Source organism: Rhizobium altiplani (assembly GCF_001542405.1).
Classification (GTDB): Bacteria; Pseudomonadota; Alphaproteobacteria; order Rhizobiales; family Rhizobiaceae; genus Rhizobium; species Rhizobium altiplani.
Genome location: NZ_LNCD01000036.1, coordinates 1 through 108,561 on the forward strand (window position 1 = coordinate 1; position 108,561 = coordinate 108,561).

Consider the following 108,561-nt stretch of genomic DNA (forward strand, 5'->3'; position numbering starts at 1 on the left):
GGAATGCGGATGCCGCCCTGGAAGGACAATAGCGAGGCGATATTGATGATCTTGCCGCCGCCTCGTTCGAGCATATGCCGGGCGGCAGCCTGCGACAGAAAGAAGACGCTCTTCAGGTTGATGTCCATGACCGCATCCCAATCGGCCTCCGTGAAGTCGATGGCGTCGGCGCGGCGGATGATGCCGGCATTGTTGACGAGGATGTCGAGCTTGCCAAAGGTCGCTACCGTTTCGTCGACGATTGCCTTTGTCGGTTCGATCGATCCAAGATCGGCCTTGATGGCGTGAAAACCGGCACCGATCTTGCGAACCGCAGCCTCGGTTTCGTCCATCGATGAGCGGCCGACGGCAACGATCGTGGCGCCAGCCGCAGCCAGCGCGACGGCGATTGCCTGACCAAGGCCGGTATTGGCACCGGTGACGACCGCCACCTGCCCGGAAAGATCGAACATGGTCATGGCGGGCCTCACTTGAGGAATTCGGCGCGATGTGGCGTAAACGTATCGATCAGGCGGCCCTTCTCGAGAGCCTTGACCCCATGCACCAGATCGGGGGGAACGATGAAGCTGCCTCCCTGGTGCAGGGTTTCCGTCCTGCCGTCGATCGTCACCTCGAAACTGCCCTCAGCCACATAGCTTGCCTGGATGTGGGGATGGGAATGAAGCGCACCGACGGCGTCCTTCTCGAAAACGACCTCGACCATCATCATCTCAGGCAGGTAGGCCATGATGCGACGGGTCACGCCCGGTTCCGGACTGGCCCACTCGGCATCCTTGGCCGGCACGAAAAGATCACTCACTGCCATAGTCCCCCTCCTCACCGAAGATCTTCGATGGCGACAAGGTCGACGTCGGTATAGTCGACATTGTCGCCGGCCATGGCCCAGATGAATGTGTAGCTTGATGTACCGACACCGGAATGGATCGACCAACCCGGCGACAGGATCGCCTCCTCGTTCTTGACGATCAGGTGGCGCGTTTCGTTCGGCTCGCCCATCAGATGCACGACGCGGGCCTTTTCCGGCAGATCGAAATAGAGATAGGCCTCCATCCGCCGGTCATGCACGTGGCAGGGCATGGTGTTCCAGACAGAGCCGGCCGCAAGCGTCGTCATGCCGACGACGAGTTGGCACGTTCTGACACCGTCCGGATGGATGAACTGGAAGATCGAGCGCTCGTTGCTGGTTGCCTGTGCCCCGAGATCGAGACGCTTGGCATCTGAAATACCGATATGCTTCGCAGGGTGACGAACATGCGCGGGGGCGCTGAGCAGGTAGAATTTTGCCGGCTGTTCGGCCGATACGGACCGGAATGTCACCAAAGCACCCATGCCGGCATAGACCATGTCGCGGGTACCGGCCTGAAATTCTTCGCCATCGACGCTGACGATGCCGGCACCACCAATATTGACAGCGATCAGCTCGCGCCGGGCCAGAAGCGTGTCGGTCCCGGCGGGCTTGATCGTCTCCAGTGAAAGCGGCGCGGAAGTCGGCATTGCACCGCCGACGATCATCCGGTCGTAATTGGTGTAGTGAAGCTGGATGCGCTCCGCCACGAAGAGCGGCGGCAGCAGGAAATTCTCGCGCAGCTCTTCCGTACTGAACCGTGCCGCCGTCTTCGGATCGATCGCATAGCGGTTGGTGAAATCAGTGTGGCTCATCAAAGCCGTCCTTCCGTCTGTGTTTTCTCAGTTCGTCAGCGACATACTGACGGTGCCGCTTGTCATCTGCGGTGGGGAGCTACCAGCTTCTCGAGCATTGATACCTCGTCCGCTGTAAGGTCTGTCAGGGGCGCGCGTACTGGACCGCTATCAAAGCCCTGCAGGCGCACACCTGCCTTGACGGCGGATACCGCGTAGCCCTTGCGGCGGTTGCGTATCTCCATGAACGGGAAGAAGAAGTCACGCAGGATGCGATTGGTAGTTTCGGTCTTCCCGGCCCTTAGAGCCGTGTAGAATTCCTGCGCCAGAGCCGGCACAAAGTTGAAAACCGCCGACGAATAGGTCGTCACACCCGCACCGAGATATGCGTCCGCAAAGAGCTCGGCAGTCGGCATGCCGCCGAGATAAGTGAGCCGGTCGCCGATGGTTGCTGTGATCTGTCGTACCAGCCCGATTTCGCCCGAGCCATCCTTGAAGCCGACCAGATTGGGGCAAACCTCGCAGAGCCGTGCAAGGGTATCGGCCGACAGGATGGCGTTGTCGCGATTATAGACCATAACGCCGATGTCGACCGCGCCACAAACCGCCTTCACGTGTGCAAACAGGCCGTCCTGGCTGGCATCGATAAGATATTGCGGCAGCAGCAGAATGCCGTCGGCCCCCGCCTCTTCGGCCAATCTGGCAATCCGGACGGCCATCTTCGTGCCGTATCCGCATCCCGACACGATCGGCGTTGCGCCCGCTGATGCCTTGGCAGCACGCACCACCTCCGGCAGCTCGTCGGGGGTCAGCGAGAAGAATTCGCCGGTACCACCGGCGGCAAACAAAACACTCGCGCCGAAACCGGAAAGCCAGCCGACATGGTCTTCGTAGACGGCCCGATTAAACCGATCGTCGTCGTTAAAAGGGGTGACAGGGAAAGAAAGAAGGCCAGCTCCAAGAGCAGCCTTCAAAGAAATGGGGTCCAGTGCCATGGATATCCTCCGGACAGATCGAGAGTCGATGGCAGTGAAACTAGCAGAGATATTATGACTGTCAATAACTCATCATACGATAATTGAGATCACTCAGCCGCGCTTGATGAAATTCCGGTAGCGCTGCTGGCTTCCCTTCAGGTGGAGACGCATCGCCTCTCGCGCCGCAGCCTCATCCTGGTCCGATATCGCCCGGGCAATTCGCAAATGCTCGGCCTGGATCTGCTGCAGGTACTCCTGCGAGGATCTCTCGGTATCACCTTCGGCCAAGACGCCCCTTGGAATGATCTGCTTGCCGACCAACTGTAAAAACTCACGAAAACGGGGATTGCTGGTGGAATCAGCTATCGCCAGGTGAAACGCCCTATCTGCCTCGACTGTCGGCTTTTGATCCTGCTTCAGTCGCTCGATCTCGTCATAGGCCTCAAGAATGGCCTCTTCCTGGGCCGGCGAACGCCGTATGGCCGCAAGCCCGGCGGCCTCGATTTCGATCGCAGCCCGCAGCTCAAGCATTTCAAGCAACGAGGAGATCTTATTGGGATCGGCGCTTTTGAACCCGTCATAGGCGCCGGCTGGAGGCGTCAGGACGAAGACGCCGACCCCGTGGCGCGCTTCGACCAGTCCGTCGGCGCGTAGCGATGCGATCGCCTCTCGGATTACCGTGCGGCTGACCTCGTATTCCTGCGTCAAACCACCTTCCGTTGGCAACCGATCGCCAGGCTTCAAGGCGCCTGACGTAATCGCGTCGCGCAGGCGGCGCGCCACCATCTCCACTAACGTCTCACCGCTTTTGCGTTGCTCTGGCCCCGTCTGCTGAACCACATTGTGCCCCATATTTGTCCCCGCCCTCTGTCGATCTAGACATCCCGAACGACGTCCACCTGTCAAGAGATTGCAAAAATCCGATTGACCAGCATGCGTCAGACATATTATGACATTAGTAACGCCGTATTACAAGTAAGCATCCGGAGGCCTTCGGCAAAGGGATCGCCGTGCACGTCAGCACCGAAACAGTCCAGGCGATGACGCGACAGGACTGTGGAGCGAACCTTCGACATTTGCGTATTCGGACCACCGGCCGGACACAGAAAGAACCTGGAGGAGAAAATTTGAAGATCGTCGATATTAACGTGCGCGTCTTTGCGCACACGACCTATCGCCACGCCGACACGGCAGGGCATGCCCATCCTGGGCCGGCTCACAAGGTCAACCTTGCGCTGCTGACGATCGTCGCAGACGATGGCACCGAGGGCTACTGCTTCTCCCCACCCGAAATCGTTCGTCCGCATGTCCTCGACAAGTTCATCAAAAAGGTACTGATCGGCCAGGATCCATTTGATCGCGAGAGACTCTGGCAGGAACTCGCCCACTGGCAGCGTGGCAGTGCTGCGCAACTGACCGACCGGACCCTTGCTATCGTGGACTGCGCGCTGTGGGATCTCGCCGGACGCAAGCTCGCTGTCCCCGTCCACAAGCTTATCGGCGGCTATCGCGACAAGGTGCGGGCCTATGGATCGATCATGTGTGGCGATGAGCTCGAGGGCGGCCTTGCGACGCCGGAAGACTACGGGCGCTTCGCCGAAAAGTTGGTAAAGCGCGGCTACAAGGGTATCAAGCTGCATACCTGGATGCCTCCGGTGTCATGGGCACCTGATGTGAAGATGGATCTGAAGGCCTGTGCGGCCGTGCGGGAGGCCGTTGGTCCCGATATCCACCTGATGATCGATGCGTTTCATTGGTATAGCCGAACCGAGGCGCTCGAACTCGGCAAGGGCTTGGAGAAGCTGAGCTTCGACTGGATCGAAGAGCCGATGGACGAGCAAAGCTCGGCCTCCTACGCCTGGCTTGCCGCCAATCTCGATATTCCCGTTCTTGGCCCGGAGAGTGCTGGTGGAAAGCACTTCAGTCGCGCCGAATGGATCACCTCGAATGCCTGCGACATCCTGCGGACAGGCGTGCACGATGTCGGCGGCATCAGCCCTGCGATGAAGTCGATGCACCTTGCGGAGTCCTTCGGCATGTATTGCGAAATTCATGGCAACGGCGCCCCGAACCTGATCGTCGCCGCCTGCAGCAAGAATGCCAAGTGGTACGAGCGAGGCCTCTTGCATCCCTTCCTCGAGTATGATGACGGCTTCGAGTATCTGAACGCGCTTGTCGACCCCATGGACGAACACGGCTATGTCCACCTTTCCGACAAGCCGGGCCTTGGAGAAGACATCAACTTCGCCTTCATCGAGGCGAACCTGGTGGCATGAACAAGAGGGGCTGGCGAAGCGTCGTTTGTCAGCCCCTCAGAGCCGCATCGAGCCAGTTGAGCGCAGCGTCCTGCTCTGGGATGGGAAACTCGTGGCCGCCTTGCCAGATGGCCGTTTTCAGATTTTGCATCCCATGCCCAGCCGACCAGAGCTCACGCAGACGGCCAAACGCAGCCTCAACGACAGCTGGAGGGAAATGTCGGTCCTCGCGCCCACTCAGAAAGTAGCCCGGCTTCGGCGCTGCAAGGCCGGCAAAGTCGGGATAGTCCAGCTTGCCCGCGATCTGTGGATGCAGCATGTAGAATGCAGATTGCCCGCGCAACTGGTTGCCGCCGGTCTGCATGAGCCCCTCCAAGGTGCCCATCCAGCCGATTGCACAGAAGGCCGCAATGTCGGCAGAAAGAGCTGCGACCTGCCAGGCGCGGTACCCGCCAAAGGAAAATCCGAAACTTGCCACGCGCTTCCGATCAACTTCTGGCAACTCGCCGAGAAATTTGGCGGCTGCAATATCCTCCATGGCAACGACTGAGGCGAGCGAGACACCAAACTGCATCAGGTTAGCGGCAAGCGCCTGCTGCGCTTCGTAGCCGTTGCCGCAACGGCTTGACCAGCCGAGCGCATCGACGCTGAGAACGACATAGCCACGCCGCGCCGCCGCCTCTCCAGGAAAACGCCCCCCATAGAAACGATCGGCCCACGCCCGCGCTGCTTGCTGCGTTGGACTATCTGATGGCGCAGGGATGACCTTTTCCTTGCCGATATCGAAGGTTGCACCGTGATCATGCAGCATCAACAAGGCTGGTGCAGGTGTCTGTTGGTGTGGCAGAAGGAGAAGGGCCCCAGCCACTTCGCCATTGGAAAATCGAAGGCTCAGCCGTTTGCCGGCATAAGACGAGCAATCCCATTGCGCAATCGTTTCCACCCGGTCGACATGGCATGCGTCAGGGTCGATCGTCTGCAAGACATGGGCCAATGTCGAGGATCGCCACGTCACGAAGTCGACCGAAGAGCCGCCAAACCGCAACGGAAATGCTGGCGCGTCGCGATGCCGTCGAGCGATGGAAGCAAGATTGTCTCGATCGATCATCGGCCTTCATCCATATTGCCCGGCGCTGCCAACCTCACGATTGCGCCGCTTGGCGCCAGCTCAAACTGCCTGGTCGTACTCGACACTGGCTCGGATCAACTCCCTTGCGTAGGGATCGGTCGCCCGCCCCGTCGAAAGGACCGCACGGTCCAGGATCTCGACGATGTGTCCATGCTGCATGACCGCCAGCCGGTCGCACATATGGTCGATCACCGCGAGATCATGCGAGACGAGCAGATAGGTCAGCCCCTTGCGTGCTCTAAGCTCGGAGAGGAGGTTCAGCACTTCTGCCTGAACCGACACATCGAGGGCCGAAGTTGGCTCGTCGAGAAGCAGGACGGAAGGATCGAGGATGAGTGCGCGTGCGATGGCGACGCGCTGGCGCTGCCCGCCGGAGAGCTCGTGCGGATAGCGCTGGAGAAAGGCGGGAGTGAGCCCGACCTCGATCAGCGCCTGTTCCATGCGTTCTTGATGGCGATCCATACGCTGAATACGCAAGGGCTCCTGAAGCGCGGTCTGGATCGACTGGCGCGGGTGAAGCGATCCGTAGGGGTCTTGGAAAACCATCTGGACGGTACGGCAGTATTCGTCCTGAGGCGTATCGCGGACGGCCTTGTTGTTGATCGCAATCCTGCCATCCCACGCGTTCAGCAGGCGGGCGACACAGCGCAGGACCGTCGACTTGCCCGAGCCAGATTCTCCGACAAGCCCGAAGGACTCGCCCTTCTCGACGCTGAAGTTCACGCCCCCTAGAATGCGCTTTGCGTGCACGCCAACGCCGAGCGAAATGGATAGATCCTCAATCTCGATCGCGCTCATGGTGTACCCTCAACTGTTGCGACTTTGATGGTCTGGCTGCGGCTCAAGACAGGCAGTGGGCGGCGGTCACCGCCGATGTGAGGCTGCGCTGCCAGCAGTCCGCGTGTGTAGGGATGTTCGGCGTTCTTCAGGTCGCGCGCCTGCCGTTCCTCGACGAACTCGCCCGACCGCATCACCAGAACGCGGTCACAGAAATTGCGGACCAGGTTGAGGTCATGGCTGATCATGATCAGCCCAATGCCCTTGCTGATCACCAGGTCATTGAGGATCTTCAGCACCTGCATGCGTACGGTGACATCGAGCGCCGAGGTCGGCTCATCGGCGATGATCAGCTCAGGCTCCGGGATCAACATCATCGCGATCATGATGCGCTGCCCCATTCCGCCCGAGACCTCGTGGGGATAAAGACTGAACACCCGCTCAGGATCACGAATCTGCACCGCCTCCAGCATTTCCAGCGTGCGTTGCTTGGCCGCGCCGCGTGAGGCGCCACTGTGTATGCGATAGGCTTCCGCAACCTGATCGCCGACCCGGTGGACCGGATTGAGAGAGAATTTCGGGTCCTGCAAGATCATCGACATACGGCGTCCGCGGACCTGCAACATCTCTTTCTCGCGGCAGGTCAGCAGATCGGTTTCACCGAATTGCATCCGCTCAGCTGTAATTTTGGCTGTCGGCAGAAGCTTCAGCAGCGCCCGACCGATGGTGGATTTTCCCGATCCGGATTCACCAACGATACCCAGCCTCTCTTGTCCGAGCGAAAACGAGATTCCCTTGACAACCGGGTTGTCACCTTTGCGGCCGCGATAACTGACATGCAGATCGCGGACATCGAGGAGATTGGCCATGTGACGTTCCTCACTTCTGCTTCGGGTCGAGCACGTCGCGAAGACCGTCGCCCAACAGGTTGAAAGCAAGACTGACGAGCAGGATCGCGCCGCCTGGAAACGCAACGAGCCACCAGTTGTCCAGCATGTAGCGCCGGCCCGTCGCCATCATCGCACCCCATTCGGGCAAGGGCGGCTGCGCGCCAAGTCCGAGGAAGCCGAGGCCAGCAGCAGTGAGGATCACCGTCGCCATGCTCAAGGTAATGCGGACGAGAACCGAGGGCAGACACATGGGCATGATCGACTTTACGATGATGCGCAGTGGCGAGGCTCCTTGCATGCGCGAGGCAGCGATATAGTCCGCCCCGCGAAAGGTCAGCGTCTCGGCTCGTGCAAGGCGGGCAATCGGTGGCCAGGCAGTAAGCGCTATGGCGATGATCGCGTTCTCCAGGCCCGCTCCCAATGCCGCGACAAAGGCAAGCGCCAAAATCAGACTCGGGAACGACAGGAAGATATCGGTAATGCGCATCATCACCGTATCGCACCAGCCGCCGAAGTATCCGGCTGTCGTTCCGACCAGAAGTCCGACCGGGCCAACGATGATAGACACGATGAAAATGAATGTCAGGCTGATACGGGTTCCATAGACGAGACGGCTGTAGACGTCCCTTCCCAGTTCGTCCGTTCCGAACCAATGAAGGCTGCTCGGTCGGCCGAGAGCGTTGCCGAGGTCGACGACATTGGGGTCATGGCTGGCGAGAACGGGAGCAAGCAGCGCAGTGAACAGCAGTATCGCGACGACGATGACGCCGAAGGCAGCTGTTGGGTTCGCCAGCAGCTCGCCGATGACTGCGGCGAACCGCCTGGCCGCCATGACGACAGGTCCGTTACGACGCTCGGTCAAAACAAGATTGCTCATTTCAAGATGTCCTGGTGCCATGTCACCGCGTCCTTGGATCAAAGATCTTGTAGAGTGCGTCTGAAAGAAGGTTCAGCGCGATGAAGATAACGCCCACCAGCAGCACGCAGGTCATGACCGCGTTCATATCGCCGATGAGCATGTTGTTGGTGATGTATTGTCCAAAGCCCGGCCAGGAGAAGACCGTCTCAATCAGCACCGCCCCTTCGAGTAGGCTGCCATATGCTAAGGCAACGATGGTTACGAGCTGAACCCGGATATTGGCAAAGGCGTGATGCCAGATCGTCCGGCTCTTCGACAATCCCTTCACTCGCGCCGTCGTAACATACTCCTGCCCAAGCTGGTCGAGCATGAAACTTCGCGTCATCCTGGTGATGTAAGCCATCGACGAGTAACCGAGAATGCTGGCAGGCAGGATGAGATGGTTGAGCGCATCGCCGAAGACCTCCCAGTCGCCAGCGATCGCCGCGTCAATGAGCATGAAGCCGGTCGTCTCCGGCACAAGGCCGATATAGTAGTCGGAAATCCGCCCGCCGCCGCCAACGAGCCCAAGCACCGCGTAGAAAATAATGAGGCCGATCATGCCCGTCCAGAAGATCGGCATTGAATGCCCGATTAGCGTCAGGAAGCGGATGATGTGATCGGCTGGCCGATTACGATTGATCGCCGCGAAAATACCGAGTGGTATCCCGAAACCAGCCCCACAAAGAATGGCGAAGGTGGCAAGTTCAATCGTAGCCGGCATGACATGAGCGATGTCGCTGATGACCGGCTGTCCGGTGCGGATAGAAACTCCGAAGTCGCCGCGCACCACGTCCCCGACGTAACGGATGAACTGTGTATGAAGCGGCAGATTGACCCCCAACCGCTCTGCGACCAACTCGTAGGTGGCGCGATCCGCCTCCTCCCCGACGATCGCTCTGACCGGATCCACCGGCATCAGACGACCGATGCAAAAGGTCAGGATGAGGAGGCCGAGCAAGGTCACCATAATGGTGCCGGCCTGCCGCGCGACGGCAAAGATGCGATCATGGCTCATTGCTGGATCTTTCATAGTCACAAAATGGCATATGCGACGGGACACACCCGTCGCACGTGTTGGCGGCCTAGCGTTCCTTGGTGACCGTACGCAATTGCGTCGACCACGACGGATTAAGCGCTAGCCCTTTGATATCGGCGCGCACGCCCACGGTATCCACCACCTCGGAGAAAGGCTGGATCGCCGGCACGAGGTCGGCATAATACCCCTGAATATCGCCGTAGAGCTTAGCCTGAGCAGTCTTGTCGCCTTCAACCTGTGCAGCATCGATCATGCTGTTCAGTTTCTCGTCGAAGAACGACGTGCGCCAACCCTGGAAGTTTGTCAGCTTTGCCTCATCCGAATTGTTCGGGTTGTAGGCGATAGCGCGCAGATTGGAGTCAGGATGCGGCAACTGTCCGCCGCCGCCGCGACCGACAAGCAACTCGAATTTGCGTTCGCGCATCGCGCCGTAAATCTGATCGCCGGACCCGGTGATGACTTCGGCCTTGATGCCCGCCTGCGCAAGTGTCGCCTGGAGAGCCGTTGCGAGGTTCAAGAACGGCGCGTCCGAAATACCGCGAAGCGTCGTCGAAAAACCGTTCGGATAGCCTGCTTCGGCCAGCAGCGCCTTCGCCTTCTCGACATCGAGCTTGTAGCCGGCATCAGGCGATGCACCGAAGATGCCGCTTGGGATCGGCCGATCGCGTAGCTTGCCGAAATAAGGCAGGACAGTCTTGTCGAGACCCTGATAGTCGATCAGATAGCGAAGCGCCTCGCGAACCTTCGGGTTCTTGAACTTCTCATCCTTCATCGACACCGCAAGGTAATAGAAGCCACTGCCACCGATTGTTTCTATCTTCACGTCCTTGTTGGCTTCCAGCGACTTGAGATCGGCCGCCGACATCGAGAAGGCAATGTCGATATCGCCCTTCTCCAGCATCAGGCGCTGGCTCTGCGATTCTGCCAGATGACGCATGATGATGCGGCGCATCGCCGGCTTATCGCCCCAATATTTGTCGTTGCGATCAAGAACGACGCGCTCGTTCGAGCGCCATTCACCAAGCACGAACGGTCCCGACCCCGCCGAATGCGTCGTCAGCCAGGCGGCACCCTTGTCCCCGTCCTTTTCATTTTCCAGCACAGTCTTGCTGTCATAAATCGATCCCGGACCAACGATGCCCAGGGTCATGATGATAAGTTCCGGGTCAACCTTCTTGGGAAGGGTGATGACCACCGTCTTGACGTCCGGAGCGGCGAAGCTTGCCTCGGCGTTGTCGGCAGTGAATCCATGGGTCTTCAAAAACGACGCCTGTGCCAGGTTCAGTAACATCAGCCGCTTCAACGACCAGACGACATCCTCGGACGTGACAGGGTTGCCCGAAGCAAAGGCAGCCCCGTCTCGCAAGGTGAAAGTAATCTTCGACTTGTCATCGCTGACGACCCAGCTCTCCGCGAGTTGAGGCGTGACCTCGGACCTGTTGACAGGATCGAGTGAAACCAGGTTGTCGTATATGTTGGCGAGAACCTGGACCGTCTCCTTGCCGGTAATGGCCGCCGGATCCAATGTCAGGATATTGTTCATCGAGAAGCCAACAACAAGCATGTTTGGCGGCGTTTCGGCACGAAGCGGTGCGCTCCAGCTTGCTGCGCCGATAACCGCTGCAGCAATGATTGCCTTCATGTGATACATCGAAAATCCTCCTTTGCCGACTCCCGATCGACTGGTGATACTATCTGTCATAATATCTCATTAGTCAAGTTGTATGATATGCTCAAACAGCAGCGATCTGTATTTCGCGAGCGGGCGGCAATTGCCCTGACGGTCAGAAACACCTCCCGATAGCAAGAGCGCATGGAGAGCAACTCGCGGGCACTGGCCCGTAAGGCAAAAAGCTCCTCAAACCGATGTCCTCGAAGCGGTGAGCCGCGTCGATCTGAGGCGTAGCGTCCAAAGACGCCGACTGCAATTGTTGAATGCCTTCAGGTAGCCGGCGCGTCCTTCAAGAACGCCGGTTCTCATCTTCGTCGGAAGCGCAAACGGCGAAGGCAGCTTCCTTGGGAAGGCCCCGCCGTTCCGCAGTGCTTATTGTCAGAGGCTGTAGCGCTGAATAGCAGCGCGATCCAATGCCATTGCCCATCCCGGCGCATCGGGAATCCGTGCTAGACCGTCGATAAGATCGATCTTCTCCTGATAGAGCGGAGCGAACCAATCCATGTATTCGAGAGAATGAGCCGTAGGCACATGAGCAAGGAGCTGCAAGCTCATTTCCGGGAAGAGGTGTGACGAAACCGGTAAGTCGAAGCTCGCCGCCAGCGCGCCGACGCGCGCAAATTCCGTTACACCACCAACCCGCTGAAGATCGGGCATGAGAATGGAGGCGGCGCCTGCTTCGATCATCCGCCGAAAACCGTAGCGAGTGTATTCGTTCTCCCCTGAGGCGATCGGTATTCGCAGGGCGTTCGCCACCTTGGCCGAATCCTCGAGGGCATGCGCCGGCACTGGTTCCTCGAACCAGGCGATGTCGAACGGCGCCAACGCATCGCCGAGCCTGATGGCGGCATCCGCATCCAGCACCTGATTGGCATCGACCATCAGCCCGATCTCGCTGCCGATCGCCGCCCGGACCGCTTTGACACGCGGAAGGTCGACTTCGATCCTTCCGGCAAGGCGCAGCTTCATCGCCTTGAAACCCTGCGCGACGAAACCCTCGGCTTGGCGCACCAGTGCCGGGATGTCCTGGGTGAGCCACAGCCCGCCGCTCGCATAGGCTGGAATTGTCTCCCGGCACCTGCCGAGCATCCGCGAGATCGAAAGACCAGTGCGCTTGGCTCTGAGGTCCCATATAGCTCCGTCGATCGCCGAAATGCCCATGATCGAGACGCCGGTGAAGCCGATGAAGTTGATGCGTCGCCAGGCATCCGCCCAGAATGCGCCGGTATCGTCCGGATGAAGGCCGATCACAGCGTCGGACAGCACATGCACCATGGCGTCCAGAAGCTTTACCTGCTCCGGCCGGATGGTGAAGATGAGGTTTTCACCTCGCAATCCTTCATCGGTGCCGAGGTCTACGACGATGCAGGAGAGCTGGCGAATGGTGGCGGTGGCATTGCCGAGCGGTTCGGCGAGAGGCAGGCTAACGGCGGTGGTAGTGAGGTGGGTAATTTTCATGAGACGTTACCGGATCGGGGAGCGCGGAGGCTCGATATAGATTGGCTCGTCGACGAAACCACCGCCTTGCCATTTTGCATGGGACGAGTCCTTGTCCGGGATGCCGGGGCTGCGCTCCAGTTCGGCGCGATAGGTCTCAGAATTGTCCTTCGGCTTCCAGCCGAGATAGGCGGAAGCCGAATTGTCCCACCATTTCGTCTGGTTGTCGGAAACGCCCCAGATGGTCGGACAACCGAGATAGGGCGCTTTGAACACTCGCTCGGTGAGCGAGGCCATGTCGTCGAAGCTCAGCCAGATCGCCAGCATTCGCACTGTCGTCGGCTTCGGCCAGCATGCGCCGATGCGGACGATCGCCGTCTCCTGACCGAACTTGTGGAAATACATCTGCGCCAGGGCTTCGCCGAAGCATTTCGATACGCCGTAGAGGCCGTCCGGTTTGGTCGGCTGGTCGACGCTGATCAACTGGTCCTGGCGATAGAAGCCAACCGTGTGATTGCTGCTAGCGAACAGGATACGCGGCTTGCCATGCTTGCGCGCCGCTTCGTAGAGATTGTAGAGGCCGCGTATATTGGCCTCCAGAATACTGTCGAAGGTGTTTTCCGACGGGATGCCGCCGAAATGCAAGATACCGTCACAGCCTTCCACCATTCGCATCACACCGTCAGCATCCATCAGGTCGCAGCTGACCGGTTCCTCATTGGGCGCAATTGCCGTCAGCGGGGTGATATCGGAAACGCGAATGGTTTCGGCCAGATGACCGAGTCGTTGCCGCATGGCCATGCCCATACTGCCGGCAGCTCCGGTGATCAGAAGCCGCTTCATCCTACTCCTCCTATTCGGACCGAACTCATGTCGGGTAACAGCAATCTTATCATATGACAAGGCGTCAGAAATACGATGCCAAGGCTTTATCGAAGCTCCCTGAGTTTTCTTGTTTAGACAAATTTGCGCGATACTGCCAGCATATGTTGACGAAGGAAGCCGTTTATGTCTTCATACAAGACCGCAGCTCATATGATGTCTTACCCCGAGCGCGCCAGAATGGAGGAACCCCAATGAAATGGATGAGGCATGTGGCGCTCGCCACGGCTTTGACGCTGTCCGCGCCGATGGTCGCATTTGCGGACACGCCTGCCGACCAGTTGATCGTCGGCCTGAGCATGAACAATATCCTTACTCTGGATCCGGCTGCGATCTCGGGCCGCGAGGCGACCGGCGTCATCACCAATCTCTACGACACGCTGGTGGAACTGGGCGCCGACAAGAAGACCGTTAATCCGGGCCTTGCGAGCTCCTGGACGATCGCCGACGATGGCTCGATCACCTTTACGCTGAGAGACGGCGCGAAGTTCAGCTCCGGCAACCCGGTGACAGCGCAAGACGTCGTCGGGTCGATTAAGCGCAACATCAACCTTGGTCTTGTCGGAGCGGGCGTTTGGTCGTCCTTTGGCTACAGGGGCAACAATATCGACTCGCTTTTGACGGCGGACGGCAACAAGATCACCCTCAAGCCCGCCCAAGCGACCGATCCGCAGCTCACCCTCGATATCTTCGGCAAGCCAGATGCGAGCGCGGTCGTCGACATGAAGACCGTCATGTCCCACGAGACCAATGGCGACAGGGGCGCGGCCTGGCTGAAGGTCAATGCCGCCGGCTCCGGAGCCTTCAGCCTGACGCGCTGGTCCTCCAACGAAATGCTCATACTGACGCGATTTGACGATTACTGGGGCGAAAAACCCAAGATGAAGCGGGTCATCTTCCGTCACCTTCCGGAGTCCCAGACCAAACGCCTGATGCTGGAAAAGGGTGACGTCGATGTCGCGATCGGTCTTTCCGTTCCGGATATCGCCGCACTCAGCAATAACAAGGATGTCGAAGTCCAGAGGACGCCGAGCTCGGGCTTCTACTTCCTCGCAGTCAGCATGAAGGACGAACGGTTCAAGAACCAGGATGTCCGCATGGCGATCCGTTATCTCATCGATTACGACGGCATCAACGAGACAATCATGCCGAATTACGGCGCCAAGCGTCTGCGCCCAGTCGCCGAGGGCGTGATCGGCGCCCTGCCGGATCCCGACTACAAGGTCGATGTCGCCAAGGCCAAGGAACTGCTCGCCAGGGCGGGTTATCCGAACGGTTTCGCCGTCAAGCTGCTGACGCTCAACGAACCGCCGTTTGCCGACGCAGCCACCGCGATCCAGGCGACGCTGGCCCAAGCTGGCATCAAGGCCGAGATCGTCCAGGGGGCCGGAGACCAGATCTATGGCCCGATGCGTGAACGCAAGTTCGAGATGATCGTCGGCCGCGGCGGCGGTGGTCAGGAGCCGCATCCGCATTCCAACCTACGAGCACTTGTCATCAATCCAAACAATGCCGACGATGCCAAGCTCAGCGGAATTATCGGCTGGCGGACCTCTTTCTTCGACCAGCAGCTGAACGACATGTCGGCCAAAGCCCTGGTGGAACGCGACCAGGGCAAGCAGAAGGCAATGTATGAGGACATCCAGAAGCGCTACGAGGACCTCGTTCCGGCCCTGCAGCCGATTTCGGCAGTCGTCGACAGCGTCGTCTACCGCGCTGACGTCAAGGGTTACGAAAACCATTACGGCTGGACCGTTCGTCTCCGCACTGTCTCCAAGCAGCGCTGATCCTCATAAGCTCCTCCGGGAAGTGCCCGCGGCCACCGCTGCGGGCGCCTTTATCGGGCACGGGTGATCAAGGACCTGCCTGACGCCATCGCGCATTTTTCAGCGTTGCGCGGCTATGCATGCCTGAGATCGTCAGCCAGGCTGCCAATGCCAGCTCCCTTTGGCGCCCTCACATCGCGCCAATGGTTATTGAGCGGCCGCAGCCGTAGCTATTGAGTAGGATTGATCAGGCCGTCGCTCCCGAACCCGCTGTTGCATTTGGTGGCGGTGCAGTCGAAGTTTCGTTACGAACCTTTAACTTCTCAAAACGGCCAGCAAATGCGAACAAAGAAAGGATGAACAGAGGCACCCGATGAAGAGTTTCTTTCAACGCTATGCAACGCCATTCATAACCGGGCTTTTCCTGGTTTCATTGATTTCCGGGATCGCACTCTTCTTTCACTTCGGCCCCGGCTCATTCCATGGGATGCATGAATGGTTGAGCATGGTCCTAATCCTGCCGTTTGCGCTGCATCTTTGGAAAAACTGGCGATCCTTCATCAATTATTTCCGCCGCGCTCCGATGGCCATCGCACTTGCGATTTCCTTGGCGGCCGCGCTTTACTACTTCCTTCCTTCAGCGCCATCGGAAGGACGACGGGCTGGCGGCCCACCTCAGTTCGCGTTCACCAGTGTCATCCTCAGAAACTCCCTAACAGAGGTGGCTCCGCTTCTTCAGACTCCTACCGAAGACCTAATAGCTGGCCTGAAGGCAAACGGATTTTCGGCCGCAACTCCCGAACTTCCCTTGACGGAGATCGCATCGCGTTCAGGAAAGAGCGAGGGCGAGTTGGTTCAGAGCCTATTGCCTAGATAAAGCAAGTCCTGAAAGACGCGGAGATGAGCGCCTTGTCCTTCATACACCACGAAGGCGCTCCGGCGTGTCTAAACAGTTATGGATCGACGGCGGTCCCACACGAACTGAGTTTTTTCGTGAAACCGCCGGCGCTTTGATAAAAGGGAACCGTAGAGTTCGGCCTGTTCAACCGACCCCGAGAAGGTGTCACAACCAGAGCGCTTTCGGAGAACGGGCCTGCAAGCAGACGCCATACCCGGGTGTCAGGCGAGTTTCGGATCGTCCAAGCGCCATTCGATAGTGCTGACGAGAAAAAGGCGACCGACCCGAGGATCCGTCCGCCCGCTATCCCAGAGCGCAAACCGTCGAAGAACACGACCGTAGTGGCATGAACTTCGGTCCTAAGCGTCTTGGTCGATCCTGACCAGGTGGCCGGGGCTGACTTCGCGATACTGGCGTGTTGGTGGGACGTAGTCGAGGGGACGCACCGGGCTTTTCAGCTCGTCAGCCGCGAGGTTTCGCCGGATACCTCGGCGGGCGGGATCGGGGACCGGCACTGCAGCTATCAGTTTCTTCGTATAGCTGTGCTGCGGATTGCCGAAGACCGCCGGACGCGGCCCGATTTCCACGATCTCGCCAAGATACATGACTGCGACCCGGTGGCTGAGGCGCTCGACGACGGCCATGTCGTGCGAGATAAACAGGTAGGCCAGGTCGAGGCTCTTTTGCAGGTCCATCAGGAGATTGCAGACCTGCGCCTTGATCGAGACATCGAGCGCCGAAACGCTCTCGTCCGCCACGATGACCTTGGGATCAAGTGACAGTGCACGGGCAATGCAGATGCGCTGGCGCTGGCCGCCGGAGAATTCGTGCGGATAGCGGCTCATCATCTCCGCCTTCAGCCCGACCCGTTCCATGAGGTCGGCGGCCTTGTCGCGTGCCTGAGCGCGCGTTCCAAGGCCGTGTTCGCTGAAGGGTTCAGCGATCAAGGTGCCGACGCTCATGCGCGGGTTAAGGCTGGCAAAGGGATCCTGAAAGATCATCTGGATGTTGCGGCGCATGGTGCGCAGACTGGCGCCGTCGAGTTTCAGAACGTCCTTCCCCTCGAAGCGAACGCTGCCGGACCGCGCATCGAGAAGGCGCATGATCGAGCGGCCGGTCGTCGACTTGCCGCAGCCGGATTCACCGACGAGCGAGAGTGTTTCGCCCTGGTGAAGGTCGAAGGAAACGTTCTCGACCGCGTGTATCGCACCGGTTTTGCGCCCGAGCAGCCCGCCGCGAATGTCGAAGCGGGTGACGAGGCCTTTGACTTCGAGGATCGGCTTCCTGTTATCGTCAACGGTTCGGCAAGCCTCTGCGGCCTCTTTCAGCTGGCCGGTCGCCGCGTCCACCACCGGGAATGGAAGTGGCCTTGCACGATCCGTCATCGAACCCAGGCGCGGCACCGCTGAAAGCAAGGCGCGGGTATAGGGATGCTGACCGCGGTGGAAAACGTCGTCCGTCTTTCCTGCTTCAACGGCCTCGCCACGATACATGACGACGGTGCGGTCCGAAATCTCTGCCACCACGCCCATATCGTGGGTGATGAAAAGGACGGACATACCCTCCTCTTCCTGCAGCGTCTTTATGAGATCGAGGATCTGGCCCTGGATGGTGACATCGAGCGCGGTCGTTGGCTCGTCGGCAATCAACAACTTGGGACGCAGGGCCAGCGCCATGGCAATCATCACCCGCTGGCGCATGCCGCCGGAAAACTGGTGGGGATATTCGTCGAAGCGGGAGGCCGCATTCGGGATCCGGACCTTTTCGAGCAGACGGATCGTCTCAGCCCTGGCTTGCGCCGCCGAAAGATTGCCATGGCAGGTCAGTGCCTCGGAAATCTGCCGCCCGATGGTGAAGATCGGATTGAGCGAGGTCATCGGCTCCTGAAAGATCATGGCAACGTCCTTGCCGCGGACACCGCGCATCTCCTTGTCGGAGAGCGAAAGGAGATCCCTCCCATTGAGCAGGATGCGGCCCTCGACGCGACTGCTATTTGCAAGCAGCCGCATGATCGAGAGCGACGTAACGCTCTTGCCTGAGCCGCTTTCGCCGACGATCGCGACGGTTTCGCCGGGCATCACGTCGAAGGAGACGTCGCGCACGACCGGCCGCCAGGCGCCGTCCACCCTGAATGACGTCGTCAAGCCGGAGACCGACAAGACGGGTGCCAAGCCTGCGGCGGGCTTGACGGCGGCTGCGGTTGTCATGGGCTCACCTTCCATTTGCATTAGGTCGCGGGTTTGAGCGGCGTGGCGAACGAGGCGGACGGTCTTCCGGCCGCCACGCGTTCCGCCTCCAGCCCTGCAATCCGCTCGTCGATTTCGCGCCGGTCGATCATGCCGCTCGGATTGTCCCGGGTCGGCATGGTCTCGGCGACATGCAGGTAGCGCTCCTTGGCGACGGCGTAGAGCCGGTTGAGCTCACCCAAGGGATCGGCGTGGTCGTCGACGCGCAGATTGAGCCAGGCAAAATCCTGATCGCGGTAGATGACGAGCGCTGCCGACTGCTTGCCGCGCTTGTCGCCGCCGGCGTCCTCGCCGGCCTGCATGGCTTCAAGCAGCCGTTCGGCCAAGGGCCTGCCCGCCGTCTTCTTGAAGGTGGAAAGCGTTTCGGCGATCACCTGCGGTCCCGCCAGCATGTTGCCGGCGACCGAGACGTTGTCGTCGACCAGATGGCCGGCCCAGTCGATGCACTTGGCGCCGGTGAAGGCCGCGTTGCGGCCCTTGGCATCGACAAGATGCAGCTGGCGCTGGTCCCGCCCCTCGTCGCGCCCGGTCAGAGCCGGAATGATCTCCTCCGGCGACTTGCCGGCGGCGAGCATGGCGAGACCATCGGTGCCGTAGAGCGGGCTCACGAAGGCCTGTGTCGCGACCCCACCGACGCGGCCGCGAATGTGAGGCACGACGCCGCCGACGGCGAAGAAGCGGGTGGCGACCGCGATCGCCAGATGGCCGGTTTCCGGTTCGCGGGCAACGATGGACCAGGTCATGGCGATTATCTCCCGACCGCGTAGGCCTGCATCAGGCGCGGCGTGGCGGCCGCGCGCAACAGTCCGTCGGCATCGCGCCGCGCCGCTGTCAGGCGCCCGACGGTCCATGGATCGGCAACCGTGAGCTTATGGCCCTTCTGGCGCAGCGCCTCGAGCACTGCCGCAGGGAAATTGGCTTCCGCCGTCAGGTCGCCCGGCGCCCGGGTGCGCGGATAGAAGGAGCCCGGGAAATGCGCGGTGTGGAAGAGCGGCTGGTCGATCGCTTCCTGCAGGTTCATGCCATGATGGACATAGCGCAGGAAGAAAGCGAGCTGCCACTGGTCCTGCTGGTCGCCGCCCGGTGTACCGAAGGCGAGTGTCGGCCGCCCTTCATGGAGCGCGATGGAAGGCGTTAGCGTCGTGCGTGGACGCTTGCCCGGGGCGAGCGACGACGGCAGACCTGGTTTCAGCCAGAACATCTGAGCGCGCGAATTGAGGCAGAAGCCGAGGCCGGGAACGATCGGCGAGGATTGCAGCCATCCGCCGGAAGGCGTCACCGACACCATGTTGCCTTCGCTGTCGATGACGTCGATATGCACGGTGTCGCCGCGCTTCTCGCTCAGATGCGCCATGGTCGGCTCGTAGACAGCACCCGTCTTGGCGCCTTCAAGCAGCGCCATGGTGGCATCGTACTGTGCCTCGAAGCCGGAAAGACGGCCGGGACGCAGATCGAAAGAGGCTTCGTTCGTGATCAGCTTGCGGCGCTCGGCGGCATAGGCGTCCGACAGAAGCTGCTCAAGCGGTACGACGGTGAAATCAGGATCGCCATAATAGACCTCGCGGTCGGCATAGGCGAGCTTCATCGCCTCGACGACCGTGTGTACGAAATCTGGACCGGCCGGATCCATGGAGGCGAGATCAAAGCCCTTCAGCAGCGACAGCGATTGCAACAGTACTGGCCCCTGTCCCCACGGACCGGTCTTTGCGACCGTCCAGCCGTGATAGTCATAGGTGACGGGCGCCTCGACGGTCGCCTGCCAGTTTGCCATGTCGTCCGCGCTCAGCACGCCCTTGTGGTGGCTGCCGCTCGCATCCATCACTTCCGCCTTGCGCAGGTACGTGTCGATCGCCTCGGCGACGAAACCGCGATAGAAGGCGTTTCGCGCGGCTTCGATCTGCGCCTCGCGGCCGGACTTGCTCTCGGATTCCGAGACGATGCGCTTCCAGGTCTTAGCAAGCACGGGGTTCTTGAAGTTGGACCAGGGAGCCGGCGCAGAGCCGCCCGGCAGCCAGGTTTCGAACGAGGTCGGCCATTCCTTTTCAAAGAAGTCGGCAAGGCCGGCGATGGTTGCCGAGACACGCGGCAGCACCGGATGGCCGTTCTCAGCATAATGGATCGCCGGTTCGAGAACGTCGCGGACGCTCAAGCGACCGTAGTCGCGCAGCATCAGCATCCAGCCATCGAAGGAGCCCGGAATGACGGTCGCGAGCAGACCGTCGCCGGGGATCATCTTCAGTCCCTCGTTGGTATAGTGCTCGATCGTGGCTCCGGCCGGCGCCGGCGCCTGGGCGCAGATGACCTCGACCTTGTTCTTCTTCTTCGAATAGATGATCGCCGGCAGGTCGCCGCCAGGGCCGACCAGATGCGGCTCGACGATCTGGAGTACGAAACCGGTCGCGACCGCCGCGTCGAAGGCGTTGCCGCCCTTTTCCAGGATGCTCATGCCGACGGCCGAGGCGATCCAGTGCGTCGAGGTGACGACGCCGAAGGTGCCGAGAATTTCGGGGCGGGTCGTGAACGTACTCATCTCAATTTCCTTTCGAAGAAATTACGCTTCGCGAGGGTCGAGCGCATCGCGCAGGCCGTCCCCGAGAAGATTGAAACCCATGACGACGAGAAAGATCGCCAGTCCCGGCCACAGCGCCATCCAGGGCGCCTGGTTGAGAAAGTTCTTGGCGACGTTGAGCATGGAACCCCAGCTCGGCGCCGGCGGCTGCTGGCCGAGACCGAGGAAGGACAGGCTTGCCTCGGCGATAATGGCGGTGGCGATCGTCAGGGTCGCCTGCACGAGGATAGGCGCAAAGACGTTCGGCAGGATGTAGCGTCTGATGATATTGAAGTGGCGAAGCCCGATGGCGCGCGCGCCTTCCACGAATTCCTCGGTCTTGACGGCGAGCGTCTGGCCACGTGTCAGCCGCACGAAGATCGGCATGGCCGAGAGCCCGATCGCGATCATCGCGTTGGAGAGGCTCGGCCCCAGGAAGGCGGCAAGGGCGATCGCCGTGATCAGGAACGGCATCGCCAGGAACGCCTCGATGATGCGCGAGATCACATGGTCGATCCAGCCGCCGAAATAGCCGGCGATCAGGCCGAAGGGCACGCCGACGACAACCGCGATCGCCACCGAAAAGATGCCAGCCAGCAGCGATGCCCGGGCGCCCCAAACCATGCGCGAAAGGATGTCGCGACCGAGATCGTCGGTGCCGAGAAGATGGGCAAGCGACGGCGCCTTGCGGATCGCCGACCAGCTGGTCGCCGCCGGGTCGGGGATCGGCAGCAGCGGCGCTGAGATCGCGACGACCGCAAAGAAGAGGACGATGACAAGGCCCGCAAGCGAACCCTTGTTGGCCTTCATCTTGCGCCAGGCGCGGTTTTGCGAACGCGGCTCGACTGCTGTGGCCGACTGCTCGATGGCGGTCATAGGGCGGTCCTCATTCGCGGGTTGAGCAGGACGTAGAGCACGTCGGCGACGAGATTCATCAGGATGAAACCGGTCGCGGTACAAAGCACGATGCCCTGCACGACGGCATAGTCGCGGTTGAACACGGCATCGACGATCAACTTGCCAAAACCGGGAATGGTGAAGATCTGCTCGGTCAGAACAGCACCGGCAAGCAGCTCGCCGAAGAGAAGTGCGGTGACGGTGACGATCGGAAGCAGCGCGTTGCGGAAGGAATGCTGCAATACGACCGCCCCCTCCGACAGACCCTTGGCACGGGCGGTGCGGATATAGTCGGCGCTGAGCACGCTCAGCATCGAGGAGCGCGTATGGCGCATCAGCGTGGCTGCGAGCGCGTTGCCGAGAACGAACGCCGGCATGATCATTGTTTCGATCGAATGCAGCGGATCTTCGAAAAAGGGCGCGTAGCCCGAGGCCGGCAGCCAGCCGAGCTTTACCGAGATGAAGAGGATAAGCATGATGCCGAACCAGAAATTCGGGATCGACAGGCCGCAGAGCGCGATGAAATTGGCCACGAGGTCGAGCGCGGTGTTTTTCTTGACTGCAGCGAGTATGCCCATGGGGATGCCGATCAAAAGTGCAAAGACGATCGACATCACGGCGAGCTGGATCGTCACCGGCAGCTTCTCGGCGATCAGTGTCGTCACTTCCTGGTTCGTCCTCAGCGAGATGCCAAGATCGCCCTTCACCGCACCCGCCAGCCAGTAGCCATACTGGTAGACCACCGGATCGTTCAGCCGGTATTTTTCGCGCAAGAGCTCCAGCACTTGCGGACTGCGATCCTCGCCGGCCATGGCCAGGACCGGATCACCCGGCAGAAGCTTCTGCAGCGAGAAGACGAAGACGGAGATGATCAGCAGCGTCGGTATGGCAAGCAGCAGCCGCTTTCCGATGTAGGTATACATGAGGAGATCCCGATGCTCGTCAGTCGCGTTGCAGGCGCCGCGCGGGAGACAGCCCCCGCGCGGCGGTTCTTTTGTTAGTCGGCTTTCTTCACGCCCACGAGGCGGATCATGCCGTCCGGTGACGGGACAAAACCGGTGACTTTCTTGTTGTAGCCCCAGATCCAAGCCTGATGTCCGATGTAGACGATCGGGAGGTCCTCAGCGAGGATCTTGCCGGCGGCATCGTATTTCTGCTTGCGCACGGCATCGTCCTGCGACTGGCGGGCTTCGGAAAGCAGTTTGTCCACGTCGGGGTTGCTGTAGTGCATGTCGTTGAGGCCCGCGCCAGCGGTGTAGAACTGGTTGGTGTTGCCATCAGGATCGATGCGGCCGGACCAATCCGAACGGCTGACCTGGTAGTTGCCGGCGGTCTGGTCGTTGAGCAGCGTGGCGAATTCGGTGGCCTTCAAGGTCACGTCGAACCCGGCTTCGGCAACCATCGACTGGATGATCTGCATCATCTGGGCGATGATCGGATCGTTGGCCATGTTGAGCTCGACCGGAACGCGGTCGAAGCCTGCTTCCTTGATCAGGGCCTTGGCCTTGTCGACGTCGCGGGCCGGAACCGGAAGATCTTTGTTGAACCACGGGCTCGACGGCGGGAACGGCTGGTTGCCGGCAACACCCGTGCCGTCATAGACGATCTGCATGGCTGCCTCGCGGTCGATCGCCAGCGAGAAGGCCTGGCGAAGGCGCTTGTCCTTGCCGAGGGGATTGTCGGCGCGGGCGCCGTTGCCGACGTTGAAGTAGATGCCGAGGTTGCCGATATTGACCTTGTCGACCATGTCCAGGTTGGAATCGCCCTTCACGGTCTCGACATCCGTCGGTGCCACGCGCTCGATCAGGTCGAGGTCGCCCGAGCGCAGGTTCGCGAGCCGCACCGCGCTATCGGGGATCGGCCGGTAGGTGATCTTGTCGATGAAGATGTTGTCCTTGTTCCAATAGTCCTGGAACTTTTCGAGCACGATGCGGTCCTGCTGCACACGCTCGACGAATTTGAACGGGCCGGAGCAGACGGGATGATCACCAAACTTGGCGCCGAGTTCCTTGGCGGCCTTCGGCGAGATCATCATGCCGGCGCGGTCGGAAAGCTGTGCGACCAGCGTAACATCCGGAGCCTTCAGCGTGAACTTCACCTCGTAGTCCCCGGTCGCCTCGACCTTGGAGACGGAGGAAAGCTCGCTCTTGCGGCGCGATTCCGGCAGGGTCATCGCACGGGTAATATTGTCGACGACAGCCTGGGCATTGAAGGGCGCGTCATCCTGGAACTTTACGCCCTGGCGCAGCGTCAGCGTCAGTTCCTTGCCGTCGGCGGACCATTTGTAATCCGTAGCGAGCTGCCCGACGATCTTGAGATCGGGCGTGACGTCAAACAGCTTGTCGCATAGCGCCGTGTAGACGATACGGCCGACGAACGAACGCGATTGCGCCGGATCCAAGACGTCAGCGTCATCGGCAAGGCCGATCTTCAGTTCGGCGGCAAAGGTCGGTAGCGCTAACAGGACGCTTGCGCCAAGAGTTGCAAGGAAGTTGGCAGTTTTCATCTCGTTCCCTCTTATGTTTGAACCAGTTTTCCGGGCCGGCTTCCCCGGCCGGCCGATCGTCAGGCGTCCGGAGCGGCTCCGTCAGCTTTTTGTTTCTCTTCGCTTCCCTCTTCCGGCAGATCGAAGGAGGTGACGCGGATGAGGCTTTCCTGCAGCATCAGCAAATGCTGGCGCATCGCTTCGGCGGCGCGTAACGGATCCCGCTCGGCGATTGCGTCGATCACGGCGGCGTGCTGCGCATAAGCGCGCTCTTCCGTCTTGTGGCTGCGCCGCGCCATTTCGCGGATCGCCTGCCAGGCGTCGTCCTGGCGGACGTGATTGATGACATCGAAGATTTCGAGAAAGAACTGATTGCCGGCGCTTTGGGCGATCAGCCGGTGCAGCGCGCCATCCCACAATTCGCGCGCGTCGGCATCCTCACTGGCGACGATCTTCTTCGTCAATTCACGCATGCGCTCGATATCGGCTGGCTTGGCACGGACGGCAGCAAGTTGCGCCAGCTGCGGCTCTATTCGCAGCCGAACTTCCATGATTTCAAGAAAATTCGTTCCGGCGACGATAGCGCCGACATGCCGGCTAAGCCCTTCGGCTCTTTGGCCCGCGTAAGTCCCGGACCCCTGGCGGCGAGAAATCCTGCCCTCGGCATCAAGGACTTCCAGCGCCCGGCGAATGGCGCGGCGACTGACGCCGAAGAGATCGGAGAGAGCACGCTCGGTCGGCAGCTTGCCGTCCGCAGGAAGATCGGAAGAGCTCAGCAGCTCTCGGAGCTTCTCGAGAGCATAAGTCGAATTTTCTGGTAGTCCCTGTACTGCCATTTTGCTTATTGGTTCGAACCAATTTTCAAGTGGTTCAAACTGCTCCGCAATCCCCGATGGCGTCAATGCCAAAATTCATGAAAGTCGCAATTTTCTTGAATTCGTAAGGGAGGAGTTGCGCTCGCAAGCTAGCATTTCACCTGCGGGCCGCGAAGGGCGCCCGACCACGTGAACTTGAGCCGTCGAGAGCTAACCGTTTACGCCGTACAGAGGATTTCGGAGCACGCAGCTAAGGTCTCTGATGCACCTTTCGCTCAGGCTGACGGTGTCGAAGTCCCAAGATGGCACGCCGTTCGATGCTGCGGCGGCCATAAAGTCGTTCGAACGCCGCCGCGATCACGGGCTGATCCTGAGCTACATGCTAGCCAAAGTGGTTTCTCAAGAATGCTATGTCGGGAGATCCCACGGATTTACGAGCGACACTCCCATGCTTTCAAAATCCTTGACGTTGCGCGTGACAAGCGTCATCCGCCGCGTGAAGGCTGTCGCCGCAATATAGGCGTCATTGATTGGTTTGGGATTGGGAACATGCCACTGGGCCGCATAAACGGCCGTCGCCTCGTCCAGTGGCAGGATGCGGCCGGAAAATGCCGTAAGGACCGTATTTTCCAACCAGTTGCGCAGCACCTTCCCGGCGACTGCATCATTGTGCTCCACCAGCCGAACGCCGATCTCCAGCTCGTGCAGGACTACGGATGAAATGAAGGTCTCGGCCGGATCGACGGTTTCGTTCCAAACGACGACATTGGGATCAGCTTTGCCACTCGCGACTTTACGCAGTTCGGACACGACATTGGTATCGAGCAACAGCATCAGGATAGGTCAACCGACCGGGCATGTTCCGTGCGCTGCGGGAGCGGTAAGTCAACATCATCCGCTCCGGGCGCGGCCAGCATGTCACCGAGCGTCCGCATTTTACCGATAAGCCGCTTGTACTCATCGAACGAAAGGAGGACATGCGCAGGCCGGCCCCTGTCGGTGATGATCACCGGTCCATCCCTGGTGGCGCGCTTTGCGCGGCCGAGGTCCTGATTGAGTTCTCGGCCTGAAAGCATGGTAACGGTCATGACGAGCCTCCAACCTTCGTGGTTACATAACCACATCTAGCTCGCGTAAACTGGAATTGCAAGGGGCAGGCCCCTCGGGCTAAGCTAAAACTCCTAGCCAAGCTCGGCAATCCGCCGGAGCAGCGGAAAAGTCGGCACCAGCGCAGGCACACTCTCGAGCGCTCACCGCCCTGCCCTGGCGAGCGACCGTGCGATATCGACGATATCATCGCGGCCAGCGGTTGGGTCCTCTCTGTTCCAGGCAATGCCAAGCCCGATCCGGAAGTCGATCCCCTTCACCTTCTTCAGCTCGAAGCCGCGATTGGGAAGATCAAGCGTCCATTCCGGCGCAAAGCCGATGCCAAGCCCGGCAGAGACCAGCGACACCAGCGCATAGGTGTCATCGCAGCTGAAGGCAATGTTGGCGGTGAGGTTATATTCGGCGAACTTCTCATTGAAGTATCTTTCCGAAAACGACAAGTTCTGCCGGTTAAAGGCGATGATCTTCTGAGTGCGCAGATCGACGATGCTGATCTCGTCCCTGGCTGCCAGCGGATTGGCATGGCCAACCGCCAGATAGTAGCGCTCATGCGCAAGCGAGACGAAGCGCAAGGAGCCGATGTTTTCCACCGGGCGGATGAAGCCGAGATTGAGCTGGCCGGTCTCCAGGCCGCGGATGATCTCGCCGGTATTGCCCGACGCGATATGGATGCGGACATCGGGAAACTTGCGGGCGATCTTGGCAAGGAAGGTTGGCAGCATGCCCATGGTGGCCGGGTAGATGCTGCCAATCCTGATCTGGCGGATGCGGCTGCCGCCGGCTGCCCGCGTCAGTTCGGTGGTCAGGTCGATGTCGCTCAGGATCCGCACACAGCGATCATAGAAGGTCTCGCCTGCCCTGGTCAGTTCCACCCGTCTCGTCGAGCGGATGAACAGCGGGCAGCCAAGCTCCCTTTCCAGCGACATCACATGATTGCTGAGCGCCGGCTGGGCAATCCGCATCCTGGCTGCCGCCCGGCCGAAGTGCAGTTCCTCGGCCACCGCTTTGAAATAGGTGAGTTGGCGCAGTTCCATTCCGTTCTCACCGAGATTTAGTTCAAGCGCTTTTCGGGCATAGATATTCCACAGGGCGCACCACGCCCAGCAATCTGCGTTGATGACACTACGGATACAGTGTATTTATATCGAGACTTGGTATTCGTCAATACCCTGTATCGAAATAAATACGAGGTCGTATTTTTGGATCCCGCTCAAGCGCGTGCTGCTCGCGCAATTCTGAAGCTTGGTGTACGCGAAGTCGCCGAACTTGCCAAAGTAACCGCCAACACGGTGAGCCGAGTTGAACAGGATGATCCCGGCCCCCGTGGGCCGCAACCTGTTACACTCGAGGCAATAAGACGAGTATACGAATCGCGAGGAATAATATTCTTCGATGAAGGCCCCGCTCCAAACGGAGGATCGGGTGTTCGCCTCGCCAGATGACATCCTGAACCCAAGTCTTGTGGAACTTACCGGGCAATCGGCTTATCGTTGAGCAGCGGCTACGCCCAAGAGGCCGCGTGCGTCTTTGCCGTGGTAGTCGCGCTTGAACGAAGCGATTTCCTGCTTTTGCGGTATCGTTATCACGATAAAGCGCTTGCCGGGCTCCGGTCCTTCATCAATGGCGAGGTCGATCACCCAGACAGTCATCGATGAACCACGGCTTAGAGCCATCAGAAGTTCCACATCCGCGTCTTCTTCGTCCGTTGGCTGGAATGGAAGCTCGTAAACAAAGGTTTCCTGAAAGGGCGCTCCCTGGAGACTGTCAGTGAACCACTTCCACGCGGACGAGAAATCGATCGGAAACGGTGGCATCTCCAGGTTCAAGTGCACAATATCTCTGCTGAAGATAACCTCACCGTCGTAATAGGCGTAGATGCCAAGTGAATACTCGGACTCAGTTACGTGGTTCGCGAGTGTCCTTCTGAGCTTCTCTAGGGTTGACGACTTTTCAAACATTAGAACCTCCGAACTAAGGAAATGGGGGCCAGAGCGGATATGTCCAGTCGGAGCAGTGTTGGCAACCTGAACCTCCATAAAGCCGTGACCACTCGGCGACGGGCTGGTCTCTCGCAAGAGCCGACGAATTGGCAGATGAGCACTGCGTATCCGGCTTCGTACTCGACCCCGAGGACCACATGAAGATCGCCACCTATAACGTGAACGGCGTCATGGGGGGCGGGTAAAAGGCCTGCCCCACCGAACGCAAATAGCTCCAACAAAATGCCATGCTTCTCGGCGGTGACGCGGTCCTCAACGCTGCCGCGATTCACCAGAACACGCCAGGGAGCTTTGTTGATAGCCTACCTATGCCTTGTAGCGTTCAATCGTCGCTGCAAGGATCAGTGCAACGGTCTCCATCAAAACATCAACATTCGCCGGTCGACGCCCCGGATCGAAGGCAACACCGATCACGATTGTCTGGTCCACGGTCGCGGGGACAGGCCAGAAGTCAAAGCGGGAGTTATCGAAAGGGTAGACATCCGCCGCGACCAACGTGTTCGACCCGGATGCCGCTCTCGCCGCATCTATTTCCATATCAGTCAGGCTTGAATCACTTACGACCTCCATTTCATCGTCGGGACCGATGTAAATGATGGCGACCGGTCTCTGGAGCGCCTCCGCAAGCGTTGCACGCGTGATACTCTTCGCCTGCTCCACGGAAGTCGCCGCAATCATCTGCCTCGTATAGGCCTTCAGTTTGCCCAAGTGCAGATGGAAGCGGTCGAGATCCGACTTGTTGCGCCGGTTTGACGACACGAGCGTGCTGGTTATACAGCCGATGACGAAGAGCAGTACGATCGCCCAGATATTGGCGGTGTCCGCTACCGCTAGCGAGAACCGGGGCTCGGTGAAGAAGAAGTTGTAGGCAAGTGCTCCGAGAACCGCTGAAAACAACGCTGGGCCAAGACCAAATGCGACACTGCTGGCGACGACAGGCAGAACATAGATTAGCGAAAGGTTGGGTATGGTCTCGTAGCGATCAAAGCCGGCGGCAACCGCCGTTGCCAACCCCGCCAGGACCAAAGAAGTGAGATACTGGAGCAGCAGCGGCATATCTGAAAGACCAAGATCATTGGCGACATCAGGCGTTCGCGCGGCGCCAGTTGCAGATTGGGACAGCTCGCTGTTCAAGGACATGGGTAAATCCTCCTACCAGCCAAAAGTGGGCCGGAATGGATTTGAATTCCATGTGGGAGCAAAGGAAGATTTATAAGCGCCGCATAAGTGCAGCTCTCGAAGCGGTCATCATTATGAGATTTTGATTTCTGCGAGCCCGCGTTCGCATGGATCCCTGACGCCGGAACGACCATCTTCAACAGCCAATCTTAGGAATTGGAGCACGAAGATGTATTTCGAACTTAAGGACGCCACTGCCGACATCCTTGCCAAGAGCCGACGCCGCGAGGATCTTTGCGATCTTCCGCTGAACCTGATTACCTCGGAAAAGGAAGCGTACGACATCCAGGCAATCGCACAGGACGCGCTGGGCTTTGGGAGATTGGGCTATTCGATCGTCGGTACGAGCCACGCATCGCGTCGGATGCTAGGTTTGACAACGCCGGTCTACGCTGAAATTCCCTCGTCCACGCTTCTTGAAGGAATAAAGGAGTTCCGACTTCCACCGGAAACGATAGGAGTCCAATGTGAGTTCGTCTTCACCATGCGCCGATCCTATCCGGAGCCAGGTGAGGTAATAGAAATTAGAACTGCCCGAGACGCCATTCTTTCTTGTCGGCCGGCCATTGGGATCATTGGCCGCAGGACCCGCCGAACATATATCGGCGACTATGCGGCGATTGCCGACTTCGGCCTACATGTCGCAACAATCTGCGGCGATCCAGTTCCACGCATCCCGCCTAGCGAAGTTGCCAGGATCGACGTTACGACGTTTCTCTTCAAGCATACCGTCTTTTCAGGGAAGGCGACATCGGTGATGGGCGATCCGCTGAATGCGGCCACCTGGCTCGCAGCCGAGCTTGCAGCAAAGGGACGACAGCTCGAGCCGAACGAGATCGTTGCGACAGGCTCGTGCACGAAAATTCTCCAGGTCTGGCCGGGTCAGCATCTGGCAGCCGACTTCGGCCCGCTTGGCCAGATCGAGTGCATCTTTACCTGATACGACCGAATGGAGTTTCCCGAAAATATAGCAGAGCCGAAATCAGAAGATGACCGTCATCGCCAGCCAACCAGTTCCAATTGAGCGGGCGATCCAAGCGGCGATAACGGCGGTCTGGGTGGCCGCGCGCCAGACCGCGGCGCAACAAGCTTGTGCAACGGCAGCGGTGGATTGAAGGACCTCAGATCACCATCTGCTCCCCGAGCTCGACGACGCGATTGCTTGGAAGCTGGAAGTAGTCTGAGGGATCGATGGCAAAGCCCGCCATGGCGATAAACAGCCTGTCTTGCCAGTGCGGCATGCCTGTGTTTGGATCGCCGACGAGCTTGCGCTTACCAACGTAGAATGATGTGGACATAATCTCGAAGTCGAAGCCAGCCTTGCGGCAGAGCGGCAGCGCGGCGGATATGTTCTGGTCCTCCATGAAGCCGTAGAGGAGTTGGATCGACGTGAACCGGTCGGAAAGCTTCCTGAGGGTCACTCTCTCGGCGTGGGAGACATACGGCCGCGGTGCCGTCTTCACGTTGAGAATAACGTTGTGCTCGTGAAGGACCCGGTTGTGCTTCAGATTATGGAGCAGGACATTGGGCGTCATGTCAGGCAGGCTTGAGAGGAAGACGGCGGTTCCCGGAACCTGGACCGGCCCATGATCCGACCTCCGCTCGAGCGACGCAAGGAAACGCTCGAGGGGAACGTCATTGTTCGCAGCCTTCGCTCGGACGAAGTTCGTTCCCTTCCTCCAAGTCCACATCATGACCATCAATACGCCAGCAATCATGACCGGAACGTAGCCGCCATCGTGGATTTTCAGCAGATTGGCCCCTAGGAACACGCTCTCGAGCAGAAGAAGTGGCAATAGGACCAAGAGAGCAGTCAGCACCTTCCAGCCCCACACGACTCGGAGAAACTGGAACGACAAGACGGTAGTGACGACCATCGCGCCTGTAACGGAAATTCCGTAGGCAGTTGCAAGCGCTTCCGAGGATCCGAAGGAAGTAATCAGTGCGAGCACACCGATCAGCAAAACGACGTTGACCGCGGGAACGTAGATCTGACCCGTATTGGAAGCGGAAGTGAAGCAGATCTCCAGCCGTGGCAAAAATCCCAAATGAATTGCCTGACGGGCAAGCGAGAAGGCGCCGGTGACAACGGACTGGCTCGCGATGATTGTCGCAGCGGTCGCGAGAAGGACTGCGGGAAGCAGCGCCCATTCCGGAAACATCAGGAAGAACGGGTCGGCAGCAGCAGCCGGGTGGCTCAAAACGAGAGCACCTTGGCCGAGGTAGTTGAGCGCAAGCGATGGAAAGATCACGACGAACCATGCGACCTGGATCGGCTTGCGACCAAAGTGCCCAAGGTCGGCGTAAAGGGCTTCCGCTCCCGTGACCGTCAGGAAGACTGCACCCAAAATGACGAGGCCAACGAAGCCGGCATGGGTAAGGAAATCCAATGCAAAGTATGGGTTGATGGCCAGGAGAATTGTCGGATCGTCGGCGATGTGCAGAAGGCCAGCAAGGCCCATGACGACGAACCACAGCAGCGTGATGGGGCCGAAGAATTTGGCGACGGTTGCCGTGCCGATTGACTGTATAAGGAACAACAGGAGCATGATCGCCACCGCGATCGGAAGGACATACGGCGCAAAGATGGGCGTGACAAGTTTAAGCCCCTCCAGAGCCGAAAGTACTGACAGGGCCGGCGTGATCATGGCATCGCCAATGAAGAGTGCCGCCCCTATGATCCCTGCAAAGAAAAAGATCGTCGCGTGCCGGCTGGTCTTCTTCATGAGGAGAGCGAGTAGAGAAAGTGTGCCGCCCTCCCCGTCGTTGTCAGCTCTCAGGAGAAAGAGGACGTATTTGAACGTGACAATAATCGTGAGAGTCCAGATCATCAGCGAGATAAGGCCGATCACCTCGTTTGGTGCCACGCCGTCATGGGCGAATGGCCGCAGGGCCTCCCTGAAGGCGTAGAGCGGACTTGTCCCGATATCGCCATAGACGACACCGATCGCGCCGAGAACAAGGACTGCCAGCTGCTTCGAGCCTTGATTGACATTGCCTGCGTGCGCGGTGGCGGTCATGAAAATCTCGCGATTTGCTTGAACCGCAGATATGGGGCGGAATTGTTAAATTTGAATGCCTTGGCATGCCTTCCCGGGAACGCTTGAGGACATATATCCGTCCGAAACTTGCGCGCATCCAGACGAGCGTGGAGATCGCTCGACCGACCGCTTGTAAGTAAGCAATTGAGCGTTTCCGAAGCAAAAGCGCCGCAGGCCTGAGTGCTACAACCTACATTTTCCGGCGCCGCACCCGTCGGCGCGTACAGGCACTGGACGGCTTCGGCCGTCCGGCCATCGGCTCAAAAGTGCGCGTCCTCAAGGCCGCAGAATGGATCCACAGGGTTCACGCCCACGAAGGGCTTGCGACCAAGCATGCAATCAACGACGGCTTCCTGGACGCTGTCCATTGTGGAATACGCGTTGATGTAGGCCGGCACCCGTGGCGCATCGTAGAGATGATATGGATGCCCGAAGGAGATCATTATTGACGGAATATTCGTCCAAGGCCGATACATCGCCTTGAAGAGACCCCCGCCCCCCATGCGATGCCAGTCGACAAATATCCTGCCCCGCACGAGCAGCGACTCATCGCCCAGCGCATAGATCACGAGATCGAAATCATCAGGTGTTGGCACAATGTCGGGTCGGTCAATCGTGACTTCGAAACCCTCCTTCTCCAAAAGCTCGGGAAGCACAAATTTCAGAGGCTGCGGGATAAGCGGATGGATGATACCTCCGTCGACCAGCAACACGCGCTTCGTCTTGGTCGGGTCGAGCGGAAAGATGCCTTGGACGTCCTTCACAAGCGTCGGCGATCGTCCGATGAACTCCCTCGATGCAGCTACGCTGTCCGGATGCGCAAGCACGCGGCGCGCTTCGGCGGCCTCGGGTAGAACATCCGACGGCTGAAAAAGCCTGAGGTGCGCCTTGAGCGCCAGCACGCGCAGTACGGCTGCCTCGAGCCGCTCAGAGGTAATTCGGCCGTCTTCCACGGCGGCCTTGACCGCAGCCATATCCTTCTCAGGCGCATCGCTGAAGAGGATCATATCACAGCCATTGGCAATGATGTCGGGCATTGTCTCTGTATGGTGGCCCCAAGCTGAAAGACCTCCCATGGGTGTCGCGTCGGAGACGATGATGCCGTTGAAGCCGAGCTCGTTCCGCAGGAGGTCAACGTTCAACAACCTGGAAACCGAGGCCGGTCGGAAGGCTTCAAGATCGGCATCCGGCACTTTCGACCGGACATAGGCCGGAAACGAAATATGCCCGCTCATTACAGCCAGCACGCCTTCGTCGATCAGCGTTTTGTAGAGGCGACCGAAGGTTCCCTTCCACGCCTCAACCGAAAGCGGATTTGTCGTGGTAACAAGGTGCTGATCGCGGTCGTCGTATCCCTCGCCAGGCCAATGCTTCGCGGTGGCAGCCACACCATTTCGTTGGAGACTACGAACATGGGCAACCGCATGACGCTCGATCTTGTCGACATCGGAGCCATAAGAACGGGTACCGACGATCGGTGATCGGAAAGCGGCATTAATGTCAATAACTGGCGTGAACGACCAACGAACACCCATGGCGCGCCCTTCGCGTGCCAAGATTTCCGAACTTCTCTCTGTTGCCTCGACATCGTTAACAGCCGCAAGCCCAAGTTGGCCGAGCACCGGGGTGCCGAATGCAAATGAATGTCGGCTGCCTTCGAGGTCAGCGCTGATGATAGGGGGAACTTTGCTCCTTGACACGAGGTCGGAAATGACCCGCCGCTCGAAGTCAAGATCGGGCGTAAAGAAGCGGGTTACGCCGCCAGGTTTTAGCGTACCAATGCGTTTGAACTCCTCCTCATCGGTCCCGATCATGATCAAGATGAAGAGTTGTCCTATCTTATCGCCGACGTCGAGCGAGGCATAAACGTCACGAACCCAAAGGATCGCGGGCTCATCGAGGTTGAAAGGCGCTTTGCGAAGTCCGTCGTAGGCCGTCATAATTCTCTCCCCCAAGGTGGCACGTCGACCGAGCGGTCACGTTCGCATTTGCACGATACCCATATCGTGCAGCTCCGAACCAAGGAAATACCGCCCTACCTTCTCATTCGAACTGCATTTGCCGGCTGCCGTCGCGTACTCAGGCAATTGACTAGCCGTTATCTGGAGTTACGGCGTGTCCGCCGAGCCTCTAGCCATTATGCCACTCTGCGCCGCAGGCTGCCAACGATAGTGCTGATCTCTCCCTCCAGATGCCGCCCTCGATAGCGAACGACGTCTCCTTGCGCGCGTATTGGCCATGTCGATCGGCGCTAAGCCAGTTGTAAGAGCCGATGCAAAGAAAGTCCGTGCGATGGCCATTATCTTGCTGATAGCTTTTGTGCAGCCGAACCCGATCCTTGAGAAGGCCCCTTCGACCGCTTCCATCTGAGTCAAGCCATCGGCAGCATTGCTTAAGTTGAGCAGTGGATCAGCGAATACGTCGATCTCGGCGCCTCGCTGGAGAGCGGCTTCGAATGCGGCCAGAAGATGCGATCACCCGACCGCACTATAAGCTAAAACTGGCGGTAGGGCCTTACGCCCTAGCCTCACCGGCTTTGACGAGGCCCTCTGCCCTGAGAGGCAACTTCGTAAGGGAGCAGCCGGTTTCAGCTCTAAACAGATGAAAGCGTGCCGGTTCGACGACAAGAGCAAGCGATGAGCGGCCTTTGATCGCCACGTGATCCGGCAAATGGACGATCGTCGCCGTCCCACTACCCTCGACCATACCATACACATAGGTATCGGTGCCGATGCTTTCTGCGTAATCGACGTCCTCGGATCGGATAGCCGTCTGCGCCGTCGCCTTTGTTGAGTTCGAAACGACGCGCGTTAGCGCTCCATTTTGAGCCTTTGATCGAAGGCCTCAATCACCAAATTTACCAGTTCCTGATGGATTTCGCGGCGTGAGTGCCCATCGCCGTCCGAGCAAATGGGCTCGTCGATGTCTGCGGATTTGGCCATCTCGGCCGCATCCGGCTTACACACTCCGAACATGCTATAGTGGCTTGCATTCCTTAACGCGGAATAGATGCCCCTCGGAACGGCCCTTGCAATTCCCGAGGCGAGCATCGTCCGGGGGATCGTTCCAGGTTTGCCAAGGTTTATGATCTCCACGGGGATCGAGACCTTCAAAAAAGATTCGATCTGAAAGACATCTACCGGCGCTGGATCGATTGCCATAGCAAACGCAATGCGCCTGTCCTGATTGTCGCGATCAGCAAGTTTCATGTCCATCGCATGAAGGTCAACGCCACTTTGTTTTACCCATCCGCAAAGCGAAGGATTGAGATCATCGTTGTCACAGTAACTCCCCAGACGGATTGGATCGATACGACCACCAGCCAAAGCCAAGGCTGTATTCCCGCCCATCGAAAGCCCAAGCACACCCGTCTTTTCGGGCTCAAGGTGATCTTCGAAAGCCGGTTGCTTTTCCAAAGCGTCGAGCGTTGCGCTGATATCCGCAGGCCTTAGCCAAAGCTTCATGGTTTCGGCTGCTGACCTGTTAGCTCCTCCGTTCCCGAAATGAAGAGGAGCTGCCCCGATGAACCCTTGCTTGGCCAAGGGCGCTGCAATCCAACTCATCGCTTGGGGAGTTCCCCCCAAACCTGCGCCATGAGATAGCAAAATCAAAGGGTGTCTTCCGTGCGCGATAGGGCGTCGAGCATGGCGTCCGTTCCGTAAAAGAACTGACTTGCGCCGAGCGTGACAGGCTTGCCACCGGCGTCGGTCGGATACCAAACGGTCACGGGAAACTCAGTGCCTCGCTCCTTGGCGGGCGCTGTGATCTGCCGGACGCCGACGAGTGCACTGTCTGCGGCTGAGTGCTGCGCTATCGCCATTGAAAGGACGCCGGCGCAGAACATTGCAACGATTTTGATCAGCATTTTCCTCGAAGCTCCTCATAGTCGTGGGTTATGTCGGAACTTGTCGCGGATTGAAGAGCGACGCGCCCAAGATCACGATTTCGAACGTCCAAGATCACGATTTAGGACGTATCGCGCATCGGCGTTTGAACTTACGCGGGGGGCTATCGAATGGAAGCTTCTTTGGGCAGACCGGACGCAGCAGAACTCTCACCTCCAGAGCTCCGATAACGGCTCGGAGTCATGCCCGTGACCCTAAGAAATTCTCGATTGAAGTTTGATTTTGTACCGAACCCAGACTCCAGCATGATTGTCGTTATCTGATCGCGTGTCGTCACCAGCCGCTGTTTGGCATCGCTCACGCGATATTCGTTCACGACCTGCGAGACGTTCCGACCGAAAGTTCTGTTCAAAGCGCCGGAAATCTGGCGTGCTGGAATGCCTGAGCGCCTTGCGAGACGCTGTAACGTCAGGTCTGGGTCACGATAAAGATGTTGCTCCCGCATCAATGTATCGATGTGATTTGCTATCGCTTTATCCTCCATAGCATCCGAAGGAACCTGCTGTGCGGATGAGGAATGGTCGAAATCCTCCGAAAGCGCATTCCCCTCATCAGCGGGACGGGCCTTGTCCGCAACAGTGGCGGCGTAACCGGCAATGGCCAGCCATAAAACGCTCGCAATCGTAAGAACCATTCGGCCCTGCTCGCCCTTTCCGAGGAAAAAATCAACCGCGACAATGGCGTCGATGAAGGACGTCACGACCAGCATGACCGCCACTGCGACAAGCGCCTTGTGAGCAGTCCACTCATCAGCGATGCGTACAGAGGAAAGCGCGTCCGGCCCCTCTTTGGCAATCTTGAGAAGTGCAAGGCCGTAACCGAGGTAGGTGGCAAAAAGGACGATATCGATTGGAGCACGCCATAGGGTGACGAGAATGGCAACGAGGATCACAGGCAGCAGGTGCGGCAGGATATCATTGGACGTTGCGAGCCTATCGCGTCGCAGCTGATTGAACGCGGCAAAGCATAGAGCTGGGAGGATCGCCGCAACGACCGGCTGAATGAGACGCGCGGGATACCAACCCAGGTTCCAATTCAAACCCGACAGCATCGCCTGAGCGGCAAACGTTGCAATGAGCAGGGGGAACAGGCCGAGTCTATGTTCCGCCTGCCGCATCGTCCGAAAGAGGATGAGGCAAAGAAGAAGGGATATGACAAATGGCAAAGGTATCGAAGGCATCGCTGAAAGTGACACTTTTTCCTGTACCAGCGACGATACAGGATAGATTGTTTTCTTCAATGACCGCAAAGGCGCATTGTTGCCATCTCTGTCACGGCGGTATTACTCGAAACAGCAAGGCGCGTGTGCGAGGCAAACGGCGCTTACGATCGACTTCACTTTTCTCGATGACGAGAAGGCATAGGCGATGTCGCGCGGTCAAGATCAATCTATCATCCCTTCACCCTGCAGGTAGCCTTTTTTCCGTGGATCGGGCATGAGAATGGCGGCGATCAGCGCAATTACCATCATTGCGGTCACGTACCAGAAGAACCAACTCTCGTGACCGATTGACTTGAACCAAAGCGCGAAATATTCCGCCGTTCCGCCGAAGAGCGCATTGCCGATCGCATAGGCGAAGCCGACACCGAGTGCTCGTACCTGTGCCGGGAACATTTCCGATTTTACGATACCGCTAATGGACGTGTAGAGACTGACGACTACAAGGGCGCCCGTGACGAGGAAAAAGGCGCTGTATGCGTTGGTGGTGCGTCCTATGACGGTGAGAAATGGAACGGTCGTCAGAATGGAAAGGCCGGCCCATAAAAGCATGGAATTGCGCCTGCCGATCCTGTCAGACATGGCCCCGAAGAGCGGCTGCATCAGCATGTAGACGAACAGGACCGTCGTCATCGTCAGGCTTGCGACCTCCTTGTCGAAGCCGGCGGTATTGACGAGGTATTTTTGCATGTACGTGGTGAACGTGTAGAAAATCAGCGATCCCCCGGCAGTGTAGCCGACGACGATGAGAAACGCGCGTAAATGGTTGCGCAGGAGGCCACTCAGCGTCCCCGCCTCCTGCATCGTGCGGGTCTCTTCAGTCGACGTCTCCTGGAGCGAGCTTCGCAGATAGAGCGCGATCACGGCTGCCACACCGCCGATAGCAAAGGGAATGCGCCAACCCCATGCACGCAGCTGCGCTTCGTCAAGGAACTGCTGTAGGATGACAAGGACGAGCACGGCGAGCAGCTGGCCGCCGATCAGGGTGACATATTGAAATGAGCCGAAGAAACCGCGGCGACCGGCAAGCGCTACCTCGCTCATATAGGTCGCGGTCGTGCCATACTCGCCGCCCACAGAAAGCCCCTGGATGAGGCGCATGAGAAGGAGCAGAAGCGGCGCGAAGATGCCGATCGAGCTGTAGGTCGGCAAAATGGCGATAACAAAGGATCCGCCGCACATCATGGTGACCGAAATCAGCATCGCACGCTTGCGGCCCACCCGGTCGGCAATGCGCCCAAACAACCATCCCCCGATCGGTCGCATGAGAAAGCCCGCAGCAAAGATAGCAGCAGCATTCAGCAATTGACTGGTCGCGTCGCCTTCCGGGAAAAACTCCGACGCGAAATAGAGTGCTAGGAACGAGTAGACATAGAAATCATACCATTCAACAAGGTTGCCCGAAGCACTCGCCATGATTGCAAAAACGCGTCGCCTCGTATCTGTTGCGTCAGGCGATAGGGGAACTGAAGTCATGGGCTCTCCGAGTTCGAAAGGTGTTGCCGAAGCGGGTTTATCAACCACACGTTGATTAATTAATATCAGTTGCAGAATGCCACACGTCAGGGGAGAGCGAAACCATTATTTTGCACGGTACCTGGTGCTGATCACGGAGTGCTACTCCAAGTAATCGATCTGATCTTCCTCCGGTCGCGTCTCGCGCCAACGGCAACGCGGGCTTCGGTCCGGCATCGCCTTTCTCAAGGATGACATTCCTCCACCCGGCACGAGCGCGTCCACCAACGGAAAGACAATTTGACGCCGCGGCTGACTGACGCGGAAGTCTGCCACAGGGCCGAAATTCTCAGACGTAGCGCGTTCGGCGACAACATCAACGCACACCGTGAATGCCTTAGAGTGTCACCAGCCCGGGAGATTCCTGGACGACCGATATAATTGTCACCGCCAAGTTCTGAAGAACCGGGCGATGGCCGCGACAACCGAAGAACGTTGTTAAATGGTGGACGGAAATCGTCCCTTTTAACGTCAGAGCTGATCATCTCGTAGGCACTTCGCGTCCCGAACCGACGGCGCGTCCGAAATATGGCCGCCGCTCCGTTTCGCTTGCTCTTAGGGAATGACGGAGCCTCAACAGGTCCTTGCGGGCTACGAGGCCGACGAGCTGGCCGTTATCGGGATCGACGATTGGAATGCGGCCGGCATCGGCTGCCAGCATCAGATCGGCAACGTAGCCGGCCGTGTCATCGGGGTGAGCAAGCGGCACGGAGCTATCAGACACCAGATCGGAGAGCGGCTGACTGCGCTCCACACGTTCCTGCTGCCAGCGCAGAGCGTCACCGCGCGACATCAGACCCTTGAGGATGCCTAGGTCATCGACCACCGGATAGACCCGGTGCGCCTTCGATCGCGTGGCAAAAAAATCGATCGCCTCCTCGGCGGTCATATCGGCCCTGAGGCTATCGACCTTGGAGATCATGACGTCACGCGCGCGGGCAAATTCGAAGGGATCAATGCCATATTCGCGGGTGATGTGCTGGCCACGGCGGGCGATTTTTTCCGTCAGGATCGAGCGGCGCAGCAGGAGAACGGTGACCGCGTAGGCCGCCACCGTTGCCGCCAGCAGCGGCAGCAGCGCCTGGACATCGCCGGTCAGTTCGACGGCGAAGAAAGTGCCGGTCAGCGGCGCTCGCATCGTGCCGCCCATCATCGCCGCCATGCCGAGCAGCGCCCAGAAGCCCGGATCGCCCGGCAGGACAAGTCCGACAAGCCAGCCGAGCGCACCGCCGAAAATCAGGAGCGGCGCCAGCACGCCGCCCGAGGTGCCCGATGACAGCGCCACGAGCCAGATCGCCGCCTTGACCAACAGGATGGTCAGCACCGCTTGTGGCAGCAGGCTGCTGTTCAGGAGACCATCGATGATATCGTAGCCGACGCCGAGAACTCGCGGTTCTATGAGCCCGCCAAGCCCGATGATCAACCCGCCCAGCGCCGGGCACCACATCCAATGGATGGGCAGCGCTTCGAACAGGTCTTCAATCTTGTAAAGAAGCGTTGTCAGGATGCCCGACTGCAGGCCGGAGAGGATGCCCATTCCGGCGCAGAGCAGGATACCCCACCAGGGCAGATCCATGTGGAATTGTCTTGGAAAGAGAGGACCGGCTTCGAACAGGAAAGGGCGCCAGCAGATCGACACGCAGGCGGCGACGGCGACAGGAATGAAGCTGCGCGGCTTCCATTCGAACAGCAGTAGTTCAACGGCCAGCATGATCGCGGCGATCGGCGAACCAAAGATCGCAGTCATGCCTGCCGCGGCACCGGCGACCAGCAGCGTCTTGCGCTCGGCCGAACTCAGGTGAAAGCATTGGGCAAAGAGCGAACCAATCGCGCCGCCGGTCATGATGATCGGGCCTTCAGCGCCGAAAGGGCCGCCGGTTCCGATCGAGATTGCCGAGGAAATCGGCTTCAAGATCGCCACCTTTGGCGACATCCGGCTGCCGCCGATCAGGATCGCCTCGATTGCTTCAGGAATGCCGTGGCCGCGGATCTTCTCCGAGCCGAAACGAGCCATCAAGCCAATGATAAGACCGCCGAGAACCGGGATTACTACCATCCAGACCGAGCGCGGTGCCGCTGCCAACGAGACGGCATGGGTACTAAGGCGGCCGAACCAGACAAGGTTGGTCACCAGCGAAATGAGGCTGACCAGCACCCAGGCGGCAAAAGCGCCGCCGGTGCCGACGATCAGCGCCATGCCGATCAGAGCGATAACGCGCTTGTCGGTGGTGAAGTCTCCGGCTTCGCGCCGCGAAAGGCCGCCCATGAAATCATGCGGCCGGTGGGTATTTTGTGGGGACATGGGGGATCCTGTTGACAGGCTGGCAATGAGGCGCCAGATATATCGTATTACGATCTAATGCAAGTCATGCTTTGAGGAGCAGGCCGATGCCTAAGGAAGCCCTGTCAGAGACCGAATATGAGGCACTTGCCAATCTGAGATATCGGATCCGCAAATTCCGCCAGTTCAGCGCCGGGGTGGCCAGTCGTCTCGGCCTTTCACCACCGGAGCATCAGGCGCTTCTCGCCATCAAGGGGTTGGGGATCCGTGGCGAAATGAGCGTTTCCAGCCTCGCGGAAAAGCTGTTTCTGGCGCCTGCCTCGGCCACGGAACTGACGGAAGGATTGAAAGCCCGCGGCTTTCTGACCGTCGTCGTCAAGCCGAAGCGCCGCATCGTTGTTCGATTGACAGATCAGGCGGAAGAGCTATTGCGTCGACTGACGCCTGCCCATCTTTATGAGATCCGGGAAATGGCGCCGGAGTTGATGCAGGCGCTGCGCGCGCTGCAGGATCACCGACGGATGGAGATGGCGGCATGGATGCAATGATCTTGCCGGCGGCAAGCCAATGACGGCAGGGGATTGATGGCCACGAAGCAGATGGACGATCTGACGGATGCCGATTACGAGGCGCTGTCCAACCTGCGCCATGCACTGCGCCAGTTCATGGATTTCAGTGCCTCGGCCGCCCACGAAGAAGGATTGCCGGTGCAGCAGCATCAGGCCCTGCTCGCCATCAAGGGCCACCACGGCGAGGAAGCGATGTCGGTCGGCCTGCTTGCCGGGCGGCTGCTGATCGCGCCGCATTCGGCAACCGAACTCGTCGGCCGGCTGGTGGCGGCGGGACATGTGTCGCGCACCGTCGATCCCAACGACAAGCGCCGCCACACGCTTGCGCTGACCCAGAAGGCCGAAGCGGTCCTCAAACGGCTGACGGCTATTCATCTGAGCGAGATTCGCGAGATGGCGCCACGGCTGATTGCCATCCTGCACGGCCTCCAGGATGGAGTTGAGCTAAATGGTCGCGCGAACATAGGTAGTCAGAAAAGCAATCCGTTTGAAACATGGATGTCAAACGTAAAGAGTCGATAGCCGCACCTCTTACTACGGGATCCGATGCAAGAAGCCTCACATCAGGGCGGCACATATATACCTCGATGTCTGTATCCGAGGCATTTGCGTGGGGGCCGCTGTCGACCTGGTCTATCAAGGCGGCTTTTTCGTGTGGCGTTAGCCAAGTCGATAACTTTATCAAGAAGACGGCCAACAAGCTCACGAAGGCAGATAATCTTCGTGTTTGGGTGCTGACGGCGGAGGCAACGCTCATTCGATCTATTACGACGAACTACCGGAGAAATTCGCCCGCAATCGTCCGGGACACGGCGCGATACCTGCCGCGTACATCTCCATGGTCGGTCGCGACGAACGATTCACAGGCGGTGGATACGGCGGCATTCTTCTTGCCGATTGCCTCCAACGGATTGTCCGAATTGCGGAGCAGATCGGCACGGCCGTCATCGTCCTGGATGTACTCGAGTGCGGAGACCCCGGAAAAACGCAGCAGTGCAAGGACCTCTATATCGGATACGGGTTTCAGCCTTTTCCCTCTATGCCGATGCAGATGTTCCTGCCTGTTGCAACGATCAAGGATCTCGTCGGTTGAGCCCGCGTCTTTAACTTTATGCCATAATGTCAAACATGAGTGGACAATCAGAGACAAAACTAAAGCAGCTTCTCCAGCAAGTCCCCCCTGGCTTCCTGGTGCATTCGGGATGGATGGCGCGTCATGCCATCTCGAGGCAGTCCGTCTCAGGCTATGTCAAACAGGGCTGGCTCGAGCCGGTCATGTCGGGCGTGTACCGCCGCCCGTTTTCCTCGGACACCAATCCAGAAGCCGTCGGAGGCTGGAAAATACCCCTGCTCTCGGCCGTCGGGCTTATGAGGCATAAATTTCATGTCGGTGGAGCAAGCTCCCTCGCCTTGCGGGGACATGCTCATTACCTGTCGTTCGGCGGCGAATTCGCCCTCTATCTCTACGGATCCGATATCCCGGCATGGCTATCGAAGCTGCGGACGGACGCCGATGTGAAGACCAGGAGCCACGTCCTGTTCGGCGAAGGAGCGATTGGCGTTGAAAACGCGGATTTCGACCTTTCCAACGACGAGGATCCGGAGCTGGCACAAAGCCCATGGCGCTGGCCGATGCCGATGTCCTCACCCGAACGAGCGATCCTCGAAATGCTCGACGAGGTTCCGAAGGGCGAAAGCTTCCACAAGTTGGACGTGGCGTTCGAGAGCCTTGCCAATCTGCGCCCGAGACTGCTGACGACGCTCCTCACCCTATGCCGAAGTGTCAAAACGAAACGCCTCTTCTTCGTGTTTGCCGACAAGCATAATTATGCCTGGCGCCGGCACATCGACATCTCCTCCGTCGATCTAGGCAAGGGTGACCGGGCGCTGACGCCGGGCGGCCGGCTGCACCCTGTCTACCGCATTACAGTCCCGGCCGACTTGATGCCAACGGAGACCCCGAATGGCATGGGCGCCAACGATAAAATCCGGCAGGACTCCCGTACGAGAACCACCGGCTCGACGATACCGTGTGAATACTTTTCCGGCGAGAAATAGCGCGGCTCGCGGAATGGGCGCGACTACCAGTCCCGCTTCGTCTATGAACGTATCAAGTTCCTCGATCCGCTCATAGCGAACCGCAAGTTCGGCATCGACTACATCATTGATCAACAATCGACCGGCAAGACTGGCCGTCTCAAGTTGCTCGACCGACCAGTCTGCCCAGGTCGAGTCATTGGTCACAAGATCGAGCAAGACATTCGTGTCGACAAGCGTCACGCTTCATCACGCGTGAGTGCCATGATCGCATCCGTATCGAGCCCTTTTCCGGCATGCCCCCGAAGCTTTTGAAAGCGGCTGGCAGGTTGCTGTCTATCAGCCCTTGTCAGCACTATGCTACCATCCGCAGCTCGACGGAAGTCGACCTCGCTTCCGGGCACAATGCCAAGCAGTTCTCGCACCGCTTTCGGGATTGTCACCTGTCCCTTGCCTGTTACTGTCGTTGTCATGCTGTGCGCCTCGTAGTACCTTTCCTTGATTGGGTATTGCTGTCTGATTCCGATTTCAAGATATTTGTCCCATCCGACTATTAGCCGGAAACCGCTCAAAACTAAGCGGTTAGCTAATGGCGTCAGGTCTGAAGTTCCAGGGCATGAACGCCTCATTACACGTTGCGAACATGGAATGTGCGTTCGCAATCCTTACCTATGCTCGCGCGCAGTGCCCGTTCCCCAAACGACGGGCGGAGGTCGGCTTCCCCGACATCTTGTGTTTGGGCAAGCCCACCGCCCTAGTCCGCCGGACTTTCCTCATCAGACAAACGGTGGGATCGCCATCGCCAGCGGAAGAAAACTCCATTAAGGTTTAAGCTTGCATTATTCGAGTGTTCCGCAGATCGGTAGTTGATTGTATTCGTGAAGCGACCAAAGGCGGCCTTTCGGCAATCTCGGCTCGGCGGCCTGCCGCGACAATGGTCTGACATTCCGGCAGAATGCGCGCGGTGGTGATACGGATGTGAAGGCACATTCTCTCAATCGCATCCTCGTCAACACGGACGGCAGCTGGCCGACGACCGTGGTGACGGAGAACATGCGCGCCTAGCAGATCAACAATCAGCTTGATAGCCAGTTCGATACCGGCAGCGTCTCCCACACGCTGCTCGGGGGCTCGATTACACTTGGGTCTTGTCTGACTTCGCCATGGGCAGCTAAGGCATCGGGATTCGCCGGCGCCACAAAGCTGAAATACTTCAAATCGTTGGCCTCCTCTGCGGCGGCGGGAGCCCCTCCGAAGCCGCGTTGCGACAAAGTCATTACGGCAGGCTATCCAAACCGAAATTGCTCCTAGATAGTTCCACTGTATCTGGACGAATGGAAAAGCACCTATGGCAACTGGACTTCTCGCACTGCTCGATGACGTCGCCGCAATTGCGAAACTTGCGGCTGCGTCACTGGATGATATCGCCGCTCAAACAGCAAAAACAGGTGCGAAAACGGCGGGAGTCGTGATCGACGATGCGGCGGTAACACCGAGATACGTGGTTGGCCTGTCGCCAGCGCGAGAATTGCCAATTATCGCGAAGATCGCCCTCGGATCCTTGAAGAACAAGCTTCTCTTTCTTCTGCCGGCGTGTATTTTTCTCGGCTACTTTGCGCCTTGGGCGATCACGCCGCTACTGATGGTCGGGGGCGTTTATCTTTGCTACGAGGGAGCCGAAAAGCTCTATGAAGCGATTGCCCCACACGACGCGCACAAGCATGAGGCGGCAGTGATGGGAACATCCGACCCGGTCGCGTTGGAAAACCAGAAGGTCGCGGGCGCAATCAGAACGGACTTTATACTCTCAGCAGAAATCATGGCACTAACCCTCGCGAACGTCGCCGCTTCCAATATCTACACGCAAGCTGCTGTCCTGGCGTCCGTCGGCATCCTCATCACCTTGGCCGTCTACGGCGTTGTCGCCCTCATTGTGAAGGCGGACGACATAGGGCTCGCGCTCGCTACTTCCTCAGTCGGCTTGGTCAGAGCGTTCGGCCGCGGCCTCGTTATCGGCGTCCCCTTGTTTCTCAGCATCCTCGCAATGATTGGGACCGCCGCCATGCTCTGGGTGGGCGGCAGCATTCTCGTCCACGGAATGGCCCAACTGGGCTTCCATGGACCGGAACATTTCATTGACACGATTGCAGTCGGCGTCGGTGCCGTGTCGGCCTATCTCACGGGGGTTCTGCATTGGACGACCACATCCGCGCTTCAGGCAGTGCTGGCGATTTTGATCGGCGGCATGACCATTGTGTTGGTGCATGTGTCGGCCCGGTTGATCAGGCGGTTCCGACCTCAAAATCCGTGAGTGGGTGTCACTTAATTCTTTCTCGAGTGGCCGCTTCGGCGAGCTCCGCCGGCGTTTCGATCAATAGATCCGCGCCGGCGTGTTCCAGCTCCTCTTTCGTCCCGTAGCCCCAAAGGACGCCAATCGATCGGATTCCGTTCGCATGCGCACCGGCGATGTCGTACCGGCGATCCCCAACCATGACGCAGCGATCGCGGTCGAGGCCGTTCTCCCGCAGGATATGGGCGATCAGTTCCGGCTTATGGTCGATATCGCCAGTCGGCGTCGATCCGTAAATTCCGGCGAACTGCGAATCCAGCCCCTTATTCTCAAGGATTCTACGCGCGAACGTCTCGCGCTTCGACGTGGCCAAATACAGCCTTGCGGACCGGCTCATTGCCCGCAGAGCCTGCGGTATCCCGTCATAAACCTCGCTGAGGAGCAGGCCGCCAGCCCCGTAATCCTGCCGGTAGGCATCGACAGCTTCTGCGACGCGATCATCCCCTAATTGCTTAAGAAGGTAAGACATGACGTCTTCAATCGGTGGACCGATGATCGATGCGATGTGCATCGCTGGATCGGTTGCATGCCCGAGCGCGCGCAGAGCAGCACGGCAGCTTGAGAGGATGCCGGGTTCCGACGCGATCAGCGTCCCATCGAGATCAAGCAGGATTGCGGAAGGGTCAGATACCACCAGGCAGTTCTCCGTTGAGTTCCTGAAGGGGCAATAGCGGAAGTGAAACCGAAATACACCCCCAAGAAACCACGCCAGATGGAATGGCGCCGCTCGGCAACGCGGACCGGTGAGAAATGAGCAGCTCCCGGCACCGATGGGCGTCCTTAAAACCTCAGTCGAGCAGAATGACAACTCGGGTCTCGTTCACACAACCCGGTGCAGCCGGTCGAAGTCGGTGTCTCAATCGGCACCGACCCATACAGACCACTGCTTGTGTTGTCACACGCTAACCGAGGCAGACTGCCTATCGTCTATCGGCGCCCCACGAAGTCCGCCATCCGACGGATCAGGAATGCGCCGACCGTGGCGCCGGCGTCCTGCAGACCGACGGTCTTTTCCTGGAATGCCGCCGCCTTGCCGTGCTGTGCCAGCATGGACTTTGTGGCTTCCAGCGCCTGTTCGGCAGCCTCGGCCGTGACGCTTAGAGCGTCTGGAAGCGCTGAGCCCGCAGCAGCATGCGCCTCCAGCGTCGTCGCGACAGGATCCAGCACGTCGAGCAGGGTCTTGTCGCCAACCTTGGCCTTGCCACGCTCGGCAACACCATCGCGGTAAGCCCGCCAGAACGCTGCCATGTCGGCGGTATCCAGCGCTTCCTTGCCTTCCACCGCCTTGCTTGCCCGGAGAAACCCTGTTGCCGTCAACGTGCCCATCGTGGAGGGAGCTGTACGTGCCATGGTCGCCCCGGCGGTGCGCAGAAGCTTGGCTATACCGGCTGCCTCGCCTTCAGCGTCCAGCGCTTCCGCCGCGGCCGAGAAGGACTTGCTCATGGTAATGCCGAGGTCGCTATCGCCTACCTTGCCATCAAGCGCGATAAGGAACTCGCGCTGTTCGGCAAATAGCTCCTTCCAGCTCTTGAAGAGGTCGATAATGTTCGCGGCGTTCAATGTCTGTAGCGTCATGGTCTCACCCCGCGATGTGCTTGAAGAACGGCGTGCTTGCGGGAGCCGCGACGAGGCGATCCAGCTCTTCGTCAAGATGCAGGATCGAGATGGAGGCGCCTGCCATTTCCATCGACGTGGCGAACTCGCCGATCCAGACATGCTTGGCTGTGACGTTGCGTGCTTCCAGAAGCTGCGAGACGCGGCGGAAGAGGATATAGAGTTCCTCCAGTGGCGTACCGCCGAGTCCGTTGATCAATACGGCGACATTGTCGCCGGACTTGTAGTCGGTTTCGGCAATGATGCGCTCCATCATCTCGTCGACGACAGCATCGGCAGGCGCGAGCTTCTTGCGGCTGATGCCGGGCTCTCCATGGATGCCCATTCCGATTTCCATCTCATCTTCTCCGATAGAAAAGGTGGCATGGCCGATCTCGGGAACGACGCAGCTGGAAAGCGCGACACCCATGGTGCGGGTGCGCAGGCGGGCCTTGTCGGCAACACGCGTGACCTCGTCCAGTGAAAGACCTTCTGCAGCGGCAGCGCCCGCAGCCTTATAGATGAAGAAGATGCCGGCGACACCGCGACGCTTGTGTTCTTCACCCACGACCGAAGAGGCAACGTCGTCGTTGCCGACGACCTGTTTGACGGCGATGCCGTCGAGATCGGCGAGTTCTGCCGCCATGTCGAAGTTGATGATGTCTCCGGTATAGTTTCCATAGATGTAGAGCACGCCGGCGCCCTGATCGATGTGTTTTGTGACCTGGTACATCTGCTCTGCGCTGGGTGACTGGAAAACCCCACCGACGGCCGCGCCATCAAGCATTCCGTCGCCGACGAAGCCGAGGAAGGTAGGCAGGTGACCGGAGCCCCCACCGGTGGCGATGCCGACCTTGCCTGTCTTGGCCCTGGCGGCGACGAGGCAGCGCAGGTCACCAGCTGTATAGGTGACGGCGGGATGGGCTTTGTAGATGCCTTCGAGCATCTCGTCGACGAAGTTGACGGGGTCGTTCAGGAATTTTTTCACGGGGGTCCTCCGGGACTGGGTTATTTCTTACGCTGGCGCGTGACGAAGAAGGCGGCCGCCAGCAAGATAAAGCTGCCGACGACGAGGCGCTGCCAGGTGCTGGGAATACCGACCATGACGAGCACGCTGTTGAGCACGACGATCAGCAGCACGCCGAGAAGAGTGCCGAGGACCGTGCCCGTGCCGCCGGTGATGCGCGCCCCTCCGAGCACGACGGCGGCAATGACGTTGATCTCGGTGCCGACGAGATCGAAGGGGTTTGCCTGCCGATTGGCGCAAACATGGATGATGCCGGCTAGACCGGCGAGGGCGCCCGCATAGCCGAACAGGAAGACATGCACGGTGCGCAGGCTGTAACCGAGACGGCTTGCGATATCGGCATTGCCGCCAACGGCAAAGATTGCACGGCCCATCAGGGTGCGGTTCAGAATCCACCAGGTCACGAGCGCCGCGACGGGCAGAACGAGGAAGTAGAACGGCAGTGTGATGAGCGCGCCATTGGCGGACTGAAACTGGACGAGCGGCATGCGGCCGAAGGCGCCCATCTGCGGTGGCAGCGACATGATCCAGACTGTGCCGATGAACGAGAGCAGGAAGCCGCGGAAGAGATACTGTGTGCCGATGGTCACGATCAGCGACGGCACCTTCAGGTGATGGACGAGCAAGCCGTTGATGATGCCAAGCACCGCGCCGCCAAGTGTCGCCATCAGAATGACGACGACGATGGGCAGGCCTGGCAGGTAGCTCTGCACCAGTACCGTCATCGAGTACATGGTGAAGGCCGCGATCGCGGTGAAGGACACATCGATGCCGCCCGCCGCAAGGATAATGAAGACCCCGAGCGCGAAAAGCCCCATGACCACACTGGCGCGGCCGATATCAATGAGCGTCGATGGCTGCAGGAACGCCGGGTTGGCGATGGCGACACCGACAACGATCGCTATCAGGAGGAGGAAGGTGATGGTCTCTGGGCGACGGCGCACCAGCTCACCGAAAGTGAAGGAACGCGACGGGCCGTCGGCACCGTGGAGTTCATCGGTTCGTGAAGCGTTCATTACACGGTCTCCGTCGTAGTCGCCAGCATCGCCTTGTAAAGCTGGTCTTCAGTTGCCTGCTCCGCATCCATTTCCGCGACCACTCGACCGCCGTTCATGACGAGGATGCGGTCTGCGTTCTGAAGGAGTTCCGGCAGGTCGTCGCTGACAATGATAAGACCCATGCCGGCTTCAGCGAGCCCCTGGATGACGCGGTAGATCGTATCCTTGGAGCCGACGTCGACGCCGACGGTCGGTCCGTGCAGCACGAGTAGCTTGGGCGCGATGCTCAGCCATCGGCCGATCAGTACGCGTTGCTGGTTACCACCCGAAAGCGCCCCGACCGGCAGGTCGAGATTCTTGGTGTTAAGCCGCATTTCCTCGGAGAGCCGGGCTGCGATGGTGCGCCCCTCCTGTCGATCGACGACGCCGAAAGAATTGGCAAGGCGCGAGACGATAAGAGCGATCTCGTTTTCAAAGATCGACTTGCCGAGGAAAAGGCCTTCGGCGAGCCGGTCCTCCGGCACATAACCGATGCCTCGCTCGATCGCCTCGGCGGGCGAGCGTACCGAAACGGTCTGACCCTCGATCGTCACCACGCCGCTTGTCGCGGGTGCGACGCCGGTGAGTGCCATGGCAAGTTCATTGCGGCCGGAATCGGCAAGACCAGTAATGCCGAGGATTTCACCCTTTTTGATCGAAAAGCTCATCTCCCGCACGCCATCAGCAATGAGGCGGTCGACCTTGAGAAGTTCGGCATCGGACGGCTTGCCCGTACGATAGCGCTGAGCGTCGATGGATCGGCCGGTCATCAGCTCGGCCAGTTCCTTCTTGCTGTAATTCGCGATGGGGCCCTGGGCGACGCACTGGCCATCACGGAAGACGACAGCGTGGCCCCCGATGCGGTAGCATTCATCAAGCTTGTGGGTGACGAAAAGTACTGCGACATTTTCGGAGCGAAGGCGCTCGACAACACGAATGAGATTGTCCACCTCGCGACGCGTCAGGGACGTGGTCGGTTCGTCCATGATGACGAGCTTGGCGCGGGTCGCAATGGCCCGTGCGATGGCGACGAGTTGGCGGGACGCAAGCGGCAGATCGGAAACGATGGTGTTCAGGAAAGAACGGTCGGTCGGCAGCCCAGCGGCGGCGAGCGCCCGTTCGGCGGTCTCCTTCAGTCGCTTGCGGTCGAAGAGGCGCGCCAGGCGGCCGTTGCCATTGACCAACTGCTCGTTCAGCGCGACGTTTTCGGCGACTGTGAGGTTGGGCAGAAGCGACAGGTCCTGGTAAACCGTCTCGATACCGGCAGCCAGCGCCTGGATCGGCGTCAGCGACGAAAAGGTCTCACCATCGAGGATGATCTCACCCGAGGTCGGTGCGTGTGCCCCGGACATGATTTTGATGACAGTGCTCTTGCCGCACCCGTTCTCACCGAGAAGGTGGTAGGCTTCGCCCGGCTGGAGCGTCAAGTCGATGCCACGCAAGGCATGAACGCCGCCGAACCTCTTCTGGATGTTTCTAAGTTCAAGGAGCGCAGCCGAATGCTGCGCGTTATGTGCTGGTGCCGCCACGGAAATTGTCCTCATGCTGACCGGTGCGTCGTTGCGCCGGACGGGTCGGCCGGGAGGTAAACCTGCCGGCCGACTGACGGTTTGCGGAATTAGAACAGGTGTTCCTTGTAGGTCGCCTTGTCGGCCAGGACCATGCCATTGCCGAGGATCAGCAGACCCTTGCCCGGGCCCTTTTTGACCGAGACCTTTTTGTAGCCTTCGACACCGAGGTCCATACCGTCGGTGACTTCCTTCTTTTCCAGCAGCAGCTTGGCAACGGCGTTCATAGCCATGCCTGCCTTCTGCGGATCCCAGAAGCCGATTGCGGTGATTGCGCCGGATTCGAGAAGGTCAGCGGATGGGTTCGGAAGACCGGTGCCGACCAGGCAAACCTTCCCGCTCAGGCCCGCTTCGTCGATCGCGCGGCCAACGCCGAGCACGTCATTGCCGGCCGAGGTCTGGAAGCCCTTGATATCCGGGTGCTTGCGCAGGATCTCCTTGGCCTTTTCATAGGTGCCGTTTGCGTCGTCGAAGGATTCGTTGTTCGGATCGACGAGTTCCATGCCGGCATATTTCTTGGCGTTCTCTTCGCCGGCGCCGACCCACTGCATATGAGTGCGGCTACCGAGCGAACCAACGAAGGTCGTCCACTTGCCTTGCTTGCCCATGCACTCGGCCAGGCGCTCGTTCAGCGCGGCACCGTAGTCGGCATTGTCGAAGGCCTCGACGTCGGCATTGGTGTTCGCCTGGTTATCTGCTTCGTGAGTCACGACGACGATGCCGCGGTCCATGGCGCGCTGAAACGTACCTTCGAGAACAGCCGGGTCCATCGGCACGACGGCGAGTGCGTTGACGCCCTTGGCGACGAGATCGTTGACGATCTGCAGCTGCTGGGCCGAATCCGCTGTCGCTGGACCGCTCTGGGTGGCAACGACGTCAGTATTTGCCTCCTGATAGGCAACAACGCCCGTATTCATACGGTCAAACCACGGAATACCGCTGATCTTGACGACGGTGGCGATGACCGGCTTGTCCTGGGCGGCCAGCCCACCGATCGAACCTGCGAGCGCGACAGCTGCAACCGTGGTTCCAGCCAAAAGCTTCTTCGAAAACGACTTCATAGTTTCCTCCACGAATATTCCCTCCTGTTTTTACTTCGATGCTTGAGGGACAGGCACCGAAGGGGTTTGCGTGCGGCGACCTGGGGACAGGAAGCCAGCGATGTCGTATCGGCCGATGGCCAGGAACGTGAGCAGCAGCAGGCCCCACGCAAAATCGCGCACGAAATTGGAAAGGCCGCCGAAATTGAGCAGGCTCGACATGAGCTGCAGGGCGATGGCGCTGAGTACGACGCAGACGACGCGCCCATAGCCGCCTTCCGGCTTCACGCCCGCCATCACCGCAATGAGGATGGCGATGAGCAGGTACGAGCTGCCGTAGTCGAACTTCACATTGACGTTGCGCGCCGCAATGATGATCCCGGCAAGACCCGACAGCGTGCCTGAAATCGCATAGGTGGCGATGATCACGCGGTTCCTCGGAAAGCCCGCATAAACGGCTGCCCTGGGATTGGTGCCCATCAGCATCAGCCACAAGCCATATGGCGTGAACTTCAGCAGTGCTGCAACGGCGCCGGCGACGAGCACGAAGATGAGAAAGCTGATCGGCACCGCAGCAATCATGTCGTTGCCGATACTGGAAAGCAGCGCCGGGCTGCCGACAGCCACGGCCTTGCCGCCCGAAACAACGACCGCAAGCCCCATGAAAGCCATCTGCGTGCCGAGCGTGCAGAGGATGGGCGTAATGTTAAGCCGCGAGATGAGAAGGCCATTGATGACGCCGCCGGCAAGACCGACCAGGATCGCGCCCGCAATGAACAAGAAGCTAAAGGCCGTACCGCTTTCGGACACGGACAGGACGGATGACACGATGACGGCCGAGAGCACACCGGACAGATTGGCGAGCGCAATCCCCGACAGATCGATACCGCCATTGCCGGCACACATCGCCAGCATGACACCGATGGCCAGAAGGCCGATTTCCGGCACCTGACTTGCCATGGACTGGAGATTGAAAACGGAAAGGAAGGAGCCGCCTGAAATCAGGGCGCCTGCCACAAGCAACAGACCGTTTATGACAAGCAGCATCGCCAGCTGTCCGCCGGTTTTCTGCATGATCTCCTCCCATTTGTTTACTAAACAATGTCCATCTTCACTAAACGCTATCAAAGGATATTTGCGCTGACAAGCCCCGTTTTTGCGGCTTCTCGGTTGCGAATGGCCCCAAATTGGCTTAGGTCTCGCAAATACCGCTTAAATCGTTTAGTAAACTCGTTCGCAGTCGCAGCATGAAGGGCAACCTGTCTCCGCATGAAGAAACCGGGAAAACTGACTATCAGGGACATCGCCGAAGCAGCGGGCGTATCGCCCGCGACGGTTTCGCTCGTGCTAAACGGCAAGGGGGAGATTTCCGGCGTGACGCGGGCGCGGGTCTTGGAGGCGGTGGCTAGCCTAAACTACGTGCCGCGGGCAACGCGCAGCAACTCCGAACCGGGCGAGACCTTGCGCTTCTTGAAGATCGCCAAGCACGGCCACACGGTCAACCGCGACCACAGCGTCTTCATCTCCGACTATATCGACGGCATGTCTGCCGAAGCGACGCGGCGTAACTACACGCTCGAAGTCGTGAGCTTCGAGGGCCAGCCGATCAGCACGGTGGCGGAGTCGCTTGCCGGCGCGCCGATATCAGGCGTCATCGCGCTGGGTACGGAGTTGACGGAGGCCGATATCAGGCTCATTCAGAGTCTCGGCCTGCCGACCGTCTTCATCGACACGTTCTATGACGTGCTGGAGGCCAATTTCGTCGACATGAACAACGAGGACGCCGTCTATAAGGCGTTGTCGCGTTTCCGCATGCAGGGTTTCCAGCGCATCGGCTTCGTCGCTTCTCATGTCGACACGACCAACTTCCGTCTGCGGCGCGAGGCATTCTTCAAGAACATGGCGCGACTTAACCTGCCGGTGAACGAGGCCGACATCCTCTCAGTGGAGTCGACCTATGACGGAGCCTATCTCGACACGCGTGCGCTGCTTTCCACCGGGTTGGAGCTTGCCGAATGCTATTTCTGCACGAATGACATCATCGCCTACGGCTTCATACGCGCGCTTCGCGAGCACGGCGTCTCGATCCCGCAGGACGTCTCGATCATCGGTTTCGACAACCTGCCGCAGAGTGCCACCATGGAGCCGGGGCTGACGACCATCGATGTGTCCAAACGCAAGATCGGCAACCTCGCCGTTACCGTGCTCGATGACCTTATCGCTGCCGCCGAACCACAGCCGCCTGTCAAGATCCTTGTTGGCGCTGAGCTTGTTTTGCGCGCGAGCCACGAGCATGGCGAATCGACGACAGCGAAGGACCGCGCGACGCGCAAGACACAGCAGCCCGCGCAATAGAATCGCTTGAAAAGACTACACGAAAGAGCAGGTTCGGCCTTTAGGAAGAAATCCCAGCTTATGCGAGGCGAAAACCTGCGCCGGTGTCGCAATCGCCCCGATGGCGAAGATGTGAGGCGGCAGCATTGAAGCGATGTCCGCGCCCATTCCAATGATCCGACATCGCTTTTGCCGTGGTTGGTGCGGCCTTCATGGTCTCCTCCTTCATGATCTTCCTCTCATTCAAGCACATTGCTGACGCGCACCCCAGATCCTGTTCTCGGCGTCGCGGTGAACATCTGCCTCGACGCCATAGATCGAGCGTGGCAGCTCGGGCGTCAGCACTGCGGCCGGCATGCTTGACGATAATCCGGTCTGCGAAACTTGCCGCCAATGTCAGGTCGTGCAAGACGACGAGGGTGACGAGCGCTAGGGCGTGGGTCGCATCCCGAACGTGAGGCATCAGCAGCATGATGGCGAAGGTCCAGGGCACTGGCAGGTTCGTCCAGCAGCAGAAAACAGCGCGCATCAGCGCCGGGGCGAAATACACGATCTGGCGCTGCCCGCCGGAAAGCGTCTCCAGCCGGCGTGCGACAGGTCCAGCATGTCAAACGCGATCGTGAGCAGTGGCCGCACACTCGGCCGGGAACCACTACGCCGGCCCAGCCTCCTGCGGCGCTGTACTGTTCATGTCTTTGTACTGTTCTATCGCAACACGTGCGTTGAACAAAAGACGGCGTGGGCCAAGTTGCTTGTCCAATCCGGACTTGCGAACTATCTCGAGCACGCCCGGGTTCAATCCCACGAGCCAAACCGTGACACCCTCTCTCACCGCGCGCTCATCATTTTCGATCATCATCTGGAGAGCCGAATATTCGATGTCGGAGACGCGGCTCATGTCGATGGCCAGCACACGAGGCTTGTGCTTTGTGACCAAGGCCCCGATCTGGTCGGTCACGTCCTGCGCATTGATAAAGAAAAGACGACCTTCCGGACGCACGATGAGCAGTCCCTCGAAGGTTTCGTCGTCGGGATGCTCGGGAGAGACGGGGCGAAGCACGTCAGCCCCGCGCTTTTTTCCGATCACTGAGACGCGCGGATGCGCCGCCTGGTAAGCGAGGGTGATGAGCGACAGGATGATTGCGACAATGATGCCCTGCAATGTACCGAATGTCAGGACACCGACCGCCGCAACCAATGCCCACCAAAACTCCATCGCTCGGATCCGCCGAATTTGCACAAACTCTGCCGGCTTTATCAGGCCGACAGAGTAGACGATGACGATCGCCGCCAGGACGGCGTTCGGCAGAAGTCCGAGGATCGGCGCGAACAACAACATCGTGGCCAAGGCCGCGGCCGCTATGACGAACGAGGCCCTTTGCGAGCGACCGCCCGCCGAGCGAACGACACTCGTCTGGGACGTTCCGCCGCCCGCCGGCATCGCCCCTAAGACGGCGCCCGCGAGATTGGCGGCACCGGTCGCTGTGAGTTCGCGGCTTGGGTCGATGAGCGGGTCCCCGGGAGCTTGAAAAGCGCGACCTGCCGCAATGGTCTCTGTGAAGCTCATCAGCGCGAGCCCCAACGCGGCTGGCAACAGGCTCTGTGCCAAGGTGAAGTCGGGCAAGGCAAGAGACGGTAAGCCCTGAGGAATATGTCCGACCGTCGAGACGCCGAGCTGCGAAAGATGGAAGAGCCAAGAGGCGGCAATGGCTCCCGCTACAATGACGAGCGGAGCTGGAGAATGGGGCTTGAGGTTTTCCATCGCCACCAGCAGAACCAGCGTCACCCCGCCGACGAGAAGTGTCGGCAAATGAATGTCCGGAACATGGAAGATGACGCTTGCGAGATCGAAGAAGAAGGAATGCTTTTGGATATGAATCCCCAGAAGCTTCGGCAGTTGATCCAGCAAAATGACGAAGCCGATTCCAGCCTTGAAGCCGGTTAACACTGGCGATGATATGAAGTTGGCGATAAAGCCGAGGCGCACCAGCCTAGCTACAATCAGCGCTGCACCGACAAGAAGTGTGAGTGTGGCGGTTGCGGCGACAAGCCTTTGCGGGTCTTCGTCCGGCACGACCAGACCGAGGGCGGCGCCGGTGAGGATCGCGAGCGTTGTTGTCGAGGTAACGCTCAGTACCCGTGACGACCCGAGCAGGCCATATACGATAGCGGGGACCAACGCGGTGTAGAGCCCAACCGCCACAGGCAACCCCGCGACCGTCGCGTAGGCCATCGCCTTGGGCAGCACCACGGTTGCAGCCGTCAGGCCAGCAATGACGTCGAAGCGAAGAGCGGCGGAACCTGATGCCGCACTGCTGCTATCTGTCGGATGGGCCTGCATCGGTCTGACCTTTACGGGAAGGGCGCGCCCCAAGCCTAGTCTCTGATCAGCGGCGCGGTCAATGCCCGAAGAGCGGGGCTTGGGTCGGCGCACCGCAGGGGCGGTTGCTATTGCTGGCGAGCGTTATAGTTTGCCCCTAGCGTAGGGTCGGCTGCTCGCCGGCATCCACACCAGCGATCGTATCTGGATGCTTTGGGGCAACCTTGGTATAGTGTGTGCCTCCTGAGCTAAGTAGGGTCGCTCTTCTGTGGAAAATCCCGTTGCTGCGGTCTCATCCCGTAACGCGCTTTTGCGAACCCTGATGTCGCCACACTCAGCGCTGGCGCCGGCGAAATCCTCCCTGGACCGTCGCGATCTGGTCAAGTGCATCGGCAGGATCCGAGCGGGCGCCGCGACGATGGGTGATCCCATGCCTTCGACGGTTTCTCTGACGGGAGACCAAGATGCCCGATGATACGGATCCTGCCGGCGGCACCCACCGTCAACTCGGGCTTGGCACAGCCGGCCTGATTGAGCGCAGCATCACTTTGCTGATGGTCGTGGTCCTGCTTGTCGGCGTGCTCGCGATATTGAAGCCCTTCGCCGCCGCCATCCTTTTCGGGGCGACGTTGGCGATTGCCGCCTGGCCCTTGCGCCAATGGATGATCGGCCGGGGTGTCGGGCCTCGCCTGACTGCAGCGCTGCTTCTCCTGCTTTCGCTCCTGGTGATCGTGTTGCCGGCACTGATCATGGCTCCGGTTCTCACCGACGAACTGAAGGCGTTCACGGAGAGCGTCGAGAACTACTTCGCGGCAACACCACAACGTCCCGGCTGGATCGAGAACGTCCCCCTGATCGGTGGCAAACTTGCTTCTGCATGGGATGGTCTACTAGAAGCGAAGGGTGACGTCGCCACTGCACTTGCACCCCAATCCGAGATTTTGCAGCGGTGGCTAATCACGGCGGCGCGTGCGCTTGGCGACAGCGTCGTCCAGATGATCCTGGCGCTGATCGTGGCAACCATGTTTTGTATCAACGGGAGCAAGCTGGTTGAAGAACTGGATAGCATCGTCGTCCGGCTGGGCGGGGCAACGGCGCATGCCAGCCTTCTTGCAGCCGCCGGCGCGGTTCGCAGCGTCTCCTATGGCGTGATCGGCACAGCTCTCGCGCAGGCAGCGCTACTGGTGCTCGGCCTGGCACTCGCAGGTGTGCCTGGTGCGACCACGCTCGGCTTCGTCGGCCTGCTGCTCTCCATCAGCCAGATCGGAGCCCCCCTCCTGGTGCTGATCTGGGGTGGTGCGGCGTGGTGGCTGTTCGGACAGGGCCAGGTCGGATGGGGGAGCTTCATGGTCGCATGGGGAGTTTTGGTCAGTATGGTCGACAACGTTCTCAAACCATGGCTGATCGGTCGCGGCATTCGAATGCCTATGCCTCTGACGATCCTGGGCGTCTTTGGTGGCTTTATCGCCTTTGGCTTCCTTGGTCTGTTTATTGGACCGACGCTGCTTGCTGTCGCTTTCGTCCTGCTGCAGGCATGGCGGACGAGTCCGCCCGGCTAACAACTGGCTTCCAATTGGATCGCGGCAAAGGCGAGTTACCAAGGATTGCCGCTGAACCTTCCAGAAGATGTCGTCGGACTTCGTGTCCTTCGGGCCAAGCGGAATCGGAGGCGTCGATGCAAGTGTTCTAGACATAAACATGGACGCAGGAACATTCCGGGCATCCTAAGCTACCCATCGTGTCGGATGGTTAGGAGCCAACTGGGCCATGAAGGTGTATCTTACGTGATACTAGGCAGTCGGCTCGAAATGTTGAGGAGCCGATAGTGGACAACCGACTGCAAACTGCAGATCATCGAAGACGCCCGGCAAGGGCCCCGTCCGCATTGACAGTGTTGGCCCCTTCGGGGCCCAGAAAGTCAGGGCCCCGATCATTTTCAAGACATCAGATTTCTCTCTCTGGGGGCTATGACTCCGCGCAAGAGGCGTGGGCGGCTTGCCCGCATCTGGGACAGCGGTTGGACAAATGCGTTGGCCGGCGAAATATGCTATACCCTTTTATATCATGAGGAGGTGAACCTGCCAGACGTAGCCGAAGAGGCGAGGTCGACAACAATGATGGGGGGTGAAAAAGGTAAGTGGCTGACGCTTTCGCGCGCTGGTTGCCGGGGTTTCAAGTTCTTCGTCAGTACAAGGCTGACTGGCTTTTCCATGATTTTGTTGCAGGGATTGTGCTGACCACCATGCTGGTGCCGGTCGGTATCGCCTATGCTGTAGCGTCGGGGGTACCTGGAATTTACGGGCTCTACGCGACGATTGTCCCCTTGTTAGCCTATGCGGTGTTTGGGCCAAGCCGGATTTTGGTTCTAGGTCCTGATTCATCACTCGCAGCAATCATCCTCGCTACTGTCCTACCCCTCTCAGGAGGAGACCCCCCGCGCGCAGTCGCGTTGGCCGGCGCCATGGCAATAGTATCAGGGTTCGTCTGCATCATCGCGGGCTTCGCGCGCCTCGGGTTTATCACCGAACTGCTCTCGAAACCCATTCGATACGGGTACATGAATGGCATAGCGTTGACGGTTCTTCTTGGTCAGCTTCCCAAGCTCCTCGGTTTTTCAATTGAACGAAGTGGGCCATTGCGCGACCTATGGGCAATAGGCAAAGGAATCCTGGCCGGCAGCATCAACTGGGCCGCGTTTGCGATTGGTGGCGGAGCGCTGGCGTGCATTCTTCTGCTCAAACGCCACAAGCGTGTACCGGGCATCCTAATCGCTGTCCTTGCCGCGACCGTTATTGCCGGAATGCTGCAATTGGCAGATCGAGCGGGGGTTTCGGTACTGGGACCACTTCCGCAAGGACTGCCGGCCTTCCAAATCCCCTTGATCGACATCGCGGATCTCGTACCGGTGTTAATGGGCGGATTCGCGGTGGCGATGGTTTCATTTGCTGACACTAGCGTACTATCTCGAGTTTATGCCGTCCGACTTGGTTATCGCGTCGACCCAAATCAGGAGATGGTGGCTCTCGGCGCGTCCAACCTCGCAGCGGGATTGTTCCAAGGGTTTCCGATTAGCAGCAGCTCCTCCCGCACCCCAGTTGCGGAGGCTGCAGGGGCAAAGACACAGTTATCCGGCGTTGTTGGAGCGATTGCCGTCGCTTTGTTGTTGCTCCTTGCGCCCAACCTTTTGCAGAATTTGCCGAACGCTGCCCTTGCTGCGGTTGTCATATCTTCGGCCATTGGACTCTTCGAGTTTCATGATCTGAAACGGATTTACCGAATCCAGCGTTGGGAATTTTGGCTATCGATCCTCTGTTTTGTCGGCGTGGCCGTGTTCGGCGCAATTCCCGGGATAGGTATCGCGGTGGCTGTCGCCGTTATCGAGTTCCTGTGGGACGGCTGGCGTCCCCATTCGGCTGTGCTTGGACGTGCGGCAGGCGTCAAGGGCTATCACGATATAACGCGATACCCGAATACCCGTCGAATACCGGGTCTCGTGCTCTTCCGTTGGGACGCACCGCTGTTCTTCGCCAACGCTGAACTTTTCAAGGAACGGGTTTCCGAGGCCGTTGCTGCGTCACCGACGGCAGTGAATTGGGTAGTCGTTGCAGCGGAGCCCGTAACGGATATTGATGTTACGTCATCCGACAGTTTGGCCGAGCTTGTTGATGATCTCCGGGCCAAGGGAATCACGTTCCGGTTCGCCGAACTCAAGGATCCGGTGAAGGACCAGCTAAAACGCTTTGGTCTGTTCGCCGAGTTGGGCGAGGCAGCTTTTTACCCGACCGTCGGTTCTGCGGTGGACGGTTATCTTGATAGATACGCAATTGACTGGAAAGACGATGAAGAGTCTTAGAAGAAACCGTCGACGGAGTTCATCCATAGCGGTCTGTGCCTGCCGGCTCACAGGTGATGTCGACGCCGTTGACGAGCGCGCGCTGTCGTTCCCTGGCCTTCAGCCCCAGAACCAATACGTTCTGGCAGCGCCAGCGGAATGTCTCCGGCGTGTCGATCTCGACGATCCGGATCATCGCGCCTGGCGATCTTCAGCGTGCCGCCATCGACCGAGCCGGCTCCATCTGGCGCGGTTCGGCCGACAGCGAGCGGCCGGTGAACATTCCACGGAGCAACGTCGGCTGGCGACCGCAACAGGAAGTTGCAGATTGTCCACGCCGCTGCACGAGTGCGTGAATGGTGACATAACAAGGATGTCGACTTCGGTTGCCAAAATAGGAGGTGGCATGAAAGAGTCCGCCTCCACCGACAGAACGGATCACTGAGATGCAGTTGCTGATCGAGGGACAGTCACACTTCCAGCCTTTCGGCTCACCTTACTGGGGTTCGGAAAATCTCAACAAGGGAGTTGGAAGCATGACTGCCTCTTATGATTACCTTATCGGCGTCGACGACCACAAATCCTATAGCCACCTAACGAGCCCGGCAGGACTGGGCTGCGCTCCTTTAGGAGAATGGGAAGCCGGGAGCCGAACGCCACTCTGTGACCGAAGCCATATGTATCAGGGTCACGCATTGGAGAATGGTTCAAGAACCGAGGGGCGGGAAATCACCCATCCATCGGAACGAAGAGATTTAGCCGATCGGCGCAAATGCCGGTCAAACCACAACCGAGCCCAAGGAAAAGCCGCCAGTTGAAGGCGTTTTGCCCCTTGTGTTCTTTCATTGGAGCACGTCATGGCAGAGGACAAGATGAAACTGGATGTGGATTTTGACCAGAAGCGTGAGATCCCTGTGGGGGACAGCGGCCGCGTACGCTTTCGTTTCCGCGACATTGCCGTGGAGCCCGGAAAGGCGGTTTCGCTTAAGGATTTCGACCCGGATTTCACCGGCGGCTATGACGACAAGGCCGGGGCGCTCGAGAAAGTGGCGGCAAACGTCGATCGACTGTCTGCGATGCAGGAAGTTCTCTATGCCCAGGATAACTACGCCCTGTTGATCATTTTTCAGGCCATGGACGCGGCGGGCAAGGATGGCGCGATCCGCCATGTCATGTCCGGGATCAATCCGCAGGGTTGCCAGGTTACAAGCTTCAAGGCGCCGTCGGCGGAGGATCTAGACTATGGCTATCTTTGGCGCGCATCAAAGGCGCTGCCAGGGCGCGGCATGATCGGCATTTTCAACCGATCCTACTACGAGGATGTTCTGGTCGTCAGGGTTCACCCGGAACTGCTTGAAAAGCAAAAGCTTCCGACGCGCGCTCGCAAAGGAGATATCTGGCAACGCCGGTTCAAGGAAATAAACAATTTTGAAAAATATCTTCGGCAAAACGGCACAATCGTTTTGAAGTTTTTTCTCAATGTCTCCAAGAAGGAGCAGAAGAATCGCTTCCTGGCGCGGATAGACGAGCCAGAAAAGAATTGGAAGTTTTCACCGGCGGATTATGCAGAGCGAAAACACTGGGACGACTACCAAAAGGCGTTCGAGGATATGCTGGAAAACACCAGCACGGAGTGGGCTCCCTGGTTCGTCATTCCGGCCGATAACAAATGGTTTGCCCGACTGGCGGTTTCGGAGGTGATCTCCGGGGCCTTCGAGAGGATCGATCTGCAGATGCCTGTGGTCAGTGAAGCGCGAAAGAAGGAACTGGGGCAGATACGAAGCCAGCTTCTCGACGAAGAGGACTGATGGCGCGGCTCTGTCGCTGGCATGTTGCCCGTCGCCACCCGTGCCTGTCGCCTCAGGGCAGCGTGGTGATTTGAAACACGTGGTAGCCCCACGGCGGCAGATCGAGATAGAGCCCCCTTGAGACGAGGGCGCTCCCGTCGCGGTCATAGCTGGCGAGACCCATCAGATCCTTGAGCCGCACCGCTTGACCGGCCAGGTCGGAGAACGGGAGCTGGACAAAACACTGGCTCTGGTTTGGAGCATAGTTGACGACGATCATCTGCCGCTGGCCGTCATTCTTCTCCCAGGACCAGGAGATGAAGCAATCCGACGTCCAGTTGCCCTCCCAGGCCGGCACGCAGTCGAGCAGACGCCACTGGCCGTCGCGGACAATCGGCTCCCGGAGCACCGCCAGAAGGTCTTCGTAGAACTGCTGGCAGGCCTCACTCACCGGCTCCAGTGGCGCACGGATCAAGTGTGGCGAGATGCGCTTCTTCCGCCCCTCGAACTGACCCTGATGGAAGAACCGCAGCCCGGGCGAAAGGAAGGTCACAATCGCCGCGGCTTGGTGCATCTCGGGCGTGAAGGTCGCAGCGACCCGGGGCTCGTCGTGGTTCTCCAAAAAACGAGCAAGCTTCTGCTGGTAGTCGAGCCCCGCGTATAGATGCTCGCGCACCGGCCGCGCGTGCCCCTCGCGCAAGCGATCGTAAAGCCGCTTGTCGTAGGCGTAGTCGAAGCCCTGCTGCTGCAGTGTCCATTCCATGTCCCAGTACACCTCGGCCATGAAAATAAACGCCGGGAATTGTTTGCGGACGTGTTGCGTCGCTTGCGGCCAGAAAAGCTCGGCGTGGATGTGCCACGTCCGTTCGAATATCTCCGGCAACACCAGCATCGCCATGTCGCAGCGGACCCCGTCGCACTGCTTGGCGATGCGCAACAGCTCGCCGATCATCGCGTGCTGCAAGTTCGGATTGCCGTAGTTGAGCTGTAGCGTGTCCGGCCAGCCGTCGAAATACGGGTCGCGGCCGTAGGCTAGCACCAGCGGCCCTCTGGACGTTCGCACGCGGCAATAGTTCTGCGGTGCCTTTGCGAAATCGGCATCGCTGCCGTGGACGAAATAGTCGGGATGCTGTTCGACCCACGGATGATCCGGCGCCATATGATTTGGCACGAAGTCGAGCAGCAGCCGCAGGCCACGCTGCTTGAGCCGTTCGCGCAGGCGCGCCAGCGCAGCATCGCCACCCAGACTGGAGTGCACGGTGTAATCGGTGATGGCGAAGCCCGATCCTGCGATGTCTGTCTCGCGCAGGTCGGGCAATGTCTCCTCAAACTGGTGGCGCCAGTCTAGGTTGGTGCGAGATACACTTTGTGCCGCTGGACCGGTCTGCCAGACGCTTAGCAACCAGATCCAATCGAACCCCATCTCGGCAAGGCGCTCCAGCTCAGTGTCCGGAATGTCATCAAGCGTGGCCGGCCGGCCGAGCCCTTGGGACAGCTCGGTAAGCCAGACGCGCGTGTTGATCTGAAAGAGCGAGGGATGGAATGCCGTGTTCACCTCAGTTCCTTCTCCGCAATGGCTGCTCCTCTATGCGCTGCCTGGCGAGACAGCTCCATACGCCCGTTCCCGGACGAGGCGGTCCACGAGCCGCCTTTTCTCCTTCTCCTCCAGAATGTCGGCGGCGCTGGTACGGCCGAAGAGGTCGAGCAGGCGGGCGATCACGCCCGTCCAACCGGTCTGGTGACTCGCCCCGAGGCCCGCCCCGTTGTCCCCGTTGAAATACTCGTAGAAGAGGATGAGATCGCGCCAGTGGGGGTCCTCCTGAAACTTCGCGGTCCCTCCATAAACCGGGCGACGGCCGTTCGCGTCCCTCAGGAAAATGCTCGTGAGCCGCTGCTTTATCTCCTCAGCCACCTCGAAGAGCGTCATGCGGCGACCGGAGCCGGTCGGACACTCGACCGTGAAGTCGTCGCCGTAGAAACCATAGAGATTGAGGAGCCCACGTACGATTAGCGCGTTGACCGGCATCCAGACGGGGCCCCGCCAGTTCGAGTTCCCGCCGAACATCCCTGTGTCCGATTCGGCCGGTAGGTAGGAGACGCGGTGGGCGTCACCCCCGACATGAAGAACGAACGGGTGGTCCTGGTGGTAGCGGGAGAGAGAGCGGATACCGTACGGGCTCAGGAACTCCTTCTCGTCGAGCAGATAGCCGAGCACCCTCTCGAGGCGTTTCCTGGACAGCGGCGAGAGCAGGCGGCGCCCGGCGTAGCCGACGAAGCCGTGCTCGGTTGGAGCGACCTGCGCCACGACGTCGGGATGGCGCTCCCTGAAAAGGTTGACGAGTTCGCGAAGCCTTGGATATCGTTCGAAGTCGTCTGGGCCGAAGATTGTGGAGGCGCAAAGCGGGATCAGCCCTACCATCGACCGGACCTTGAGGCGGGTCGCGGATCCGTCCGGCAGCCGCAGCACGTCGTAGAAGAACCCATCCGTCTCGTCCCACATCTCGTCATTGTGCTCGCCGATGCGGTCCATTGCGTAGGCGATCCACATGAAGTGCTCAATGAACTTGAACGCCGCCTCCTCGTAGACGGGATCGTGGTCGGCGAGTATGAGAGCGATCTCGATCATGCTCTGGCAGTAGAACGCCATCCAAGCGGTGCCGTCGGCCTGTTCGAGCGACCCGCCGGTCGGGAGCGGCGCGCTGCGGTCGAAGACACCGATGTTGTCGAGGCCGAGGAACCCGCCGGCGAAAACGTTCCGGCCGTCAGGGTCCTTGCGGTTCACCCACCAGTTGAAGTTGAGCATGAGACCCTGGAACGAGCGCTCCAGGAAGTCGATATCCTCCCGCCCGAGGGCTTGCTCCGTCCTGTAGAGAAAAAGCGTCGCCCACGCATGCACGGGCGGATTGACGTCGCTGAAGTTCCACTCGTAGGCCGGGATCTGCCCATTCGGATGGACATACAGGCTTCGCAGCATGAGGAGGAGTTGCGCTTTTGCGAAGTCCAAATCGACGAGCGCGAGCGCGAGCGTGTGGAACGCGAGGTCCCATGCGGCGTACCAGGGGTATTCCCACTTGTCGGGCATGGAGATGATATCGCCATTGAACATGTGGAACCACTCGGCGTTGCGCATCCGCCGTCTAGACGTTCCGACGAGAGGATGCGCCTCGTGCTCCTTGAGCCAGGTGTCCACGTCGTAGAAGTAGTACTGCTTCGACCAGAGCATCCCCGCAAGCGCCTGGCGGTGGACCCGCCGCTCGTCCTCGTTCAGCGACCCGGGGGTAATCCGCTGGTAGAACTCGTCGGCATCCTTTTTGCGGGCGGCCACCGTCGCATCGAAGCTCTTCGCGAATGGCCTCGCCGGCAGCCGTGCTGATAATCGCAACCGGACGATCGAGGCACCGCCTGCCGGCACGTCGAGGATGTAACGCGCCGCAGCCTTCGTGCCGGTCTTTTCCGGGTTGATGGCCCCGGTGTCACCAGAAACGACGTATCGGTGGAACGCGTCCTTGACGAACGGCGTCGGGTTCGGCTGCCCCCAGAGGAGGGAAACATTGCTCTCGTTCTCGGTGAAGAGAAATTCCGGACGTCCGTCGCACGCGAGCGTGTAGTCGCCGACCTCGGGGTGCGAGGCGTGGATGGTCCCACAGGCTTCCCTCAGGAGAGGCTTGCCTCCATTTTTCCCCCACGACCACGTGTTGCGGAACCAGAGCGTCGGCAGCACGTGGAGCCGCGCGGCCTCGGGCCCCCGGTTATGCACCGTCACCTGGATCAGCATGTCCTCCGGGTCTTCCTTGGCATACTCGAGGAAAACGTCGAAGTAGCGGTCGTCGTCGAAGACAGCGGTATCGAGCAGTTCGTACTCGAACTCCTCCCTCGACCGGTGCCGGCTGGTCTCGACGAGGTCCCGATAGGGGAACTCCCGCTGGGGGTACTTGTAGAGGTACTTCATGTAGGAGTGCGTCGGAGTCGAGTCGAGGTAGAAGTAGTATTCCTTGACGTCCTCGCCGTGATTTGACTCGCTGTTCGTGAGCCCGAACAAACGCTCTTTCAGGATCGGATCGCGCTCGTTCCAGAGCGCCAGCGCAAAGCAAAGCCGCTGGCCGTCGTCCGAGATGCCGCCGAGCCCATCTTCGCCCCAGCGATAGGCCCGCGAGCGCGCCTGGTCGTGGGTGAAATAGTTCCAGGCGTCGCCCGACTCGCTGTAGTCCTCGCGTACCGTGCCCCACTGCCTCTCGCTCAGATAGGGGCCCCATTTCTTCCAGTGCCCCCCCGCCTCTCTGTCCTCCTCGAGGCGACGTTGTTCCTTGACAAGGACGGACCGTGACGGCTGCGCCGGTTCGGCTTGCGCCCTTGCGTCCGATGGACCATTCGACATAGTTCGGCCCCCTCATTTTCCGTGGATACGCATGCGCTGTGTTCTGGCTCGCGGCATATGTTGATTGTAGCGGAAATGCTGGGGGTCATGTTGACATTTAGCGGAGAGCTTTCGCCGGCAACACAAAGCGAAGAATTTCCAATCCTCCGGGCTGTCAACGCTTTCAGCAAGTTGTCGAACTGCTTTCGAAAGGCGTCGGTCGGCTTCCGTGCGTCGATTTTTGAAAGCAGTCTTTGAGCCTGGCGGGCGCATGATCTGACGCGAGGTGAACGGTCGATCGCCCTCGGCCGAACGCACGCGTCGCCCCCTTCGGAAGTACGGAATCCATGGTTTCCCACCCATTATTTCAGCCTTCAAGTGGGAGACATCACCCCGCGACACTCGCAGGCCAGTTCAAGGGACGGGTCGCCGATCGGCTGCGGCCGAAGATTGACCGCATTCTGCAGGTGGGCAGTTGCCACCGACGACGTCGGCACGACGTGAAACGAGCCCGGCGCAATCCGACGCGACCGCTACTTCGCGCGCGGGTTTCGATCGAGCCTCTTTGCATTCATCGGTCTTGAGCGGAATCGAACTCGCGCCCCCATGGATCAGAACACCACGTCGCTGCTAGGCATAGATTTTAGCACCAAATGGTGCTATATCTGCAACAAGGCGCGGGAGATGGAAATGCGATCTACCATAAATCTTGACGACAACCTCCTGGAGCGAGCCAAATCCCTGACAGGCACGAAGGAAACGGCGGCTCTTGTCCGTTTGGCGCTGGAGACGCTTGTGCGCGTTGAATCTGGCAAGCGGTTGATCGCTCTTGGCGGCTCTATGCCGGACGCCGAGGCTGCCCCTCGCCGCCGGAGCGAAGTGGCCAAGTGATCCTTGTAGATACCTCAATCTGGATCGACCATTTTCGGTATGGAGACGCCGACCTGAAAAAAATCATCGAGGATGACTGTCTGCTCTGCCACCCTTTTGTCGTTGGCGAATTGGCTCTAGGCAGCCTGCGAGAACGAGATGCCGTTATCGCGTTTCTCTCGTCTCAACGGGAAGCCGTGATCGCAACTCATGCAGAGGTAATGACTGTCATTGAGCGCCACTCAATATTCTGTATGGGGATTGGCTACACTGATGCGCATCTGCTGACTTCAACACTCCTTGACCGAAGAACCAGCTTGTGGACGCGAGACAAGCGCCTGGCGGCTGCAGCACAGAAGGTTGGTGCGTCGGTTTTTCTATCCGCGCCAATGCCCAACTAGTATTGAAGATGCACTCCCTCAGCATTTTTACTATTGATGGGAATCGAACCGCTTGCGCATTCTGCGCTTTCTCGTTTCCGCACTTGGTCCAAAGGATCGAAAGGGGAGTAGCGCGTACCTTCTCCCCCAACGGCGACCGATGCGTTCTTCCCAGACAGCATGATACGAACTCAGCCGGAAGGCGGAGGAACGATACGCAAGCCTTGCCAACAATCTGGCCGAGCCGCTGGCCGGCCTGATCGTCCAGCTTTCCGGTGCCTACGACACGATCATCGCCGCCGCCACCTCGACCGGCAAGAACGTCATGCCTGCGCGTGGCAGCCCTGCTCGACGTCGCCCAGGTTTCTGAGATCATCGACGTCGTCTCTCAGACACCTTCAAGCGGCCGATCTACTGGGAGTGCGTAGGAGTCGAGTCGAGGTAGAAGCAGTATTCCTTGACGTCCTCGCCGTGATTTGACTCGCTCTTCGTGAGCCCGAACAAGCGCTCTTTCAGGATTGCGCTCGTTCCAGAGCGCGAGCGCAAAGCAGAGCCGCCGGCCGTCGTCCGAGATGCCGCCAAGGCCATCTTCGCCCCAGCGGTAGGCCCGCGAGCGCGCCTGGTCGTGGGTGAAATAGTTCCAGGCGTCGCCCTGCGGATGTGTCAGCTGGCATTTGAAAGGCTGCTTTTCCATTGACCACTTAATGATCTATATTCTGGTCAATAGGGAGTAAGTGCATGAAGCTTTCAGAGCGGGTCAAGCCAATCAGTTATCTCAAGGCGCATGCGCCCGAGATCATCCGGACGCTAAAGGACAATCCGCAGCCGGTCGTCATTACGCTTCACGGAGAGGCGAAAGCCATTCTTCAGGACGTCGGCCAATACGAAGAAACACAAGAGACGCTGGCGCTCCTGAAGGCACTGGCGCTCACCAACCGGCAAGTGGAGGAAGGCAAAGTGCGCCCCATTGGGGACGCCTTTTCGCGCATCCGCAAGCGTCTAGCCGACAGCCAATCCTGATACCATATCGTGTCTTTTTGCTGAGGAAGCGGAACGCGACTTCGAGGATCTCTACCGCTTCATCGCTAGCCGCGATGGGGACGAGGCGGCAGAGCGCATCCTGACGGAAATCGAAAGCACCTGCGCCGAGCTTGAAGAATTCCCCGCCGGCGGAAATGTACGGAAGGAGTTGGCGGGTATCGGAATCTCCGAATATCGGGAACTGCACCATAAGCCGTGGCGCATGATCTATCGAATCTTGGTCACTGATGTCGTTGTCTACTGCGTCGTGGATGGACGCCGTGACATGCAGGCGTTTCTGGAGCGAAGGCTGCTGCGCTGATGTTAGGGCGGCGCGGTTTTTGGTGGTTATATCATCGACTACGACGGGACCCCGGCGGGCGTCGCTGAATGGAACCGACCAGCCTCAGTGAACAGCAGCCGACGTCGGCGCGTTTACCCTGGTGGCCTCTTGGCCAACATAAGTGGATATCAGCATCGCGGCAATCTCGTCCAAGGACCGGTAACCCTCGTTGTATAGTTCTATCGCGGCCAGGCAGAGCACGTTTGTCGACTGCTCATTGGGGATAATGCCATAATGGCGATGCCAGGCCTGTACAGCTTTGGACATCGTTCGAAAATCAGGTTCCAGCTTCTTTGGCACAGGCTGTTCCTAGTTACTTGTTCTCGAAGGCCAGGCCACCCGGCTTGAACGAACCCCGCACGCCTTCTGACGAAATGGCATCTGAACTCGTCTTATCGTCTCCAGGTATCGTTGTCGCACTGTGATGCGAAGGAGAAGACGTCTAGGGCAAGTCGTCGTATTCGGCTAGTTCGCGCTCAGCCTCATACCAATGTCGATCCTGCTTGCCTTCCGGACGACCCTCCGATTCCCACTTCTCGAACGCCCGGGGTCTCACATGCTCCGTGTCCATGAAAGCCTCCAATGTTGGCAATCGTAAACGTTCGCTGCACGGAGTGGTTCCTCGATTGCCGTTGTGGTCGCAATGACATTTTTGTGCACGATACGGGCATCTAACTCCGGATCCTGACCCGGATAAGACACTGACGCTGTTTCAAGCTCAAATGCGGTGAAGCACCGAGGCGGTGGAATGTCTGACTTCCCAGCCCGGCGGCTGGCGACATAAAACTGAGCCGCGGTCTGGGCTGATCATGAACTTCCGGGGGGTACTGGGCGACTACGGGCCCAGACAACGCTCAGCCGCCTCAAAATTCGGAATGATGCCGAGCACCGCTGCAAGGGTGTCGAGCAACGACGCACCGAATGTCGCCTTCACCGCCTCGAACCCCGACTCGAGCTCCTTCTCGGACGGGATTGCACAGCTGCAACCTATCAAACCTACACGTATTTGTTGCGTCCCATAACCTTATCTAACTTGACCGATTATATTTTTTTGATACCTGTGAGGAAGACAGGCAAAATGAGTGAGGATACCTTCTTGAGATCCAACCTTATCTAAATCTGCAAAGCGACTTTCTGACTGTCGTTTTGTTCTCCTCGCGAATATCTCTTTAGTGGGACATTTGCTTTGGAGTCAGCAGGTAAATTTCGCTGGCGTAGATAACTGCTGGCTCAGATGAGGCGAGGTAGGCCTCAGCCATCTGAGCACCACGCATGTGATCTATCCTCGAAAAGAGATAGGTTGTTCCATGTATTCTACATCTAAAGATTCTTCATCTGATAACATAACGGAACTAACGGCAAACATCGTTACCGCCTACGTAAGCAGACACGATGTTCCCGTGCAGGACTTGCCTTCACTTATCGCAAGCGTTCAAGCCGCATTAGGACAGGGGCATAAGGTTCCTGAAGCTGTACCGGAAACAAGGCCTTCGTTCGCCTCGCATCAGCGCCCAGCTGTGCCTATCGAACAATCGATAGAAAAAGATCACCTAATTTGCTTGGAAGACGGCCGGAGATTCCGCTCGTTGAAACGGCATTTGAAAACTCAGTACAATCTAAACCCTGACGAATATCGAATTAAGTGGGGTCTTCCGCCCGACTACCCGATGGTTGCCCCCTCTTACGCCGCTCGGCGCTCATCAATTGCCAAGGGCATCGGTTTGGGCGTCAACGTATCAAGGCGGTCAAACAACCAGGAAGATTAGGCTTCAAAGAGGTTAAAGCGGGAAATCTCGCTTTAACCTCATGAAAAGGGCATTGGCTCCGAACGCCTCATTTCATCTGTCGGGTGCACGTTGCAGCGGTTTGAACCGTAGCATCGCCACCATCGACGAACTCGATTTCCGTTCCAAACTGCGGCGGATTGAGAATCTGCGTAGTCATCACATACCTCCTATTTGCCGATTGAAGTTGCAGCGAAACGCCGCAAAAGCAAAATTATTCCTAAATTCATCTTAGTCAAGCATAAAAACAGTGATAAAATGTATTCAATAGCAATCTAGAAGAATAATATTCTCAGTTATTGCTTAGTAATACTTTGCAATGGAGTGATATTTATGGGTAATTCGCAAAACGCATTTTTGGTAATAAGCAATATGCTTCTCAATAGCGGCAAGCAGCGCGCTCTGTTTCTATTGGTATTATGCACTATAACGCTCACCGCAATTTGTTCAGCGTTGTTTCCAGTATTCTTCTCTCTAGGTATTGATGCCCTGGCCGAGGGAGGTGCGAGTGTCAATGTAGGTACTCGCTATATAGTCGCTTTCGGAATTGGCCTGACAATTGTCGGGGCTCTGGAGCAGGTCCAATGGCTAACATTCGGACCAATGAACCTGCGTCTTCAAAGACACCTAACGACGCATGTATTCGGGCATGCTCTTTCCCTGCCGTATCGTAAGCTGAAGGAATATACGACTTACGAGATTGGCCGAACCGTAGAGCGTGGCCTTGATGCGGTCCGCGAAATCACGTCAAATCTGACCTTCTTCCTGATACCCACATTTATTGAGCTGATCATTGCGGCTTCGGTTATAGCCTTCATGATCGACGTGTGGATCGCGTTGCTTTTATTTTCCGCGCTGGTCCTGTACGCGATCATCGCCAACGTATCGGCAGCCAAAATCAGAAGATCCACTGAAAGTGCGATGGAGACCGGGATCGACGCTTGGAATTTCGGTCTTGATGGCGTCGCTAATGCAGAACTTGTTCAGCAGGCCAACAGGGTCAATGAATTCGCTGAGCGTTTAAACCGCAAGCTCAAAGTCAACGATCAAGCGTGGGCTTTGACATTCCAACAGAGAGCTTTTTTTGGCGTTCTCCAGGCGCTTGTATTCGGCGCAGTCGTGACGGGTGTACTATGGCGTGGGGCCTCGGATGTTGCCGATGGGACGATGACCATCGGCAATTTAGTACTGCTGAACACTTACATTATCCGGCTGCTGCAGCCAGTCGAAACCTTTGCAAGGGTTTATCGGGAGGTGAACTCCTCCTTGGGAGAGGCCAGATTGCTTATGGAGCTTCTTTCGACGCCTGTACCTGAAATGCTGATACAGCCTATTGGCGGTGATCGATTGCCGATGACCCTGGAACTGTCCGATATAGCGATCTCGATGAATGAACGGGACTTATTGGCCGACCTTTCCCTTATGGTGCCGGCTAAGGGGAAGCTGTTCATCGTCGGCCCATCGGGTGTTGGAAAGTCATCTTTGTTGAAGGTGATCTCATGCCTGTCCACTGCTGATCGTGGCAAATACCTCATCGATGGCGCGTTGGTCACTGAAGGAAATGCGGGTGGTTTTAGGTCGAGTATCAGCGTCGTGCAGCAGGACTGCCTTTTATTTGATTGGTCGATATCTGAAAACATTGCATTTGGCGTAGAGGCGCCTCAGGAGGAAATAGAAAAGGTCATTCTAAGGCTTGGCCTGCATGACGTGGTGCAACGTCACCAAGAATTGGGAGAGCCAACCGTGGGCGAGCGCGGCAGCCGTTTGTCGGGCGGAGAAAAGCAGCGGGTATCGCTTGCGCGGGCACTTCTTGCCAAACCCCGGCTGCTTATTCTTGATGAGCCTACGGCAGCACTGGATGAAATAAATCGGAAGCGTGTTTTAGATGCAATCGCGGAATTGCAGCAGAGATGCACCACGGTTTTTGTCACTCATGATCTCTCCATAGTGGACGCTGAAAGCGAAGTTTTGTTCCTGGGACCAAATCATCGCTATTGGACGGGAACTCATGCGAATCTCCAAAGGGAGAGCGGGGAATACCAGGCATTTGTGGACGGTACAGTAATCGGGCAATTTTCTGACATGTCGCAGAAATCCTGAATTCCGCGACAAGATTGTCGGCCCTGGAAAATCAGGAAACATGTCAGTTTGGATTTCGTTACACATCACAACGAAAAGGCATCGGTCGGCTTCCGTGCGCCGATTTTGAAAGCAGACTTTGAGCCTGGCGGGCCCATGATCTGACGCCAGGTGGGCGTTCGGTCGCCCTCGGCCGAACGCACGCGTCGCCCCCTTCGGAAGTACGGAATCCATGGAAAGTCGAGACGTGACCATTTGAAATCTGCATGGCGACTGATTGAAAGGATAGGCACTCGATACTCAGAACAAAACAAGCTCGGCTTCGCCAGCGCGACGCTTGTCGGTGATGATCCGATTGGGTGGCATCAGGCTCACGAGCAGTCGCCTCGCGGCTTTGGATAATTTCCGCCTTGTACATGATGTCGCGCGAAAGATTTCATGTTTTGCGGCCGCCTCCGGCCTATCGCTACATCCAAAATCAACGATGGACGCCTTCATGAAGATCGAAACTTTGGCCCATCTATTTGTCATGAACTGAGCGGCAAGGGATCGGTGCCTTCGCTTAGAATTGCAAGATATCGTGGATAGCTGAACACGCGGCCTCGCTTACGTCCAGTTACCTCATTAACGATGCCTAAACGCTCCAGATCAGCAAGCGCTGCGTTGACGGTTGGGGCAGATAGACCTGTGATCTGGACAATTTGGTTCGCCGTGTGAAAAGGATTCTGCTGGAAAAGCTCGTGAATGCGAAGGGCCGACCCTGCTCTATCACTCTCCATAGTAATCCGCTCCCGATCCTCCTTGAAAAGATCGACTATCTGAGTAGCAGCCTCAAACGCTCGATTGGCAGTGTCGGCGACGCCGGCCAGGAAAAAGTCTAGCCAGGCTTCCCAGTTTCCATGTTCGCGAACCTCTTGCAGTAGCCGATAATACTCTCGCCGATGAGACTTTAGATAGAGGCTGAGGTATAGCAGCGGCTTTCTCAGAACGCCGTTCATGCAAAGATATAGGGTCACAAGCAGGCGGCCGATACGGCCATTGCCATCGAGAAATGGATGGATCGTTTCAAACTGGACATGCAGCAGGCCGGCTTTGATGAGTGCCGGTAGACGCGATTGCTCGTCATGGATGAAGCGCTCGAAAGCGTCCAGGCAACCGGCCATTTCAGTGACGGGTGGCGGCACGAAGAGTGCATTGCCGGGGCGCGTGCCACCAATCCAATTTTGCGAGCGGCGGAACTCCCCTGGATCCTTAGTGCCTCCTCGCCCACTGTGTAGGAGCCTGGCGTGCATCTCACGGATCAGACGCAACGACATGGGCAGCGTTTCCAGCCGCTCCAGACCATACATCATGGCATCAACATAGTTGGAGACTTCACGGATATCATCGACCGGCTGCCCCGCCTGAGCTTCGGTTTCAAACCGCAAGAGATCGGAAAGCGTCGACTGCGTGCCTTCAATCTGCGAGGAAAGAACAGCTTCCTTTCTCACATACATATAGAGAAACAGCTCCTGGCGCGGCAGCAGCATTGTGATACCATCCAAGCGCCCGAGCGCGCGCTCGGCCAAGCTGAGACGCTCCAGCAATGAAAGCACATCAATCGCCGGCTCGGGCGGCAACGGTGGGGGTACGAACGCCCGTACTGTTTCATTGGCAGCGATCGTCTCGACGAAACGACCCAACCGATGTTTGGATTGGGAATCAGACATAACCCAGTATCAGCCGCGCCCGTTATTTAAGCAAGGCGCACTTAATTTAATTAAGCAGCGGACTTAGATAAGAGCGCTTAATTAACGTCGGAGACATTGAACTCTGGAGCACTGATCTAGAGTAATCTGCGTAAGGGCACAAATGCGATGGCCAGGCAGCATTCAAAGTATCACATCCTTTCTTATAGCTTGCCTCCTATCCCGCTCGCCCTCGGCTCGGCGCTGGGCAAGCTGGCGCCGTTCTTCGACCGGACGCTGGTTTGAGGAGGAAGCGATGACGCGCCACCTTTTCCTGAACGCGTTTCTGACTATCGGCATAGTTTTGACGGCGCTCCCCGGCGTCGTCTGCGCCCAGCCTGTCAATGAACCGAAGGAAAGCCCAATGACATCTCGTGCCCAGCAACTGATGGGGGACACTGCCCCGAAACTGGCCGAACTGACTGATGACGTACTCTACAAGGACATCTGGGAGCGACCCAGTCTGTCCAAGCGGGACCGGAGCCTGGTGACCATTTCGGCCCTGATCGCGCTGAACTGTCCCGATCAGCTCAAATCACATATTCGCCTCGGCCTGCAGAACGGCCTCAGCAAGGACGAGATCGTCGAGACGATCACGCAAATGGCATTCTACTCCGGTTGGCCGAGCGCCGTCTCTTCTGTTGCGATCGCCAAGGAGGTCTTCGCCGAATGACCGAGAAGAAAATGACAATGGCCTCTGCAGTGGCGGCTGCGGCGTTCGCGTAGACATCGTCGGCGTTGGCACCATCACGCATGCCGGTTACAGCCTGCGATCGTCGGAGCTCCTGATAGGTTCACCGGGTCCGTGCGGGTCGAAGACAACTTCAAGGCAAGGCGATGACCTGCAACAGCGGCCATACGCTTTGGGTGAGTTGCGCATCGTCATCGGTAGTTCGACCCAGTCGCCGACGCACAGGTAAAGTAATCGGGCAATTTTCTGACATGTCGCGGAAATCCTGCAGACCGTCCGAAAACTCGGACTGAAAGAATGCCTCCTCTTTTCGGCGGTGTTAGTCCTTGCGTGGAAGGGGCTGCAGGAAGACACGCTCATAGCTACTGAACGGTGGATTATTTCCGAAACGCGCGTTTGCTTCAATGCCATCCGGATCCTCGGCGACGTTATTACGATAACGAAGGTAGGTAGTCTCATCTGGGAAGGTGAATAGTGCGACGGCTATCTCGCTGCCCCCCTCCATACCTACACCTGGGAAACTCGTTCCAACCCCAACTGGCTTTTCGCGAGGAATGAAGTAGCCGTGGTGCGTTCCGCCGTGGCGTTCGATGAGCTCGATCCAGATTTGGGCATAAGCATTGAATTCCGTAATTCGGCTTTGATCGATGCGGTAGCGGACTTCACACGTGACGGGGCTATTTAGCATTCAGGATTCACCTCTTTTATGTCGGAAACCTACTGACTGTCCTCAAGACCGTCGACTGGGATTCCTGAGTTTAATGGCCTGTGGTAGCCTTTGCCATGGCGCATCTTTCAGGAACAGACCGCTCTCAATTGCTGCCTTTGCCGGAAGCGGTTGATGACTATGTCGGGCCGGACAACTCGGTTCGCTTCATTGAGGCTTTCGTTGACGGCCTCGATCTTAAAGGGCTGCGACGCCCTCTATGCAAGTTGTAACGTCGCCACCGACCCAAATCCGATCTTCGACCAGCTCCACATGAACACGTCCTTCCCGTCCAAGGGCGGTACCTTGGCTGGCAATGTATGATGAAGAAGCGATGCCGTTACCAATCAACCATTGAGCGATGCCTGCATTTAAGCTGCCGGTTACCGGGTCTTCAAAACCGGCCGCGGAAAAGGCACGCACCTCGAAATCCGCTTCCCGCCCATCCTTAGCTGGATCCCAGGGGGCAACGACACCGACCCGTAATCCAGACAGGATGGTGAAATCCGGACGAAGTGCGAGGACGTCAACCCTGGATCGCAGTTTGACAGCGAGCCAGCCAGGGCCATTGTCCACCCAGTTGGCATCGACGATGTCATCGGATGTCAACCGCAAGCCTTTGAGGACTAGCGTCAGTGTGTCGAGTTCCACCGGGCCTGATCGCCGCAGTTCGGGGGCTTCGAAAGAAAGTCGTCCATTGTTGCGCCGAATGTGGACTAGTCCCGCCTCGCACTCCTGGACAATCTCGTCGCTCTTTGGCCTTCCACCGGACGACAGCCATGTGTGGCAACTCCCCAAAGTGGGGTGGCCCGCGAAGGGCAATTCAGCAACAGGTGTAAAGATGCGAACGCGGTAATCGGCTTCTGCCGACCTCGGCTGCAAAAGGAAAGTCGTTTCGCTAAGGTTCGTCCAGCGCGCGAAAGCAGCCATCTCAGATGCGGTCAAGGAATCTGCTCCAATGACAACCGCCAGCGGATTGCCCAGCAAAGCTTTGGAGGAAAAGACATCAACCTGCTGGAATGAAAATTTAGTGATTCCGTGTCTCATTATGATGTCCTGGTGCCTTAATGTGTGCAGCATATTGGGCAGATTGGTTTAACGCCCGGTTTGGGGCAGCACTGGTCGCTATTTATAGCGCAATCAGGTCGTGCCACCCAATCGCTGGTGACGTCTGTTTTGGGCAGCGGCAAAGTTGGTCTCAACCGCCGACATTAGGGCGCAAAGCCGCTTGATCGCGCTGCTAATACCGGAGCCATTTCCCCCACGTCCATCATTTCAGCTGTAAGGTGGGAGACATCGCCCGAAGGAAGTTCAGGACCCATGCCAACAGAGAAGGAGGACTGTTCGCCTGTTGCGCTGGAACCGCGCGTCGTAAGCGCCGACCTGGTTTTCTCCACCGGTCGTGCCTCAACGACAATTGTCCCAGACCCCGGAAGTGCTGTGGCCGAGATGGCCACGGCATCACGCGTCCGCTTTCGACGCAGGCGCTGGGACTAGGATGCCCCGCTCGACGGCAAGTTCTATGAGTCTGGTGCTGAGGCTTCCCAAGGTCTCGGAGGCCACGCCGATCGGCCGCATGCGTCGATGCACGTCGGTTGTCGTGACACCGGCGGCGGGCCAGGTGCCGCCGTCCGTGAAGAAGTTGTGTAACAAGGGCTGCAAGCGATCGATGGCGTTTGCGAACCGTGATTCCGCAGAAACCTTCGCCTCGAATTCGTCCCACAGCGCCCGGAACTCTTCCGCCTGGTCCTGGGGCAGCAATGCGAATATCCGCTGGGCAGCCGTCAGCTCCCTTTCGGCCTGACTGGCGGCACCGACGCTATCGTAGGCAAAGGTGTCCCCGGCATCGATCTCCACGACATCATGGATGAGCAGCATCCTGAGGACACGCAGAATGTCGACAGGTTCGTCGGAATGCTCAGCCAGCACCATCGCCATCACCGCCAATTGCCATGTGTGCTCGGCGTCGTTCTCGACGCGCGAGCGATCCAGCAGAGGGGTTCTGCGCAAGACTGTCTTCAGCTTTTCGACTTCCAGAATGAAGGCCAGTTGCTCGGCAAGGCGCTGATTGCCCAGGAAGCATCCGATAGAATCCGCAGTCATTTGAATGGTCAAATCAATACTCCCTGGCGTTCGACACCCGCTGCCCACCGTGCTTCGGATGTTCTGTATCGGCCCGTAGACAGTTTGTCGTGGATCCAATTACCCTTGAGCGCATGCGAAGGAAAGATGCCCGAGACTCTCGGGTGAAGCGCCTTCCGAGCGGAACGACGCAAAATGAGCCTTGATCGCATGGGCCGTTTTCACCCTTGTTTCCTGGACGGCAGCCGTCCCGGATCCCGTTCCCTGAACGAAAGAACGACAGGTCGCGCAGTCCAACGGTCGCCAGGATGGTGGTCAGATAGGGCGTCAGGAAATCGCGCTGCCGCGCCTGCTCGCCGGAAAGTCGGCCGCCGGAGGCAATGGCGACGAATACCGGACGATCCTCGAGCATGCCGACCTTTCCGCCTTCCGCCGACGCTCGCGGCAGCGGACGTTCAAACCTTGAACCGCGCGAAGAGCGTGATGTCCTGAATGCCGGCCGCCTCCTCGAGCTCGTCGGGCGGGTCATCGACCGCGATCGTCCAACCGACATCCGCTGCTTCCGGCGCGCCGAACTTGAGATCGACGGATTCGCCGGATTTCGTGCGCAGGCTGCCCACGACGTCGAGCAACGCTGGGTCGAACTGCTTGAGCATGTACGGCAGGAGGTCAGTGTTCAGGGCGACAGCGAGGCCCTGCCCCGCCTTGTAGCGGGCCCAGGCGTCCGGCAGTTCGTGGCGAACGCTGACCAGTTGATACGCGCCCGCTTCGTCGCCATGGGTGACGAGCGCGTTCAGCGCTTGCTTCAACTGGCCCTCGACCTGGCCGCGGAACGCGGCGGACCCCGGTTTGGCGACATAGCGCATGGTCACGGCAACGTCGGTGATCGACCAGGTCTCGAAGGTTGGCACGACGTGCGGCATCGTCAGCATCCATTCGGAGTCGCAACCCGGCCCCTCGAACGGCAGGTAATTCGGGTCCTGCATCGAAAGCTCGAACAGGCCGGAATCCGAACGGCCCGAGCTGAGCGCGATGGAGGCGCCCGTCACCGGTTCCTCCGGCGCGGCGGCTGCAAGATCGGGCGTCCTGCGGCGCCGGCTGCCTGTCAGCGCAAGCGTGCCGGTGACCGGGGCATATGGCCCCGCGACGCACGGAATTGAAACCTCGATCGTCTTGATGCGGCGATCATAGTAGCCGGGATGGTCGATGTCGAACAGCAGTTCCGGGATGCGGAAGCTCGCCTTGCCGTCGCACCGCAGGGCGTAGAGCGCAAAGGGATCGATCTGGCGCAGCGAGAAGGTCCGCGTAAACTCGGCCAGCCGTGGCGCCGCATTGTAGGCGCGATCCATGGCGTTGAGCCGCCCCATCAGTTCGTGGCCGGCGACCAGTTCCTCCCGGGCGTCGGCCGGAGGGGCCATCCGCGTGAACGGCGTTTGCGGTTCGTCTCGCTCTGCCCGGTAGCTGGCCTCGGTCATCTGCGCCGTTTCGAGCGCCAGCGTGAACGCCTGCTTGTACAGCGTCCCCAGCCGTTTCGCCGCCCACTCGTAGAGCTCGGTCGAGGAGAACTTGTCCTTGAGGTAGGTTTCGATGTTCGCAGCGTGCTCGGCCTCCGCCTCCTGCGCCTTGAGAGCCTTCTGGGCAAGGTCAACCTGGATGTCGCGTACCACGACCCGCCGGCGCGCCTGCAGCACCCCCAGGGCCGCCTCGTTCAACTCCTGCGTCCAGGTCCGCTCGCGCAGAACCAGCTCGGCCTGCTTGCGATGCACTCCGGCGAGGAACGTGTACATCTCCGCTGCGGCCTTCTTGTTACGGGCCTTGGCAGAGGCGGCGGCAGCAAAGAACGCGCCGCCGATCGACACCCCGACGCCCGCGCCGAGCGGCTTGGCCGCCGCCTCGAAATTCGGAATGATGCCGAGCACCGCGGCAAGGGTGTCGAGCAGCGATGCATCGAATGTCGCCTTCACCGCCTCGAACCCCGACTCGAGTTCCATCTGCTCTTCCTGCAGCACCTTGCCGGCCGAAAGCTGCCGGATGCCCGAGACGCTTTCGTCGGCTGCGGCGAGGAACAGCCCCGGTGCACCGGCGCCCAGGAAGGCCCCGACCTTGGCGAGGTCGGGGATCACCGAAAGGGACTCGAACTTGATCTTGTCGGCGTCAACGAGAGTCAGCGAGCGCGCGGGCCGCACCTGGAATGGCACGAAGAACAACGCTTGCTCCGGTCGCTCGCCCAGGAGGTCGGCAAAGTGGTACCAGCGCTCGCGCAGCGAGTCCTCCTCATGCTGTGCCACGTCGCGCTCCGCCTCGGCCTCCTCGACCTGACGCTTGCGCATCTCCGTCATCAGGTCGCTCATTACCTTTTCGTGGGTAGCGCGCTTGCGGGCAAGATCCTCGACATCGCGCCGCTCGCGTGTCGAAAGCAGCAACTCGCCCAGCCTGATCACCGCGGCGGTGAGCTCCGCCGCCCGTTGCCGCATCACCGCGTAGCGCTGGCGCGGAAGCGGCTGCGTGATGGCGGAATAGACCGACGAAATGTCGACCCCGGCCGCTACCGCTTCGGCAAACAGCGCCGGATCGACCTGGGGGGAATAGAGCGGCAGCTGTATCTGCACGCCCTCGATGTTCATGCCGTTGCGAACCTTGTACAGCCGGTCGGCGACGAGATCCCAGAGGGCGAGCAGCTTGTCGTTACGCGGAATGCCGAAATAGCCGATGGCGCCGCGCTGCAGGACACCGGTTGAAGCAGCGTCGCCCCCGCCTGCCGAGCTCCCGACCGCGCTGCTGAGCTTGCTCTCGAGCGCGAACATGACGTTGCCCATGGCATTGAGGTTGGGCCTGAGCTCGGCATAGCTCATCGCCGGTAGCGTCGCACGTTGCGGTATCGTCTCGGGCTTCTTGCCCATCTCACGCGCGGCGATCAGGTAGAACGGGAACGCCTGGTTCACGCTTTCCGGGGTGAAGGCCGACAGCAGCTTGTCGCCGGCCGCGACATGCAGCTTCACATCGAGCGCAACCACCCACTTGCGGTAGGCAAGCGGCCTGAGCCGGGCGATGCGGTGCGCCTGGAAGGGATGCAGCCGCATGGCATCGATCTGAGCCAGCACGTTCTGCTTGCGCGCATCGCCATCGGGCAGCGACAGGTACGAGAGCATCGTCTCGAGGCGCGTGGCATCGATGTTGCGCAGACCCTCGAAGCGCCAGCAGCCCTCGGGGTCGGTTGCGAAGGGCGTGTAGACCGACTGGTGCAGCAGTTCGATGGCGGCCTCGTGCTGGCCGTTCTCTGCGAGCTTGGTCACGAGCGTCACGGGAGCATGGAAGAAGAGTTCCCAGTTGTAGTTGCCGTAGGGCGTAGACTGCGCGAAATCCATGCCTTCGGATGCGGGGGCCGTTACCCGTTCCTTGTTGGGGCTCGCCGCCTTGCTGAAGGTGCGGTTGGCAGGCACGGTGCCTTTCTGCACCCCCGGCGTGAGCAGCGCCGGCAGGCCGTCGCGCCGCACCACTTCGACGAACTCGTCGGCGAAGGGGTGGTGGAACGGAGTGACCGACAGGTTCAGCGCCGGCACGTCGACCGCCCGGAAGGTCGGTCCGAGGTAGCCGATCTTGTCGATGCTCACCGTGTCCGCCCAGATCGGGGCATCGGGCTTAGCTGCGGTCTCCGCGAAGTAGAGCGGCGTGAAGTCGCTGACCATCGCGGCAACCCAGGGATTCTTAACCGGCTTGCTGGAGGAGGCCACCAGCGGCGCAACCACGGCGAGATCCCAAGGCCTGGTCTGGATTCCCAGGTCCGGCTTGAACTCGGGTTCGGTGACCTGCTCGTAGATGGTGCCGGAGCCCAGGCTCGGCTGCGCCAGATACGAGCGTCCGTCGAGATCGACGAACATCGGCGCGTTGAACTGCGCCTGGTAGAACTGGTTGAGCGTCGTGAACCGCATGTCTTCGCTGGTCGAGAAGAGCTTCTCGCCGTCGGGCTTCTTCGCCGTGGCGACGACCTTGATGTCGCCGCGGGCGCGGAAGCCCATGAACGACGCGCTGGCCTTCGAGCTGCCGAGCATGCGGAAGTGGTCGCCGCCCATCCCGCCGCCATCGCTACCGACCACCGTCATTTCACCGGTGCGCGCAAGCGTGAACCAGGCCCGCCCCATGGGACCGGTGGCGCCCGACCGCGTGGCGAGAATGAGATCGAGCGTTTCGCCCTTGGGGTTCGCCTTGAGGACGAACTGCGAGGGGTCGGGATTGCGAGGCGTGTGCGGAACGGCAGCACCCCAGTAGTCGACGATCCCATCGTCGTCCCATTCGAGAGGGACCTCGTCCGCCTTGTACCACCAGGTCTCGAACAGCACCGAGGACTGCTGGGGTGGGGCCCAGCCACTAGGTTGCCGGGTCGTCCAGTTGAGCTTGACGTCCCAGTACTTGTTTGACCGCGTGGGCGTCACCTTGAGGTCGACCTGTTGCGGCGGGGGCTGATCGACCTTCCGGCGGAAAGTGGGCCAGAACAGATAGACCTGTCCCCTCCATGCCACCGGCAGGACATGTACACCTGCCTCCTGTGGTGCCCCCGAGTTGCCATCGCGGGCCTCCTGGCGGTCCGGATCGATGCCCTCGATCTCGACTTCTATCGGCTCCCAGTTGGTCCACTCCTCGTGATGCTGATAGCGGTTAAGCCGCCGGTAGAAATACTTGCGGACGGCCCCGCCGCGCGTGCGCCCCACCACGTGCAGGACCGACTTGAAGTAGAGCGCCTCGCGGCCTTCGAAGGTCTCCTGCAGGTAGGTCCCCATGACCTCGAGGGCCGAGACCATGCTGAATTCGCTGAGCAGGGTGCGGTACGCCATCTCGGCGTTGACGGGAGTGACGTCACCCTGCCCCACCGTCGACTCGAAGATCTTGAACGCCGGCGACTTGTTGTCCCGCCATGACGGCTCGAGCAGGTCCTCGGGGTTGGTTAGAGTCTTGCAGCGCGCCGCCCAGACCGGCTGGCGCGAGATCGTCTTCCATTCCTCGACGTCGATCTGCTCCGGCTCGACGCCGCTGGCGCGCTCGAAACCCATGAGGCAGCGAACCACGTAGATCTGCACCGCAAACATCGCCTGCCGGATGCGTGCGGTCAGCACGAATGGGTTGATACCCGGGTCGATAAAGAGCAGGTCGAACAGTTCCTCGGCGCTGCCCAACCCCTCGCGCTGGAGCAGGAAGGCGACGAGCGCGTCGCGGCTCTGCTGGCGGATCGGATCGGAAAGCTGGCGCGAAAGGTCGAGCCAGCTCGAACGCGCGTGACGCGACGACACGCCCGAGGTGAGGCTCTTGAGCGCCTGCGGCGTGACCGGATCGGTAGTCAGGGCGACGAGGTCGGCGACCGGCATCGGCACCCGCTGCATCACCCTGAGGCGCTGGCAGAGCGCGTCGAGGGCGGCCACCGGCGCCTTGCGCGCCTGGGCATCGTCAAGGGCGGTCACCCCCGCGCCCGGCACCGCTGCGACCAGCTCCGCGCTGCGATCGAGCCAGCTCGCAACCGCAGCGAACGTCGCCTCCACCCAGCCCCCGTTGGCGAGCGCGCGAACGGCCGCCGCGAACGCCGCAGGCCGCCGGGTTTCGGTGGCGAGTCTGACCAGCGCCGGCAACGCTTCGAGCGCTGCCGCAATCGCTGCGGTCTCAGCGGCTCCGCCGGGAATGGTGGCAATGGCCGAAACTGGCAGCACGGCGGCATCGCCGACCGCGAGCAGGAAGCCCGCGGCGTCGAGATCGGCCGCCAGCACCACGACTGCAATCCGGTCAAGGCCGCGCAGCAGCGTGACGACGGGCCCGACATCGGCGCCCTCGGCTCGGCGTGCGGCAAGCAGCGCAATGGCAGGTGCGTCGTCGACGCGCAGCAATGCAGGCCGCGGCGCGCCGTCGACCGTTGCATCCACAAGAAGCCGGCTAATGACTTGCGCCGAAAGATCGAAGGCGCCGCTGACATAGGTCAGCACCGCGCTGCGCCGCCGGGCCTCGCCTGCGGCTTTGCGGGCGGCGATCTCCTCGTCCGAGAATGGACTGCCCGCGGTCGCGCGATCCGCTTCCTCCCGGCGGTCGGCATCGTCGAGCTTGTGCAGCGGATCGAGCAGTTCATCGAGCCCGGAACGGAGGGCCGTAATGGCTTCGTCACTCCGTCCAGCCTTTGACGGGCGGTTGGCGAGAAGGTCGAGGATATCGGAGGTCCCCCCGATCGTCCGCAACCGCTTCACCCGGGCCACGAGAGAAAGCACCACGTCCGGAGTGAGTGCCGCGGTATCGGTGAGTTTGACCCCACCGGTCGCCGTCACCAGCTTCGCGAGCTCGACGGGTTCGATGCCGAGCGCCTTTGCGAGGACCGCTGTGCGATGGATCGCGGACGCGCTGCCAATAGTGAGCTTTGCGACCCCCAGCGCGGTCGCGAGACCTGCGAGCTTGTCCACCGACATCGACAGCACCGCCCCAAGGCCGGCGTATCCGTCGGCGACCGGTCGATCCACGGTGAGCGGGGCTTCCTCCGGTCCGCGGCGGAACTCCGGATGAATACGGGCGAGACCCAGGGGCGGAAACAGCGTGTCGTAGAGCGATGCCGAGCCGTGGGTCGAGATGTCGGCCACCAGACTCGCCGCCACTGGCCACGGCACATCGAGCATCGCCTTGAGCTGGCCCAGCCTGGCGAGGCGATCCAGAAGGTCCGCCGTGAATGTCGGGCGCGCGCTGCCGCCCACCGCGCTCAACAGCACGTCGAGGTCCGAAAAGCTGACCTGCATCCGCTTGGCGAGCCGGACGAAACGGTGGAGCGCGAGCCATTCGGTCTCCTCGGCCAACAGGCTGGCGTCGAGGTGCCGCAACCACATCTCGTCGGGACTGCACCCGATTGGCGGCTGCAGCACGATGGTCGTCGACAGGCGATCGGCCCGCGCATCGAGCCAGGACTGGACCTCGGCCAGCGTCAGGCCGCCCAGCGCCAGGGCCTTCGCCTCCTCGCTGTCTGGCGCCAGCACGAAGCCGGGCGCCCGGATCGCCTTGAGCTGGTCGACGTCAAGGAAGATGCGCGACATCAGTTCGGACGCATTGCCGGTTGGCACCTCGCCGCCGACGAAGCGTGTTCGCACCAGTTCGACCAATTGCACGAAGCTGATCTCGAATGCCTTGAGCAGGGCACGGACGTTCGCGACCCGATCCATCCAGCTGGCACCGCCACCGAAGAGGTCAGCGGTGGCGACAGGCGCGTCGATGCCGGCAAAGGTCTTTCCGGTCAGGATCTCGTAGTCGCGGCGGAAGAGGCCGAGGAACTCTGCCGTCCACGCCGCCTGCTTTGCCACTGCGTCTGCGGTCGCAAACAGGTCGATGACCTCGGCCCGGCTCGTCCCGGCGTGCTTGAGCTGGATGCGGGCAGTCACGAGCAGGCGATCATAGGGCAGCGACATGGGAAAGACCGCCCCACCCAGCACCGCATAGGCGTCGGCCGAGACGTTCTCCGGCGCAGCCGAAAGTTCTGCACCTGTCACTCCGGGGGAGGACTCGTAGGGCTTGAGCGGCACGTCGCCGCCGCTTGCCACCAGGGTCTCGAGGATCTCGTTGATGAGATCGATGGTCGGAATGGTGGTGTTCGTGTTCTCGCAAGTCAGCTTGATGTGGGCGAGATCCGGCCGGCGGCCGACGATGCCGGGAGGTCCGCCAAGGGTGAGCGACTTGATCGGGTGGCCGATGAGCACGTCGAGGGGCGTGACGCCTGCGGCATTGGGAAGGCAGCGCTTGTCGAGGAACTCGAACAGGTCGACGAGATAGGCTGCCGGTCCCGTCACCGAGCGGCAGTCGTCGCAGTCACACATCTCAGCGCCGCCGAACATCTGGTTCCAGTCGACGACGGGCGTGACCACCGCGCCGGCTCCGCCTCCGCCCTCCCCTTCCTCCTCCACTGGTGGATCGCCTTCGGCCTCCATCGGGGAGAGCATGTCGAACGCGCCTGCGGGCACGACGTCGTTCTCGTCCTGGTAGCCGCCCACGACCAGATTGGCGACCGTATCGGCAATCGCCCGCGACCGGTCGTGCACGTAGGAGAGCAGCACCGCGTCCCCTTCGGTGACGCCTGGAATCTGGCCGACGAAGGCGCTCTTGCTGTACCGGGCGATGTCGAGTGCGCCGCGGAACGGCAGGCCGTTGCTCGACCGCGCCAGGGTCAGCTTGCCAAGGATGCCGGGATCGGCACTCACCTTGAACAGCCGCGCGATGCGCCGCACGCCCTCGATGGCCGCTTCCTTCTCGACGCCATCGTTCATCCCCTCGAACAGGACCTCATCATTGCTTGCGACGAGTTCGTCGAAATCGTCCGAAACGAGATCGAACTTGGTCTTGCGGACGGCGGCATCTAACAGGGCAACCGTGCTGGCAGGGACGGCGGCGCGATCCTGCTCCGACCAGTTTTCCGCAAGCCGCGCAACAACGGCGGTCGGGTGTGCCGACTCCATCAGCCCGGCGATCTCACTGACATAGATCGCTTCCGCATTGTCCCCTCCGCCAGGCACGCCTCCAACCTCCGCAACAAGTGCGGCGATGCGCTCCCGTCCCACGTTGAGCGCCAGCTCGCGTACCGACCTTGCGGTCGGGGCCTCCGCCTTGAGCGCCGCCACGAGCGCCTTGTTGTTCGCGGTCAGCGTTCCAAGCTGCAGGGTGTACTTGAGGTCATCGATATCGAAGTCCGGATTGCTCGCGCTGAGCTCAGACCAGAACTGGGCGCCCGTCGCAGCGTTGCGGGCGTTGGCGATCAGCGTCACGCGCTTGTCGGGATCCTCGATGACGGCCGCAATCACCTCGTCGATCGATCCCGACGCCCCGGCGTTCACGTCACGGATCGCGGCCTTGACCGCGGCGCCATGCAGCCTGGCTGCAAGTTCTGCCGGATCATCAAGGCCGGGAATGGTCAGGGCTTCGATGGCCGCCTGCAGCGTCGTTGCCAGTTCCGCCACCGAGTGCGTCGCGAAGGCCCGCGCATCGCGCGCCCCGAGGTGCCGTGCAAGGCCATAGAACGCCGCCGCCGGGACGTTGTCGAAGCGGTCCCCCACCAGACGGTGAGCAAGCACGAGATCGCCAACCCGCTCGACGCTTTCGCCGATCTCGCGTGCCGCAAAGGTGACGTCGCGGCTCTTGGCCTCGTCGAATTCGACGAGCGGAACCCGCTCCGTGAGCGGAGCCAGCGCCGCGATCAGCCGGTCGAACTCCGATTGCCCGCCGGCGCGCAGTCCCGACGCACGGATCCGCACCAGTTCGTCCAGGCGCGCGACGATGCCGAGGCTCTTCTCGTCCTCGGGAACGGGAACCGGGCTGCTGATGAAATCACCCGCGCTCACCGGCAGCCTTACGATCTCGTGGTCTTCGATCGGTTCTTCGCCGCGGTACAGCACAAAGATGAGGTCGGCACTCCTTCCTGCAGGCGTCTCGGAGTCTTCGGCCGCGAAGGCTTCGACGCTGTAGCGCAGCTCGAAGGCTCCCTCAGGATCGGTTTCCACCGTGCCGAGGTGATCGCGGAATGTGCCAATGTCGCGATCGAAAATCTCGAGCCTGATACCCTCGAGGGGACGACCATCCCGGTCGACGACGGTGCCGCGAACCCGGAAGCCGTCCTGCTCGCCATCCGGCCTCATCACCGGCCGCTCGACCTCTAGATCGACGTGGAGGTCTTCCGCATGGTCGTGGCGATCGCTGCGCGCCAGTTCATGGCCATCGCGAGCATGGGCAGAGACGACGGGGTCGACGAAATCCTTCGCCATGACAATGCCGTCCCAGCCGCCGGTGTACCAGGTCGGATCGTAGAAGGCCTGATAGGCGCCGTCGGCATTGGTGACCGCTTCTGCGCACCAGATGCCGCCGAGGTTGTCGCCATCGGTGACCCGAACGGTCAGCCCCGCGATCGGCCGGCCCTCGTTGTCGACGACCCGCCCCGCGACCCGATAGAAGATGCGCTGCTCGAACAGCAGCAGATTGACCGCCTGGGCGGTCGCCGCATCGACCTCCCCCCGGTTAGGGGCGGCAATGTTGAGCTCCTCCTGCAGGCGCCTGACCATTGCCCTGGTGCCGGGCCCGTAGCTCGGCCCCTCTGCCTCGTCGTTGGGAATCTCGGAGTACCCGAGCTTGCGGAGCAGGACGTGCAGGCGACTGACGGCGAGGCCGATCGAACCGATGAGCAACGTAGCCAGTGCAAAAAGCGGTACGGACATTTCCAGTGGCTCCAACGAATACGAACTTGAAAGATTTGGGCGCTACTTCATGGGGATGATGACCAGTCCTTCCGACTTGCCGCCCATGGCCCGCATGACCTTGAGGTTGCGGGTGAGCAGTTTTGCGAATGCTTTGTTGGTGGCGATGTCGCTCGGCGAAGGAACCTCGTAGAAGGTGATCTTGCCCTCCTGGCTCACCATCTGCATGTCGGGCAACTTCCGGCTGGGAACCGCAGGGTCGACGGTGCGCGTCTGGGTATGCATGAACACCTCCTTGGCATCCTCGATCCGGGAGATGTCGGATACGGTCTTCTCCTGCATCGTCTGGGCGTGAGGAACGCTGGAGTTCTGGGGATTGCCGTAGACGGGCGCGCTGGGTTCATGCGGCGCCTTGTATCCGGGTCCCGTCTTGGGCGGCGCCGTGGAGGTATAGACCTTGGGGGCGCCTCTGGGTTTGGGCAGCATGCCACCGGGTCCGCCCGCACCCATGAACATGAACACCGGTGCCTTGAGTGCCCATTTCGCGTAGGGCTTCAGCGCCGCCCACGCCTTGCGCATCCCGGACTCGACGAGCCCGCTGGCGAAGGTGAAGAAGAGATTCACGGCAAGGTACAGCGCCTGGCCCGCAGCGCTCGCCCCCGATTTCGGGCCACGGCCCTCGGGGATGCCGCCCGAGACGGACTCCGCCGCTTCGTCCTGGCCGAGCAGCGGCGCCGAGATCAGGCCGGCAAACTGCGTGGTGTAGTCCATCTCGGTCAGCGGCACGGCATTGGGATCCTGTGGCCCCTTGCCGGTGCCGCCGACACCGCTTGTGCCTGGCCCGCCGAGCTCGACATAACCCGATCCTCCGGTGGCCTTGCCTTCGCCGCCTTTGGTCGTGCCCGGTTGCGATACATCGGCCGTGCCGGCGGGATCGCCGGGTCGGTCGACTGGGTCGGTGCCCTTGGCCTCCGCCCCGCCGCTATCAGCGGTGCCGCCCTTGACCCCCTGGTGCGCCGGCGTGCTGGCGCCGCCACCCTTGCCGCTGCCCGCCCCTTTCGCACCGCCCTTCGGTCCGCCCTTGAGTTGATAGCTCTGGAAAGCGCCGCCGTGGGTGGCAGCAAATCCTCGCGCCCGCGCCTGCTGCAGGGCGGCATTGTATTTTTGCTGTCGCGGATCGACCGACTCGGTCCCGCCGGGATCGATGAGAATGACCGGCCGGCACCTGGCGTAGATGTAGATATTGGGCCCGTCGCCAAGGCCTATCGGATCGCAGCTCGTCCAACGTGCCAGCCACGGCGCATAGTAGCGGGCGCCGCTGTAGTAGAGCCCGCTTTCCTCGTCGCGCTCCTTACCGGTAAAGCGATACCGCTTGGGCGCATCGCCAGGTCCGCGCACCGCCTGGTAGGAGGTGCTGCCATAGGGCGTGTATTCTTCGTAGGAAATGATCCGCGCGGTTTCATCGAGCTCGAGGCTCGCCGATCCCAGGTGGTTGTGGAACTGGTAGCGAACGAGGCGCTTGGGCGATCCGTCGTCGATTGCGTTGCGCGTCTCGATGGATGCGACCCGACCCTGGCCGTCCTCGATATGCAGCGTTTCGCGCTCGAGCCCGGCGCGCACGCCGGCATGCTGAACGAACAGCTCTGCCCCGCCCACATATATGCGCTCGTCCTTGAGGCTGCCGTCCGGCCGTTCGGTGACCTTGCGCACCCGCTCGCCGAACGCGTCGTAGACGTAGTACGTGCGCTCCCCGGCTCTGAGTTCGCCCGCTTCGTCGTCATCGTCGACCTTCCGCCGGGCCGTCATCGCCAGTTGGTCGATATAGTCCCATGACATGGTCCCGAGCTGCGGCATCGAGAGCATGTTGCCGTGGCCGTCGTAGGCAATCGGCTCGGCCACACCCCCAACTGCACTGGCGGTCAGCCGGTTCGAGGGGGTCCAACTTCCTCCCTCCTTGAGCCTACTCGCCTCCCGGTACGAGTAGGTCCGCGTCCAGCCGGGGTGGACGGGATTGCTGCCCGTATGTTGCATGCTGAGCAGGTTTCCCGCATCGTCGTAGGTGTAGCGCTCGGTATAGGCGCCCATCGCGGTGCCGTCAGTGGTCGCAAAGCTTCCGGCGCCGACGGCGACGCGCCCCGAATCCTCGTAGCGGTGAGGCGTGGGCGGATTGGCGAGGCCCGCGGTCTGCCCCAGATGCTCGCGGCCGGTCGCCGACACGATCCGGTACAGCGCATCGTATTCGTAGCGCGCGCTCGGCTCAACGCGGCGGTTGCCGAAAAAGATCGTCTGCTGCGCCCGGTCGATCACCTGGGCGATGTTGCCGACGGGATCATAGGCAAAGCTCAGGTCCTGCAGGTCCTTGCCTGGCCATCCGGCCGGCGGGTTGGCGGGTGCATCGCCCGGGAACGCGACGGCGTCTCGCCGCGTCGTCAGCCGTTGGAGGCTAAACGTCAGCGGGTCGTAGCGATAGCTGGTGACGACGCCCGTCGCGCCCGCCCCGGCCCCGCAGCCATACGCGACGCTGACCCTCCGCCCCTTGGCGTCGTAGTCGACCGCGCTGACCGGAACGAGGGTGGCCGTCGCGGCCGGCAGCAGGTCGTCGGGGACCGCCGCCCGGTCGAGCCAGACGCGGATCGTATCGACGAGGCTCGCTTCGTTGTAGGAGGGCTGGACGATGCTGATCGAGGCGCCCACAACGTCACGGTGCGGCAGGATCAGCTGGATCGGCCGGTCGACGGCGTCGAACCGGTTGCGGGTCCGCCACCTCAAAGGCTCAAGCCGCCCCGCAAGGGCCGCCTCGATCGCGGCCGGCGCATCGGGCAGGCCCGACCAGTCCACGATGCCCCGATACTGCGTGCCGCTCGTCAGGCTGCGGCCGGCGGCAAGCTGGTTACCCTTGAAGTCGTGCTGCTCGGCGATGGCCGCACCCGCCTGGTCGAGGCGCAGCCATGTGCGGCCACGCAGGTTACGTGCCTTCGCCTCAGGATGCCCCTCGCCATAGACCACGCGCTCGACGAGGACTTCCTGCTGTGGCGCGCCGGCGACTGTTCCTGCAACATGGCTCCGGATCGGCCGGCGCAGCGCATCATAGGCCATGCGAAACACGTGGCCACGATCGTCCCACGCGCGAACAGGCATGCCGCTGACGTCGGGCAGCGTGAAGCGGCGCCCAGCGTCCATGCTCTCTTCGCACAGCCGGTCGCCGAGCAGGTCGTGGAGGGCCGTCTGGATGACCCGGCCGAGCGGCAGGACGACCTCGTTGCCGGCGGCATCCTTGAACCGCGTCAGCGCGTCCCGCACGGTGATGACGTTACCTTCGATGTCGAGCTCGACCCGGCCCGGCAGCAGGTGGTGCGGACCGTTCGGCGCAGCCGGATCGGGTCCTTTGTCGGCGACGGCGAGAAACCCTCGTCCAAGCACATCGCTGTGAGTGCGCAAAGGCGTTCCCGCCAGCGCTGCCGACCGCACCGCCGCTTCCGTCTGCCGCACCCTTTCGTCGGCATCCGGATACCGTGCCGCGAACGCCGCCGCATGCTCGGGTGCCGTGCGCAGGCCATGCCAGGTCGGCAAGCAGGCATTTGCCGGCAGGTGGGCGACATATCCGGCAAGATCGGCGTCCCCGGCGGGGCCCGTGGCCCCTCCCAGCGTCAGGGTGTCGATGGCGTCGAAGTCGTACCTGCTCCAGGCGTCGAATACGGTCTTGGTCCAGCTGTGGTCGGGGTTGATCACGCCCACCACTCGCTGCAGCGGGTCGTAGAGAGCAATCGCGCTGACCCCGACTGGCACGCCGGGCTCGAAGCGGTGCGTGTCGGTGAACCAGGACTCGTAGCTGCGGACCGCCGAGCCCTTGTTGTTGAAGATCGTCCAACCCCTGCTCACCCAGCGTGGGCCCACGGTCTCGTCGCCCATGACGGGCAATCCGTCGGGACCGATCTGGATGTGACCATCGGCATCGCGGCGCGGCACAACGCCCGGCTCGGCTTGCATCTTGTGGCCCACCTCGCGCCCAAAACCGTCCGAGTAGGAAAAGGTGAGCCGCAGCCGCGACGGTGCGCCACCCTCAAGGTCGGAGACGTGGGTCTCGCGCGCCAGCGCCACCGTTGCTGGCGGCACCTGCGTGAAGTCGTGCACCAGCCGCGTCGTTGCCGATCCGAGCAACACAGCGGCCAGTGGAGCGGGATCGTCCGAGGCGAAGAGATCGGCGACATCCTCGGGATCGGGATCGTCGACGAAGTCCTCGAAGCTGTCGCCCTCGGGGTCGATGGCATCCGCCTTGCCCATCACCGCGGTGCCGACGACAAATCCGAGTGCGTCGAACCGTGCGGCGCTGCGGTTGCCGTTGGGGTCGCTCAGCAGCGTCGGCTGCAGGACGCGGTAGTCGCACGCTGCCTCGATGACATTGCCGACCGCGTCCTCGGACCGAACCGACATCAGGTCGAACTCGTCATAACTGACCTGCGACGTCGCCCCGAATGGATCCACTGACCGGCAGGGGAGGAAAAAATGCGATCGCGCGAAGGCCAGTTCCGCCGCCGGCGACGCTTCCCCGAGAGGCGACAGGAAGTTCCTTCCCGAAGGCCGCCAGAAGCAACCGTCCGCATCGGTCGCCGGAAACCTGCCGTCTGCCTTGAGCGTCGTGCTCAGCACGTAGCCGCCGCGGTCGCTCCCCGTTCCGACGAGGATTGCAGCCGGATCGGGCAGCAGGTTCTCGTCGGGCTGGCCGTCACCCTTTCGAACGAGCGCGGCGGCGAGCAGCTTGGGCGTCATGGCAAGCTGGTAGCTTTCGGCGACGAGCCCCTGCCTCCCCATAGTGCCGAGCGCGCTGAATCCGCTCAGATCATTGCTCCTGAACAGCGTCCGAACATGCTCGATCAGCCTGCGTTGTCGGCCCACCGACGGTCGTTCCAGATAGTCGAGCGGGGTGCTGGCGACGGGCAGGCGACTGAAGCGCGGCGCACCTGGCGCTGCATTGGGTTCCACGAAATCGGCCGTGCGGAAGCGGCCACCGCGTCCGGTCCCGGTAAAGCCCGTGAGTTCGTAGCTGAGAGACTCGTATGCCACCGGACCGCGGTAGGTATCCGCATCCTCGACCGGCACGGTCAGGCGATCCTCGCCATAGGAAACCAGCGTCGTCGTCTGCCTCGCCCAATCCCATGCTTCGAGCCCCTGGCGTCCCGGGTTCGGTATGCGCTGGAACTGCCCACCCGGCCCTGCTGCCCGTATTTCGGCGCGCCGGCCGTAGGCGACGCTGCACGATTTGAGCACGTTTCCGTAGTCGTCGACCTCCAACGTGAGTTCCTGGCTCATCCGGGGATCGAACGCGTTGCGCTCGTAATGGAGGTTCAGAGACTCCTCGGCATGCACCATGAAGACTGCGTAGCGATTGGCGCCACGCGGCTGCACGCATCGGACGGCAAACGTGGTGGTGGTCACCTCGTACGGCACGCCTTCGCGCTGGGATCCGTCGTCGGCATAAACCTCCCGCCGCAGCATCATGCCTTTGAGCGCACGCGCCGCCTCCGCGCGCTCGGCGAGGTCCAGGCCCTCGGGCGACTCCGGTTCCGGCGGCAGCAGGTCTGCGGTTTCCTCAGGACCTAGCCCCGGCTCCGCATACCACGCCCCCTTGTCGACGGCGGACAGCAGGCTCGTGAACAGTTCTGGTGCGCCCTTTGTCTCGAGCCACGCTCCGGTGTGGAACCAGGTCTTGGTGTGAACCGGTGGAACATGCGATGCCGCTTCCTCGTTGGCGGCGTGAAGCGCCCCGTTTGCAGTAAGCGTGGCGAATTGCTCGGTGTCCCACTGCTCCACCATTCCAAAACCGCGAAACTCGCGCTCGGCGCCATCGAAGAAGCCGTCCCGGTAAGCGTATGTGGAAACGAACAGGCTATCGCTCACCTTATCGCGCGTCTCGACCCGATCGACGACATTCACCGGGAAGGGAAGGCTGGTGATCCAGGGCCGTCCGGCTGCCAGATCCTTGAGATAGAAGCGCGATGAGGAGGCGTACTGGATCGTCGTCTCGGCGCCGAGGTTGTTGGTGATGCGCGTGAGCAGGTGCGGTTTGGTTCCGCCCATGAGGTCGACGTAGCGCAGCGGCCCACTGGCCTCGCCGAGGAGCGGCGACGACCAGACGAGGCACACCGTGCCGTTGCCGAACAGGTCGATCGGCGCGACCGACACGGCGTCGTCGACCCGCAGGCCCGGGACATCTGTGCCCTCCTTGCTCCAGCCGTTGCCCGAGAGGTTGAAGTAGAGGCGTGGGCCTTCGAGGTCCAAGTGGATGATATCGCTGGTCCCGGATCCGTCGATATCGGCGAGCACGATCCGGCGAGGATCAAACGAGCCCTCGCGGCTAAGGTCCGGGGCGCGGTCCATCGTTACCTTGGGTCCAAAGCGGCCGTAGCCGAGATTGGGCCAGTAGCAGACCTCGCGCGCCGTGACCTTCACCAAGTCGGCCAGCCCATCGCCGGTCATGTCGGCGAGATGGATCGCCGCGTCGTTGCTGGCCCCCAGGAGCCGCGGTCCGTTTTCTTCGTCGAGCGGCAGGCCGACCGACCGGCCCTCACCGAACCCGGCTTCGCCTCCGCCCAGGGCCGGATGCCATGTCAGCCGGTCGTCGCCGGCTAGCATCAGGTCGAAGCGCCCGTCGCCGTCGAGGTCGATGAAGCGCAACTCTGGGTCAGACAGGTCGCGATTGAGGCGGTCGGCGAATGGCCGGTACGGCCCCCAGCCGTCCTTTTCGCGTTCATATATTCCGGGCGCCGGCCCCTCCATGACCAGCAAATCGAGCTGGCCGTCGCCGGAAAGATCGACGAGCACCCCCTCGCTCAGCCCTGCGCCTGGCCGATCCGCGACCTGCTCGACTGGACCCAATCGCCCTTCGCCGTCGTACAACGGGCTCAGGTTGCGTTTGTAGTACCACTGGCCGGCCTGTTCGGTGAGGATGCCGGCGACGCCGTCGCCGTCGAGGTCGACCCATTGATAGACGCCGCCGTCGATGCCCGCCGGCAGGTTCTCGAGGCTTTCGGGATCGATCGTTCCGACCGTGTCGCTGACCTTTGCTGCGCTGTATCCGAACTCGAGCCTGGGGAGGTTCCGTTTCAGGTAGCCGCCGCCCTTGCGCAGATGGCCGGACTGCGTGATCGCACGAAGGTAACTGTAGCCCGGCCCATCGGCCGCGTCGCCGCCTGAATGCTCGAGGGTCATTGACCGAACCAGTGTGTTGCGGCCCACGCCCGGCTTGTCGAAGTGATGAAACATCAGCACGCGACGACAGAGCCGGCTCGTCCGCACTTCAAAGCCCGGCCGTCGGGTGGAGAAGGGATCGGGGCGCAGCGCCCACAGCCTGGTTTCAGTTGGCACCGGCGCCTCGTCGTCGTGGTCGCCATAGTCGAAAACAACCTCGAACAGCCACTCACCGGCGGCGATGCTCGCCGCGATGGCCTCGGTGTCCAGTCGGCGCGGACGTTGGCCCTGGGCGTCGAGCAGCGGCTTGCGGTTGCCATAGTGGATGCGCTTCAGGTAGCGGTTTGCGGTGCGCGACTTTGCCGAGCGGTTTGCCTCTGATGCGGCACCTTTGTCGGCGCCCGCACTGTCTTCGGCCTTGTAGCGATAGAGAATGGCGTTGCCGCGATCGTCGCGGGTCTCGTCCACCAGCCAAGCGAAGATGCGCCCGGTTCGCTCGGGATCGGCGATCCTGCTCTCGTCCGTCTGCCCGTAGAGCGTAAGCACGTTGTCGGCGGTGATCGATCGCCAGTGCACATCGCGAGGACTATCGCTCCTCGTCCACCGCTCGATCCGCGCGATCTGCGCGCCGACCCGCGGTCGATAGCGTCGCACTACAAAGCCGTCGACCACATCCTCATGGACGATGGGGTGGCCGTCCTCGAGCGCCAGCTCGCCGCCGGGTGTTCTGCGAAACTCGGGAACCAGATCCTCGACGTCCGACAGGGTGAAGGTGTCGCTGTCGGTTGCGTCCTCGTAGCGCGGCAGCCCCTTGTCCGTCTTGCGCCTGATGGCGGGAAGATTGAGCTCCCAGCCGAAACCGTACGGGGAATTGCCGGCGCCCGTATCGTACGCCAAGGCCAGCGAAGGTCCGAAACCCGAGCGGCCAGGGCTCAGGGCCAGCGGCACGCTCAGGGTGCCCGTGCCCGTCACCGGGTTAGTCGCGAACTTCTCACCGATGCCGCGGATGGCGCCGCCGCCCTTGGGCAAAGCGACGGACGGTGGAACGACCACGAACGGCTTTTCGGAGGCGGCCGTCGCAGCGAACGTACCCGTAGCCGTGTCTCGTTCGGCCATTCCAGCCTCCCCCACCCACCAGGGTGCGACCAGATTGCATTCGCCGTCGCGTCATTGTCAAGGTTACCCAATGAAGTGCTTGTGGGCATTTTGATTTCTGCTTCGGTGCGCCCCCGACTACGTGGTCATGCTGCCTCAGTACTGCTCGGTTTGTGGATCTCTCGATAAGGCACTGGTGATTTTTCACCATTGGAACGCCCGCACCCGAAACGCTCAGATTGCCGGCTTTTTGTCACGGCGCGGCATCACGGTCGTCGAGATCGCGATGCCTTATCACTTCGAGCGAAGCCGTCCCGGCTCATTGCACGCGGATTACATGCTGAGTGCCAACCTTGGTCGAACGATCGAAGCCGTGAGGCACGTGCCGTAAACAGAAATGCCTTTACGAACTTGACGAACTTATCCATCTTGCCATATGAGTATTTCTGTATGGAGGAAATGTTATGGCATCTCCCAAGGCAAAACCCAGTATCAAAGACGGCTCGGCCCGCAGGGATGGACCAGTAAGGTCCATGGCTTTTTTCCTGGCGACAGGCGCCGGTGCGCTGCCGGAAGGTATGAGCGGCTTCAAGATCAAAGTTCCGGATAATGCGACCAAAGTCCTGTCCGACAAGCCGAAGCGCGTGCAGGCACTGCTGCAGCAATATGGTCAGGCGATTTCAAGGAGTCGAAGCGCCGGCAGACGTGTGAGCTTCCGCGTTGACGTCGATCCAGAAGGCGAGATGGTCGTAACCCCGGTCGAAGACGACGCATTGGCCACCCCTGCGCTGTTGGAGGAGGACGGCACCGCAGATGCGGGCCTTGAGCAAGCTCTTGCCGCCGCCCGGGCACGCGGACGCTCGAAAGCAGCAGAAATCCTCGAGCGCGCCGATATGCTCAGCGCTGACGACTTTGCGCGCCTGCTCGGCACGACGCGGGTGACAGTCAATACCAAGCGGCAAAACGGTCAGGTGCTCGGACTCGACGGCGCCAAGCGTGGGTATCGCTTCCCTGAATGGCAGCTCGATTCCGATGGCAAGCCATTTGCTGCACTCCCTATTCTTCACGAGAGGCTCGGTGGGGCCTGGGCAGTCTATCGCTTCCTGGTCCAGCCGCATGGTGAACTGGATGGTCTGACTGGTCGTGAAGCTCTGGAGCGTGGACGGTCTAAACAGGCGATCGCGGCGGCAGCGGAAAGCGTTGGACGAGATTTCCGGTAAATGGGAAATGCACTACCGCCCGCCGGCTTCGAAACAGCAAGCCTGCATCTGCATGTCGTTGCGCCCGGCTCACGGTTCGGCCGCATCTACCTCGGTAGATACCCTGATCCGCTCGGCTTCGGAAAGACACCGAGCCGCTTCAGCGACCCGCGGCGCCGAAAGCCCGCCAATCGCTTTGGCGTGCTCTACATGGGCGACACCGTCAAAGTCTGCTTTCTCGAAGCTTTGCTAAGGGATCAGCGCGACGGGTTGATCGGTGATTTGCCAATTGCCGAGTCAGAGTTGTGTGACCGACAGTTTGCGCAAATCGAGGTGATCGACCCACTGACGATGGTTGATCTGCGCGACGACGGAGCGATCAAGATGGGTGTACCGACGGATGTGGCAAAATCCTCCAAGCAATCCCTTGCTCGCGAATGGGCTGTCGCATTCCATGAACATCGAGATCAGGTCGACGGCATCATTTATCCGTCGAGGCTAAACGGGCACACGAATCTTGCGGTGTTCGATCGATCCATCGGCAAGCTGAAGGCTATCGGCGCGACAAGGCTGATACGGGCGCCGGGTCTCGCGAATGTGCTCGATGACCTGAACGTTGCGGTTGTCGATCCCTGATCCATCGCCACGTTCAGCGTCGCTCGATAAGTCATTTCTGACCGCCGATCCTCGCGGGACGGCACTCGTACTGCACCAAGCTTCGAGGATGCGGTCGGAGTGCAGCGGGTTATCGACGCGATCGCGAGAGCGGACGAGAGCGGACGTCGAGTCCTGCTCAGCCGCGGCGGAGCATAACTTCGGTGCCGTGGGATCCGAAATATTCCGGCATACTTTAGTCGACCCGAAGCGACAACGGCCGGTCCCTCCGGCGTGCGGCAACGAGCTCATTCTCGGCGCATTGCCGGTTGCCCAGTGCCTGACCAAGGAATAGTTACTTCTAATATTAAGCGATCGACCCTAAAGGCAGTGTCTCGAGGGTCGACGCGACAGGGGCGGCAGTTACGATGGCAATCTCGAAAGTCGCAATCTGTCAATCAGCTCAGTCCGGAGCGGCGTTCAGATTTTGAACGTCACTGACCGCTCAATTCACCGAGCTCTCTTGAGATCCCATCAGGTGAGTAGCGGAGAGCACGGTGGCAGAGTGAGGTCGCTAGAAAACTCTCTGGAGGCCAAGCCGATGACCGCAGATCAGACGCAAGTACAGACCGCTACCCACATCAGCCTGTTACCTGTGTATCGCTCCACACAAGAGAGCGACCATCGGCGGATCGGACCTCAAGCCGAGCGACTGGCGCGCGTTTTTCTCGGTCCACAAGCGAGGAACGAGCCTCCCCGTCAGCGAAGAGGTAATCTTCACCCCATTGTCGGAGTGCAACGATAACGGGGAACAGACCGCGTCCCTTCGGCGTGAGGACATATTCGCGGTACGCGGTTCCATCCGAGGCTGGCACGGTTTCGAAAATCCCTCGCTTCGCAAGGTCGCGCAATCGGGTCGACAACACCCCTTTGCTTATGCCCAGCCCGTTCTGGAACTCGCCAAAACGACGCTTGCCGTCGAAAGCGTCGCGGATGATCAAAAGCGACCACCAGTCGCCGATTGCATCAAGAGAACGCGCGACCGGGCACCCTGCATTCCAAAGACTAACCCGTTTCACCATCGCTATCGATCTCCAATCCAAACTGGTTCTATCTTAGAACTAGCTTTGAGGTGAGCCAAGTGGTTTCAACGTCAAAAGAGTTGAAACCACGAAGAGCAGCCACGATGAGCGAGAACACAGCAGATGCCGCGCATAGGGTTCCAGCAGATGGGTTGTCGAGAGTACAGACGCTGATCATCGCGGTTGCAGCAGGCATCAGTGTGGCCAATATCTATTACGCTCAGCCCCTGCTCGATCTCATGGCGCATGACCTCTGCATCTCGTCCTCCAGCATCGGTCTTGTCGTCACGCTGACGCAAGTCGGATACGGGCTAGGCTTGATCTTCATCGTGCCGATCGGCGATCTCACCGACCGCCGAAAGCTCACCATCATCCAAGGGCTGCTTTCGGCGATCGCTCTTATCGTGGTGGCGACGGCCGGGGCCAAGACGATACTGTTCGCTGGCATGAGCGCGGTCGGATTGCTGGCTGTTCTCGTTCAGATACTCGTTGCCCAGGCCGCGGCCCTGGCGACGCCGGTTCAACGCGGCGGCGTGGTAGGCACTGTCACCAGCGGCGTCGTAACCGGCATCCTCGCAGCTCGATCCGTTGCCGGCACGATTGCCGATTTCGGCGGATGGCGGACGGTTTATCTGACATCTGCGCTGCTCACGGTGGCGATGGTCGGTATCCTTGTGCGGGTGCTGCCACGGCGAGCGGCAGAGCGCCATTCCGAAACATATCTCCACGCTCTCGTCTCCGTTCCATCCACGTTCCTGCGCGAGCCGGCCCTGCTCTTTCGAGGCATTCTCGCGCTTCTGATTTTTGCATCCTTCAGCACGTTCTGGACCTCGCTGGTGCTTCCACTCAGCGCTCCGCCATTTTCCTATTCCCATACCTTGATTGGGCTGTTCGGATTGGTTGGACTGGCAGGTGCGATTGGAGCAACATCCGCTGGAAGACTTGCAGATAAAGGCTACGGTCGATGGACGACCGGAATTTCTCTTGCGCTACTGCTCGCATCCTGGGGTCTGATCGCTTTCCTTCCACTCTCCATTTCAGTGTTGTTAGTTGGCGTGTTCGCGCTCGACTTGGCAGTCCAAGCCGTCCACGTGACCAACCTCAGCGTCGTGGTGAGCGTGCATCCGCACAAGAGTGGCCGCCTAATTGGAGGCTACATGATCTTTTACTCGATTGGCAGCGCTCTGGGTGCGATCGCCGCAGCGGCAACCTACGCGCGGTACGGCTGGTCGGGGATTACCATCTTGGGAGCAGCTTTCAGCGGGTTTGCGCTCGCAGTGTGGATCTCCAGCCAGCTTTTCAGCGAACGCAGATCGAACAATCGTTCGGTCGAATGTCCCCACGGATGAAAGCTTTGGGGCCGATAGCCGGATGCAGCCATATCCTGACTGTCACCATGAGCAGCCACTGCAATAGCATATCAGCCGTGCTATTCGGCATTCGGTCTAGCGTTCAATCGGCTTCTCGCCAGCGGGCGCTTGCGAGCAAGTTACATGGTCAACCGGCCCGGTTGAGAGCCTCTCTCCGGGGCCTGGCCAGCGACCGTGCGATATCGACGATGTCGTCGCGTGAGGCAGTTGGATCCTCCCGGTTCCAGGCAAACCCGAGCCCGGAAGTCGCCCCGATCAGCGTTGCATGCCCACTTGGTCAGGCTTGCTTTCCGAAAACGGCACTGAGGCCGTCAGCGCAACCAATAACATCACGTTCATGTAGCGGAAGGTAAGAGTGGCCGCCCCGCGCGTTGCAACTCGACCAAGGCGCGCTATCTTGTGAACCAATCGTTGAGCGGTAACCTATGCCACCCCCTTCAAAATCCTCTATTGCGCGTGCCAGTGGCGCCGACAAGGAACCGAAAGCTGAGGCAAGCCTCGCACTCGATCCCAATTCTCACGAGCAAGAACCATCCGGGTCGTTCTCTCAAACCGATCAGCCCCCCTCTCCCAGAACTTTCAGCGAGAGTAGGCAGGCAGTCTTCAATCTTTGCCGTGCGCTCCGCCACGATCTGCATGCATTCTTCACCTCGACCAAGGTAACGGCAAAGGCGGGAGCTTCCCAACTGTGGACGAAACTTAAGGCCTCGAAGCGAGCGTCTGTCAGACCGGTTGCTATTCGTCGCTGGTTGGCGATTGCACTTCCGAAAACCTTCACGCGTGTTCGCAGTCTTTTTATGGAGCTGATCAGACGCAGCCGGCAGGAATGGCTTCACACCAGCGGACTGAAGATCACGGTCGCATCCATTTTTGTTGCCTTCGTGCTGTTTGGAAGCAGCCTGCTGGTGTGGGCGCTGAAGGATGTTCCTTGGAGCGAGATCCGCGCCGGAACGCTGAAGCCCATCGTGGTTTTGGAAACTTCAAATGGCGAGCCGTTGGTCAGACAAGGCCCCTACCAGGGCCCCTACGCGCAATACGAAGCGTTTCCACCGCATCTGGTCGATGCCGTCCTGTCGATCGAGGATCGGCGGTTCATGGATCATTTCGGTATCGATGTCCGAGGTATCGGAAGGGCGCTGGTACGGAATTTCGCGGCTGGTTCGGTCGTCGAAGGTGGCAGCACGATCACGCAGCAACTAATCAAGCTGCAATACCTCGACAGCGACCGAACGATAAAGCGAAAAATCCAGGAGTTCGTGATCGCCATTTGGCTGGAGTGGAAACTGGGTAAGAAAGAGATCCTCACGCGTTATCTGAACACGGCCTATCTTGGGGCCGGCGCAACGGGGATGCCTGCGGCCGCGCGGATATATTTCAACAAGGACATTGGTGCGCTCGACTTGGCCGAATCGGCAATGCTTGCGGGATTGCTGCGAGCACCGAGCCAGTGGAATCCGATCGACAATTTCGAAGGCGCCCGGCAACGGACCTCGGTCGTTCTCGACACGATGGTTGCCAACAAAAAGATTACAGCGTCGGTAGCAGAGAGCGTTAGAGCGCGCTTTGCTCAGTTGCATCCGACAGCACCTCCGCCGCGCGCCGGAAGCTGGTTTGCCGACTGGATCTCGCCCCAGGCGAGCGAAATCGCCGGAACATCGCCGGGATCGACCACTGTCCGCACCACGCTCGTTCCACACTTGCAGCAGATCGCTGAAAGGGTCGTCAAAAGAGCTCTGGACACTGAAGGAAAAACCAGGGGGGCGTCGCAAGCGGCATTGGTTGTGATGATGCCAGACGGAGCCGTCGTTGCGATGGTCGGGGGTCGCGACTACAAACAAAGCCAGTTCAACCGGGCGGTCACGGCTATGCGGCAACCGGGCTCGACTTTCAAACTGTTCGTCTATTATGCAGCCCTCAAGGCCGGCTTGGGCCTAACCGACCAAATCCTGGATGCCCCGATCGAGGTCAATGGATGGTCGCCGGAGAATTCCGGTGGCCGCTACCGCGGCTGGGTCACACTCGCCGAGGCATTCGCGCGGTCGCTCAACGCGCCCGCGGTGGCGCTCGCTCAGGAGGTTGGGCTCGACAAGGTGATTGCAGCAGCACGAGAACTCGGAATTAGCGCGCCGCTCGCCAACACGCCATCACTGGCTCTCGGCACATCGGAAATCAGCCTTCTTGACCTGACCAGTGCCTATGCATCCGTCCACCTCGGCAAAGCACCCGTTGAACCTTGGGGCATCGTTGATTTTCAGGCGTCGGGACAGGAAAAGTCGTTTCGGGTTGGCCCACCGGCCACACCAGCCACTGATCTAGCGCAATATCAGCCTGATCTGCTTCGCCTGCTCCAGTTGGTCGTCGAGCGGGGCACGGGGCGCGATGCCGACCCTGGCTCTTTTGCAGCCGGCAAGACCGGCACGAGTCAAAATAATCGCGATGCTTGGTTCGTGGGTTTCACAGACCCACTCGTTGCTGGCGTATGGGTTGGCAATGATGATGATACGCCGATGAAGGGCGTCACGGGCGGCGATCTTCCGGCGCATATATGGCGGGATTTCATGCGCGAAGCACTGGCGGAGCCCGGGGCAAACACACTTGCCGGTGCACAGGCCACGCCACAGTCCTGCAACGTCAGGGCCTGCTCCCGTAGCTATCGTTCTTTCCGCCCGTCCGACTGTACTTATCAGCCCTATTCCGGCGAACGGCGACTCTGCGAAAAGTGAACCCAGATGATGGGACTGATGGAACTGACCGACGGTCTGTTCCACCTGCCTGTCGTGCTGCTCGCTTAGGTCACCAACGGCAACGTACTTCCCTAATTGTACCGCTAGCGCAATAGTTGCGGAACGGGATGAGCCGCTGTGCTTATCACCTTTGTGATGATGGCCATGCGACATCCCGCCCTATCTCATGAACGTCGGCAGATGCGGGCGCTGACTATATTTTCATCCTGAACTATCTGAGGCACGTTACTGGGCTCAAACGCTGGGCCTCAACGACGCGGACGCCATCCTTGCTGATCACTGGACACCGAGGCGGGATGTCCCACGACCCACTCACCGCCCTGCCCTTGCCAGCGACCGTGCACTGTCGACGATATCATCGCGCCCAGCGGTTGGGTCTTCTTTACTCCAGGCGATCCCAAGCCCGATCCTAAAGTCGATCCCTCTTACCTTCTTCAGTTCAAAGCCGCGATTGGGAAGATCAAGCGTCCATTCCGGGGCAAAGCCGATGCCAAGCCCGGCAGAGACCAGCGACACCAGCGCATAGGTGTCATCGCAGCTGAAGGCAATGTTGGCGGTGAGGTCGTATTCGGCGAACTTCTCATTGAAGTAGCGTTCCGAAAACGACAGGTTCTGCCGGTTGAAGGCGATGATCTTCTGAGTGCGCAGATCATCGATGCTGATCTCCTCTTTGGCTACCAGCGGATTGGCATGGCCAACCGCCAGGTAGTAGCGCTCATGCGCAAGCGAGACAAAGCGCAAGGAGCCGATGTTTTCCACCGGGCGGATGAAGCCGAGATTGAGCTGGCCGGTCTCCAGGCCGCGGATGATCTCGCCGGTATTGCCAGAGGCGATATGGATGCGGACATCGGGATACTTGCGGGCGATCTTGGCAAGGAAGGTTGGCAGCATGCCCATGGTGGCCGGATAGATGCTGCCGATCCTGATCTGGCGGATGCGACTGCCGCCGGCTGCCCGCGTCAGTTCGGTGGTCAGGTCGATGTCGCTCAGGATCCGCACACAGCGATCGTAAAAGGTCTCCCCTGCCCTGGTCAGTTCCACCCTTCTCGTCGAGCGGATGAACAGCGGGCAGCCAAGCTCCCTTTCCAGCGACATCACATGATTGCTGAGCGCCGGCTGGGCAATGTGCATCCTGGCTGCCGCCCGGCCGAAGTGCAGCTCCTCGGCCACCGCTTTGAAATAGGTGAGTTGGCGCAGTTCCACCTTTAACCCTCCGCCTCATACAAACCAACAATCACTAATATGGGACCTACAGTCCGTCGATTGTCAAGCCGTTTAAATGTGTTCTGCGCTGATGGACACGAAGCAGACCATTGGATGGAATTTGAGGCGCCTTCGCGTTGAGCGAGGTCTGTCGCAGGAAAGGCTCGCCCTGGAGGCAAATATCGACCGTTCCTATGTGGGGCGAGTTGAACGGGGTGAAGAGAACGTCACGGTGGCCACCCTAGAAGCTTTCGCACTCGTTCTTTCTGTCGGGGTTGCTGCCCTGTTCCAGGAAATTGGTCCGCATGAGGGAAAACCCAAACCGCTTCGCTCGGGCCGCAAACCTAAGGGAAAAAATTAGGGCTCAGGTGAGGTCGTGCGTGTGGTGAGTGGTCGAAAAAGAGGCCGGCGACATGGCGACGAGCGCTTGTCGCTCTTGATGAAGTCGAACGCTCGACCTGCCTCTAACGTTGCGTCTCGGTGCGGGCCATTAATGCAATGAACCCTTTCAGCGCTTTGGCGGGGAGGTTGTGGCGAAGCAGGCCTCATAGGAGTGGGCGGAGCGGGTCGTGACATCACCTCTCTGAAGCTCAAGATTCGAACATTTGACGAACAATACGATGTTCGGAAGAGATTGAGCTATTCGGTGAGCTTGGATCACGCTGCACGCTATGCAGGGGAAATATTAGGCGACTTCCGGTAAGGACTTTGATGTCGGGCGAGGCGCATGCGGGGACCGCGATCATGGTAAGCTGCCCGGATGCGGTATCAATGTGACTTCTAATGTAAATGCAACAAGGGCTTAAAGGCTGCTACAGGGCAGAGAGATCAGCCCCCGATCCGACCGGCTGGGCCGGGTTGCAAGGGAGGAACGGGGGCGGGTGATGACGTTCCCCTTTGGCTTTAGCTTTCCCAGTAGCAATTGTTCCGTCGCCGGTTGATACTCGCTTGCACCTGCATGGGGCGGGGTGGGATCAAAGCCGCACGATGCTTCCGGAAATCAACCTGCATGGTGACGTCGACATCGCCGCGCTGTCACCACTTCTTCGCGGCATGCTTCTTGCTGTTGCCTATGCTGACGGTGAGGGTGGCATAGGATTGACGGCGACCGGCGCCATGAACCGCAAGTTCGTGCATTGGGCCGCTGTGCACTTCCTCTGGCCAGGGTTCACAGCCGAAGATCTCTACAGCATGAACAAGGTGCTCAATGAAAGCGACATGCCGCCGCTTTGGGTCGTGCGCGACATGGCCCGTCATCTGAAGCTTCTTCGCCGGAAAAAGGATGTGCTGCTGCCAACCAGACGCGGCCGGGAGTTTTTGGTGAACCCGCAAGCCTTCTTCGATCTGGTCGCCACGGATTATCTCTATTCGTATGTCCACGCCACCGAACGGGAAGAGGAGGTGCAAGCGCGGTTACGCTGGTGGCGCATGTTCCTCAATCTCCTCAATATCAAAGCCAGAGAAGGGTGCACGCCAATGGAGGTTGTGAAGATCCTCTATCCAGACCTGGCGCCTCTCTCGGACACCGAAATGACCATAGAAGCCTGGGAGTTGAAATCCGATCTCCAGTATGGCGTCTTCCAACGCTTATGCTGGCTCGGCTTGCTCTATGAGGCACGAGAGGGGCTCACGCTCCTTCAGGACGGATCCTTCCACAAGACGCCACTTTGGGCAGCCTGCCTGCAGTTGGAATCGGATACGCAAAGCGACATCGGCGTGCATTGACGATCTTTATTCCGCCGCTGGCTGCCTCAATAACGCTTTCTCTCGCCGCGCAATCACCTAGGATCATTCATGAAATCCGTCCTCCGCCCCGACTTGCCGTCATTTGTTCACTTCACGCCTGAACACTTCAGCTGGGGTACAGAAACCAAGGCATTTTCTCGGCGTATTGTTCAACTGATCGATCAGTGATCGTATCGATTCATCAGGAACTGACAGGACAGCAGTATCCCTCGGCAGGTAACGCCGAATCCGCCGATTCATGTTCTCGACGGAGCCTTTTTGCCAGGGCGCAGACGGATCGCAGAACCATGCATCGGTTCCCATTCCTTGCTTCAGTCGCCGCCAGGAGACGAATTCAAATCCGCGATCAAACGTCAAACTTTGCCGGGCATGCCTGGGCAGGGGGCTGAGCACGTTGATGAGCCGCTCCATGATCGGCTTGGACTGCCGGTCGTTGTTCTTGAACAGCATGGTGAACCGGCTCGTCCGCTCGACAACCGTTGCCACATTGGCATTGCCCTGAACCCTTTCGAAGATCATGAGATCGGCTTCCCAGTGACCGAATTCCTTGCGATCGTTGATGGCTTCCGGCCGATGTTTGATCGAACACTCATCTGGAAAGACTGGATTCTGCGGCTTGCGAGCATATCGCGGCCGGCGCTTTCTCCGCCGTTCCGGGAGAAGCCGCGCGAGTTGCTGCCGTTGTCCTTCTGGTGAATAGACATACCGGTAGATCGTCTCGTGACAGACGCTTGCCTTGGCCGCTGGTTCGATCTTCAGTCGTCCAGCAATCTGTTCCGGCGACCAGCCGGATTCCAACTTTCCGATCACTTCGTTCCGCAGATCCTCGCGACGAAAGAGCTTGCCGATCCGCCGGCGCCTTTCGCGCGCCATGTCGTTGGCGGTCATCGCCCAGTAGCCCTCGGCATCGGGGAATTCCTGATCGTGCCAGTAGTTGCGTTTGATCTCCCGGGAGATGGTCGCACGGTCCCGGCCGAGGCGTCTGGCGATCTCAGACTGGCTAAACTTCTGATCCAACATCCTGGAAATCGATCGGCGTTCGTCAAAACTCAAATGCGAAAAGGTACGGCTCAAACCATGGCTCCCGAAAAGCAGGCAGCTTAACGCCTTTGTTGCAGTTCGAGATAGAATGTGCC

81 protein-coding genes and 6 pseudogenes are annotated in these 108,561 nt (G+C 59.9%); 27 read left to right on the forward strand and 60 right to left on the reverse strand.

Annotated elements, in window-relative coordinates:
• The 5 genes from AS026_RS07430 to AS026_RS07450 form a co-directional block, all read right to left on the reverse strand.
• Positions 1-458 (reverse strand): SDR family NAD(P)-dependent oxidoreductase (locus AS026_RS07430; protein WP_131815288.1); only part of this gene is annotated, 458 nt, incomplete at its 3' end.
• An 8-nt stretch (positions 459-466) separates the two neighbouring features.
• Positions 467-805 carry a cupin domain-containing protein gene (locus tag AS026_RS07435; protein ID WP_062368932.1) on the reverse strand — a complete coding sequence of 113 codons (339 nt, stop codon included), beginning with the start codon at positions 803-805 and terminating at the stop codon, positions 467-469.
• 11 nt (positions 806-816) lie between these two features.
• The gene (kduI, locus tag AS026_RS07440; protein ID WP_062369227.1) at positions 817-1,659 is read right to left on the reverse strand and encodes a 5-dehydro-4-deoxy-D-glucuronate isomerase; all 843 of its coding nucleotides are present in this window, start codon (positions 1,657-1,659) and stop codon (positions 817-819) included.
• Positions 1,660-1,721: 62 nt separating this feature from the next.
• Entirely contained in the window at positions 1,722-2,633 is a 912-nt protein-coding gene (kdgD, locus tag AS026_RS07445; protein WP_425349769.1) for a 5-dehydro-4-deoxyglucarate dehydratase, read from the reverse strand.
• Between the two features lie 93 nt (positions 2,634-2,726).
• On the reverse strand, positions 2,727-3,467 hold the full coding sequence (locus AS026_RS07450; RefSeq protein ID WP_062369228.1) for a FadR/GntR family transcriptional regulator: 741 nt from the start codon (positions 3,465-3,467) through the stop codon (positions 2,727-2,729).
• Positions 3,468-3,742: 275 nt separating this feature from the next.
• On the opposite strand from AS026_RS07450, the gene AS026_RS07455 reads away from it, so the two are divergent.
• Entirely contained in the window at positions 3,743-4,891 is a 1,149-nt protein-coding gene (locus AS026_RS07455) for a mandelate racemase family protein (RefSeq protein ID WP_062369229.1), read from the forward strand.
• A gap of 28 nt (positions 4,892-4,919) precedes the next feature.
• Here the strand turns inward: AS026_RS07455 and AS026_RS07460 are convergent, their stop codons facing one another.
• The 8 genes from AS026_RS07460 to AS026_RS07495 form a co-directional block, all read right to left on the reverse strand.
• Entirely contained in the window at positions 4,920-5,978 is a 1,059-nt protein-coding gene (locus AS026_RS07460; RefSeq protein ID WP_062369230.1) for a dienelactone hydrolase family protein, read from the reverse strand.
• 60 nt (positions 5,979-6,038) lie between these two features.
• Positions 6,039-6,797, reverse strand: coding sequence for an ABC transporter ATP-binding protein (locus AS026_RS07465; protein ID WP_062369231.1), 759 nt, complete (start codon positions 6,795-6,797; stop codon positions 6,039-6,041).
• Entirely contained in the window at positions 6,794-7,645 is an 852-nt protein-coding gene (locus AS026_RS07470) for an ABC transporter ATP-binding protein (protein WP_062369232.1), read from the reverse strand. Before AS026_RS07470 ends, AS026_RS07465 begins: the two co-directional genes overlap by 4 nt.
• A 10-nt stretch (positions 7,646-7,655) precedes the next feature.
• The gene (locus AS026_RS07475; protein WP_100248137.1) at positions 7,656-8,498 is read right to left on the reverse strand and encodes an ABC transporter permease; all 843 of its coding nucleotides are present in this window, start codon (positions 8,496-8,498) and stop codon (positions 7,656-7,658) included.
• Positions 8,499-8,565: 67 nt separating this feature from the next.
• The gene (locus AS026_RS07480) at positions 8,566-9,582 is read right to left on the reverse strand and encodes an ABC transporter permease (RefSeq protein WP_062369233.1); all 1,017 of its coding nucleotides are present in this window, start codon (positions 9,580-9,582) and stop codon (positions 8,566-8,568) included.
• 67 nt (positions 9,583-9,649) lie between these two features.
• Positions 9,650-11,245, reverse strand: coding sequence for an ABC transporter substrate-binding protein (locus tag AS026_RS07485; protein ID WP_062369295.1), 1,596 nt, complete (start codon positions 11,243-11,245; stop codon positions 9,650-9,652).
• A gap of 408 nt (positions 11,246-11,653) precedes the next feature.
• Positions 11,654-12,733 (reverse strand): mandelate racemase/muconate lactonizing enzyme family protein, encoded by a 1,080-nt coding sequence (locus AS026_RS07490; protein ID WP_062369234.1) that lies wholly within the window; start codon positions 12,731-12,733, stop codon positions 11,654-11,656.
• Between the two features lie 6 nt (positions 12,734-12,739).
• Positions 12,740-13,555 (reverse strand): NAD-dependent epimerase/dehydratase family protein, encoded by an 816-nt coding sequence (locus AS026_RS07495; RefSeq protein ID WP_062369235.1) that lies wholly within the window; start codon positions 13,553-13,555, stop codon positions 12,740-12,742.
• Positions 13,556-13,788: 233 nt separating this feature from the next.
• On the opposite strand from AS026_RS07495, the gene AS026_RS07500 reads away from it, so the two are divergent.
• Positions 13,789-15,381, forward strand: a complete 1,593-nt coding sequence (locus AS026_RS07500; protein WP_100248135.1) for an ABC transporter substrate-binding protein — start codon at positions 13,789-13,791, stop codon at positions 15,379-15,381.
• A gap of 1,236 nt (positions 15,382-16,617) precedes the next feature.
• On the opposite strand, the gene AS026_RS07510 is transcribed toward AS026_RS07500, so the two are convergent.
• The 12 genes from AS026_RS07510 to AS026_RS07575 all read right to left on the reverse strand — a co-directional run bounded on the left by AS026_RS07510 (position 16,618) and on the right by AS026_RS07575 (position 29,496).
• Positions 16,618-18,465: an ABC transporter ATP-binding protein gene (locus AS026_RS07510; protein WP_062369237.1), complete on the reverse strand. Its 1,848-nt coding sequence runs from the start codon at positions 18,463-18,465 to the stop codon at positions 16,618-16,620.
• A 20-nt stretch (positions 18,466-18,485) separates the two neighbouring features.
• On the reverse strand, positions 18,486-19,247 hold the full coding sequence (locus AS026_RS07515; protein ID WP_062369238.1) for a DUF1028 domain-containing protein: 762 nt from the start codon (positions 19,245-19,247) through the stop codon (positions 18,486-18,488).
• Between the two features lie 5 nt (positions 19,248-19,252).
• On the reverse strand, positions 19,253-21,034 hold the full coding sequence (locus tag AS026_RS07520; protein ID WP_062369239.1) for a gamma-glutamyltransferase family protein: 1,782 nt from the start codon (positions 21,032-21,034) through the stop codon (positions 19,253-19,255).
• Positions 21,035-21,055: 21 nt separating this feature from the next.
• Positions 21,056-21,928 (reverse strand): ABC transporter permease, encoded by an 873-nt coding sequence (locus tag AS026_RS07525; RefSeq protein WP_062369240.1) that lies wholly within the window; start codon positions 21,926-21,928, stop codon positions 21,056-21,058.
• A complete protein-coding gene (locus AS026_RS07530) occupies positions 21,925-22,872 on the reverse strand; it encodes an ABC transporter permease (RefSeq protein ID WP_018858186.1) in 948 nt (315 codons plus the stop codon). Before AS026_RS07530 ends, AS026_RS07525 begins: the two co-directional genes overlap by 4 nt.
• Before the next feature lie 74 nt (positions 22,873-22,946).
• Positions 22,947-24,455, reverse strand: coding sequence for an ABC transporter substrate-binding protein (locus tag AS026_RS07535; protein ID WP_062369241.1), 1,509 nt, complete (start codon positions 24,453-24,455; stop codon positions 22,947-22,949).
• A 59-nt stretch (positions 24,456-24,514) separates the two neighbouring features.
• A complete protein-coding gene (locus tag AS026_RS07540; protein WP_062369242.1) occupies positions 24,515-25,270 on the reverse strand; it encodes a FadR/GntR family transcriptional regulator in 756 nt (251 codons plus the stop codon).
• 387 nt (positions 25,271-25,657) lie between these two features.
• Positions 25,658-26,083, reverse strand: a complete 426-nt coding sequence (locus AS026_RS07545) for a type II toxin-antitoxin system VapC family toxin (RefSeq protein ID WP_062369243.1) — start codon at positions 26,081-26,083, stop codon at positions 25,658-25,660.
• Positions 26,083-26,337: a type II toxin-antitoxin system Phd/YefM family antitoxin gene (locus AS026_RS07550; RefSeq protein WP_062369244.1), complete on the reverse strand. Its 255-nt coding sequence runs from the start codon at positions 26,335-26,337 to the stop codon at positions 26,083-26,085. The genes AS026_RS07545 and AS026_RS07550 overlap by 1 nt, the downstream gene beginning before the upstream one ends.
• 162 nt (positions 26,338-26,499) lie before the next feature.
• On the reverse strand, positions 26,500-27,390 hold the full coding sequence (locus AS026_RS07555) for a LysR family transcriptional regulator (protein ID WP_062369245.1): 891 nt from the start codon (positions 27,388-27,390) through the stop codon (positions 26,500-26,502).
• A gap of 450 nt (positions 27,391-27,840) precedes the next feature.
• On the reverse strand, positions 27,841-28,314 hold the full coding sequence (locus AS026_RS42635; RefSeq protein WP_063805912.1) for a hypothetical protein: 474 nt from the start codon (positions 28,312-28,314) through the stop codon (positions 27,841-27,843).
• A 348-nt stretch (positions 28,315-28,662) separates the two neighbouring features.
• Positions 28,663-29,496 carry a DUF4118 domain-containing protein gene (locus AS026_RS07575; RefSeq protein WP_062369248.1) on the reverse strand — a complete coding sequence of 278 codons (834 nt, stop codon included), beginning with the start codon at positions 29,494-29,496 and terminating at the stop codon, positions 28,663-28,665.
• A 208-nt stretch (positions 29,497-29,704) separates the two neighbouring features.
• Between AS026_RS07575 and AS026_RS07580 the strand changes: the two genes are divergently transcribed.
• Positions 29,705-30,475 (forward strand): 2-keto-4-pentenoate hydratase, encoded by a 771-nt coding sequence (locus AS026_RS07580; protein ID WP_062369249.1) that lies wholly within the window; start codon positions 29,705-29,707, stop codon positions 30,473-30,475.
• 181 nt (positions 30,476-30,656) lie between these two features.
• On the opposite strand, the gene AS026_RS07585 is transcribed toward AS026_RS07580, so the two are convergent.
• From AS026_RS07585 to AS026_RS07615, 7 genes are all read right to left on the reverse strand, one after another.
• Positions 30,657-32,555, reverse strand: coding sequence for a potassium transporter Kup (locus tag AS026_RS07585; RefSeq protein WP_062369250.1), 1,899 nt, complete (start codon positions 32,553-32,555; stop codon positions 30,657-30,659).
• 281 nt (positions 32,556-32,836) lie between these two features.
• Positions 32,837-34,516 (reverse strand): glycoside hydrolase family 3 protein, encoded by a 1,680-nt coding sequence (locus AS026_RS07590; RefSeq protein WP_062369251.1) that lies wholly within the window; start codon positions 34,514-34,516, stop codon positions 32,837-32,839.
• 870 nt (positions 34,517-35,386) lie between these two features.
• On the reverse strand, positions 35,387-36,139 hold the full coding sequence (locus AS026_RS07600; protein ID WP_342587553.1) for an alpha/beta hydrolase family protein: 753 nt from the start codon (positions 36,137-36,139) through the stop codon (positions 35,387-35,389).
• A 44-nt stretch (positions 36,140-36,183) separates the two neighbouring features.
• The gene (locus tag AS026_RS44170) at positions 36,184-36,441 is read right to left on the reverse strand and encodes a hypothetical protein (protein ID WP_342587554.1); all 258 of its coding nucleotides are present in this window, start codon (positions 36,439-36,441) and stop codon (positions 36,184-36,186) included.
• 143 nt (positions 36,442-36,584) lie between these two features.
• Positions 36,585-37,721 (reverse strand): helix-turn-helix domain-containing protein, encoded by a 1,137-nt coding sequence (locus tag AS026_RS07605; RefSeq protein WP_245307384.1) that lies wholly within the window; start codon positions 37,719-37,721, stop codon positions 36,585-36,587.
• 144 nt (positions 37,722-37,865) lie between these two features.
• Positions 37,866-39,176 (reverse strand): MFS family transporter, encoded by a 1,311-nt coding sequence (locus AS026_RS07610; protein ID WP_062369254.1) that lies wholly within the window; start codon positions 39,174-39,176, stop codon positions 37,866-37,868.
• A 520-nt stretch (positions 39,177-39,696) separates the two neighbouring features.
• On the reverse strand, positions 39,697-41,517 hold the full coding sequence (locus AS026_RS07615; protein WP_062369255.1) for a chloride channel protein: 1,821 nt from the start codon (positions 41,515-41,517) through the stop codon (positions 39,697-39,699).
• Positions 41,518-41,603: 86 nt separating this feature from the next.
• Between AS026_RS07615 and AS026_RS07620 the strand changes: the two genes are divergently transcribed.
• From AS026_RS07620 to AS026_RS07635, 4 genes are all read left to right on the forward strand, one after another.
• Positions 41,604-42,044 carry a MarR family winged helix-turn-helix transcriptional regulator gene (locus tag AS026_RS07620; RefSeq protein ID WP_062369256.1) on the forward strand — a complete coding sequence of 147 codons (441 nt, stop codon included), beginning with the start codon at positions 41,604-41,606 and terminating at the stop codon, positions 42,042-42,044.
• A gap of 51 nt (positions 42,045-42,095) precedes the next feature.
• On the forward strand, positions 42,096-42,587 hold the full coding sequence (locus tag AS026_RS07625) for a MarR family winged helix-turn-helix transcriptional regulator (RefSeq protein ID WP_245307386.1): 492 nt from the start codon (positions 42,096-42,098) through the stop codon (positions 42,585-42,587).
• A gap of 205 nt (positions 42,588-42,792) precedes the next feature.
• On the forward strand, positions 42,793-43,158 hold the full coding sequence (locus AS026_RS07630; RefSeq protein WP_245307385.1) for a GNAT family N-acetyltransferase: 366 nt from the start codon (positions 42,793-42,795) through the stop codon (positions 43,156-43,158).
• A gap of 35 nt (positions 43,159-43,193) precedes the next feature.
• Positions 43,194-44,123: a type IV toxin-antitoxin system AbiEi family antitoxin domain-containing protein gene (locus AS026_RS07635; RefSeq protein ID WP_100248138.1), complete on the forward strand. Its 930-nt coding sequence runs from the start codon at positions 43,194-43,196 to the stop codon at positions 44,121-44,123.
• Here the strand turns inward: AS026_RS07635 and AS026_RS39465 are convergent.
• Positions 44,031-44,345, reverse strand: a pseudogene (locus AS026_RS39465) (type II toxin-antitoxin system VapC family toxin); the annotation flags it as partial. The gene AS026_RS07635 and the pseudogene AS026_RS39465 overlap by 93 nt on opposite strands.
• Entirely contained in the window at positions 44,342-44,575 is a 234-nt protein-coding gene (locus AS026_RS07640; protein ID WP_062369297.1) for an AbrB/MazE/SpoVT family DNA-binding domain-containing protein, read from the reverse strand. The pseudogene AS026_RS39465 and the gene AS026_RS07640, both read right to left, overlap by 4 nt.
• 875 nt (positions 44,576-45,450) lie before the next feature.
• On the opposite strand from AS026_RS07640, the gene AS026_RS07655 reads away from it, so the two are divergent.
• The gene (locus AS026_RS07655; RefSeq protein ID WP_062369260.1) at positions 45,451-46,413 is read left to right on the forward strand and encodes a DUF808 domain-containing protein; all 963 of its coding nucleotides are present in this window, start codon (positions 45,451-45,453) and stop codon (positions 46,411-46,413) included.
• 7 nt (positions 46,414-46,420) lie between these two features.
• Here AS026_RS07655 and AS026_RS07660 read toward each other — a convergent pair whose 3' ends face one another.
• The 7 genes from AS026_RS07660 to AS026_RS07690 all read right to left on the reverse strand — a co-directional run bounded on the left by AS026_RS07660 (position 46,421) and on the right by AS026_RS07690 (position 53,791).
• Complete coding sequence (locus AS026_RS07660; protein WP_062369261.1) at positions 46,421-47,086, reverse strand: HAD hydrolase-like protein; 666 nt, start codon at positions 47,084-47,086, stop codon at positions 46,421-46,423.
• A 293-nt stretch (positions 47,087-47,379) separates the two neighbouring features.
• Positions 47,380-48,027 (reverse strand): dihydroxyacetone kinase family protein, encoded by a 648-nt coding sequence (locus AS026_RS07665; protein ID WP_062369262.1) that lies wholly within the window; start codon positions 48,025-48,027, stop codon positions 47,380-47,382.
• A gap of 4 nt (positions 48,028-48,031) precedes the next feature.
• The gene (locus AS026_RS07670; protein ID WP_062369263.1) at positions 48,032-49,033 is read right to left on the reverse strand and encodes a dihydroxyacetone kinase subunit DhaK; all 1,002 of its coding nucleotides are present in this window, start codon (positions 49,031-49,033) and stop codon (positions 48,032-48,034) included.
• A 20-nt stretch (positions 49,034-49,053) separates the two neighbouring features.
• A complete protein-coding gene (locus tag AS026_RS07675; RefSeq protein WP_062369264.1) occupies positions 49,054-50,088 on the reverse strand; it encodes an ABC transporter permease in 1,035 nt (344 codons plus the stop codon).
• On the reverse strand, positions 50,088-51,653 hold the full coding sequence (locus AS026_RS07680) for a sugar ABC transporter ATP-binding protein (RefSeq protein ID WP_205634454.1): 1,566 nt from the start codon (positions 51,651-51,653) through the stop codon (positions 50,088-50,090). Before AS026_RS07680 ends, AS026_RS07675 begins: the two co-directional genes overlap by 1 nt.
• A gap of 74 nt (positions 51,654-51,727) precedes the next feature.
• Complete coding sequence (locus tag AS026_RS07685; RefSeq protein WP_062369265.1) at positions 51,728-52,738, reverse strand: substrate-binding domain-containing protein; 1,011 nt, start codon at positions 52,736-52,738, stop codon at positions 51,728-51,730.
• Positions 52,739-52,768: 30 nt separating this feature from the next.
• Positions 52,769-53,791 carry an ABC transporter permease gene (locus tag AS026_RS07690; RefSeq protein ID WP_062369266.1) on the reverse strand — a complete coding sequence of 341 codons (1,023 nt, stop codon included), beginning with the start codon at positions 53,789-53,791 and terminating at the stop codon, positions 52,769-52,771.
• A gap of 195 nt (positions 53,792-53,986) precedes the next feature.
• Between AS026_RS07690 and AS026_RS07695 the strand changes: the two genes are divergently transcribed.
• Positions 53,987-55,072 carry a LacI family DNA-binding transcriptional regulator gene (locus tag AS026_RS07695; protein ID WP_062369267.1) on the forward strand — a complete coding sequence of 362 codons (1,086 nt, stop codon included), beginning with the start codon at positions 53,987-53,989 and terminating at the stop codon, positions 55,070-55,072.
• Between the two features lie 631 nt (positions 55,073-55,703).
• Here AS026_RS07695 and AS026_RS07705 read toward each other — a convergent pair.
• The gene (locus tag AS026_RS07705; protein WP_062369269.1) at positions 55,704-57,392 is read right to left on the reverse strand and encodes a SulP family inorganic anion transporter; all 1,689 of its coding nucleotides are present in this window, start codon (positions 57,390-57,392) and stop codon (positions 55,704-55,706) included.
• 443 nt (positions 57,393-57,835) lie between these two features.
• Between AS026_RS07705 and AS026_RS07710 the strand changes: the two genes are divergently transcribed.
• Together AS026_RS07710 and AS026_RS07715 are read left to right on the forward strand one after the other, a co-directional pair.
• Positions 57,836-58,930, forward strand: coding sequence for an AI-2E family transporter (locus AS026_RS07710; protein WP_062369270.1), 1,095 nt, complete (start codon positions 57,836-57,838; stop codon positions 58,928-58,930).
• A gap of 578 nt (positions 58,931-59,508) precedes the next feature.
• Positions 59,509-61,224, forward strand: coding sequence for a SulP family inorganic anion transporter (locus AS026_RS07715; RefSeq protein ID WP_062369271.1), 1,716 nt, complete (start codon positions 59,509-59,511; stop codon positions 61,222-61,224).
• Positions 61,225-61,243: 19 nt separating this feature from the next.
• On the opposite strand, the gene AS026_RS41965 is transcribed toward AS026_RS07715, so the two are convergent.
• Positions 61,244-61,399: a hypothetical protein gene (locus tag AS026_RS41965; protein ID WP_160330095.1), complete on the reverse strand. Its 156-nt coding sequence runs from the start codon at positions 61,397-61,399 to the stop codon at positions 61,244-61,246.
• Between the two features lie 661 nt (positions 61,400-62,060).
• Here AS026_RS41965 and AS026_RS07720 point away from each other — a divergent pair.
• The gene (locus AS026_RS07720; protein ID WP_100248136.1) at positions 62,061-63,011 is read left to right on the forward strand and encodes a polyphosphate kinase 2 family protein; all 951 of its coding nucleotides are present in this window, start codon (positions 62,061-62,063) and stop codon (positions 63,009-63,011) included.
• Positions 63,012-63,063: 52 nt separating this feature from the next.
• Here AS026_RS07720 and AS026_RS07725 read toward each other — a convergent pair whose 3' ends face one another.
• Positions 63,064-64,545 carry an alpha-amylase family glycosyl hydrolase gene (locus AS026_RS07725; RefSeq protein WP_062369272.1) on the reverse strand — a complete coding sequence of 494 codons (1,482 nt, stop codon included), beginning with the start codon at positions 64,543-64,545 and terminating at the stop codon, positions 63,064-63,066.
• A 30-nt stretch (positions 64,546-64,575) separates the two neighbouring features.
• On the reverse strand, positions 64,576-67,365 hold the full coding sequence (locus tag AS026_RS07730; protein WP_062369273.1) for an MGH1-like glycoside hydrolase domain-containing protein: 2,790 nt from the start codon (positions 67,363-67,365) through the stop codon (positions 64,576-64,578).
• Between the two features lie 669 nt (positions 67,366-68,034).
• Between AS026_RS07730 and AS026_RS07735 the strand changes: the two genes are divergently transcribed.
• The 3 genes and pseudogenes from AS026_RS07735 to AS026_RS39475 all read left to right on the forward strand — a co-directional run.
• Entirely contained in the window at positions 68,035-68,235 is a 201-nt protein-coding gene (locus AS026_RS07735) for a type II toxin-antitoxin system VapB family antitoxin (protein ID WP_062369274.1), read from the forward strand.
• Positions 68,232-68,615 (forward strand): type II toxin-antitoxin system VapC family toxin, encoded by a 384-nt coding sequence (locus AS026_RS07740; protein ID WP_062369275.1) that lies wholly within the window; start codon positions 68,232-68,234, stop codon positions 68,613-68,615. Before AS026_RS07735 ends, AS026_RS07740 begins: the two co-directional genes overlap by 4 nt.
• Positions 68,616-68,811: 196 nt before the next feature.
• Positions 68,812-69,009, forward strand: a pseudogene (locus AS026_RS39475) (adenine nucleotide alpha hydrolase family protein); the annotation flags it as partial.
• 2 nt (positions 69,010-69,011) lie between these two features.
• On the opposite strand, the pseudogene AS026_RS44430 reads toward AS026_RS39475, so the two are convergent.
• Positions 69,012-69,288: pseudogene (locus AS026_RS44430) on the reverse strand (hypothetical protein); the annotation flags it as partial.
• A gap of 44 nt (positions 69,289-69,332) precedes the next feature.
• Here AS026_RS44430 and AS026_RS07750 point away from each other — a divergent pair.
• Together AS026_RS07750 and AS026_RS07755 are read left to right on the forward strand one after the other, a co-directional pair.
• The gene (locus AS026_RS07750; RefSeq protein ID WP_062369277.1) at positions 69,333-69,614 is read left to right on the forward strand and encodes a type II toxin-antitoxin system Phd/YefM family antitoxin; all 282 of its coding nucleotides are present in this window, start codon (positions 69,333-69,335) and stop codon (positions 69,612-69,614) included.
• Positions 69,614-69,936 (forward strand): annotated as a pseudogene (locus AS026_RS07755) (type II toxin-antitoxin system RelE/ParE family toxin). The gene AS026_RS07750 and the pseudogene AS026_RS07755 overlap by 1 nt, the downstream one beginning before the upstream one ends.
• 84 nt (positions 69,937-70,020) lie before the next feature.
• Here AS026_RS07755 and AS026_RS07760 read toward each other — a convergent pair.
• Both AS026_RS07760 and AS026_RS39480 read right to left on the reverse strand, forming a co-directional pair.
• Entirely contained in the window at positions 70,021-70,257 is a 237-nt protein-coding gene (locus AS026_RS07760) for a hypothetical protein (protein WP_082728470.1), read from the reverse strand.
• Between the two features lie 142 nt (positions 70,258-70,399).
• Positions 70,400-70,528 (reverse strand): DUF2934 domain-containing protein, encoded by a 129-nt coding sequence (locus AS026_RS39480; protein WP_082728471.1) that lies wholly within the window; start codon positions 70,526-70,528, stop codon positions 70,400-70,402.
• Between the two features lie 736 nt (positions 70,529-71,264).
• On the opposite strand from AS026_RS39480, the gene AS026_RS39485 reads away from it, so the two are divergent.
• On the forward strand, positions 71,265-71,723 hold the full coding sequence (locus tag AS026_RS39485; protein WP_082728472.1) for a Ros/MucR family transcriptional regulator: 459 nt from the start codon (positions 71,265-71,267) through the stop codon (positions 71,721-71,723).
• Positions 71,724-71,790: 67 nt separating this feature from the next.
• On the opposite strand, the gene AS026_RS42640 is transcribed toward AS026_RS39485, so the two are convergent.
• Positions 71,791-71,901, reverse strand: a complete 111-nt coding sequence (locus AS026_RS42640; protein ID WP_205634455.1) for a phazolicin family TOMM bacteriocin — start codon at positions 71,899-71,901, stop codon at positions 71,791-71,793.
• A 173-nt stretch (positions 71,902-72,074) separates the two neighbouring features.
• On the opposite strand from AS026_RS42640, the gene AS026_RS07765 reads away from it, so the two are divergent.
• The gene (locus AS026_RS07765; RefSeq protein ID WP_082728473.1) at positions 72,075-73,841 is read left to right on the forward strand and encodes an ABC transporter ATP-binding protein; all 1,767 of its coding nucleotides are present in this window, start codon (positions 72,075-72,077) and stop codon (positions 73,839-73,841) included.
• A 506-nt stretch (positions 73,842-74,347) separates the two neighbouring features.
• On the opposite strand, the gene AS026_RS07775 is transcribed toward AS026_RS07765, so the two are convergent.
• Positions 74,348-75,529 (reverse strand): Fic family protein, encoded by a 1,182-nt coding sequence (locus AS026_RS07775; RefSeq protein WP_062369280.1) that lies wholly within the window; start codon positions 75,527-75,529, stop codon positions 74,348-74,350.
• Between the two features lie 274 nt (positions 75,530-75,803).
• Between AS026_RS07775 and AS026_RS07780 the strand changes: the two genes are divergently transcribed.
• Positions 75,804-76,220, forward strand: a complete 417-nt coding sequence (locus AS026_RS07780; protein ID WP_062369281.1) for a carboxymuconolactone decarboxylase family protein — start codon at positions 75,804-75,806, stop codon at positions 76,218-76,220.
• A gap of 337 nt (positions 76,221-76,557) precedes the next feature.
• Here AS026_RS07780 and AS026_RS07785 read toward each other — a convergent pair whose 3' ends face one another.
• From AS026_RS07785 to AS026_RS07810, 6 genes are all read right to left on the reverse strand, one after another.
• Positions 76,558-76,926, reverse strand: a complete 369-nt coding sequence (locus tag AS026_RS07785) for an NIPSNAP family protein (RefSeq protein WP_062369282.1) — start codon at positions 76,924-76,926, stop codon at positions 76,558-76,560.
• 216 nt (positions 76,927-77,142) lie between these two features.
• Positions 77,143-77,991, reverse strand: a complete 849-nt coding sequence (locus tag AS026_RS07790; RefSeq protein ID WP_205634456.1) for a PhzF family phenazine biosynthesis protein — start codon at positions 77,989-77,991, stop codon at positions 77,143-77,145.
• A gap of 414 nt (positions 77,992-78,405) precedes the next feature.
• Entirely contained in the window at positions 78,406-79,047 is a 642-nt protein-coding gene (locus AS026_RS07795; RefSeq protein ID WP_062369303.1) for an HD domain-containing protein, read from the reverse strand.
• A 13-nt stretch (positions 79,048-79,060) separates the two neighbouring features.
• A complete protein-coding gene (locus AS026_RS07800; RefSeq protein ID WP_062369283.1) occupies positions 79,061-79,438 on the reverse strand; it encodes a hypothetical protein in 378 nt (125 codons plus the stop codon).
• 43 nt (positions 79,439-79,481) lie between these two features.
• A complete protein-coding gene (locus AS026_RS07805; RefSeq protein WP_062369284.1) occupies positions 79,482-89,228 on the reverse strand; it encodes a Tc toxin subunit A-related protein in 9,747 nt (3,248 codons plus the stop codon).
• 42 nt (positions 89,229-89,270) lie between these two features.
• Entirely contained in the window at positions 89,271-97,508 is an 8,238-nt protein-coding gene (locus tag AS026_RS07810; protein ID WP_062369285.1) for a SpvB/TcaC N-terminal domain-containing protein, read from the reverse strand.
• Between the two features lie 154 nt (positions 97,509-97,662).
• Here AS026_RS07810 and AS026_RS43120 point away from each other — a divergent pair.
• The 3 genes and pseudogenes from AS026_RS43120 to AS026_RS07825 form a co-directional block, all read left to right on the forward strand.
• A pseudogene (locus tag AS026_RS43120) lies at positions 97,663-97,866 on the forward strand (dienelactone hydrolase-related enzyme); the annotation flags it as partial.
• Positions 97,867-98,020: 154 nt separating this feature from the next.
• Positions 98,021-98,707, forward strand: coding sequence for an XRE family transcriptional regulator (locus AS026_RS07820; RefSeq protein WP_100248139.1), 687 nt, complete (start codon positions 98,021-98,023; stop codon positions 98,705-98,707).
• Positions 98,708-99,322: an RES family NAD+ phosphorylase gene (locus AS026_RS07825; protein ID WP_062369287.1), complete on the forward strand. Its 615-nt coding sequence runs from the start codon at positions 98,708-98,710 to the stop codon at positions 99,320-99,322.
• 599 nt (positions 99,323-99,921) lie between these two features.
• Here AS026_RS07825 and AS026_RS07830 read toward each other — a convergent pair.
• On the reverse strand, positions 99,922-100,362 hold the full coding sequence (locus tag AS026_RS07830; RefSeq protein ID WP_062369288.1) for a winged helix-turn-helix transcriptional regulator: 441 nt from the start codon (positions 100,360-100,362) through the stop codon (positions 99,922-99,924).
• Positions 100,363-100,466: 104 nt separating this feature from the next.
• Here AS026_RS07830 and AS026_RS07835 point away from each other — a divergent pair, with 104 nt between their 5' ends.
• Positions 100,467-101,711: an MFS transporter gene (locus AS026_RS07835; RefSeq protein ID WP_062369289.1), complete on the forward strand. Its 1,245-nt coding sequence runs from the start codon at positions 100,467-100,469 to the stop codon at positions 101,709-101,711.
• A gap of 148 nt (positions 101,712-101,859) precedes the next feature.
• Here the strand turns inward: AS026_RS07835 and AS026_RS42645 are convergent.
• A pseudogene (locus tag AS026_RS42645) lies at positions 101,860-101,973 on the reverse strand (LysR family transcriptional regulator); the annotation flags it as partial.
• A 184-nt stretch (positions 101,974-102,157) separates the two neighbouring features.
• On the opposite strand from AS026_RS42645, the gene AS026_RS07845 reads away from it, so the two are divergent.
• Positions 102,158-104,455 (forward strand): PBP1A family penicillin-binding protein, encoded by a 2,298-nt coding sequence (locus tag AS026_RS07845; protein WP_082728475.1) that lies wholly within the window; start codon positions 102,158-102,160, stop codon positions 104,453-104,455.
• Positions 104,456-104,788: 333 nt separating this feature from the next.
• Here AS026_RS07845 and AS026_RS07850 read toward each other — a convergent pair whose 3' ends face one another.
• On the reverse strand, positions 104,789-105,679 hold the full coding sequence (locus tag AS026_RS07850) for a LysR family transcriptional regulator (RefSeq protein ID WP_062369291.1): 891 nt from the start codon (positions 105,677-105,679) through the stop codon (positions 104,789-104,791).
• 91 nt (positions 105,680-105,770) lie between these two features.
• On the opposite strand from AS026_RS07850, the gene AS026_RS07855 reads away from it, so the two are divergent.
• Both AS026_RS07855 and AS026_RS07860 read left to right on the forward strand, forming a co-directional pair.
• Positions 105,771-106,040, forward strand: a complete 270-nt coding sequence (locus AS026_RS07855) for a helix-turn-helix domain-containing protein (RefSeq protein ID WP_062369292.1) — start codon at positions 105,771-105,773, stop codon at positions 106,038-106,040.
• 626 nt (positions 106,041-106,666) lie between these two features.
• The gene (locus AS026_RS07860; RefSeq protein WP_028744439.1) at positions 106,667-107,404 is read left to right on the forward strand and encodes a hypothetical protein; all 738 of its coding nucleotides are present in this window, start codon (positions 106,667-106,669) and stop codon (positions 107,402-107,404) included.
• Positions 107,405-107,503: 99 nt separating this feature from the next.
• Here the strand turns inward: AS026_RS07860 and AS026_RS07865 are convergent, their stop codons facing one another.
• Positions 107,504-108,499: an IS30 family transposase gene (locus tag AS026_RS07865; protein ID WP_028744438.1), complete on the reverse strand. Its 996-nt coding sequence runs from the start codon at positions 108,497-108,499 to the stop codon at positions 107,504-107,506.
• Between the last annotated feature and the right edge of the window lie 62 nt (positions 108,500-108,561).

Coding starts and splice junctions, on each gene's coding strand:
- AS026_RS07435 (WP_062368932.1), bottom strand. CDS start 805: ATGGCAGTGAGTGATCTTTTCGTGCCGGCCAAGGATGCCGAGTGGGCC.
- kduI (WP_062369227.1), bottom strand. CDS start 1,659: ATGAGCCACACTGATTTCACCAACCGCTATGCGATCGATCCGAAGACG.
- kdgD (WP_425349769.1), bottom strand. CDS start 2,633: ATGGCACTGGACCCCATTTCTTTGAAGGCTGCTCTTGGAGCTGGCCTT.
- AS026_RS07450 (WP_062369228.1), bottom strand. CDS start 3,467: ATGGGGCACAATGTGGTTCAGCAGACGGGGCCAGAGCAACGCAAAAGC.
- AS026_RS07460 (WP_062369230.1), bottom strand. CDS start 5,978: ATGATCGATCGAGACAATCTTGCTTCCATCGCTCGACGGCATCGCGAC.
- AS026_RS07465 (WP_062369231.1), bottom strand. CDS start 6,797: ATGAGCGCGATCGAGATTGAGGATCTATCCATTTCGCTCGGCGTTGGC.
- AS026_RS07470 (WP_062369232.1), bottom strand. CDS start 7,645: ATGGCCAATCTCCTCGATGTCCGCGATCTGCATGTCAGTTATCGCGGC.
- AS026_RS07475 (WP_100248137.1), bottom strand. CDS start 8,498: ATGGCGGCCAGGCGGTTCGCCGCAGTCATCGGCGAGCTGCTGGCGAAC.
- AS026_RS07480 (WP_062369233.1), bottom strand. CDS start 9,582: ATGAGCCATGATCGCATCTTTGCCGTCGCGCGGCAGGCCGGCACCATT.
- AS026_RS07485 (WP_062369295.1), bottom strand. CDS start 11,245: ATGAAGGCAATCATTGCTGCAGCGGTTATCGGCGCAGCAAGCTGGAGC.
- AS026_RS07490 (WP_062369234.1), bottom strand. CDS start 12,733: ATGAAAATTACCCACCTCACTACCACCGCCGTTAGCCTGCCTCTCGCC.
- AS026_RS07495 (WP_062369235.1), bottom strand. CDS start 13,555: ATGAAGCGGCTTCTGATCACCGGAGCTGCCGGCAGTATGGGCATGGCC.
- AS026_RS07500 (WP_100248135.1), top strand. CDS start 13,789: ATGAAATGGATGAGGCATGTGGCGCTCGCCACGGCTTTGACGCTGTCC.
- AS026_RS07510 (WP_062369237.1), bottom strand. CDS start 18,465: ATGACAACCGCAGCCGCCGTCAAGCCCGCCGCAGGCTTGGCACCCGTC.
- AS026_RS07515 (WP_062369238.1), bottom strand. CDS start 19,247: ATGACCTGGTCCATCGTTGCCCGCGAACCGGAAACCGGCCATCTGGCG.
- AS026_RS07520 (WP_062369239.1), bottom strand. CDS start 21,034: ATGAGTACGTTCACGACCCGCCCCGAAATTCTCGGCACCTTCGGCGTC.
- AS026_RS07525 (WP_062369240.1), bottom strand. CDS start 21,928: ATGACCGCCATCGAGCAGTCGGCCACAGCAGTCGAGCCGCGTTCGCAA.
- AS026_RS07530 (WP_018858186.1), bottom strand. CDS start 22,872: ATGTATACCTACATCGGAAAGCGGCTGCTGCTTGCCATACCGACGCTG.
- AS026_RS07535 (WP_062369241.1), bottom strand. CDS start 24,455: ATGAAAACTGCCAACTTCCTTGCAACTCTTGGCGCAAGCGTCCTGTTA.
- AS026_RS07540 (WP_062369242.1), bottom strand. CDS start 25,270: ATGGCAGTACAGGGACTACCAGAAAATTCGACTTATGCTCTCGAGAAG.
- AS026_RS07545 (WP_062369243.1), bottom strand. CDS start 26,083: ATGCTGTTGCTCGATACCAATGTCGTGTCCGAACTGCGTAAAGTCGCG.
- AS026_RS07550 (WP_062369244.1), bottom strand. CDS start 26,337: ATGACCGTTACCATGCTTTCAGGCCGAGAACTCAATCAGGACCTCGGC.
- AS026_RS07555 (WP_062369245.1), bottom strand. CDS start 27,390: ATGGAACTGCGCCAACTCACCTATTTCAAAGCGGTGGCCGAGGAACTG.
- AS026_RS42635 (WP_063805912.1), bottom strand. CDS start 28,314: ATGTTTGAAAAGTCGTCAACCCTAGAGAAGCTCAGAAGGACACTCGCG.
- AS026_RS07575 (WP_062369248.1), bottom strand. CDS start 29,496: ATGTCCTTGAACAGCGAGCTGTCCCAATCTGCAACTGGCGCCGCGCGA.
- AS026_RS07580 (WP_062369249.1), top strand. CDS start 29,705: ATGTATTTCGAACTTAAGGACGCCACTGCCGACATCCTTGCCAAGAGC.
- AS026_RS07585 (WP_062369250.1), bottom strand. CDS start 32,555: ATGACCGCCACCGCGCACGCAGGCAATGTCAATCAAGGCTCGAAGCAG.
- AS026_RS07590 (WP_062369251.1), bottom strand. CDS start 34,516: ATGACGGCCTACGACGGACTTCGCAAAGCGCCTTTCAACCTCGATGAG.
- AS026_RS07600 (WP_342587553.1), bottom strand. CDS start 36,139: ATGAGTTGGATTGCAGCGCCCTTGGCCAAGCAAGGGTTCATCGGGGCA.
- AS026_RS44170 (WP_342587554.1), bottom strand. CDS start 36,441: ATGCTGATCAAAATCGTTGCAATGTTCTGCGCCGGCGTCCTTTCAATG.
- AS026_RS07610 (WP_062369254.1), bottom strand. CDS start 39,176: ATGACTTCAGTTCCCCTATCGCCTGACGCAACAGATACGAGGCGACGC.
- AS026_RS07615 (WP_062369255.1), bottom strand. CDS start 41,517: ATGTCCCCACAAAATACCCACCGGCCGCATGATTTCATGGGCGGCCTT.
- AS026_RS07620 (WP_062369256.1), top strand. CDS start 41,604: ATGCCTAAGGAAGCCCTGTCAGAGACCGAATATGAGGCACTTGCCAAT.
- AS026_RS07625 (WP_245307386.1), top strand. CDS start 42,096: ATGGACGATCTGACGGATGCCGATTACGAGGCGCTGTCCAACCTGCGC.
- AS026_RS07635 (WP_100248138.1), top strand. CDS start 43,194: ATGAGTGGACAATCAGAGACAAAACTAAAGCAGCTTCTCCAGCAAGTC.
- AS026_RS07640 (WP_062369297.1), bottom strand. CDS start 44,575: ATGACAACGACAGTAACAGGCAAGGGACAGGTGACAATCCCGAAAGCG.
- AS026_RS07655 (WP_062369260.1), top strand. CDS start 45,451: ATGGCAACTGGACTTCTCGCACTGCTCGATGACGTCGCCGCAATTGCG.
- AS026_RS07665 (WP_062369262.1), bottom strand. CDS start 48,027: ATGACGCTACAGACATTGAACGCCGCGAACATTATCGACCTCTTCAAG.
- AS026_RS07675 (WP_062369264.1), bottom strand. CDS start 50,088: ATGAACGCTTCACGAACCGATGAACTCCACGGTGCCGACGGCCCGTCG.
- AS026_RS07680 (WP_205634454.1), bottom strand. CDS start 51,653: ATGAGGACAATTTCCGTGGCGGCACCAGCACATAACGCGCAGCATTCG.
- AS026_RS07685 (WP_062369265.1), bottom strand. CDS start 52,738: ATGAAGTCGTTTTCGAAGAAGCTTTTGGCTGGAACCACGGTTGCAGCT.
- AS026_RS07690 (WP_062369266.1), bottom strand. CDS start 53,791: ATGCAGAAAACCGGCGGACAGCTGGCGATGCTGCTTGTCATAAACGGT.
- AS026_RS07695 (WP_062369267.1), top strand. CDS start 53,987: ATGAAGAAACCGGGAAAACTGACTATCAGGGACATCGCCGAAGCAGCG.
- AS026_RS07705 (WP_062369269.1), bottom strand. CDS start 57,392: ATGCAGGCCCATCCGACAGATAGCAGCAGTGCGGCATCAGGTTCCGCC.
- AS026_RS07710 (WP_062369270.1), top strand. CDS start 57,836: ATGCCCGATGATACGGATCCTGCCGGCGGCACCCACCGTCAACTCGGG.
- AS026_RS41965 (WP_160330095.1), bottom strand. CDS start 61,399: ATGATCCGGATCGTCGAGATCGACACGCCGGAGACATTCCGCTGGCGC.
- AS026_RS07720 (WP_100248136.1), top strand. CDS start 62,061: ATGGCAGAGGACAAGATGAAACTGGATGTGGATTTTGACCAGAAGCGT.
- AS026_RS07730 (WP_062369273.1), bottom strand. CDS start 67,365: ATGTCGAATGGTCCATCGGACGCAAGGGCGCAAGCCGAACCGGCGCAG.
- AS026_RS07735 (WP_062369274.1), top strand. CDS start 68,035: ATGCGATCTACCATAAATCTTGACGACAACCTCCTGGAGCGAGCCAAA.
- AS026_RS07750 (WP_062369277.1), top strand. CDS start 69,333: ATGAAGCTTTCAGAGCGGGTCAAGCCAATCAGTTATCTCAAGGCGCAT.
- AS026_RS39480 (WP_082728471.1), bottom strand. CDS start 70,528: ATGGACACGGAGCATGTGAGACCCCGGGCGTTCGAGAAGTGGGAATCG.
- AS026_RS39485 (WP_082728472.1), top strand. CDS start 71,265: ATGTATTCTACATCTAAAGATTCTTCATCTGATAACATAACGGAACTA.
- AS026_RS42640 (WP_205634455.1), bottom strand. CDS start 71,901: ATGACTACGCAGATTCTCAATCCGCCGCAGTTTGGAACGGAAATCGAG.
- AS026_RS07765 (WP_082728473.1), top strand. CDS start 72,075: ATGGGTAATTCGCAAAACGCATTTTTGGTAATAAGCAATATGCTTCTC.
- AS026_RS07775 (WP_062369280.1), bottom strand. CDS start 75,529: ATGTCTGATTCCCAATCCAAACATCGGTTGGGTCGTTTCGTCGAGACG.
- AS026_RS07780 (WP_062369281.1), top strand. CDS start 75,804: ATGACGCGCCACCTTTTCCTGAACGCGTTTCTGACTATCGGCATAGTT.
- AS026_RS07785 (WP_062369282.1), bottom strand. CDS start 76,926: ATGCTAAATAGCCCCGTCACGTGTGAAGTCCGCTACCGCATCGATCAA.
- AS026_RS07790 (WP_205634456.1), bottom strand. CDS start 77,991: ATGAGACACGGAATCACTAAATTTTCATTCCAGCAGGTTGATGTCTTT.
- AS026_RS07795 (WP_062369303.1), bottom strand. CDS start 79,047: ATGACTGCGGATTCTATCGGATGCTTCCTGGGCAATCAGCGCCTTGCC.
- AS026_RS07800 (WP_062369283.1), bottom strand. CDS start 79,438: ATGCTCGAGGATCGTCCGGTATTCGTCGCCATTGCCTCCGGCGGCCGA.
- AS026_RS07805 (WP_062369284.1), bottom strand. CDS start 89,228: ATGTCCGTACCGCTTTTTGCACTGGCTACGTTGCTCATCGGTTCGATC.
- AS026_RS07810 (WP_062369285.1), bottom strand. CDS start 97,508: ATGGCCGAACGAGACACGGCTACGGGTACGTTCGCTGCGACGGCCGCC.
- AS026_RS07820 (WP_100248139.1), top strand. CDS start 98,021: ATGGCTTTTTTCCTGGCGACAGGCGCCGGTGCGCTGCCGGAAGGTATG.
- AS026_RS07825 (WP_062369287.1), top strand. CDS start 98,708: ATGGGAAATGCACTACCGCCCGCCGGCTTCGAAACAGCAAGCCTGCAT.
- AS026_RS07830 (WP_062369288.1), bottom strand. CDS start 100,362: ATGGTGAAACGGGTTAGTCTTTGGAATGCAGGGTGCCCGGTCGCGCGT.
- AS026_RS07835 (WP_062369289.1), top strand. CDS start 100,467: ATGAGCGAGAACACAGCAGATGCCGCGCATAGGGTTCCAGCAGATGGG.
- AS026_RS07845 (WP_082728475.1), top strand. CDS start 102,158: ATGCCACCCCCTTCAAAATCCTCTATTGCGCGTGCCAGTGGCGCCGAC.
- AS026_RS07855 (WP_062369292.1), top strand. CDS start 105,771: ATGGACACGAAGCAGACCATTGGATGGAATTTGAGGCGCCTTCGCGTT.
- AS026_RS07860 (WP_028744439.1), top strand. CDS start 106,667: ATGCTTCCGGAAATCAACCTGCATGGTGACGTCGACATCGCCGCGCTG.